Below are 115343 nucleotides of genomic sequence, written 5' to 3' on the forward strand. Positions count from 1 at the left end.
ACTTGTTAGTTTTACTTACAGCCATTGTCTAAAACCAATTTTACTCTGTTGTAAAACCCTTTCACGCCTTTTATATCAGAGATTGAGGCGGTATAAAGCTCACTTAAAACTTCTGAATTTTTATTTTGGCATTTTAAAGCAATATGACCATACGCTAAAAAAAGTCTACTTCTAATATCACTTTCACCTCGGTTTACTTTATAAGTTGTAGCTAAGAGATTTTGAATCAACTCCTCTAACAACGAATAAAGTCCTAACTCAGAATAATATTGTGCGATCGCTTTGTGATAAAGGTAAAAACTACAATCTTCGCAATAACTTTTAACAAGCTGATAATTACTTTCGCTTGGGGTGGTAGTCAATTCGACAACAGCAGCGTACATGGAGCCATTGTTCAAAAGGAGTTGATGAATCGCTTTATGATACTTATCTAGCTCACCAGATTGAAAATATGAAATCGCTAGCTTTGACAAGTATATGTTGTAGTAATTGTGGGACTTGGTGATTTGGGATATATTCTGTTCTAGGTACGTTTTAAAATCTTGATTAGAACCATAAAATTCATATAAATTGGATTTGCTTTCAAATAGTTGAGATACCATTAATGGTGTTGGTTTAGAAAGCTTAATTTGGCTTTCTAAACTTTTAATAATATCAAAAGCAGTTTTTTCTGATTCCAACCATTTTTGTTCAAACTTAGCGGCGACTTCCCAAAATTGGTTGTCGGAAGCTTGAAGTGAGAAAGAAACTAAAATAGTGAAAACTAAAAACATGGGAAATTTTTTACTCACAACTTCCTTGTAAAACTAACAATATTATTAGCTAAAAAAAATTCCTTAAAACCAACAAGGAATATTTCCTGTATTTAACATAGTTCTTTTTTATCATATGTTGTAAGTCCTTGTACAGGTTAAAAATACACTCGGAATTAAATTAAAGCTTTTAATAAAAACTGCATTTTTCCGTAAATTAGCAACTTTACAGACTGAATCCGAGTACTGTATTTAAAATACAGTTAAATAAAACCTTTCTCTTGTATTTTAGAATTAGCTTGTTTGGTTGCGTGTTTGCCAATAATTTACTTATATTAACTGGATGAATCCAGTTCGTACTAGACTTTAGTCGAATATTGACCAAATTGGATTTTCTTTTACTTGTAAATATTTTATCGTGTAAAGCCCATTGAAATAGAGTCACGTTGGTTTGAGTTTACATATGTGGCAAGAAGGATAGTCATGAAAACTCCGCTTGGATCATATGATTTTCGCATTGAGGGCAACATTTTATTTCAAACATTTATTGGCATGTTTAGTGAGAATTCTGCTCGGGCATATTTAAAAGAAGCCCAACAACTCATAAAGAAGTTTGATGGAAACCCATTTTTTATTGTCATTGATATAAGAGAAATGGATGGAGCAACACCTGAAGCTTATGACATGACAGAGCATTATAACCAATGGGTTAATACTCAACATCTTGTCGCAAAAGCCATTATTGTAAAAAATAAAGTGGTAGGTAAAATTGGATCAGAAAGGATGCCCACATTAAAAACTCAAAATTTGCAGTATTTTACTGATATCGATAGCGCCCTCGATTGGTTCGAGAAAAATAAAAACTATAAACAAGCATAATCAAACCTTCCTCCCCACTTACACTTTAGTTTTAAACAATATCATCTATCTATAATTTATATTCTTAATATTCAATTACATAGATTAAAATAAAAGCAAAATTCAAGGACTTTCCGCTCTTATACTTTAGTTCAATTTTTCACTATTAGTGTTTTATTTTGGCGCAAACTGGTTAATATGAAATCAATTGAGAAGCTAATTTACCGTTTTACACAATGTATAAAATTTATTTACGAGGATAGTGAATAATGAATACCCCGCACGGATCTTACACAATTGAAGTTGAACACAATATCGTTCATATGCGATACGTTGGCATGTTTAACGCTGCTACTGCAAGTCTTTATGCTGAAGAAGCAAAGGATAAAATCAGACAGTTACCCTACGATGAGTTTTTTATATTGGGCGACTTACGCAAGTTTTTAGGTGCTACACCTGATGCCTATGCAATCGTTAATAAGTTTAATCACTGGGTAAATACCCAAAACTTACGTGCAAAAGCATTAGTTATTTCGAATCAGGTAGTTGCTGAAATTGCTCGAGAAAGAATAAGTGCTGTTAAACAGCAAAATTTACAGTATTTCAAAGGGACCGAAGAAGCAATTAATTGGTTTTATGAAATAGAAAATAGACAGAAAGTTGGCTAAAGTTTTTTATTAGCGCCCTTAACTTCTAACCAACTAAATGCCCTAACCTACTAGTCGACCAAACCATACTCGTCTTTAAGCACCGCAATAATTTCTTGCTTAGGATTACCGCTAATGTTGAGCGTTTTACCAGTTATTTTTTCAGCAATGTTGACATAGGTCTTAGATAAATCCATAAGCGCTTCTTGCGGCAATAAATTGTGTTTAGCTAAGGAAAATCTTTCCTGCATTCTATCTTTATTAAGCAAAATATCTGGATCTGGGAAATATTCTAGTAACATCTGTCTGAATCCTTCCTTTGAATTTTCCAGTATATTGCCTTCCCTAAATGCAGGACCATCCCATATTCGCGAAGAATCAGGTGTTCCTACTTCATCCATATATATTAATTTGTCTTGCCCAGAACGATCTTTTACGTAACCAAATTCGAATTTAGTATCTACAAATAATTGATCGATTTCAGCCAAAGCGTTAGAGATAACACTAAATCCTTGTGATAAAAGTTTCTCGTATAAATCAACATCGTTTAGTTGTTTAAAATTAAAGCGTTGAAAATGTTCAACTATCGACTGTCTTGAGATGTTCGCGTCATCCGCTTCTTGAACACCAGGAATACCTTTTAAGACACCTTTCGTAGACGGTGTAATTAATAATTCGGGTAACTTACTGTCTTTACTCAGTCCTTCAGGTAATTGAATTCCACAAAAATCCCGATCGCCCTTACTATAAGCTCGCCACATTGATCCTGTTATATACTGTCTACCAATGGCTTCAATTAATACCGGCTTGGCTTTTTGCACTATCCATACAAGTGGATGCGGTACATCTAATATGTGACTATCGGCTAAGTTTTCCTGTTTGAATAAGTCAAACCAATGATTTGAAATTTCGTTTAACGCGGCCCCTTTACCTGGAACGCCATTGAGACCTCCTTCAGCTCGCCAAACACAATCAAAAGCAGAAATTCGGTCACTAATAACCATCACAGCCAAAGGTGTATCTTCAGCTACATCATAGTTATTTTGCTGAATTAACCTTCGACTATCCTGAGACGTTAACCAATAAACTGAACGTACTTTACCGCTATGAACTGGCGAGTCGGTTCGAATTGGCAGGTTATCGTTCACTGCTAAAACCGTATTGGCTAAAGTCATATTTTTAATTCCACTATCTACAAATATTTTCGTTAACTAGATATCTAGATTATCTGTACCCATTGCTTCTTTGAAAGCAGGAAATAATTCAGTCACTTTGTTAACTTCAAATGGCTCACTTTCTTCACTAAGCAGAGTAAAGGATGTTTTCGGACCTTGTTTTCTTACTTGAATTCGATAATCCGTTTTTTCTAAATCAAGTTGATCATCGTTCTTTGTAAATAGGTTGTCCCACCATGAGCTCTCGGCACCACCGTAGTTAACAAATAGTAGTCCTGTAGATTTATCTAAATCTTTTACATTGAAACCAAGTTTCCGCAGCACTAAAAGTAATCTAGGCCAAACGAGATCATATTGACCATCAACCATGTACGCAGGATCACCATTAGGATTAAAGCCCATTTCCATTGCAAAGCCACTGCGAATTTGACGGATACGTTTAACATCTTCTAATCGAACTTGCTTTTCATAATGGCTAATGACTTCGTTTAATATTTCAACTTCATTTCGGCGTGACTGTTCAAAACTGAGATCTGCAATTACATCTTCACCAACCGTTTCCAAATAATCTCGCAATTTAACCTTTAATTTTGCAGTTCGCCCATGAGGTTTAATATCAAGGTTAAATTCAAAACGTCGCCCTATGCTTCTGTCGGTTCTGGTCCAATTAAACCAACTGTTGTTTTGATCTGGTTCAATTATCATCCAATCAGTTACCAGCAAATTCGCTGACTTATCGAAATTAACCACACCAATATCTCTATCATCTAAAAAGCTGATAACAGAATTCCAAATAGCCGTATCTAAAGGTTGGGAATCGTCAATTTGGTCAAACCATACTGTTGCTTCTTTTAAACCTTCTTCCACATGAGAACCAGCAACCAGCGGTAAAACCAATGAAGGTGATGTTACAGTGATCTGATCACCTATTTGATCTTTAGGTGCATTTTCACCAACCTCAGGAATATCGTAATCACTTTGTAAAATAGGGGTATCTAAATCGCTAGGAACTTTATAACGTGGCTGTTCTTTTACGTCGACATAGTCGTAATCCCCATTTGCACGTTGTCTTTCTTCTAAGCTTGTACAGCCTGCTAGACCACCCACAACCAGACATACTGCTAAAATTGCCGATCGAGCCATGCTTGTTTCCTTTATTAAAATATTAACCATTATAAAATGCCTGTTGCACGCATGACTTCTTCGATTTCATTTTTGGTTTGGAGTTCCGGAAGAATTAATGGTAATCGTAAATTAGCACTGTTTATTAATCCCATTTTATATAATGCCCACTTTGGCAGTACTGGATTAGACTCAATGAATAACGCTTGGTGTAATGCGGCCACAGAATCATTAATCTTGTGTGCGTGATCAAATTCCTTGGCAGCAGCGGCTTCACACATTTGCGCAATTTTCGCTGGCACAAGGTTAGCGGTAACAGATATTACGCCATGTCCGCCATGACACAAAAATTCGCAACTGCTTACATCATCCCCACTAAGTAATAAAAAGTCGTCGGGCACTAATGATTGAGTTTGTTTTAATCTTTGGATGTCGCCAGTAGCATCTTTTAAACCAACAATATTTTTGTGTTTTGCCAGTTCAGCCACAGTTTCTGGAAGCATATCTGCGACGGTTCTACCAGGTACGTTATATAGTAATACCGGTAAATCTGTTGCATCTGCAATTGCTTCAAAATGCGCAATCATTCCTTTTTGTTGTGGCTTATTGTAATAAGGCACAACACTTAGAAAACCAGCGATGCCTGTATTAGCAAGTTGTTCACTTAAGAAAATGGCTTCGGCAGTTGAGTTCGCACCACTACCAGCAATGACCGGAATCGCATTTTGGGCATATTCAACGGTCTTCTTTACTACTTCGATATGTTCTTCAAAGGGTAAAGTCGCAGATTCCCCGGTTGTACCAACAGACACCAAACCGTGGCTACCATTTTGAATATGAAACTCTACGAGTTTTTTAAGTCCAACATAATCTATGTCCCCGTTTTGGTCCATCGGGGTCACAAGCGCTACAAAACTACCTTTAAACATGTTTTCTCCACAAAAATGAGCGCCTAATGGTAATGATCAAGCCCCTTAAAAACAAGCACAGAATCAATTAAATAACCAAGGATTAAATTGTTTCCCAGCTAGAATATCAAGCTTGGATTTTTTCATCTTCGATTAGTTCCTTGTAGATAAACTTAAATAGTTGTTTATTAATAGATAAAAAAATCATTTATACTAGCGGCATCGTTTTTAATTCGTGACAAACTAAATTAATGAAACAACAACTCATCGTCACTATTATGGGTGGCAACAACGTGGGTATCTTAAGCGAACTTGCTAATACTGTAAGTGCCTCAGGTTGCAATATTTTGGATAGCCGCCAAGCAATTTATGGTCAAGACTTCTCTTTAACCATGATTCTGGAGGGATCTCAAGCTGAAATTACTAAAGCTGAATTGAAATTACCACAGACTTGCCAAAACCATGATCTACTGTCGATGATGAAGCGTACTAAACGCCATTGTAAACAAAATCTGGAACATCTAATTGATGTAGAAATTAGTGGTGATGATATTCCAGGGGTTATTCATAAAGTATCGACTTTGTTAGCGAAATTTGATGCTGCCATTAGTGCGTTGCGACAAAAAACCTTTACAGATCAAGATAGTCAAAAAGAAAAAATGAAGGTCAAATTTGTCGCTAGTATGCCTCTTGAAGGTGACATGGCTGGGTTAACAATCCAATTTAAACAACTATTAGACAGTCTTCAGTTAGACGGCAAAATTAGTGAAAATCATTAATTCAAAAAAGCGATAACAGTCTTAACATCGAACACTAAACAGGATGTCAAACATGAATCGATTAACAGCAGGCGATAAAGCGCCTAAATTTACCCTTTTAGATCAAAACGACAAACCGGTGTCTTCAACTAGTTTTACTGGCAAAAATATTTTAGTTTATTTTTATCCAAAAGCGATGACGCCAGGTTGTACTGTACAAGCTCAAGGTTTACGCGATGCAAAAGAAGAATTAGACAAACTAAATGTTGTCGTGTTGGGCATTAGCCCCGATGCGCAAAAGCGTTTACCGAAATTTGCTGAAAAAGAACAACTCAACTTTACTTTATTGTCAGATGAAGACCATGCTGTGGCAGATCAGTTTGGTGTGTGGGGGCCGAAAAAATTCATGGGTAAAGAATATGATGGTATTCATCGTATTTCATTTCTAATCGATCCTGAAGGTACAATAATTCACGTTTTTGATAAGTTTAAAACAAAAGATCATCATCTAGTTGTTTTAGATTATTTAAAAAATCAATAAGTTATATTGAATATGTAAATTAAAAAGGGAGCTTATTAGCTCCCTTTTTTACACTTATATCTGCGGATACGTTTCAATTTCTTGGTTAGGTGTGGGTGACCAAGCATTAATCACTGCTTTCACCAGTGTCGCTAATGGAATAGCAAAAAATACGCCCCAAAATCCCCAAAGCCCTCCAAAAAACAGCACCGCAACAATAATATAAATGGGATGCAAACTCACCGCTTCGGAAAATAAAACCGGCACTAAAACATTACCGTCCAACGCCTGAATGACGCCATAAGCTATCATCAAATACCAAAACTCTGGTGTAATTCCCCATTGAAATAATCCCACAATTGCCACCGGAATGGTCACTACAGCAGCACCGATATACGGTATGAGAACCGAAAAACCAACCAGAACACCTAACAGCACTGCATAACGTAAATCCATAAATACGAAGGTAACCGCGGATACCGTTCCCACGATTATAATTTCAATGACTTTTCCACGAATATAGTTTGCGATTTGCAGGTTCATTTCAGAACTAACTTGTTTAATTAAGCGACGTTCATTCGGTAAAATGCGCGATAAGTTGTCAATCAGTACATGTTTATCTTTGAGCATGAAAAACAACATTATGGGTACAAGTATTAAATAAATTAAGATTGCCCCTACGTCAGCCAAAGAGCTAAAAGAAGCTGAAATCAGTGTCTCCCCTACTTCAACAATCTTCTGGTTAATCTCTTGCAGGATATTTTGGATATGATAAATCTGAATAAAGTTTGGGTATAAATCTGGCAAAGTTAATAGCCAATCTTGACCTTTGTTCCAAATTTGCGGTGTTTCCTTTATCAAATTGACACTTTGTTGCGTGATCACCGGTACTAATCCGACAAAAGTTAGAATACTAACTGCGATAAATACCAACATCATAATAGTGGTGGCATAGGCTCGGCTTAACCCTAATCTCATTAATTGCACCACAGGCCAATCCAGCAAATAAGCAATAACCGCCGCCACGATAACGGGCATTAAAATATCTCCCCAAATGGCTAATAAAAGGGAAACACAGATCAATAGCATTAATAACATAAGTGAATCCGGATCGGAAAACTTACGCTTATACCAGCGATCTAACATCTCAAACATGGAATCTCCTGCCTATTTATATTTCAATGTGTTGTAAGTTGAACCAGACTGTCTTTCTGCAGAAACATGGAATTTTTTCTCAGCATAATAATTTACACTATTTTTCGGATTTAATAATGAAAATTACGTGAATACTTTAACCCAATTCCATTCGCGATTTTTAGTTAATCGTAAGCAAAGTGAGAAATTGCTATAATCACACTGAAATACATAATCTAATGATATATTATCTCAATATTTACACAATATTGACGTTTAAAACTGAACTTATTTACGGATACCTGTTTCAAACAGTCGCAGTAACCCATACATATTGAATGGATAGAGAAATTTGAGAGAAGTCAGTTTGAAAAATATGACCCAACGCCTTTTTGCGATTGTCACTTCGGCAGTATTCGCTTTTTCTTCGACCATAGCGACTGCTCAAGTTTCTGATCAGCACCAACGCAATGCCCTTCCAGAAATCGGCGTTGTTGCCTCCGATGCGATCAGTATTGATAAAGAAATACAGATAGGCGATATCTTAATGCGACAGTTGCGTGGGCAAGCCCCCCTGCTTAGCGATCCTCTATTAGAAGAATATCTTCAAGATTTAGGCAACAGATTGGTTGTACAAGCTGATAACGTAAAGTTTCCTTTCAAATTTTTCATGATTAACAATGCAGACATCAATGCATTTGCATTTTTTGGTGGTCACATCGGTGTACATACCGGTTTAATTTTTAATTCAGATAATGAAAGCGAACTGGCTTCTGTACTAGCACACGAAGTTGCTCACGTCACTCAACGCCATATTGCGCGAAAAATACAAGCTCAGCAAAAATCCTCTCCACTGCAACTAGCCTCTATATTTGGAAGTGTTTTATTAGCTATGGCAGACCCTGAAGCTGGAATGGCAGCATTGAGCGCGACTAATGCCGCAGCACAGCAAGCTTCTATAAACTATACTCGTGCCAACGAACGTGAAGCTGATCGAATCGGCATTCAGGTACTTGCACAAAGTGGTTATGATCCAAATGCTGCCGCTACCTTTTTCGGCAAACTAGCGGAAAAATATCGTTTGCGTTCAACACCATTTGCCTATTTGCTAACTCACCCTTTACCTCAATCACGAATTGCCGATGCTCGAAGCAGAGCCAGCTCGTACAATGTTAGGCAAGTCCCTGAAAGATTAAGCTTTCACTTAGCCAAAGCGCGTATTACGGCCCGCTTTTATGGAAATCCAAAAGACAATATTGTTGTTTTTCAAGACATGCTTGATAAACAACATTATGTATTTAAACAATCCGCATTGTATGGTCTTGCTTTGTCTTATTTCGAAAATGAACAGTATGCGCAAGCCCAAAAGATAATTAACCAATTAATCGAAAACGACACAAACAATTTGTTTTATTTAGACTTAGCAGCAGATTTATCGATTGCTCAAAAAGACTATGCGCCTGCCATTGCCATGTTGAGCGAACAAGCTAAACACTCTCCGCATAACAGTGTGATAAGTTTAAACTTGGCTAACATTCTGATCAAAAAAGGAGATATTAAAGAAGCGACTCGAATTCTTAAAGATTTCTTGTTGATCAATCCTAATAATTTATTAGCCCTGCAACTTTTATCAGATGCTTATCTCGAAAGTCGGCAAATGCTGGAAATGCATCAAAGTAAAGCTGAGGTTTACGCCCTAGTTGCCGCCTACCCTAGAGCGATTGACGAGCTTCATACAGCCTATAATTTTGCTGGTGATAGACAACTTGAAAAACAGCGTATACGTGCCAGAATTGATCAAATTCGAGAGCAAATAGATAGAATTAAAACGTTATAACTGACGAAGTTGCCTAATCATATTCTGTAAACTTTCATTATTCTGCTCGCCTTGAAGGTGTTTAATTAATTTTCCATCTGGTCCAATAATAAACGTGGCTGGTAGCGATTTAGGAAACGGAAAAACAGCATTTTTAGGTAATCCAGACATCACACGAAAACCAATCTCATACTTTTGTTGTAAACTTATTAATTCTGAATCAGGTAAGTTATCGAAATTCACTGCCAATAACGATACATCTTGTTGCGTGTTCGCAAAAGTTTCAAATTGATTTAATTCTGGAATTTCCTTCAAACAAGGCGCACACCATTCAGCAAAATAATTAACCACCAAATACTGCCCTTCAAAATCTTGCCATTGGTAACTTTCGCCTTCTACTATGCTGAAGTCACTTTTTAAACTTAGTGAAAGAAAAAAACCACCTGCGGCAGCGACTAGGCCAATTCCAATAAAAACCAATTTTTTGAGCATATTTTCAACAAACCCTTTACTAGTTTACGGCTATCCCGAACTTTTCATCAAACGAACCAATATAAATTTGTTGCCTACGGACAATAAGTTTTAGAATACTGCAATTCTTTAAGCAATGAAAAGTAAACTAACAATGAAAAATCTGACTATTTATCACAATCCTCGCTGTAGCAAGAGTCGTCAAACATTAGAGCTGTTATCGCAAAAAGGATTTCAGCCCGAAGTTGTAGAATATTTAAAGACACCGCTTAACGAATCCGATATTGAGGCGTTGATGTCAAAGCTGAATATTCAAGATCCAAGAAAAATGATGCGTTTAAAAGAAAAAGACTACACTGATAACAATTTGGGCGATGATTCTATCAGTCACGATCAATTAATAACGGCAATGACCAAATACCCCAAATTGATCGAACGACCAATAGTAGTAAATGGAAATCAAGCGAAAATAGGTAGACCACCAGAAGCTGTATTGGATATTTTGTAGTGGGCCCGATACTCGTTTTATATTACAGCTTACACGGCGCCACCCGCAATTTAGCGAATAAAATTGCATTAGGAGCACAAATGCAAGGTGCCGAAGTAATCATTCGAACAGTCCCTAGTATCTCCGATGGGATGGGATTTAAGCAAAGTGATATACCTGAATCAGGCGATCCTTATGTGACTCTTGACGAACTCGCAAATTGCAGTGGTTTAGCACTAGGCAGTCCTACCAGATTTGGCAATATGAGTGCTGCCATGAAATACTTCTGGGATTCAACTTCTGCAATTTGGTTGTCTGCTAATTTAAGTGGAAAACCCGGTTGTGTGTTTAGTTCATCAAGTAGTATGCACGGTGGCCAAGAAAGCACTCTTTTAACTATGATGCTGCCACTGCTTCACCACGGTATGGTCGTTAGTGGTTTGCCTTATTCAGAACCTGAACTGCACTCTACTCAAACTGGTGGTACTCCTTATGGCGTAACCCACGTAAACCTAAATAATCAATCAAGTTTAAGTCAAGATGAGCAAGCTCTATGCATCGCACAAGGTAAACGGCTCGCAATGCTAGCGCAAAAATTAGGACAAAAATGAATATCCCAACACACTTTTATCGAAAACTAACTTTAGTATGTTATTTATTGTTGTTAGTTTGGGTACCGGTTTGGCATTTATTTCTAGCCAACCCAACGGGTCGAAGTCAACAATTTGAAATTATTTTGACCTTAGCTTGGACTATCCCTTTACTCTTACCTTTTATTGGCATTATCAAAGGCAAGCCCTACACCCATGCTTGGGCAAACTTTATCGTCATGTTTTATCTTATCCATGGCTTTACCAGTATCTACGCAGTAGCAGATGAATGGTTTTTCGCATTAATTGAAATAGTGTTAAGCACGGGGATGTTTATAGGCTGTAGTTTTTATGCTCGAAAACGTGGCAAAGAATTAGGTTTAGGGATACCGAAATTGAAAGATGAAATGGCAAAAGAGAAAGCTACATTTGAAAGCCAACTGAAAGAATAACTAAAGGCTTTTATAAGTCTAAAACCTGTTTAATAAACGGAATACTGATACGGCGTTTTTCTTCTACTCCTTTTAGCTGTAACTCATCGAGTGCGGCTACCAAACTATGCATATCACGCTTTGCGTGGCTGATTAAGAATTGCAGCGATTCATTAGAGATACTAATGCCTCGCTGCTTGGCTTTAATATGCAATGCCTTTAACGCATCTTCATCATTTAAAGTACTTAGACTAAAGCTAATCCCCCAGGCTAAACGAGATACCAAATCGGCCAGCGCAAACTGCACCTGCTTAGGACCGCGATCACAACTAATAACTAATTTACACAATTGAGTTTCGTGAATGCGATTAATCAAATCAAATAAAGCTCTTTGCCACTCTGGGCTATTTTGTATGTACTGGAGATTATCAATACACAGCAACTGTATATTTTCCATGCCTTCTAAAATGGTGTGTGGGTAACTGAGCGCTTGATCTAAGGCTAAATAAAAATGTGAGATATTCTGTTGCGCCGCCTCATGTGATAAAGCAACCAACAAATGACTTTTACCCGTCGCAGTAGCACCCGAAATATACGTTAGAAAAGGCAAATCAGAGGCGTCACCTTGAGTCAGCAACAATCGACAATGTTGATAAACTAATGAATTGCTGCCCACAACTAATGATTCAAAGGTTTGTTCGTCAGGTAAATCAACGTCTAAAGATATTTGTTTTGGAAATCGCCCACCTACCAAGTTAAGGTCTCCAAACGTAGGGTTTATCTTGTACAGGCTGCCCGTAATCGTCTAGCGATCGTTGCAATCTGTCTTCGAGTCTAAACGCCTCTTCTAAATTTTCTTCAGCACCAAATAACTCCAACTCAAAGGTTGCTAAACTACCTTGTTGCTCAACAAGCGCAACGTCTACAACCACTGATAGTTTGGTTAAAAAGTTGAGTACCTCAACATACGCCGTAAGGGATGAAATATTTCCAATAACCACTTTCGTTTTGTTGTTCTCATTGTCGCTTATCGCTTCTATTGCATATTTATCAGCCAATACATCTGTGAACATATCAACCGCATTTTTAATCGCAATTTCAGGGGTTTCTCCAGAACTTTCGCCTGAGTCAAACACGCCTTTGCGAGTGATCATCCACTCCACAACCCAAACATCGAGTTGTTGAGGTGTATTTTGAGACTCATTTTGCTGTTCATTTTGGTTACTAAAAGGCTGTTCATCGCGATAATACAAACGACCTGACATCACATATTCAGTCGCGTAGCGTTCACTCGCTAACACTAAATTTTGTGTATAACTTGACCAAACATCGTAAACACTAACTTGCTGTATATCGGTTAAATCCATAATTGGAAAAGCAATATCCACACCACGAGCGGCGGCTGCTTTTTTGGCTGCTAAAATCACTTCAGCATGAGTACTATCCGAAACTAGTTCACGTCTATTGGTGCCCTGTTCTTCCATGGCTAGCCATATAAGCGTTTGTGGGCGGTGTTTACCCCAAATCGAAAAACCAGTAGAACGCAGTAAGCTTTCTACTTTATTAGTATCGAATTCTGCTTTATACAATAATCCGTCGGGGGTAGATTCAAATGCGTATGAAAGTAAAATGTTTTCAGCGCGATTCAAATAAGTTTTAACCTCATCATCTGCTAATAATGCGCGATTACCACTGACTTTTACAAGCACTTCAGCGAGCGCTTGTTTCACCGCTTTTTTTTGTGCATTAGCGGATTGATCCGTCACTATTACAGACGCATTATATAAGCCCTCAACAACTGCGGCACTTGCCCCATTAGAATGAACCAACAATAACAAAACAATGAAAAGCAAAGATCGCATTGGGAATAAACACTCTTATTGAATTAAAGCGGTATTGTCATAGATCTAAATATAAATTTCATCAATTGTTTAGTACAGTTTGTAATCCCATGACATGATTGGATGAATTTCAATCAATTCCATGCACTGCTCTATATCACTATTTTTTATTCAACTCTGAAAATACCTAGATTTTCAGTACCCTTTCCCGCGCCATACTGATAAAATCCGCAAAAATTTTTTACTGAGGAATATTGTGAGCGATTCTAACCCATCTCTGAGTTATAAAGACGCGGGCGTCGATATTGATGCAGGAAATCAACTGGTAGAACGAATCAAGTCAGTGACCAAGAAAACACACCGTCCAGAAGTGAAAGGTGGTTTAGGCGGCTTCGGTGCGCTTTGTTCCATTCCTCAAAAGTATCGCTCTCCACTATTAGTTTCTGGCACAGATGGTGTAGGCACTAAGCTTAGGCTTGCAATGGATCTTAAACAACATTTTGGAATTGGTATCGATCTAGTTGCAATGTGTGTAAATGATTTGATTGTGCAAGGTGCTGAGCCCTTGTTCTTCTTAGATTACTACGCCACAGGCAAACTTGATGTTGATACTGCTACAGAAGTGGTCAGTGGTATTGGTGCCGGTTGTGAACTATCTGGCTGTGCACTAATAGGTGGCGAAACTGCTGAAATGCCAGGTATGTATCATGGCAATGATTATGATGTTGCAGGGTTTTGTGTCGGTGTAGTAGAAGCCGATGACGTGATTGATGGTAGTAAGGTTGCACCTGGTGATGCGATTATTGCGCTCGCTTCTTCAGGTCCGCATTCAAATGGTTATTCATTAATTCGAAAAGTGTTGGAAGTCAGTGGTACTGATCCACAAACACCATTTCAAAGCAGCACGATTGCTGAGCACCTACTAGAACCTACTCGAATTTATGTAAAATCCGTATTGTCTTTATTGGAACAACATACAGTTCACGCTATTTCGCACATAACCGGTGGTGGGTTTTGGGAAAATATCCCACGAGTCCTGCCTAAAAATGCAAAAGCAGTTGTTGATCGCAGTAGTTGGAAAAGACCGGCTATTTTTGATTGGTTGCAAGAAAAAGGAAACATCACAGATCACGAAATGTTCCGAACTTTTAACTGTGGCGTCGGTCTGATGATTGTATTACCACAAGCAGAAGCGAAAGCTGCCGTGAGTCATCTAAACTCACTAGGCGAAAATGCTTGGATTTTGGGAGAGATTGCGAGTTGTGATGAACAACAAGAACAAGTTGAGATTGTGTAGTTGAGTAGTTCATCAAAATCAATAGTTGTACTTGTATCTGGTAACGGCTCTAACTTGCAGGCAATCATTGATTATTTCAGTGATAAAACGGAATTGGCAAGAGTAACAGCGGTTATTTCAAATGAACCGGGTGTTTTTGCATTGCAACGGGCAAAAAATGCTGGCATTGACGCCCTTTGCGTTAACCATCGAGATTTTGAAAACCGCGATGATTATGACCAAGCATTAAAAGCTGAAATAGAGCGATATTCGCCCGACTTGGTAGTACTTGCAGGCTTTATGCGTATTTTAACTGAGCAATTTGTCAGTAGCTTTAGCGGTAAAATGGTGAATGTTCACCCATCATTATTACCCAAATATAAAGGCTTAAATACGCATCAAAAAGCCATTGATGCCAAAGATGAAGAACACGGCGCATCGGTGCATTTCGTGACGCCCGAATTGGATGGTGGCCCAGTTATCATTCAGTCAAAAGTACCCGTTTTTGAGCATGATACAGCAGCTGAGTTAGCCGAAAGAGTTCAGCAACAAGAAAGAAATATTTATCCACTTGTTGTAGACTGGTTTTGTAAGCAGCGATTAATGATGATCAACAATAAGGCAGTATTAGATGGACAGGAACTTCCCCAAAACGGCTATGCAACTGACTAAACAATTTTTAGCAGGCGTAATATTAGTTTGTCTCAATTTGGGCGTTACCTTACATGCTGCTGAATTGAATCAGTTTGATGCGCAATATACAGCATTTCGTTTCGGTAAGGATTTAGGCACTGCATCCTTACAACTAGAATCCCTCGGACGACAGCGCTATAGACTTTCCTATGAGTCTAAAGTATCCATGTTCTTTTTATCAGACAAACGTAGTGAAGTTAGTTTGTTTAGTGTCGAAGATGGTCAAATTATACCTTTCAAATATAGCTATGAACGTACCGGATTTGGCTCTGATAAAAGCTTGGTAGCGCAATTTGATCGTCAAAAAAACACTGTGCTTATAGATAATCAAACAACGTTACCATGGAATAATGAATTTGATAATCAGCTTTATCGGTTAGATATTCAATTACAGCTGGCACAAGGCAAAAAGGAATTACACTACAATTTAATCAATAACCGCGGTGAAGTTCGACGTTACGAACTAGAAGTTGTAGCCAAAGAACAACTCTCCCTTCCCTATGGCATGTTAGAGGGAGTAAAAGTGAAAATAATCCGCGCCAACTCCACACGTGAAACCTACGCATGGTTCGCACCGTCATTAAACTACCAGCTCGTTAGATTAAAACAATTCAAAGATGGTGAAGAACAAGGTGACATTCAGTTATCTGCTTATTCGTCTACACCAGTAAATCCGTAACCTCTATCAGAACCTCCAAATTAATTACGCTGAATTCTGCCGTTTTAAGCTTGAATTCAGCTGTAATACAGCCATGCTTATAATTAGATATAACACGAATGCATTTGATTTCAGACAAAAATCAGATTATTTTTAGTATATGGTCGGACCTCTAAAAAAGGCGTTAAAATGAATATTTTATTGTGGTTAGTCACCGTAATTGGTGTAGTTGGAGCAGTGAGTTTTCTGCGTTTAAAGTTACTCAATGCCACTATTGTTGTGGGCTTAGTATTGTTACTTGCCACTACATTCGGTTATGTTGGTTTTTTTACTTGGCTACTATTTTTAGCCATCGCAATTCCATTGAATATGGATTCAATAAGAAAACAATACCTGTCGCAACCGTTACTTGATATGTACCGTAAAATCATGCCGGAAATGTCTACCACTGAAAAAGAAGCAATTGATGCTGGAACAGTATGGTGGGACGGTGAAATATTCAGTGGTAATCCAAATTGGCAAAAGCTTCATGCTATCCCTAAAGCTGGATTAACTGCTGAAGAACAAGCTTTTTTAGACGGTCCTGTTGAAGAAGCTTGCCGCATGGCAGACGACTGGGAAATTCATCATACTCGTGCCGATCTACCTCCAGAATTATGGCAATTTTTGAAAGATAATAAGTTTTTCGCCATGATCATCAAAAAGAAATACGGTGGGTTAGAGTTTTCTGCTTATGCTCAATCCAGAGTGCTGCAAAAGTTATCGGGTAGCAACGCTGTTCTAGCCACCACGGTTGGCGTACCAAACTCTCTTGGTCCCGGTGAGTTGCTACAACATTACGGCACCACAGAACAACAAGATCATTATTTACCTCGATTAGCTACTGGCGAAGAGATTCCGTGTTTTGCACTAACCGGTCGTGAAGCGGGTTCTGATGCTGGAGCCATTCCTGACTTAGGTGTCGTTTGTAAAGGTGAGTGGGAAGGTAAAGAAGTTATCGGTATGAAACTTACCTTCGACAAGCGATATATAACGTTAGCCCCTGTGGCCACTGTGATTGGTCTGGCGTTTAAAATGACTGATCCCGAAGGGCTGTTGGGCGATGAGCCTGATCTGGGTATAACCTGCGCATTAATCCCACGTGATACCAAAGGCTTGGAAATTGGTAATCGTCATTTTCCGCTTAATGTTCCATTCCAAAATGGCCCATTAAAAGGCGAAGATATTTTTGTGCCATTAGATTACATCATCGGTGGAGCAAAAATGGCTGGTCAAGGCTGGCGCATGCTAGTTGAATGTTTGTCAGTTGGACGCTGCATTACCCTACCCTCCACAGCCGCAGGCGGCGCTAAAACAATTGCATTAGCTACCGGTGCCTACGCTCGAATTCGTCGTCAATTCAAAATACCTGTGGGTAAAATGGAAGGTATTGAAGAAATGTTAGGTCGTATCGGCTCCAACGCCTACATGATGGATGCGGTAACGGCTCTATCTACAAAAGGAGTCGATTTAGGTGAAAAGCCTTCAGTTATTTCGGCAATCTGTAAATACCATTTAACTGAAAAAATTCGTTCAGTGGTAAATGACTCTATGGATGTACATGGTGGAAAAGGCATTATGCTTGGTCCCAATAATTATTTGGGTAGAGCATATCAAGGAACGCCTATTTCAATCACTGTCGAAGGCGCTAATATCCTCACTCGCAACATGATGATTTATGGTCAAGGTGCCATCCGCTGTCATCCATTTGTGTTGAAAGAAATGTACGCTGCTGGCAACGAAGACGATAGACAAGCTTTGGAAGAGTTCGACCAAGCCGTATTTGGGCATATTGGTTTTGCCATGAGCAACTTTTTTAGAAGCTGGTGGTATTCACTGACCTGCGCATTTACTGCAGACTCTCCTTTTGACGATGAAACTAGCAAATATTACAAGGCTATGAAACGTTATAGTGCAAATATGGCCTTATTGTCTGATGTTGCAATGGGCGTATTAGGCGGTGAATTAAAACGTAAAGAAAGGTTATCAGCGCGTTTAGGAGATATTTTAAGTTATCTCTACTTAGGTTCTGCGATCCTTAAAAAATACGACGATCAAGGTCGCCAAAAAAGCGACTTAATATTGGTACACCGCGCTATGCAAGAAAACTTGTTTGCGTTGGAAACAGCCATTGATGAACTATTACGGAATTTCCCAAACCAAGCATTAGGTTACTTTTTACGAGTGATAATCATGCCGTTTGGCAAGACATTTTCACAACCTTCCGACGAATTAGATCATCGCATAGCCACGTTATTACAAACCCCTGGAGAAGCACGCGATCGCTTAGGCGAAGGCCAATATACTGGTCGCGATGAGGGTAATCCAATGGGTAAATTGGAACAAGTTTTGGATGACATTCTAGCGGCAGAACCATTGTATGAAAAAGTATGTAAAGCTGCAGAACAGCGATACCCATTTACCGATTTAGATAAAGTCGGACAAAAAGGCGTTGAGCTAGGAGTACTAAACCAAGAAGAAGCGGATTTAATGGCAAAAGCTGAACAAGGTAGATTGGATACAATCAACGTTGACGATTTCAATCCGGAAGAACTTATGGCAGACAAATCTTTAAGTAAGCCAAAACGTAAATCTCGTACAAAAGCAGCTTAAACCTAAAGTTCCCATTATTAAATCAAAAGGCCCCTAGTTTTAAGGGGCCTTTTATTATGCTGTGACAAGTTTTACGTTTTAATAAATTAACTAACTTTGTTTAAAAGCACCTGTTTTTCTTGTTCACTTAAAAATGCAGCCTTAACGCCATTCAGTTGAATTTGATTTAACTGTTTTTGTGAAATTCCTAGTACTTCACTAGCAACCTTATATTCGTGAGCAATATCAATATTCGACACCGCAGGATCATCAGTATTTAATGTAACCATTATGCCGTGTTGTAAAAACGTAGCCATAGGATGCGTTTTCAGGTCCTTTACAGTTGCGGTTTGATAGTTGGAAGTTGGGCAAGATTCAATTGCGATATTGTTATCTGCCATATACGCCATTAACGTTTCATCCTGACAAGCAGCTACACTGTGTCCAATTCGTGTAGCGCCAAGTTTATTAATTGCGTTCCAGACACTTTGCGGTCCATCAGCTTCCCCAGCGTGCACTGTAACTTGCCAATCAGCATCGCGTGCTTTGCTAAAATGTTCCACAAATAATTCAGCTGGGTAACCTAGCTCATCTCCTGCTAAATCCAATGCCACAATATCTTTTTTATGAGCCAATAACGCTTCTAATTCCAACATGCTGGTGGGTGCGCCAAAAGTGCGGCTTAAGATACCGATAAGATTTACTTTTACGCCAAAATCTTTTTCCCCAGCTTTGACGCCATCAACAACAGCAGCGATTAATTCAACCATGTTTAAATTGTGATTCATTGCCATATAGTAAGGTGAAAAACGCAGCTCAACATAGTCTAGTCGGCTATTTTTAGCATCTCGCATATTCTCATAAGCAACTGTATAACAAGCGTCGTAATCCGCTAATACAGATACGCCTACATCTAACTTTGCCAAGAAAGCCAATAAATCACTGGTTTTATCGTGAATTTGAGTGAGCTGTTCAACTTCTAATAGATTTTTTGCGGATAATTCAATTTGATGCTTTTGCGCAAGCTCCCAGATTGTATGAGGCTGGATATTTCCATCTAAATGACGGTGTAAATCTACTAAAGGGAGCGAATAGTCTATCATTAATTGACCTTGAAATTTTTTGTTGAAATAAAAGTTTAAATATTGGTTTGTAACTTTTCAACTAACAACACTGCTTGGGTGCGCGTATTCACTTTTAACTTCTTAAATATCGCACTTGTGTGCGCCTTAACAGTAGCCTCAGTAACAGACATATCGTATGCAATTTGTTTATTTAACTTGCCTTCTTGCAGATAATTTAGAACTAGGAATTGTTTAGGCGTTAACTCACTGACCATCGCAGCAATTTCCTGTTGTTCATCCGAAATGTTATCAATTTGATTTTTCAATTCTTCCGGAACCCAAGTGCCTCCGTTTAACACCGTATCAATTGCCTCCGAAATGGACGCTACTGCTGCAGATTTAGAAACGTACCCTTTCGCCCCGTAAGCTAACGCTTGCGAGATAATTTTGGGATGATCACTGGCAGAGATAACAATCACAGGAATATGAGGATAGTCGCCGCATACCCGTATTACTCCGTAAAAGTTTTCACAGCCAGGCATACTCAAATCAAGTAGAATAATGTCTAGATGGCCTGAACGCTCGATAGATTCGATCGTTGATTCCAGTCCATCTGATTCCGTAAACTCAACTGCTTCGTACAAAGGGGATAAAGCACCTTTCAAAGCTTCTCTGAATAACGGATGGTCATCCGCTATTAGAAATTTAGGCATGTAAATTCCTTTTATTTTCGAGAATATATAATGTATTAAAAATCAGAATTAGACTTTAGTCTAAATTACCTCAAGTTTAAACTAGGATTTTGAATATACAACAATATATCAGCATAAGCGCTTCATTTGCTAACCTCTATCGCCACAGGTAGAATTGCGCCAATTTTCTAGTTAATCGTGTGTGTGAGTGAATAAGAAACGATGAATCAAAAAGACGCCATATATTCGCAACCAAAAACGAAAGTTAACGACTTTTGTTTTGACGAGGCTGTAGCACAAGTTTTTCCTGATATGATTCAGCGTTCAGTTCCTGGTTACAGCACGATAATCGATAACATTGGATTAATCGCCCAGCGATATGCGCAAACAAATACCAATCTATACGATTTAGGCTGCTCTTTAGGCGCAGCAAGTTTAGCAATGCGCCGAAGCGTCAAACAACAAAACTGTCAAATAATCGCTGTAGATAACTCACAGGCAATGGTAGAAAAATGCCAGTTGCACTTAAATGCATTCAAATCAGATATTCCGGTGAACGTAATTTGTGACGATATCTTGGATACTAAAATTGAAAATGCATCCGTTGTTGTACTTAATTTCACCATGCAGTTTATTCCACCTGCCCACCGAGCATCTTTAATCAAAAAAATTTATGACGGTATGAAACCTGGTGGCGTGTTAATTTTATCGGAAAAGATTCGACATGAAAACGAACTAGCGAATGAACTGGTTATTGATTTACATCATGAATTCAAGCGTAACAATGGTTATAGCGAATTAGAAATCAGTCAGAAACGCTCTGCGATTGAAAATGTGATGTTGATTGATTCTGTGCAAGAGCATCAAACTAGGCTGGCCAAAACAGGTTTCAAAAACTTCGTGATGTGGTTTTGTTGTTTCAATTTCACATCTATGCTGGTAACAAAGTAATATGACAAGTCCTTGGTTTAAACAATTCTATAGTTTAATAGCCCAAACCCAATTAAGTTCGTGGTTGGAAGTACTGCCCGCACAAATCGCTGAATGGGAAAAAAAGCAACTCCACGGTGATTATGCTAAATGGCAAAAGCTGTTAACAAAATTGCCGTCAACTCATGTCCAGCAAGTTGAGCTTAAAAACGCAGTAAAGTTGGGCGTCTCAGAAGATATTGATGAATACACTACGCGTCAGATTACGGGCTTACTTAAACAATTTAAACCTTGGCGAAAAGGTCCGTTTTATATCCACGACATATGTATTGATACAGAATGGCGCTCTGATTGGAAGTGGGACCGTGTTTTACCCCATTTAGAACCACTCAAAGGTAGAACCGTTTTAGATATCGGGTGCGGCAGTGGTTATCATATGTGGAGAATGCTGGGTGAAGAAGCTCAATTTGTTGTAGGCGTCGACCCAACACAATTGTTCTTAATGCAATTTCAGGCTATTAAGCATTTTCATCCCAACCCAAACATTCATTTACTCCCAATTGGCGTTGAGCAATTACCAGATCTAAAAGCATTCGATACGGTATTTTCTATGGGTGTTTTATATCACAGACGCAGCCCAATTGATTTTCTTCACCAATTAAAAAATCAACTAAGGCCTGGCGGACAATTAGTATTAGAAACCTTAGTAGTTGAAGGCGATGAACATACGGTATTAATGGCCGGAGAGCGCTATGCACAAATGCGTAACGTGTGGTTTTTACCAAGTACCGACGCGTTAGTTATTTGGATGCAACGTGTCGGCTTTAAGCAGGTTAAGGTTGTTGATGTTGGTGCAACAACACTGCAAGAACAAAGAAAAACGCAGTGGATGGATAGTCAATCCTTGGCTAACTTTTTGGACCCTAACGATATTAGCAAAACGATAGAAGGCTACCCTGCCCCAGTTCGCGCAGTTCTTACGGCAACGGTTTGATACTCAATGATTCAAACCGTTCTATTTTCAGCCATGTTATGTCATTTCATTTAATGATCGAAATATCACGCTATAAAGCCTAATTAGAAGTTATACACGACTTCAACCCCATAAGTACGGGGTTCTTGGTAATTACTGGTTACCGTACCAAAAAAGTCCTTACGGTTATCTATTGGATCTCGTTCGTCAGCTAAATTACGACCCCAAAGGTAGGCCTCCCAACCATTACTATTGCTCAAAATACCCACTCTAGCATTAACTAACGTTATACTGTCAACATGGCCAAAATCAACAACCGTTCCATCGGTCAACGTTTCGCTAGTAACATTATCAACGGTAGTAAAAAAACCATCGCTGTGAGTAATATCCAAACGCCATGATACGTCAGCATTTAGACTAGTGAATTCGGTTAAATATTGGATACCAAGTGAAAAGTTACTATCTGGCGCATTGATCAAATCATTTCCTTTAGCATCTCCTCCTCCAGTTAAACCACCCGGAAAACTGTCGAATTCGGTGTCTAATAGTCCTACGCTTGCCTGAATCTCCAGATCACTAATTGGCCGATAGATCATTTCAAGTTCAACCCCTTGAGTATTAGCTTTAGCGGCGTTGCGAATTGAAATAGAGGAAGCTCCATTGCCTAAATCAATAAATTGATTGACCTGATAATTTTTAAATTCCGAACTAAAAGCCGCAAGATTTACAATTAAACTATTGCGATGAAAATTGCCTTTTAATCCTAATTCTGCGCTACCAACGGTTTCTTTATCAAATTGGATACCCGCCGCTAAGTCAGCATTGGTAATAAAATCTAAATTATATCCTCCGCTTTTAAAGCCAGTAGAATATTTGGCATAACCGTTGAGGTTGTTATTAAAAGCGTGATTAAAACTTAGCGCATAGGAAACAAAATTGTCGCTACGTGTATCAGTTAATCGACCATCTGTACTGCCTATCCCAAAAATCCCAGAAGCAGCGCCATCCAAAACCCAATCCAAATCTTTCTGTTCATCTGTGTAACGCAGTCCTAATGCCAAACTGCTGCTATCAGTAAAATCATATCCGCCATTAAAATATACCGCGTAGCTGTCGGTGGTAACATAACCACTGTTAGTAACCACAGAGCCTGGTACGTTTCCAAATAAAAACGATTGAGCACCATTGATCGCGTCTCTTAAAGTATCAGCTTCTTGGCGATATAAATAAAGTCCAGCTACGTATTCAAATGCAGAATCACTTTGTGGTGATATCAATTGAAACTCTTGCGACCATTGTTCGTATTGGTCTGAATATTCAATGACTAACAAATCCGCCACTGCATAATCTGAATCGTTCCGATAAAAAATATCGGTATCTCGATAAGCTGTTATCGATTTAACATCGTAGCCACTGTCCATTTGGTAGGATAGATCCAAAGAGCCACCAACAATATCGCGCTTTTCATATGTATCGATGGTTGTGGCAACTTGGTCTTTTTGGGGCGCAGCCGGGTCAAGTATATTGCTTAAAGTGTCAGATATGGCTTCACCTAAAAACGATAAACGTTCGGTGTTGAGGCCGTCAATACTGAAATTTAGTTCTAGCGCCTCTGAAAGCTGCGACCGAAACTGTGCCCGGTACGCCAAAGCATCTCGTTCATTTAATTCATTACCGGTAGTTAGGTTTTTGATATAGCCGTCTCGATCCAGCTTAGTCACTGAAAATTTGGCAGCACTATCATCTGAAATAGGCAGATTAATTTGTCCTTGTAGTTCACGTGCGCCCATATTTCCGATAGATGCACTTAACTTGCCTTCCAAGTCATCAGATGGCTTTTTTGAAATAAGGTTAATAGCTCCTGCAACAGTATTTTTGCCAAATAACGTTCCTTGAGGTCCGCGTAAAACTTCAACTCTTTGTAAATCCAATAACTCTTGATTCAACGCTGGCGATTGACCAAGATAAACCCCATCCAAATAAACCCCAACTCTGGTATCAAATCCAATATTACGACTGTTTGCTCCAACACCGCGAATGGTAATTGCTGAGGTAAAATCAGTGGTTCTAGAAATAGATAAATTCGGTATAAAATCTGCCAGTTCAGTCAGTTGAGTTATTCCTGTTTGTTCGATATTAGCGGCACTAAAGGAAAAAATAGCTATAGGTACTTCAGACAATTTTTGTGTTCTTTTTTGAGCGGTAACGACGACGACTTCATAATCTTCCTCAGACTGAGATGATGACGTTTGTTGTGCCATACCTGTCGAAGAAATCGAAATTAAAGCACCAGAAACAAAACATTTTTGAAGGAGGGTTAATCGACCGGGTAAATTAGCCAAGCAGCGATTCATCTAAAGTTCCTTTTCTATAATCAAATAAATAATACTTTATACGGTAAGTATTTAACTCACTATATAATGAGGAGATATTAATATAGACCGTGATTACGCAATTTGCGTATAAAAAAAGTGATTGTAGTTATTTTTGATAAAGAAGAGTCATTGAAAAAGGTAAATTGCAGATAATTGTGAATGAAAAAAATATAATTTTACTAGCTTAAACTATCGTTCTTTCCACTTTTTCGCGGCAAACTCGTCTGACAATCTCTTGTCAAGCCAGTGTGCTGAGCTGCCTCGTTGTTCCTTTTTCCAAAATGGTGCTTGGGTTTTTAAAAAGTCCATAAGAAACTGACATGCGTCAAATGCCTCGCCTCTGTGGGTTGCAGTAACTCCCACAAAAACGATTTGTTGATTGACATCTAGTTGACCTATTCGATGAATGATAGTGATTGCTCCCAATGACCACTTTTGTGCCGCTTCGGCAGCAAGTTTTTGCAAAACCTTTTCTGTCATTCCGGGATAATGTTCGAGAAATAAACCAGTAACCTGTTCGCCTAGGTTCATATCCCTTACTAATCCTGTAAATGTAACTATTGCGCCATGCTGGTCACTGTGTTCTTTGAGTTGCGTATACTCCAGTCCGTGATCAAAGTCGTTTTTCTGAATATTAATGCTAATCAGTGGTATGTTTTTAGACATTCCTAACCACCTGTAACAGGAGGAAAAAATGCAATTTCATCATCCTGGCTCAACTCGTAGTTCTGGTCACAAATCGTTTGATTTACAGCCACCAATAAATTGTCAGCCGCTAAAAATGATTCCCAGTTTTCCCCTTTAGCAGATAAAGTCTTACGTAATTCTCTAACCGAACAAGGCGCTATATCAAGGGGTAATTCAGCAACACCTAATTGCTCTCTAAGTTGACCAAAAAATAATACTTTCATCTACGTTTCTTCACCATTAATTTGACTCTGAACGGACCCAATCTCCCGTTTTCCCACCGCTTTTTCGGTCCACCTTAATCTCACCTATAACCATTTCAGGATCAACTGCTTTACACATATCAAACAATGTTAACGCTGCAACTGAAACAGCCGTGAGCGCCTCCATTTCGACACCTGTTTTCCCGGCTAGTTTACAAGTTGCAGAGATATTAACGCGCTGCAATTGTGTATCAACGGAGAAGTCTACTTGCACCTTTGAAAGCATCAGAGGGTGACATAGTGGAATTAAATCCGCGCACTTTTTTGCTGCTTGAATACCTGCAATGCGTGAAACCGCAAACACATCCCCTTTTGCATGTTGACCACGACTGATCATATGTAAAGTCGCGGGCTGCATTTGTACATAACCTGATGCGCTTGCAAATCGTTGAGTAACTGATTTTTCAGTTACATCCACCATATTGGCGCGTCCATCTTGGTCAACATGGCTTAACGTTTTTGGGTTTTTCACATTATCCTCGGCTTGCACACTGTTCAACATTAACCCCTTTCAAATGCACCACAAAGTTACAAGGTTTGTGAGTACTATTTAATTGTTCACACAGAATATCCTGCCAGCCAGTTTTGCATGCCCCTGTTGATCCGGGTAAACAAAATATCGCTGTACCGTTTGCCATTCCGGCTAATGCGCGAGACTGCACCGTTGATGTACCAATTTGTTGATATGAGATATGCCGAAATAATTCGCCAAACCCTTCAATCTGTTTATCAAACAAGACTTCTAACGCTTCGGGGGTTAAATCTCTGGCAGTAAAACCCGTACCTCCTGTGGTAATCACAACTTGAATATCGTTAGATACTATCCAGTTAGACACGATACTTCTAAGTTGATACTTATCATCTTTACAAATACGTTTTTCTATCACTTTATGACCCGCAGATGTTGCCGCATCGACCAAATAACGACCGGAAGTGTCAGTATCTTCATCTCGAGTATCAGATACGGTTAATATTGCGATATTAAGTGCTTTAAAACTGCTGTGTGCTGGCATCAGTTCTCCATTAGTTTTTAAAAACCAATTAATTTTGCAACCAACTTTGAATTTGTTGCATTTGTTCTGGTGTATTTACGTTGAAAAAAGAATTCTGTCTTTGCTGATCATTTACATATTTCAACTCTTTCGCGCTTAACTTTTCTAGTAAGGCTCTTACTGACAAAATACCTGCGTCAATTTGTTTAGTCAGGATTTGTGCAAAACACGCATCCAACCAGATAAAAAATGGCATTGGATGATTTTGATAATAACAACTGGTTTGTTTTTCATTGCCATATTCACAAAGCTGCTTTATCCCGTCTGCCGGAAATAGTGGCATATCAATCGGCACCACCACGATACTATCAACACCAACCAATCGATCGGCACGGTGCATGAGCGCATCGAGAGCCCCTAGGGGGCCGATTTGAGGTAGTCTATCGGTCAGCGCGCCGTCAATTCTGTTTGAGCTAATGACATAATTGCTTATACCTAGTTCAGAAAATCGTTTAATCGCCTGCTCTAAGAATGACGCTCCTGACAATTGCAGTGTCGATTTATCAACGCCCATTCTGCTAGAGCGACCGCCAGCCAGTATCACTCCAAGAGTAGAGACAAGTGGCAATGTTTCAACAGTCACTGTTTAGCCCCCTAACATCGCCAAATGTTTGGTTGCACCGGTAAAACCTTGGTCAAGCCAATGACTGGCTTCTTTGTCACCCAATAAATGTTTTAATTGTTGTTGCAGTAAATGCGTATCGGTATCTTGTAACAATGGACGTATATCAAGTCCTTTATCGGCAAACAAGCACAGGTGTAATTTACCGGTAGCACTTATTCTTAGTCGATTACAGCTCGCACAAAAGTCTTTGCTGTACGGCATAATTAAGCCAATTTTTCCGCGATAATCAGGATGCCAAAATTCTTGCGCGGGACCGGCTGTTTTATCTTGAATAACAGGAGTCCAACCATGTGCAATTAATTTTTGTTTAATAGGTTCACCGGATAAATGATTGCGCTTAAAAAATTCAACGTTATCCCCTGTTTCCATCAGTTCAATCATGCGAAATGTAATAGGAGTATCTTTAAGCCAAGCTAGGAATCGCTCTAATTCATTATCATTGTATTGGCGCATCAACACACCATTCACTTTGACTTTTAAACCTAATTCTAGTGCACGGCTTATCCCGGTTAAAATCGTATCTAATTTATTATGGCCGGTGATACTTGCAAACATTCTAGGATCGAGACTATCGATGCTCACATTTAATGAATTGAGACCTGCGTTAAACCATGACTCAACTTGTTGCGCTAATCGATAGCCATTAGTCGTGATTGCAACTTGTTTTATTCCAGGTGTTGTAGAAGCTATTTGAATAATTTCAGGCAGGTCTTTACGCAAAGAAGGTTCGCCACCTGTTATACGAATTTTTTGCGTTCCTAATTTTGCAAAACCAGAACAAATTTGGCGAATTTCGGATAAACGCAGGAAGTCCCGATCAGAATCACATTGATATCCGTCGGGTAAACAATAATCGCAACTAAAGTTGCATACATCAGTAACAGACAGCCGCAAGTAATGGAAGCGCCGCCCAAATTTATCTTCTAACACGTTAAACACCTTTCCAAAGTCACATACAACGAAATTGCCGCATGTGTAGCGGGAGGCAAATCAGTTTCCTGATCAACCCTGGCAACCGTAAACAGTTGCGGCCTAATTTACCTATATTGAAATTCAATACTTAGCAAAAAAAGGCTCGGAGTTTCTTTTTGAGTATCACTCAATATGCAAGTATAGCACCTGTGATTAAAGCATTAAAACTCACAATCTAGGTGCAATGCAAATTCTTTATGTTTTAAGATAGATCTGAACTGCTAAGCTTATTTAGACTCGATAACATTAATATTCCCTACTTTACAAAAAGCACTAAATTGGCACGTTTGTTGTAAGTTCAATGGGATGAAGGAAAAAAATCCAATTCAATATCTAATTAAAATAGGCAAATTTTGAAGGTAACCCCAGAATCTAAAAGGCTACTTGATGCCTTTATTGAAAAACACCAACTCGGAGCGAACTTCAGTGAAGTTGCGCTAAACTGGTTCATTCCGCTAGCCGAAAAACTTTACTTGCACCACAGTAGTGCAAAAGGCCCAATTTTTGTTGGCATTAATGGCTGTCAAGGATCTGGCAAGTCTACGTTAACTGAACTATTGCTTACCTATCTAGTTGAAGTAAAACAGCTAAATGTCATCAACTTATCATTAGATGATTTCTACTACTCAAAACAATATCGTCAATCGTTAGCGAAAAACACGCACCCTCTGCTCGCCACTCGTGGCGTACCAGGTACTCACGACACGGCTTTATTAAAACAGGTTTTACTCAATTTACAGCAACAAAAAACTGGATTTCCAATTCCAAGGTTTAATAAGGCAACAGATGATCCATTTGAAAAATCACAATGGCCTATTATTCAAAGTCCTGTAGATATTACGTTAATGGAAGGATGGTGTTGGGGAGTCAAAGCTCAAAAGGCTGACCAATTGTCTTTACCAGTAAACAATTTGGAGTCTTCTGAAGACCCTGATGGTGAGTGGAGACGATATGTTAACCAGCAACTGCAACATGAATATGCTCCACTATATGACATGATGGATGTTTGGATCATGCTAAAAGCCCCTTCATTTGAATGTGTGTTCGATTGGCGCTTGCAGCAGGAACAAAAACTGATTAATAAATTGGCTTCCGACAACTCGGCAGGCAAACACAGTGGAATTATGTCTCCTACTGAGATTCAACGATTTATCCAACACTATCAAAGGTTAACTGAGCAGAGTTTAACTACACTAAGTGATACCTGTGATGTCGTATTTGAATTAGATAAAAACCGAAAAATAATCAACACTAAGGGGGTAAAATGAGAGACCAGTTTGTCATTTTCACCGATATGGATGGCACATTACTGGATCATCATTCTTATAGTCACCAAGCCGCAGAAAAAATGCTTAAATTTTTGAAAGAGCAAAATATTCCTGTCATTCCAAACACCAGTAAAACCTATGACGAAATGCAAGAATTAACAGCGCAATTGAAAATTCAAGGACCTTTTATTGTCGAAAACGGAGCGGCTATTCACATTCCCCACGGATTTTTCAAGAAAAAACCAGCCAATACACAGTGGATGGGTAAAAACTGGGTACGCAATTTCACATCCAAAAAAAGTTATTGGCTAAGTTTACTTAAAAAAATAGAAAGTGATTTTGAAGGCCAATTTACTCATTTTGCAAAAATGACGTTATCCGACATTTGTGACGCTACTGGTTTGGAGCCGGAACAAGCCAAACGTGCAGCCAATCGATTATACGGTGAACCTGTGCTGTGGCTAGGTAGCGAAGAACAAAAGAAAAAATTTATTACTTGTGTCACCCAACTAGGCGCGAAAACGCTAATTGGTGGACGTTTCATCCATATTTCTGGGGAAACAGATAAAGGAGCTGCATTAAATTGGTTTGTCGGAGAGTTACGACGCCAATACCCAGACACCAATTGGATTTCTATTGCATTAGGTGACGGACAAAATGACGCAGCGATGCTTGATGCTGCAGATATTGCTGTCCGCATCAAATCTCCAGTTAATGATTACCCTCAACTTCAACGCACAGAAAATGTGATTGATAGCCAACTAGAGGGACCTGAAGGATGGACAGAGAGCCTTCAACATATATTAAATTTAACTTTAAAGGAGCCAGAAAATGGCTGATTTTTACCAAAACGGAATAACAACAACATTACATCAACTATCTAACCGCCCCATTGAAGAAATGGAGTCTGAATTATTAGCATTTTCCAAAAAACGTCCATTGGGTCTACTTCTGCCTAGTTTGTTTTCTGAACTGGAAGGCGAAGCTATGCCAGAAATTATTAATCACATTAGCAAGGTGCCTTATTTAAATGAGATTGTGATTGGTTTAGATAGAGCGTCAAAAGAACAATACCAACATGCAATTAAATTTTTTGACAAGTTACCGCAGCACCATCGCATTCTATGGAATGATGGTCCGCGACTTCAGGCTATCGATAGTGAATTAGCTGAGTTGGGGTTAGCCCCAAAAGAATTAGGTAAAGGCCGCAATGTTTGGTATTGCATGGGGTATATTTTGGCGACGGGACGCACTGAATCCATCGCGCTACATGATTGTGACATTTTAACCTACGATCGAAGTTTACTCGCCAAATTGATTTACCCTGTTGCCCACCCACAATTCAACTATGAATTTTGTAAAGGGTATTATGCTCGTGTAGCGGATGGCAAAATCAACGGACGTGTTTCAAGGTTATTGGTTACCCCATTATTAAGAGCGTTAAAACGCACAGTAGGTAACAACGAATATTTAGAGTTTATGGATAGCTTTAGATATCCACTTGCCGGTGAATTTTCGTTTCGACGCGACGTACTAAATGATATCCGTATACCCAGTGATTGGGGATTAGAAATCGGCGTATTGTCAGAAATGCATAGAAACTATTCACATAACCGTTTGTGTCAGGTGGATATTGCGGAAACCTACGATCATAAACATCAAGACTTGTCTTTGCATAATGACCAAGGTGGTTTGTCGAAAATGTCGATCGACATTACCAAAGCATTGTTTCGCAAACTTGCAACGCAAGGCTTCACGTTTACAAATGAATCTTTCCGCACATTAAAGGCAACCTATTTCCGAATTGCTTTAGATTTTGTTGAAACATATCACAATGATGCCTTGATGAATGGACTGGAATTAGACATTCATAGAGAAGAAAAGGCGGTTGAAATGTTTGCCCAAAACATTATGAAAGCTGGGCAAAGTTTCTTAGAAAATCCAATGGAGACACCATTTATTCCGAGTTGGAACAGAGTTATCAGTGCTGTTCCAGACATACTTGATCGCATAAAAGATGCAGTCGAACAGGATTACGAAGAGTATCGATATTAAATGTAAGGGGTAATGCGAATGTCCGACGCTTATACGTGGCTGTGTGAAAAAGTACAACATCACTTAGACGTGATATATCAAGGAGTAGAGATCCCTCAAAGCAGTGAGGAGATTGCTAAATCTTTAATTAACACAATGCGATTGAATGAGGTAAGCACAAAACAAATGCCAATACCTCATCAAAATCATTGGAGCGAAGAAGACATTGTTCTGATTACCTATGGCGATAGTATTGAATCTGAAACGCAAAGCCCGTTAGTTACTTTGCATCAGTTCTTGAATAAATACGTGAAAGATACGATTAATGGAGTACATATCCTCCCCTTCTTTCCGTATAGTTCCGATGACGGATTCGCTGTAATTGACTACTCTAGCGTCAATGAATCTTTGGGGAATTGGTTAGATATTAAATCGATTTCGTCCAATTATAAGCTAATGTCAGACTTAGTCATAAATCACTGTTCTTCCAGAAGTGCCTGGTTTGATAATTTTATTAAATGTGAAGGTACCGGCAGTGATTTCTTTTTCACCGTAGATGATGACTATGATATTTCCCAAGTTGTTAGGCCTCGAACATCAGATTTGTTGCGAGAAACCAAAACGGCAGAAGGGATTAAAAAAGTTTGGTGTACCTTTAGTCATGACCAAGTTGACTTTGATTTTCAAAACCCCAAAGTGTTGGCAGCATTTGTATTAATTATTCGTCAATATTTAGATCATGGTGTTAGGATTTTCAGATTGGATGCTGTTGCATTCTTATGGAAAAAGTCAGGCACAACTTGCATCAATTTAGAAAAAACTCACGAAGTCATCCGCTTACTCCGCACTCTAATCGAATATGCCCAAAACGATTGCATTATTATCACGGAAACAAATATACCTAACCGTGAAAACCTGACTTACTTTGGCAACGCCAATGAAGCACACGCAGTATACAATTTTTCATTGCCTCCGCTGTTAGTCAATACATTGGTTACGGGCGATTGTACCTATTTGAAGAACTGGCTAATGAGTATGCCGCCTGCACAAAATGGAACTACCTATTTTAATTTCATCGCTTCCCACGATGGCATTGGTCTTCGGCCGGCTGAGGGACTTCTTAATGAAGATGAAATTAATACTTTGGTAAATACCATGCAAAGTTTCGGCGGTATGGTGTCTTGGCGTACCCTTCCAGGTGGTAAACAAAAGCCATATGAAATTAATATTGCTTTGTTTGATGCACTAAAAGGTACGACTAAAGGGGCTGATACTTTAGGCATGGAGAGATTTATTTGTGCCCATGAAATTATGTTTGCTTTAGAAGGCATTCCAGGATTGTATGTGCATAGTTTATTAGCCACCGGAAACGATTATGAAAGGGTGACTAACACCAGTCAAAATCGCTCGATAAACCGCCGTCGTTGGAATATGGCTGAACTAGAATCCCAACTTGCTGATAACACAACTCAGCACAGTGTTGCCTTGTCTCGCATAAATCACCTACTCGCTATTCGTATTAATCAAAAAGCATTCCATCCAAATGCTACCCAGTTTACATTGCAACTGGGTAAAAACTTATTTGGTTTTTGGCGTCAAAGTATCGATAGACGTCAAAGTATTTTTTGTATTAGTAACATTACCGATGTCGAACAAACGGTTGTCATGTCAGACATTAACCTGATAGGTACAGATTGTTGGTGGGATTTGATCACAGGCGATGAAATCATTTTGGATCACTCAGATTTCATTTTAGCTCCCTACCAAACTGTATGGATAAGTAATACCTGTACCGTGTGAATTAGCCACTTAAATGAACTGCAGATAGGGTGCTGTTACTTTTTCGCACCACCCTATCCTTCTGATTTTCAAGGTAATTAAAATACTCGTTAATATTGTGTAACCTAACATCCACACTTTTAAGGTTTTTTCACCTTGAATCTTTGTAACTTCCTCTTACTCACTCTCAATCGTTAATCTATCTCATTGTTAAATAACACATTTCATAAAGTGGCACAGTACGTGTAATAGCCTAACCATACAACAGACAACCTGTTGTTTAGTTTAGAAGTTGTTTTATGAGTACCAGTAATTGATACCAATTACTAAAAAACTAAATTTAATGGAGATATGAAAATGAAAAAGACTATCCTTATCAGCGCTTTCGTTTTAGCTACCGGTACTGTTTATGCTCAAGAAGACAAAATTGCCATTTTAGATACTGATGCCGATGGCCGCATTAGTGTTGAAGAAGCGGCAAGCGATCCTTCCTTGTCTGCTGTTTTTGCTGAACTAGATATGAATAAAGATGGGTACTTAACCCCTAGCGAATTAGCAGAGTACTAAGTATCACTATAACTTAGTTATTCTAACCAACAACACCTGCTTTAGCGCAGGTGTTGTTTTCTTTGTTGAGTTAAAACCTCCGCCTTATCTTCCCTTTTCAAACACTGATTTATGTTGTTTAAAACCTAAAAAGCTGTTTCTAAAAATGTTGTAACACAATTAATCTTCACAATTAATTTGTATCAGATAACAATATTCGAATAAGTCTTTGATCGTCATTAGTGTATATTGAAGGCGATAATCAAAAAGCTAATCTTTTTAAGGAAAATATTTATGTACAGAGCGTTACTCTTTTCACTTTTGTTGAGCTTTCCCACATCCACTCTTTTTGCAGCGTCCGTATGGAAAGTCAGTAAAGGTGATGATCACGTTTTGATTGGAGGAACAATTCATCTGTTAAGTGCGAATGATTATCCGTTACCTGAAAAATTTGATACCGCATATCAGGCCACTGACACATTAGTATTTGAGTCAGATATGGCGAAAATGAATAGCCCGGAATTTCAACAAGAATCACTCAAATACATTTTGTTGCAAGATGGGAAAACCATCAAAGACTTTTTATCCGACGAAACTTATCAAGCACTTGACGCCCACCTGAAACAAAGAAATCTTTCAGTCGCGCAATTCTCAACGCTAAAACCCAGTTTTTTTATCTGTGACTTTATCCTTGATTGAAATGCAAATGATGGGTGTAAACAGTGCTGGAGTAGACGTTTACTATTCTACGAAAGGAATCGGCGATAAAAAACACATTAAATGGTTTGAAGAACCAGAAGAACAAATGGCGATATTAGCAGCCATGGGTAAAGGCAAAGAAGACGAAATGATTGCCTATAGCATTGAAGATGTGAAGAAAATTCCAGACGTTATGCCAAAAATGTTAGCAGCATGGCGTGAAGGTGACATGCAAAAGCTGTCTGAAGTGAGTCTAGAAGAAATGCAACAAGATTACCCTGAAATATATGACCAAATTCTGGTTCAACGAAATAAAAACTGGGTCCCCAAAATCGAACGTTTATTTGGCGATAAACACAATGAATTTATTTTGGTTGGCGCACTGCATTTGGCTGGCGATGAAAGTGTCTTAAGCCTTTTAAAAGAAAAAGGTTATTCAGTCGAAAAATACTAAGGTTTTAACTCTCTCAGTCGCCAATTTATAGCGAAAATGGCGGCTGGCTTTTCAACTCATATTCACTCAACTAAATTTCCTTATTTGATTTGGTAACCAATAAAAATCACGTTATATTACAGCCTCTTTCACCTCCAATAGTTGTAAAACGCCTGAATGAATAAAAGTGACAAAAATCTACCCAATTTAATGCCTATTGAAACAGCGTTGACAAATATGTTGCAGCAATGTTCTGTCATTGACGAATATGAAGACGTCCCGATTATAAATGCCTTGGGTAGAATTAATGCGATTCCTGTCAAAGCCAAAGTTCAAGTTCCGCCCAAAGACAATTCAGCGATGGATGGCTATGCTTTTTACGTTGATAATGAATTGCCTAGCGGAACAACGTTTTCTATTCAAGGTCAAGCTTTAGCTGGGAAACCATTTACTCAAAAAGTTAAACAAGGACATTGTGTCAGGATCACTACAGGCGCAATATTACCCGCAGGTACGAACGCGGTCATGATGCAAGAGAACGTCAAGGCTGACGAGCAAAGTATCACATTAACACAAGACATTTCGGCCGGCGTCAGCGTACGATGTGCCGGAGAAGACATTCAATATAATCAAGAAATCATAGCGTCAGGTGAAAAACTAACCAGTGCGCATTTGGCGCTCTTAGCATCAGTTGGCGAAGTCAGTGTGACAGTGTTCCGTCGTATAAAAGTGGCCATTGTTATGACTGGTGATGAACTAGTACAACCCGGAAATCCGCTACAAGATGGGCAAATATACGAAAGTAATCGCTTTGCATTGCACGGCTTGTTGCAGCAATTAAATGTACAAATAATCGATTTTGGGATAATAGAAGATAGCCCTGAAAAAATTGCTGAAGTATTCACCGAAGCAAGTGAACAAGCCGATATCATTTTAAGCTGCGGGGGTGTTTCGGTTGGAGATGCTGATTTTGTTAAACACGTTTTAAATCAAATAGGCCAAATTGATTTTTGGAAAGTCGCTATTAAACCTGGCAAACCCTTCGCATTTGGCAAAATTAAGCAAACTTTATTTTGCGGGTTGCCCGGAAACCCAGTTTCCTCATACGTCACCTTTGAAAAATTGGTAACCCCGTTAATAAACAAAATGACTGGACGTACTAGCGTTCCAACATGGGTTCTCAATGCGACTTGTTCATCTCCTATTTTCAAACGCGCAGGACGAGCAGACTTCCAAAGAGGTATAGCAACTCAAGACGAACATGGAGAGTTTTGGGTTACACCAAATGGAAGTCAAGGTTCAGGAATAATGACCTCAATAGCGAATGCTAATTGTTATATCCTGCTTGATGAAGACCAAACAAACCTGCCTAAAGGTAGTAAAGTTAAGATCCAATTATTTTGACAAATTTTAAAACTGAATTAAAACAGCTTATTCATCTCGGCTGGCCACTACTTATCGCTCAAATTACCCAAACATTAATGGGAGTCTCTGACACTATTATGGCCGGCAGGTTTTCTGCTACCGATATGGCGGCAGTAGCGATTGGATTTAGCATTACCATTCCCATATTGTGCTTCGTGCAAGGCTTAGCCATGGCTATCCCTCCTATTGTTGCCAAATTACACGGTGCCGGACAAACAAACAAAGCAGCACATACTGTGCATCAGGCCGCATACCTAATTATTCCAGTATCAATAGTCATTGCACTGAGCGTGTTTTTTGTTGAATATTGGTTTTCTTTAATTGATATGGAAGCTAAATTACGCACAATAACGACCGATTATGTAAAGTACATTGTGATTTCTGCTCCTGCCTTTGCTGGGTATCAAATTTTAAGAAACTATTGCGAAGGGTTATCTTTTACCAAACCCACAATGTTGATAATGGCACTGGGTCTCATTGTTAACATACCCGCAAATTATATTTTGATTTATGGTAAATTGGGGCTTCCTGCGATGGGCGGAGTGGGCAGTGGTTTAGCAACCAGTTTAGTGTTTTGCGCCATGTTTATAAGCACGGCATTGTACATTCACTTTTCTAAACGTATTCAAAGTAATTTATTTCACAGTTGGTCATTACCCAATTTAAACGAAATACTCACCACCTTAAAATTGGGATTGCCCATAGCATTAACATTGCTCTTTGAGGTGACACTATTTGGCGTGGTTGCTTTATTGCTGTCTCCGTTAGGTCCTTTGACCGTCGCATCACACCAAATAGCGTTAAATTTTTCTGCTCTCATGTTCATGTTTCCTTTAAGTTTAGGGATGGCAACCACTATCCGTGTGGGTCACTTTTGGGGAAAACAAGATCAAGCCGGTGCTAGCCTAGCTGCAAAAACAGCCATTATACTCGGTCTTTCTATTGCTTGTGTCACAGCCTGTATAACCATATTAGCTAAACAACAGATCTCAATGTTATACACGGAAAATCAGCAAGTAATTGAGTTAGCGATGAGTTTAATGACCCTCGCCGCTATGTTTCAGTTGTCAGATTCAGTACAGGCTATTTCAGCTGGCGCATTGCGCGGATATAAAGACACGACCGCAATGTTTATTATCACGTTTTTTGCTTATTGGGGCATTGGACTTCCGGTAGGAATTTTATTGGCGTTAACCAATGTAATTGTTCCTGCGTTGGGGGCGTCAGGATTTTGGATTGGCTTTATCTGTGGCTTAACCAGTGCTGCAATAATGTTGGGTATAAGACTAAACATTATTCAAACGCGATTAAAATTGCATCCAGATTTGTTCGATAGGCATTAACACTGTGTCATTCAAACATAAAAAAAGCTTGTAGTTAATACAAGCTTTTTAATAGTGGCAATTTTGTTTACTTCTATTTTGCTAGTGTTTTAGCACCTTCAACTGCCGCTTTAGCCAATTCTGTAATACGGTCCCAATCACCAGCTTCTACTGCGTCATCTGGCACTAACCATGAACCACCCGCACACTTCACATTAGAAAGCGCCAAATAATCTAGATAGTTATTAGGACCGATACCGCCAGTGGGGCAAAAAGTGATATCAGGAAATGGTCCACCAATGGATTTAAGCGCTTTGATTCCACCAGAAGCTTCTGCAGGGAAAAATTTAAAATGCGTATAACCTATATCTAAACCGGTCATCAATTCTGAAATAGAAGCCACGCCAGGAATTAGTGAGATAGAACAACGTTTACCCGCTTCTAATAGACTTGTTGTAAGCCCAGGACTAATTGCAAAAATAGCCCCCGCTTCTTCTACTTGCTTTAACTGAGCTTCATTAGTAACGGTACCAGCACCTATAATAGCTTCAGGCACTTCTGCTGCTATCTTTTTAATCACATCCAAAGCGATTTCAGTACGTAACGTCACTTCTAAAACTTTTATCCCACCTTTAATTAAAGCTTTTGCTACAGGTACTGCATGCTCAATATCTTTAATCACTAAAACAGGTACAACGGGTCCCTGACTAAAAACGTCCTCAGAACTCATTTTCCAATTAAATGACATAATGTTTTACCCCTTAAAATTCTGTTGTAAATAGGCTGCGGCGCCCAATAAACCATGATCAGGTTCAGTAATAATAAAAGTAGGAATGTTAGAAACATAATGTCTAAAACGCCCCTTATCTTCAAAACGAGCACGAAATTTACTATTACTAATAAACTCCACAAATCGAGAAGCAATACCCCCGCCAATATATACGCCACCATAAGCGGCGAGATTCAGCGCCAAGTTACCGGCAAAGCTACCCATGATTTTGCAAAACTGTTGTAATGTTTCGACGCACAGTTCACATTCTTGCGATAAGGCTTTTTCAGTGATCTGAGCGGGATCGGCATAAATTGCGGCTTGTTGATTTTTTTCAGCTAGAGCTTCGTATATATGAACAATGCCTCGTCCTGATAAGACTTCTTCAGCTGAAACATGTCCTAGCTTTTTCTTCAGATAATGCCAAATCGCAAATTCGTTTTCGTCATTAGGGGCAAAATCAACATGTCCGCCTTCACCATCTAATGCTTTCCAGCCTTTTTCGGTAAAGGTTAAATGCTCTACCCCAAGCCCAGTACCAGGACCAAAAACAGCTATATTCGCATTTTGTTTAGGCGTTCCTGGGCCAATCTGTACTTTCTGCTCGTCGCTCAATACAGGAAGAGAATGTGCCACTGAGGTAAAATCATTAATGACACCTAACCACTTTAATCCAAGGCCGGCAGTTAACTGCTCGATAGAAAATTCCCAAGTATGATTGGTCATTTTGACCCAATCTCCAATCACCGGACAAGCAATGGCGATACAACCATAACTAAATTCTACATCTGGCATTTCACTAAAGTAGTGTTTGATCGCATCTTCTATTGTCGGGAAATTAACGCACAGGTACTTTTTAATATTAACTAGTTTATGACCTTCGACTTGGCAAATACGAATATTTGTACCGCCCACGTCTGCGACAAATTTAGCTGTCATGTTGATTCCCCGAACCAGCAAATAACGAACAAGCTCCCTGCTCCGCACCAGTTAACGCATTACGCATAGACGCGAACATCTCTCGTCCCATGCCAACTTGGTGTTTATCGGTATGAGCAACCATCGCTTTACGTTTTGCCAGCTCTTCACTACTAACCAATAGACTCATTTCACCCGTTTCGGTGTTAAGTTCAATCAAGTCACCTGTCTCTACTTTAGCAAGCAAACCGCCATGATAGGCTTCAGGTGTGACGTGGATCGCAGCAGGCACTTTTCCAGATGCGCCAGACATGCGACCATCAGTTACTAGTGCGACTTTGAAGCCTTTGTCCTGTAGTACACCAAGAGGCGGCGTTAAACTATGCAATTCTGGCATACCAATCGCTGCAGGCCCTTGGAAACGAACAACAACGATACAGTCTTTGTCAAGATCACCAGCTTTAAACGCATCTGCCAGTTCAAATTGATCTTCAAACACCACCGCCGGCGCTTTCATTTTGCAATGAGCTTCACGCAATGCAGACGTTTTCATTACAGCTCGGCCCAAATTACCATGCAGTACTGATAAACCACCGTCTGGTTTGAATGGTTTTGCTACTGTCGCCAATACTTCTTTATCATACGATTCAGCTGGACCATCTTGCCAAGTAAGTTCGCCATCTTTTAGTGTCGGTTCTTTGGTATATTGCTCCAAGCCATCTCCACAAATGGTTTTCACATCATTGTGAAGTAATCCAGCGCCCAATAGCTCTTTAAACAATAAGGCCATACCGCCTGCAGCAGTAAAGTGGTTTATATCAGCTGAACCATTAGGATAAATCCGAGTTAATAAAGGTACCGCATTAGAAATATCAGAAAAATCATCCCAATTAATTTCATAACCAGCCGCACGCGCTACTGCCACTAAGTGCATGGTGTGGTTTGTTGAACCACCTGTTGCTAACAATGCAACCAGACCATTTACAATAGCTTTAGCATCAACAATATGACCAATAGGCGTATAGTTATCACCTAAATCGGTTAATCGCGTTACTTGACGGGCAGCTGCTTTGGTTAACTCATCACGTAAATCGGTTCCCGGATTGACAAAAGATGAACCAGGTAAATGTAAGCCCATCACCTCTACTACAAGCTGGTTACTGTTTGCTGTACCGTAAAAAGTACAAGTACCAGCAGAGTGATAACTTTTAGACTCAGACTCGAGTAGTTCTTTACGCCCAACTTTGCCTTGTGCAAACATTTGGCGGACTCTGGCCTTTTCCTTATTTGGAATGCCTGAAGGCATTGGGCCTGCAGGCACAAAGACAGTCGGAAGGTGACCGAAGCTTAATGAGCCGATTAATAATCCAGGGACAATTTTATCGCAGATACCTAACATCAGCGCGCCATCAAACATATTGTGCGAGAGTCCAACAGCAGTGGATAACGCAATAACGTCTCGACTCATCAAGCTCAAATCCATTCCCGGATTTCCTTGAGTCACACCATCACACATCGCAGGTACACCGCCAGCGAATTGTGCAACACTGCCGATATCACGAATGGCATCTTTTAATATTTGCGGATATGCTTCATAAGGTTGGTGCGCAGATAGCATGTCATTATATGACGAAACAATAGCGATATTCGCTTTAGTTAGGCTAGTTAGATCCGCTTTATCTTGCGTGCTGCAAGCTGCAAAGCCATGCGCTAAGTTACCACATGACAACACCCCACGATGCGGCCCCTGTAGACGTGCGTTTTCGATCTTATCAAGATAATTTTGTCTGGATTGACGACTTCTTTCGATAATCCGTTCAGTTACCTCTTGAATTACAGAATTCATATTTTCTCCTAAGCGGCCCAGATCAATTTTACATCAGCATTATTAAAAACAGCTCGAATTGGCATTTCCAATGCATTGTCACTTTGTAATGCAATATCTAAAACGTGTTTTTTAGGCTCACCGGTTAAATGTAAAAATATATTTTTGCTGTTAAGAATACTTTTTAATGTCAACGACATTCTTTGATTAGGCGCTGTGGTTGGCGTAACAGCAATATAATCACTATTCAAATCAGTATTTAAACCTTGTTCCAACTGCTTTGAGCAAGGAAACAAAGAGGCTGTATGCCCATCCTCACCCATACCCAAGATTAATACATCAAAGGGGGTTTGAATGTTGACTAGCTGGGCATTCAATTCAGCCACTGCATTCACGGCGTCGCTCTCTGCCGTTTTTAATCCATAAAATTGTGCCGCAGCAGCTTTATTTATTAATAGTTCACGTTTAGCCATGGCTGCGTTACTCGCAGGATCATCTTCATCGACCCAGCGTTCGTCAACTAGAGTCACATCAACTTTAGACCAATCTAAAGATTGATTTGATAATTGGTTAAACATTGCAGCCGGCGTTCTGCCGCCAGAAACAGCCAAGCTCGCTCGGCCATTGGCTTCTATCCCAGCTTTAAGAATATTTGCAATTTCAGCGGAAAACGCTTCATTCAGTTGAGGTATTGATGAATAACAATTTTCAATAAGCGCCATGTTACTTTTTCCCAATTCGAGATTCATACCATGCACGATTATCTCGCGCTAAAAGAGCAATTGACGCCACAGGACCCCAAGTGCCGGCTTGATAAGGTTCGGGTAAGTCATTATTGGCTTCCCAAGCTCTAAATATGCCGTCAACCCATGTCCACGCTTGTTCAACTTCATCACGACGAACAAATAATGCCTGATTTCCAATCATCACTTCTAATAACAGCTTTTCATATGCATCGGCGATACGGTCGTCTTTAAATGCTTCTGAAAAGCTCAAGTTTAGACGTGATTTTTGTAGATCCATCGAACCACTGCTAGTTAAACCTGGTACTTTATTCATTACCGTAATTTCTACACCTTCATCAGGCTGTAGACGGATGGTTAATTTATTTGGAGGTAACTGAGCAAAACTCTCACCGAATAAATTATGCGGCTGACGCTTAAAATAAATTACCACTTCACTGGTTTTACTTGGTAAACGTTTACCAGTGCGCAGATAAAACGGTACTCCAGCCCAGCGCCAGTTGTCTAAGTGCACTTTGAGCGAAACAAAGGTTTCTGTTTCAGATTTTGTATTAGCACCCTCTTCGTCAAGGTAGCCGGGTACTTCTTTGCCTTTCACAAAGCCACCAACGTATTGTCCACGAACGGTATCACTTTGTACATTTGCCGCAGTAATGGGGCGTAACGCTTTTAATACTTTGAGCTTTTCATCTCGGATACTATCAGCATCTAAAACCGCTGGTGGTTCCATTGCGATGAGGGTAAGAATTTGCAATAGATGGTTTTGTACCATATCGCGCATTTGCCCAGCTTCATCAAAATAACCCCAACGGCCTTCAATACCTACCGATTCGGCAACCGAGATCTGAACATGATCAATACAGTTATGATCCCAGTTGGTTGCAAAAATTGAGTTTGCGAAGCGTAAAGAAACCAAATTCAAAACCGTTTCTTTACCAAGGTAATGGTCGATACGATAAATTTGTGTTTCGTCAAAGAATTCTGCCACTTGATCATTGATCACTTTCGATGATTTCAAATCATGACCAAGTGGTTTTTCAAGTACAACGCGTACTGAAGAGTCGATAACACCCGCATGGTTCAAGCCACGGCAGATATCACCGAATATAGATGGTGGCGTTGCCAAATAACAGACCATGGTTCGCGAACCATCAACATGATCTTTAAACGCCGTATAGCTGTCTAAATTTTTCATATCGACACAAACATAATCGAGCTTTTTAGCAAAACGCTCCCAAGTATCTTCGCATAGCGCTTCGCCGCCAAACTCAACGATACTGGCTTTTACCTCTTCTATATTAACTTCAGGGCTAATATCTTGGCGCGCAACACCAATTATACGTGAATCGGCATGCACTAAATTTGCTTTTTCTAACTGAAATAACGAAGGTAGCAATTTGCGACGGGCTAAATCCCCTTTACTTCCAAATAGGACGAAATCGCAAGGTTCAATAGAATTTTCCAACACCATGTTAATAACCTATGTAGTGAAGAATGAACATGAATAAAATGTAATTACAACAAACGAATTACGTTTTATTATGACAATTAAGCTAAAATTTAACATTATATGTTGTAAATTTACAACATTATAAGTCGATTGTATATTTATAAAAATTACGGATACTTTACCAAAGCACAGAAAAAATGCTGGCTAATTTATTCAAAACTTACAACAATTGCACTAACAAAACGGCAGAATACGTGTTTGACGCCGTTTAAACTGAAACGAAACAAACCAATAAGAAATATGCACTGATGAATATTCTTGAAAAAATAACACAAAATAAATCTGTTTTTAGTAAATCTGAACGTAAAGTAGCGGAAATTATTCTAAACAACCCTCAAACAGCTATTCACTCAAGTATAGCAACCTTGGCAAAAATGTCAGACGTTAGCGAACCAACAGTCAATCGTTTTTGTAGACGTTTAGATACCAAAGGTTTTCCGGATTTCAAATTACATTTAGCGCAAAGTCTTGCTAATGGAACACCCTATGTAAATAGACATGTAGAGGAAAATGACGGGCCTGAGGAATACACAAAAAAGATATTTGAATCGACCATGGCATCACTAGAAGTTGCTAGGCAATCGGTTGATATAAACACGGTTAACCGGGCTGTCGATTTACTTACCCAAGCGCAGAAAATCTCCTTTTTCGGTTTAGGTGCAAGCGCGTCTGTAGCCCACGATGCTCTCAACAAATTTTTTCGTTTCAATGTACCTGTGGTCTATTTTGAAGACATTCTCATGCAGCGCATGAGTTGTATGAACAGCACGGAAGACGATGTTGTTGTTCTAATTTCACACACTGGCAGAACCAAAAGTTTGGTAGAAATTGCACATATTGCTAGAGCAAATGATGCAACTGTGTTGGGAATTACCTCTAAGAACAGTCCGCTAGCTAAAGAATGTAACTTAGTGTTATCTCTTGAAGTACCAGAAGATACTGATATGTATATGCCCATGGCTTCACGTATCGCGCAATTAATTTTGATTGATATCCTCGCCACAGGTTTTACTTTGCGACGTGGTGGTAAGTTTAGAGAAAATTTAAAACGCGTAAAAGACACCCTCAGAGGGTCACGATTTGAGAAACGCGAAGAATAATTAAATTGAATGTCATGTAATATTCATCAAGTTTTTTATTAAATTAATTCACATTTCGGCCACTTTGCACTACTATTTTGTAATAAAATTACAAAAACCTGTATTTAACGAGATAATCTCAAGCCTTTATTACAAATATTGGTATTTTATTCGCCACTTCAGGTTATTTTTTAACAAACTAAGTCGGACACCCACTCTATGTTAAGACGTACTAAAATTCTCGCTACTCTTGGTCCTGCGACCGATACTCCTGAAATGATTGAAGGCATTATTCAAGCTGGTGCAAATGTTGTTCGCATGAATTTTTCCCATGGTACCGCAGAGGACCACATTAACAGAGCTAAGATAGTTAGAGACGTTGCGAAAAAGCTGGGTAAATATGTTGCTATTTTGGGTGATCTTCAAGGACCTAAAATCCGAGTTTCCAAATTCAAAGAAGGCCCAATCAAATTAAAAATTGGTGATGAATTCATTCTCGACGCAGAAATGGGTAAAGAAGACGGTAACCAACAAGCTGTTGGAATCGATTACAAAGCTCTACCAGACGATGTGCACCCTGACGACTTGTTATTACTAGACGATGGCAGAATTCAATTACTGGTTGAAAAAGTTGTTGGCAGAAAGGTGTATACCAAGGTAACAGTGGGTGGCAAACTATCTAATAATAAAGGCATCAACCGACTTGGTGGTGGTTTATCTGCTGACGCGTTAACTGAAAAAGATAAACAAGATATTCTTACCGCAGCCAAAATGGATGTTGACTATTTAGCGGTATCCTTCCCTCGTAGTGGTGAAGACTTAAATTATGCTCGAAAACTTGCAGAAGAAGCCGGTTGTCGTGCATTAATCTGTGCAAAAGTTGAAAGAGCTGAAACTGTAGCTAACGACGAAGCGATTGACGACATTATTCAAGCGTCAGATGCAGTTATGGTAGCGCGCGGAGATCTAGGTGTTGAAATTGGTGACGCCGAGCTAGTTGGTGTGCAGAAGAAATTGATTTCACGCTCTAGACAAATGAATAAAGTGGTCATTACAGCAACTCAAATGATGGAGTCTATGATCAGCAGTCCTATGCCTACCCGGGCTGAAGTAATGGATGTCGCTAATGCTGTTTTAGACGGAACCGACGCAGTGATGCTATCAGCCGAAACTGCAGCAGGTGAATATCCAATCGAAACTGTAGCTGCTATGGCACGCGTATGTGAAGGCGCTGAAACTCACCCCAGTGTTAAGATTTCTAAGCACCGCGTAGATGAAAAGTTCACTTCTATAAGTGAAACTGTGGCTTTATCTGCAGTTTACGCAGCGAACCATTTGTCGAGTATAAAAGCATTAATTGCTTTAACTGAAAGTGGTAATACTTCAAAGATTATGTCGCGCATCACAACATCACTACCTATTTACGCCTTGTCTCGACATGAATCTACATTGAACACAATGGCGTTATTTAGAGGTGTTAAACAGGTTTATTTCGATTCAAGAGGTAGTGAGCCTGGCAAACTTAAACAAGACGTAATTGATGTATTGAAATCAAAAGGCATTTTAGAAAGCGGTGATTGTTTTGTAATGACCTATGGAGACGAAATGGAAACAATCGGCTCTACTAACGCATTTAAAGTTGTTACTGTTCCTTAAATTTCTAAACTTCATCCCTGCTGTTATCTTCAACAGCAGGGAAAGTTATCTCTGTTCTATTACCCGAGTTATCTCATTCACTCTCTCCTCTCCCAAACCTAAAAAATTGCAAAATTGCTAATCACGTTTTTTAATTCTTTTTAAATACTATTTAGCAAATCAATAGTCATAAATAAGTCATATCTACTCTTATTCCTTGTGTATTTTGACTACTATTGGTGAACGCATAATTTAAAACATGAATGAACAGGCCAAATTTAATATGAAGTCAGAACCAACGTTTGATGTAATTGTATATGGCGCGACCGGATTTACAGGTCAATTAGTTGCTGAGTATTTAGCCAAAACCTATCCTCAGCCCAAAGATCTAAAATGGGCTATTGCCGGCAGAAATAAAGCGAAATTAGAAGCGCTTAAAACCAGCCTAAAACTGCACAATGACGTCGCGTGTTTACAAGCAGACTCCAGTGACGTAGAAAGCCTTAAATCTCTTGTTGAAGGCGCCAAGGTCATCCTTACAACTGTCGGGCCATATCAATTATATGGCAGTAAACTGGTTGAGTTATGCGCAATCAACGGCACCGATTATGTCGACTTATGTGGAGAACCGACATGGATGCATGAAATGATAAATGCGCATCAACAAACAGCGGAAAAATCAGGCGCTAGAATCGTGTTTTCCTGTGGCTTTGATTCTATCCCTTTCGATTTAGGTGTGTATTACCTTCAGAAAAAAGCCCAATCCACATTTTCACAGCCGTTTAAGCGAATTAAAGGCAGAGTTAGAGGAATGAAAGGCACATTTTCTGGTGGTACAAAAGCAAGCTTACAAGCAACAATGGCCGCAGCTAAAAAAGACAAAAACATCATGGCCGTTTTATTAAATCCATTTGCGTTAACACCCGGATTTACTGGTGCTGAACAACCACTAGGCAATAAGCCATTATTTGAAGATGAATTTAATAGCTGGTCTGCCCCCTTTATTATGGCCGCAATCAATACCCGCAATATTCATCGTTCCAATTATCTTTTTAATCATGCCTATGGCCAAGAATTTGTTTATGACGAAATGATGTTTACCGGCCCTGGGGAAAAAGGTCAAGCGATTGCTGAACATGTGGCAGCAGACAAAAGTATGGCTAGTGATGCAGGTCCCAAACCCGGTGAAGGTCCAAGTAAAGAAGAAAGAGAGGCGGGATTCTTTGATGTGATTTTTTCGGGCAACGAACAAGGGAACCGTTTAACTGTCGCTGTAAAAGGCAACATGGACCCGGGCTATGGAACAACATCAAAAATGATTTCGGAATCTGCCGTGTGCCTTGCCAAAGATGATATAGCGGTAAAAGGTGGCATTTGGACGACGGCTCCAGCCATGGGAGACAAACTGATAGAGCGACTCGTTGCCAAAGCAGGTATGACTTTCAGCGTTGAGTAAACATTTTACAGGATGCAATAAGCCCCGGTACGGGCGCTTATTGCAAATCAAATCAGCTTAATTCCAAAACTCAAAGTAATCACTACTTTCTCTTGTTGGAGCAGGCATTGGGTCTGTGGTCGGTGTACCTAAGTACAAGAAGCCAACTATTTCATCTTTTTCTTCTAAAAAGAATGCACATTTAACATCTTCACTATGTGCAAAAGGTCCCGTGCGCCACACTCCGCCGAATCCTTGCGCTACGGCTGCCATTTGCATCGCGTGAACGGCGCAAGATGCTGATGCCACTTGTTCAATCCAAGGCACCTTTTCATGCTCGCTATATTTGGCGATGGCCACAATCACCATAGGCGCTCTTAGCGGCATCTGCGATGCTCGCTGTATCTGCTTTTCATCTAGATCTTCATTGATCGCGGCTTCTTCGTATATCTCGCCCAACTTTACTAAGCCCCTCCCCTGACAAACCACAAACTTCCATGGTGTTAACGAAGCATGATCAGGGGCACGAAGCGCAGCCTGCATAATACTCTCTAATTGCTCACCTTGAGGAGCAGGCTCTTTTAATCTTGGTTGAGAACGTCGATTTAACAATAATTCAATAGCTTGCATATTAACTCTCTCACTAAGCGAAATGTCTAGTTTAGTATGCAAACTTCACTGATGTACTGCAACAGTAAACTTATTCACTTGCGTCATTTTTAAATAATATTCATGCGAACGCTAAAGCCTGCCTAACTAGTGAGATAAAGCATTACTTTATAACCATGATTACTTTGATTAAAAATCATACACCATTGCGACACAGCTGGTTCAAATAAGTAATATTTTCGTGAAAAAGGCTTTTCATTCATAAAAAATTACATTTGTGAGGTCGATTAATTGTGTAAATTGGTTAGGATAGACGAATTATAATTTCAGGTGAATATGCATATGGCAAATGGTAGTAGTTGGACAAAATCATTTTTTGTGGGTATCTGGACAGTTTTAAATTTCTGTCGAAAGGTATTTTTTAATATTATTTTTATTGTGTTAGCAATTGCTTTGATTTCCATCATGATGAAAGATGATGGTAAAATTTTAGTCCCTCAAAGTACTGCCTTAGTACTTAATATTGAAGGCGATATAGTAATAGAAAAGCGCTATATCGATCCGATGAACAAGTTTTTTGAAGAAGCCTTGGGGCAAGAGCCTGAAAACCCAGAAGTGTTGCTTCAAGATATTTTATTTGCGTTAGAAAATGCAAAGCACGACAACCGAGTGAAGACACTCATTCTCCACCTACAGGGAATGGGCAATGCGGGTATGGATAAACTACAACAAGTCGCTACCGCAATAGACGATTTTAAAGAAAGCGGTAAACCCGTGTACGCGGTTGCCGACTACTATACGCAAAGCCAATACTACCTTGCCAGTAAGGCTGATAATGTTTACCTAAACCCAATGGGCGCCATGATGTTTGAGGGTTACGGACGTTACCCAATGTATTACAAGGCAGCTTTAGAAAAGCTTAAGGTCACAACCCATGTATTTAAAGTAGGCACCTATAAGTCAGCGGTTGAACCCTATATTCGCGATGACATGTCGGAACCTGCTAAAGAAGCCAATAAAGCCTGGTTAACGGTACTTTGGAATCAATATAAAACCGATGTGGCAGCAGCCCGTAACTTATCACCAACTGATTTTGATGAAGATTTGGATAACTTCTTAGTTAAATTTGAGCAAGCAAATGGTGATTTCGCCACCTATGCCTTAGAAAACGGTTGGGTTGACGCACTTCCGACTCGCGAGCAAATCCGTCAAGAAATTATCGATATCGTCGGTATAGATAAAAACAAAAAAAGCTTCTCACAAATTGATTTAAACAGTTATTTAAAGGTCATTAAACCAATTTACAACCTGCCTTCCCCGAATACCAATCACGTTGCTATAGTTGTAGCCAAAGGCACAATTTTGAATGGCACCCAAAAAGCTGGCGATATTGGAGGCGACAGCACTGCAGAACTGCTGCGTAAAGCCAGATTAGATGAATCCGTTAAAGCGGTAGTTTTATATGTGGATTCACCTGGAGGAAGCGCATTTGCTTCAGAAATTATTCGTCAAGAAGTAGAGAACCTAAAGGCAGCTAACAAACCAGTTGTGGCACTAATGAGTACCTATGCGGCGTCTGGAGGCTATTGGATCTCAGCTGCAGCAGATCAAATATGGGCTGCACCTAGTACAATTACAGGCTCGATTGGCATTTATGGCATGTTCCTGACGTTTGAAAATGCTCTTGATTATCTCGGTATTCATTCAGATGGTGTAGGTACCACAGACTTTGCGGGCTTGAGTGTGACCAGAGCACTCGATCCACGTGTTGGCCAAGTCATTCAAATGAGTATTAATCATGGTTATCAAGAATTCCTCAATCTAGTAGCGACTGAGCGCCAAATGAATGTAAATGCAGTTGACGACATAGCACAAGGACGCGTTTGGATAGGTGAAACGGCAAAAGAGTTAGGCTTAGTAGATAATTTAGGCTATCTTGATGATGCGGTGAAAGCAGCTGCTGATTTGGCAAAACTGGAAGAATATGAGACGAAATATGTTGAACCGGATTTGAGCCCAAGTGAAAAGTTCTGGAAGGAATTTTTTGGTCAAGCATCTGAAACCATCGGTAAAACAACTTTTGTTAAACAGGACTCCAAACTTGCCGCTTTTGTAAAGCAGTTAGTTGAAGATGTCGACGCGATCACTAAATTAAATGATCCCAATGGCATTTATGCCCATTGTTTAGCATGTGAAATAAACTAAACCTATTCTACGCAAGGGTAATGAGTTGCATAACTCATTACCCTGTCCTTTCTTATAATTTGAATACTGCTTAACATGATCACTTTTGAACAACACAATCAAATTCAACATTGCGTGATTCGTTGTATCGCTTTAGCACAAGACTATTTTAAGCGACAGTTAACCACACCTACATTACAGTTCAATCAGCGTGGTAATGTTGCTGGCACAGCCCATTTGCAAAAAAATCTGATCAAACTAAACAGTACCTTATTAGCAGACAACTTTGATGAGTTTTTGTTAACTGTCATTCCCCATGAAGTTGCACACATAGTGGCATATCAAATTTATGACAGAGTTAAACCTCACGGACTAGAATGGCAAGCTATTATGCAGAACATTTTTAAGCTACCAGCGACTGTCAGACACAAAATGGATACAACTAAAACCCAAGGTAAGATGTTTAATTATAAGTGCCACTGTTCTCAGGTTAAGTTAACGTTAAGAAGACATAACAAAGTAGTACGGAAAGAACAGCGTTACAGCTGTCGAAAATGTCAGCAGATTTTAGTTGAGGTCGCTTGATTTTTAAGTTTAAATTGTAGCAAGTTAAAACAGAACAAAGTTTAGGTTCAAAACCACTGTTTCGTGAATACTTTATCTAATTCACTGAAAGCTGTTTTAAGCAATTTTGCTAGCTCTTTATAACGCGGTTTAGACGTTTGCTGAGAGACCTTTACACCCTGCAATTGCATTTTGTGATGGATCTCTTGATACCAAGCCCTTAAAGCCGGTGGTAGTGTCTGGTTAGATCGGTGACCAAGCCACATTAACCCTTGCATTGGTAAGCTTAGAAAAAACGCACCAATAGCTATTCCTTGGGGAATAAAACTGTCACCATAAAAGTTTATAATTGCGAAAGCACTCAACACCGCCAATGGTGGCATAACTCTAATAGAGAATTTAGTTGCATTGATCACGCGATACTCAGGGAAAATCGCATTTAGTTGCTTTTGCATTGGCCAAGTTGTCATATACTCTTGACCATCTTTAAATAGTCCGGTCATACTCTGAGACATGTAAATCCTTGAAGACAAATTATAAACAAGTATGTTAAGGATAATCGCAAATGATCAATAATGCCAAAACCGTTTAGCTATATAATGTAAGTAATTATATAAAGAGTCGTTCTAACAAACCTGAAATTATTTTGTTACTGGATGCATTGAATAAACAGATTTTGCTTTCTTGCTGCAAACAATCTTCTGATTTAGATCTAAATCTTACAATTAACCGTTGAAACTAAATTAATAAGCCTTATGTTTATAACCACTTTCTCTTAGCACTATTTTTTTAAATGCTGTACAACTGCATTTATATAATGTTTATTACTTTATGGAGCAAACTATGTCTGAGGCAAGACACGTTCGTCTTTTGATATTGGGTTCTGGACCCGCTGGTTATTCGGCAGCCGTTTATGCTGCTCGTGCAAATTTAAATCCGGTACTAATTACTGGTATTCAACAAGGCGGACAACTCACCACTACCACTGAAGTAGAAAACTGGCCGGGTGATCCTGAAGGTCTGACAGGTCCGGATTTGATGGTGAGAATGCAAAAACATGCTGAAAAATTCGATACAGAAATTATTTTTGATCATATTAACAAGACAGATTTGTCTAAACGTCCATATACGCTTGTCGGCGATAGTGGCACATACACATGTGATGCTCTTATCATCGCTACAGGTGCCTCAGCTAAATATTTAGGTATGGAATCAGAAACAGCCTTTATGGGTAAAGGCGTATCTGCCTGTGCAACCTGTGATGGTTTCTTTTATCGTAATCAAAAAGTAGCGGTAATTGGCGGTGGTAATACTGCGGTTGAAGAAGCGCTCTATTTATCAAACATTGCTTCTGAAGTACATGTTATCCATAGACGCGACACTTTTAGAAGTGAAAAAATCTTATCTGACCGTTTATTTGAAAAAGCCAAAAATGGCAACGTGGTGATGCACCTAAATAAAACGCTAGACGAAGTACTGGGCGACGAAATGGGTGTGACAGGTATTCGCATTAAAGATGTTAATAGTGATGCTACTGAACAAGTTGACATTATGGGACTGTTTGTCGCCATCGGGCATAAACCGAATACCGATATTTTCCAAGGCGAGTTGGAAATGAAAGACGGCTACATCAAAATCAATAGTGGCTTAGAAGGCAACGCGACGCAAACCAGTGTAGAAGGTGTATTTGCTGCAGGTGATGTGTGTGATCACGTGTATCGCCAAGCAATAACCTCAGCTGGAACTGGGTGTATGGCTGCACTGGATGCTGAAAAATTCTTGGATGCATTAGAAGCTTAAAAGTGACAATTTGAAGTGTTTCATTTACTGATTCAACTAGCGGTTAAATCATTACGTAGTTCAAAGGTAGTGAAGCACTCTTTATGATTTCACTGTATAAACTTGACACTTCAATACATTTTCCATCGCCGCAAGAAGCCTTACTTGACCCTAATGGGTTATTGGCTTTTGGCGGCGATTTAAGTGTTGACCGCTTAGTTGAAGCGTACAAAAAGGGAATTTTTCCCTGGTTTTCTGATGGTGAACCAATTCTTTGGTGGAGTCCCGACCCCAGAGGAGTGTTATTTACTAAAGATTATCAAAGCAGTAAAAGCTTAGTTAAACATATTCGTAAGTCACGTCCTAAAGTAACTGTTAACACCCAATTTGACGCCGTCATTGACGCTTGTTCTACTATTCCAAGAAAAGACAATGGAACTTGGATTACGCCTGATATGGTCGAATCTTATAAAGCTCTGCATAAAGCTGGTTTCGCTCACTCAATTGAGGTTTGGTCTCAAGAAAAGCTTATTGGCGGGTTATACGGTGTATTTGTGAATAATGTATTTTGCGGCGAATCCATGTTTAGTCTGCAAACAAACGCATCAAAAGTCGCATTTCATTGTTTGGTAAAAATGCTTCGAGCAAACGATGTTGCAGTGATTGATTGTCAAATGCAGAATCCGCATCTAGCCAGTTTAGGCTGTATCGAATTAGCGAGAGTTGATTTTCTGCAGCTATTAACAGACCAACAGCAAACCCTAAAGTCGGATCTATGGTTTCCTAGGGTGCTTCTAGAATGAATTTAAAATTTGGGTTAACTCAACAATTTCAATGTAGTTATTTGGCAGAAAAGCAAGAGCAGTTGTTAGTCCTAGTACCAGATTCAGATAAATCTTTGGCCTCTGATTATAGTTATTTAGCCGGGGCTGGATTTCGCCGCAGCGGCGATCAAATTTACCGTCCACATTGTGCTCATTGCCGAGCTTGCCAATCGATTCGGATCCTTGTTGAGGATTTTGTCGCGTCGAAAAGTCAACGACGTATTATGAATAAAAATAGTGATCTTAGTGTATTTACCAGTTCTAAGAACAAACCTGAATATTTTCCCATTTACGAAGAGTATATTAACCAACGACATAATGATGGCAGCATGTTTCCTGCAAGCGTTGCACAATACAATGGATTTATTCAGTGTGATTGGTTAGATACGCTTTATATTGAGTTTTATTTGGATCAGGAACTCATAGGTGTCGCAGTAACTGACATGTTAGAGAATGCGTTTTCAGCTCTTTACACTTTTTTTAAACCAGAATTCGCCAATCGGTCACTTGGCACTTACGCAATTATCCAGCAAATTGAACAAAGTAGGATATACGGAAAACAATTTTTGTACTTGGGTTATCAAATCGATGAGTGCCAAAAAATGAGTTATAAGCGCAATTTTTACCCACATCAGCGCTTTATTGACAATAAATGGCAATTAATCACAAAAAATATCACTTAGGTCCTTTACTCTTGGTCGCTTATTGGGCAAAATCTGCGCGGCATTTTTGACACTATTAATTGAGGTAAACAACTTACATGGCGAAAGAAGACTGTATTGAAATGGAAGGTACCGTATTGGACACACTTCCTAATACTATGTTCCGGGTTGAATTAGAAAACGGACACGTCGTCACTGCGCACATCTCAGGAAAGATGCGCAAAAACTATATACGTATATTAACTGGCGACAAAGTTACAGTTGAGATGACTCCTTATGACCTTACTAAGGGTCGGATCATCTATCGCGCCAGATAAGACTTGTTCCTTTTTGCTAAATTAGCATAAAAAAACCCAGCCTAAGCTGGGTTTTTGTTTATTTTGGTTATCTTAAATATATTAAGAGTAAGCGTTATACTTTACTCGCTTGCTTAGAGTTTTGATTGGAAAAATCGAACTTCAGCTTATCGTCTTTAGTCGTTATTTTAACACTGCCACCATTAACAAGTTCACCGAATAATAACTCATTGGCTAAGTTCTTTTTCACATGTTCTTGCATGGTTCGTGACATAGGACGGGCCCCCATCGCTCTGTCATACCCTTTTTCTGCTAACCAAGCGCGTGCAGCGTCATCTATTTCCATAGACACACCTTTATTGTCTAACTGTACTTGCAGTTCAACTATAAATTTATCTACAACCTGAAGAATGACATCTGACTCAAGATGATTAAACCAGATGATACCGTCAAGGCGGTTTCTAAATTCAGGCGTAAATATTTTATTAATTTCGCTTAACGCATCAAAACTGTGATCTTGTTGCTTAAATCCAATTGACGTCCTAATGGTTTCTTGCACACCAGCATTCGTAGTCATAACCAAAACTACGTTTCGGAAGTCCACTTTACGTCCGTTGTTATCGGTTAACGTACCGTGATCCATAACCTGCAATAATATGTTGTATATATCACTGTGGGCTTTTTCGATTTCATCGAGTAACACCACACAATAGGGATTTTTGATTACCGCATCTGTTAGTAATCCACCTTGATCAAATCCAACATATCCAGGCGGTGCACCAATTAAGCGACTCACCGCATGACGTTCCATATACTCAGACATATCGAAACGTACCAGTTCAACACCCATTATTTTTGCTAGCTGTTGGGTGACTTCAGTTTTACCTACACCAGTAGGTCCAGCAAACATGAAGTTACCAATAGGTTTGGTTTCAATACCTAAACCAGAGCGTGACAAACGTATCGCGTCGGACAAAGTTTCAATTGCTTGATCTTGACCAAACACGACTAGCTTAAGGTCACGAGTAAGGTTTTTAAGGGTCTCTTTGTCAGAAGCCGATACAGATTTCTCTGGGATTCGGGCCATTTTCGCAATTATATGTTCTATGTCCCCTACTCCAATCGTCTTGCGGCGTTTCGATACCGGTAATAAGCGCTGAGAAGCTCCAGCTTCGTCGATGACATCAATTGCTTTGTCAGGTAAGTGGCGCTCATTGATATACTTAGCAGAGAGCTCTGAGGCTGCTTTAATCGCTTGATTAGTGAATCGAACACTATGATGTTTCTCATATCGGCTTTTCAACCCCATGAGGATCTTGGTTGTATCTGCAACGCTAGGTTCATTTACATCGATTTTTTGGAATCGTCTTGCTAATGCGCGATCTTTTTCAAAAATACCTTGGTACTCTTGATAAGTGGTGGAACCAATACAGCGTAGTTCTCCGCTACTAAGTTTAGGTTTTAATAGATTAGAAGCATCCATTACACCACCTGAAGCCGCACCTGCGCCGATAATAGTATGAATTTCATCTATAAATAGAATGGCATCTTCATCTTTGCTTAATTCTTTTAAAATACCCTTTAGGCGTTTTTCAAAATCACCACGGTATTTAGTACCGGCCAACAATCCGCCTAAATCCAATGAATATACAGTTGAAGTAGCAATGACCTCTGGTACTTCATTGTTGACTATGCGGTAGGCTAACCCTTCAGCAATAGCGGTTTTACCTACACCAGCTTCACCCACTAACAAAGGATTGTTTTTACGTCGACGGCACAAAATCTGAATCGTTCTTTCTAACTCGGCATCTCTACCAATTAACGGATCGATTTTTCCTGCTTTTGCTAAAACATTTAAATTGGCAGAATATTTTTCAAGCACAGAAGTATTTTCATCACCTTCCGCGGTTTCTTCCTGATTTTCTATATTCGACTCTTCATCATTTTTGCTCACACCGTGAGAAATATAATTAACCACATCTAGTCGCGTAACATCGGTTTTTTTCAAAATATAAACCGCTTGCGACTCTTGCTCGCTGAAAATCGCGACTAATACGTTTGCGCCAGTGACTTCGTCTTTACCAGATGATTGCACATGGAAAACTGCGCGTTGAAGAACTCGCTGAAAACCAAGAGTTGGTTGCGTTTCCCGATCTGTTGCGTCATCTTCTAAAATCAGTGGGGTGGTATCTTTCACAAAATCGATAAGCTCTGCTTTGATCGATTCAAGATTAGCTCCACAAGCCTTGAGAGCCTCTTTTGCGGCTTTATTGTCTAGCAGCGCAAGTAACAGGTGTTCGACCGTCATAAATTCATGACGATGCTCTCTGGCGAATATAAACGCTTCGTTAAGGGTCTGCTCTAAATCTTTATTCAACATACTTATACCCTCCTAAAATCGGGTTGGTTAGTTAACCCTGAAGTAAACTGATGGTTCTATTCGTCGGGAAAATATCGATTAAACCTTACTAATCAGTTTATTAGCCACAAAAAGCTGGATGAAGATCTAACAACTCTGTGGTTTAAACCTCCATTTTAATAACTTTCTTCATAATCAGATTCTCTGATTCGAAGCCTAAAATCAAATATTTTATTTGATCATTTCTGTAAAAACGTTCGCTAACGCTTTATTGACAGCGTAAATTAACTCACGCTTGCTCCATTGTGCACATTAGCGGGTGTTGATGCTTTCTCGCATATTGATTTACCTGCATTACCTTGGTTTCAGCAATTTGCGCGGTATAAACGCCACAAACTGCTCGACCACGATAATGCACGGTCAGCATCAGCTGACTAGCCTTTTCTGCATCCATGTTAAAAAAGCGCATCAACACCTCGACGACAAAATCCATCGGCGTGTAATCGTCATTATTGATTAGTACTTTATACATTGGAGGCGGTTCAACTTTCTTTTTAACCGCTTCTAAGTACTTATCGTGATCTATGCTTATCGTATTATCTTTGCTCATATTCAAATAATAGTGCCGTTTTGACATAAATTGTGCTGTTTTTATCAATTTTTGTCGATTAAATTAATTTGACCTTGACATTAGTAGGTTAAAATATCTACATTTTAAATAGGGCAAAACGTTGTGCAGTCGATTTGTTCTATCTTCACAACCTTATTGTGGGGATTATGCAGTATCAGTTCAAGGGATTAAGAGGAAGCAGATGTATGGCGGTTGGAAAAGTCAAATGGTTTAACAATGCAAAGGGGTTCGGTTTTATTATCCCTGACGATGGTGGAGAAGATATTTTCGCACACTACTCCACGATTAAAATGGATGGTTATCGTTCGTTGAAAGCTGGTCAGGAAGTCACTTATGAAGTTCAGCAGGGCCCGAAAGGTTTACATGCTGAAAATATCGGCATAAGCGATGAACCTGAGAGATAGTTAAGCTAGACTTAATAAAATCTTTTCAAATAAAAAAGCAGGCTTTTAAAGCCTGCTTTTTTGTTGGTTACATGAATAAACTCCAACTAAGTGCTGAAGTTTATATCGTAAAATCCACTATTAAGACAAAATAGAATTCAATGTATTACTTGGACACATTGCTTTAGTTGCTAATTCATCATTAGGATAATAGTAACCACCAATTTCCGCAGCTTTTGCTTGAGTCGCGTCAATTTCACTGATGATCTTTTCTTCGTTGTCACTAAGTGATTTAGCAATTGGTGCGAAGTAATCCGCTAATTCAGCATCATCAGTTTGGCTAGCTAGACCTTGTGCCCAATACATTGCCAAATAGAAATGACTACCACGGTTGTCCAATTGACCTGCTTTTCTGAGTGGAGATTTACCATTATTAAGTAAGCTTTCCGTCGCTTTATCCAACTCTCTAGCTAATATCTTAGCTTTGTTGTTGTCTTGCTTAATAGCTAAATCTTCAAGTGAAACAGCTAATGCTAGAAACTCACCTAGTGAATCCCAGCGTAAGTGACCTTCTTCAACAAATTGTTGAACGTGCTTAGGCGCTGAACCGCCCGCTCCGGTTTCGAACAATCCGCCACCGGCCATCAAAGGAACAATCGACAGCATTTTAGCACTGGTACCCAGTTCTAAAATTGGGAACAAATCGGTTAAATAATCACGTAACACGTTTCCAGTTACCGAAATTGTATCCAACCCACGTATTGCACGCTCCATGGTATATCGAATCGCACGAACAGGCGCCATTATTTCAATATGTAAGCCTTCAGTATCGTGATCCTTCAAATATTCGGTCACTTTATTGATGAGTTGCACATCGTGAGCGCGCTCATCATCAAGCCAGAAAATGGCAGGCATACCTGAATGTCTCGCACGTGTAACGGCTAGTTTAACCCAATCACGAATCGGATCGTCTTTGGCTTGACACATACGCCAAATATCACCTTCTTCAACTTCGTGTTCGATCAATACAATTTCGTCTTGGTCGATAATCTGAACTTTTCCATCACCCACCATTTCAAAGGTTTTATCGTGTGAACCATACTCTTCTGCTTTTTGCGCCATCAAACCAACGTTTGGAACGGTGCCCATGGTTGTAGGATCAAATGCGCCATGCGTCTTACAAAAGTTAATGACTTCTTGATATATGGTAGCGTAAGTACTTTCTGGAATAACCGCTTTGGTATCTTGTGGCTTTCCATCAGGTCCCCACATTTGACCTGAACTGCGGATCATTGCTGGCATAGAAGCATCGACAATAACGTCACTAGGTACGTGCAAGTTTGAGATACCTTTATCGGAGTTAACCATCGCCAATGGAGGACGATCTTGGTAACAACGGTTAATGTCATGCTCTATTTCAGAACGTTGTGAAGCAGGCAAGCTAGCAATTTTATCGTACACACTGCCTAAACCATTGTTTGGATTTACTCCAAGCTCGTCAAACAAATCTTGGTACTTGTCGAAAAGCTCTTTATAGAAAACCTTAACACAGTGGCCAAATACAATTGGATGCGACACTTTCATCATGGTCGCTTTTACATGCAGTGAAAATAATACGCCGCTATCTTTTGCATCTTGAATTTGTTCTTCGAAGAAAGCGCATAATGCTTTCTTGCTCATGCACATGCCATCGATAACTTCACCCGCTAATAAGTCGACACGCGGCTTCAATACGGTTTTATTTCCGGCTTTGTCAGTAAATTCAATGCGAACGTGGCCTTCTTTTTCAACCGTTACTGACTTTTCACCAGAGTAGAAGTCACCGCCGCGCATGTGTGCTACATGAGTGCGTGAAGCTTGGCTCCATGGACCCATTGAATGAGGGTGTTTTTTCGCATAATTTTTTACAGCTGTCGGTGCGCGACGATCTGAATTACCTTCACGAAGTACTGGGTTAACTGCACTTCCTAATACTTTTCCATATCGAGCTTTAATTTCTTTCTGTTCGTCTGTTTGTGGGTTCTCTGGAAAATCAGGTAAAGCAAACCCATTTTCTTGCAACTCTTTAATTGCCGCTTTTAATTGCGGGATAGAGGCACTGATATTCGGAAGCTTAATGATGTTCGTATCGGGAGACTGAGTCAAATCACCTAAAATAGAAAGGGCATCTGGTACTTTTTGATCTTCACTAAGTGATTCTGGAAAGTTAGCCAAAATTCTACTAGCTAACGAGATATCGCTCACTTCTACTTCTATTCCTGCAGTAGACGCAAATTTACGTACTATAGGTAAAAGTGAATATGTAGCCAACGCAGGGGCTTCATCAGTTTTTGTGTAAATAATCTTAGACTTTGATGTAGTCATTATGTACCTCAGTGGTGGCGGCAACCCGCCTGGTTAATCCAAATTACTCAGACGAAAACGCTGATAATTAAACATTGTTTTTAATTAAAACAGATAAAAAATTGAGCACAAATTCTAGACAATATAGCTACTTTAACCAGTAATTAGTTAAATTTTTTATGTATAAATTATATTGAGTCTTTGTGTAGAACTTGAGTAAATAGTTCATCACAATAGGTTATTGATGCTAATAATCAATAATATATGGGCTAAACTCGGTTTACTAGATCCAAGCGCACTAAAACCACAAATAAGTGAATAATTATTCAATATGAAACAAAAAAGACACCATAAACAGCAATTAAGTGGACAAAAAAAGACAGTATTATTGTTTAATAAACCCTTCGATGTGTTAACCCAATTTACCGATGATCAAAATCGAAAAACGCTCAAGGACTACATAGATATCCCTAATGTTTATGCAGCGGGTAGATTAGATAGAGACAGTGAAGGACTTTTAATTTTAACCAACGACGGAAAACTGCAACATCAAATCGCTAACCCCAGCCAAAAGACTGCAAAAACCTATTGGGTACAGGTCGATGGCGATATCTCCCAAACGGCGATTGATAAACTTATTCAGGGCGTAGAATTAAAAGACGGCTTAACGTTACCAGCGAAAGCCCAAAAAATACCTCCACCAAACGTGTGGGAACGCACACCACCCGTCAGGTTTAGAGCTAACATTCCTACTAGTTGGATTTCGTTAACGATTAAAGAAGGACGCAACCGCCAAGTTAGAAGGATGACCGCTGCAGTCGGGTTCCCCACCCTTAGATTAATTCGTTATCAAATTGGTGCTTGGACAATTGACGGTTTAGATAACGGAAAATATCGCATTTTGTAGACCTAATCAGCGTAGGAATTAAGGTTATAATTTAGAACTTTTTTCTAATCCGGCGTATTTATCTGAAAGCTTTATTTTGCTAGACTTGCCGGCTAATTTCGCAGCTAAGAATTCATTTGCAATATGTCCGATAATATCACTACCCTAAATTCACAAAATGCTAACAAAAAAGTCATTGTTGGGATGTCTGGTGGGGTAGATTCTTCCGTGGCCGCTTATCTTCTGCTCCAGCAGGGATATCAAGTTGAAGGCCTATTCATGAAAAACTGGGAAGAAGACGATAGCGATGAATACTGTCTAGCAGCAGAAGACCTAGCTGACGCACAAGCGGTAGCAGATAAACTTGGAATTGAATTACACACCATCAATTTTGCTGCTGAATACTGGGACAACGTGTTTGAATATTTCCTTGACGAATATCGAGCTGGCCGTACTCCAAACCCAGATATAATGTGTAATAAAGAAATCAAATTTAAAGCGTTCCTTGAGTTTGCAGCAGAAGACTTAGGTGCAGACTTTATCGCTACCGGTCATTATGTTCAGCGCGAATATCGTGATGGGCATTGGAAAATGTTACGCGGTTTAGACGGCAACAAAGATCAAAGTTATTTCCTATACACCCTAGGTGAAGAACATATCGCAAAAACCTTATTTCCGGTGGGGAATATCGAGAAGCCCGAAGTACGCAGGATTGCTGAACAGCAGAATCTGATTACTCACGATAAGAAAGACAGCACCGGTATATGTTTTATTGGCGAGAGAAAGTTTAAAGATTTTCTGGGGCAATATTTACCCGCTCAACCCGGCATTATTGAAACGACCGACGGCGTAGAGATTGGTCATCATGATGGTCTAATGTTCCATACTTTGGGTCAACGCAAGGGATTACATATTGGTGGAAAACGTGAATACGGTGACGATCCTTGGTATGTGGTCGACAAAGATGTTAAACGTAATGTGTTGATTGTCGGACAAGGTGCTAATCACCCTGCGCTTTATTCAGATGGTCTTATCGCAAATCAATTACATTGGGTTGACCGTACGGGTCCTCAACAAACGTACCGTTGCGCAGTCAAAACTCGTTATCGTCAGGAAGACATCGCCTGTACAGTAACACCGCAACAAGATGGACAAATAAAAGTGCTTTTTGATTCACCTCAAAAAGCGGTCACGCCGGGTCAATCCGCGGTTTTTTACTATCAAGATGAATGTCTAGGTGGTGGGATTATAGAGAGTTATTTGCGTTGAACATGGATTCAGAACAACAAAAGATAGTCGCCTTAGCAGGCGTTTGTCAGGCGGCAGCATTAGTGCAGTCAGTGGCGCGTAAAGGCGAAGCAGACAATACCGCATTCAAAGCTAATATTAACAGTCTTATACTGACTGACACTCAAAGCACCATAGAAGTGTATGGCAGTATTGAAAATTTGGAAATTGGCTTGGTCACCTTGATTAGTCAACTCAGTAATGCACCGCTGCAAAAAGATGCGGAAGTTACGCGATATATTGCTAGTATTTTGGGCTTAGAACGCAAACTTAAAAAATCTCCTAGCAAACTTAGCGAATTATCAAAACGCATTGAACAAATTCAGCGCCAAACTGCACACTTAGATTTGTTCGACGACCAAATGATCAGTAATTTAGCCAGTATTTATTCTGATGTAATCAGCCCATTGGGCACAAAAATTCAAATTGCAGGCGTACCCGCACAACTAAAACAAAACACCAATCAACATAAGGTTAGAGCTTTGTTGTTAAGTGGATTACGTTCAGCCGTATTATGGCGACAATTAGGTGGCAAGCGTCGGCAAATATTATTTAATCGAAAAAGCATTGTAACCAACGCATTGACGTTGCAACGCTCTATTAATCATTTTCAATAGGAGTACTTCATGGAATTGTCTGCACTCACTGCAGTTTCCCCCGTTGATGGCCGTTACGGCTCTAAGAGTTCAGCTTTACGCCACTATTTTAGTGAATATGGCTTACTAAAATATCGCGTTCAGGTTGAAGTTCGTTGGTTACAGAAGCTGGCCAGCACAGCGGAAATAACTGAAGTGCCAGAATTTTCTGATGCATCTAATGATTTACTTAATAGTATCGTTGATAACTTCAGTGAAGATGATGCTCTGCGTATTAAAACAATTGAAAAAACGACTAATCACGATGTTAAAGCGGTTGAGTACTTTCTAAAAGAAAAAGTAGAAAATAACAGTGAACTCAACAGCGTAAGTGAATTTATTCACTTTGCATGTACTTCCGAAGATATTAATAATTTATCTCATGGATTAATGCTTAGCGAAGCCAGAGAACACGTCATTCTGCCTTACTGTGACAAATTAATTGCAGAAACTAAGCGTTTGGCACTTGAGTATAAAACTATTCCAATGATGGCCAGAACACATGGTCAGCCCGCTTCTCCCACGACCATGGGGAAAGAAATGGCCAACGTAATGCACAGATTATTACGTCAAAGACAACAAATTCAGGATGTTACAATTTTAGGTAAAATAAATGGTGCTGTGGGTAACTATAACGCACACTTAAGCGCCTACCCTGATGTAAATTGGAATGCGTTTTCACAATCATTTGTTGAAAGTTTAGGGTTAAATTGGAATCAATTTACTACGCAAATTGAACCCCATGATTATATCGCAGAATTGTTTGATGCGATGGCTAGATTCAACACCATTTTGATCGATTTCGACCGTGATGTGTGGGGATATATAGCGTTAGGTCACTTCAAACAAAAAACCATCGCTGGCGAGATTGGATCATCAACCATGCCGCATAAAGTTAACCCCATAGATTTCGAAAACTCAGAAGGTAATCTTGGACTAGCAAATGCGATGTTTAATCATTTAGCCACTAAACTTCCTATTTCAAGATGGCAACGAGATTTAACTGACTCAACCGTACTTCGCAATTTAGGTGTGGGCATGGGCTACTCGGTAATTGCGTACGAATCTACGTTAAAAGGGATCAGCAAGTTACAAGTTAACGAACAAAGTTTGTTAAATGAGCTTGAAAATAACTGGGAACTATTAGCCGAGCCTATTCAAACCGTCATGCGCCGCTACGGAATTGAAAAACCATATGAAAAATTAAAAGAATTAACCCGCGGCAAGAAAGTCAATCAGGCAGCGATTGCAGAGTTTATTGATTCACTTGACATGCCAGAGCACGCTAAAAATGAGTTAAAACAGCTATCGCCAGCAAATTACATCGGTGATGCTATCGCTCTTGTTGAAACAATCACTCAATAATGGCTTATTTTTCCGAGTTGGACTCACTCCAACTTGGAAAAACCTCATCAAAACCTCTTCACTTTTTTGCATGTTCAGCCAGACTACTGGTTAATTTTTGCGTATAACAGGATACAGCATCAGGGTGATGCCCCCTTGACGATGGATTCATAAATCCATGCTCAAACTCTGTTTTAAAACAATTTACATTGTCATGGGCTGACAGTTGTTGAAGTACGATATCGATATCAAAATTGGGTTCTTTGACAGGAAAATAGAGTTGCGTAGCAATATAAGGACGTAATTTTGTGAAGAATCGAATTTGCCCCGGGTAGAAGCCGTAAAACTTATCTATTGAGTTGGTATAATCCTTTTCACTAAGCAGTTTATATAGTACCGCCGCGCCAGCACTAAACCCAACAAGCGTTGATTGATTATTATTATTGGCAGCAAGCGCTGTTGCAATCTTATTTCCATACTGTTCAATCCCACCTGAACGTTGAAATGCTGAATAGGCTAATGCTTCATCGGTAAAGTTTACCGAAGACAAATACGGGCTTACAATGTGTAATCGCCATCGAGCAGGAAGTATTTGATTTGCCCAATCCTCTAACAGTTTGGTATGCCCAAAAATATCTGAACACACCAGCAAAATACGCGACATAACAGCACTTTTTGTGATAATCGTTATGCCATCATACCACCATCAACTACCACAGTTGTACCCGTTGTATAACTTGAAGCATCAGACACTAAATATAGCACTGTTCCAGCCATTTCATCCGGATCAGCAACCCGTCCGAGGGGGATCACTTTCAATGCTTGTTTCAAAATCTTTTCATTAGTGGTTAATGCAGAGGCAAATTTAGTATCAGTCAAACCGGGCAAAAGTGCGTTTACACGAATATTTAAACCGCCACATTCTTTAGCAAAGGCTTTGGTCATACTCACAACCGCGGCTTTCGATATGGAATAGATGCCTTGCATATCTCCCGGAGAAAGTGCGTTCACTGATGCAGTATTTAAAATCACCCCACCGCCCTGCTCTTTCATCATTTTTCCAGCTGCTACTGACATAAAGAAGTAACCTCGGATATTGACGTCAACGGTTTTTTCATATGCTGCAAGATCAGTATCAAGAATATGTCCGAAAAACGGATTAGCCGCGGCGTTATTAACTAAAATATCCAATTCTCCAAACTGTTCTTCAATTTGTTTGAAGGTTGCTTCTATTTGCGTAAGATCGCCTACATGACAAGCCATCGCATGTGCTTTGCCACCACTTTCACGAATGCTACTTGCCACCGCTTCACAGCCGTCAATTTTGCGACTCGAAACAATCACTTCAGCACCATAAGCCGCAAGTAAGCGTGCAATCGATTCACCAATACCACGACTAGCACCCGTTACTAGCGCTACCTTGCCGTGTAAATTAAACAGATCTTTTTTCATTTTATTGTCCTGTTAAAACATTTCTAGGCGGTCATGCCACCATCTAAAACCATTGAGTGACCAGTCATAAAGCTAGACTCATCACTGCATAGCCAAGCTATGGCATAAGCAATTTCTTCTACTTCGCCAAGTCGTTTCATTGGGTTGGCGCTAATCAAAGTGTTTTGTTGCTTTTGATCAAAATTAGCCAACACATTTTCTACCATAGGGGTTTTTACAAAACTCGGACACACCGCATTAACCCGTATATTTGATCTAGCATATTCAATTGCCACTGATTTAGTTAATCCAATCACACCATGTTTTGACGCACAGTAAGCAGAAATAGTCGGCGCTCCTGAAACCCCCGCTACTGACGCTAGATTGATGATGTGTCCTCCACCAACTTCAACCATATGTTTAACTGATTGCTTCATACAGTACCAAACACCGGTTAAGTTAATCGCAATATTACGGTGGAAATCTTCGTCAGGTACATCAAGCATGCGCGCGGGAGTATGATCGACGCCAGCGTTGTTCAATGCCACATGAATTTGTCCAAATTTGGAGATAGCTGCTTGGTAAAAAGCCGATACTGAATCGCTCTGAGTCACATCAAGAGGATAAAACTCAACCGTATAGCCAGACGCTGTTAGCTTTTCTTGCAGTGCATTCCCAGCTTCCGTATTACGATCGCCAAAAAACACTTTAGCTCCTCGAGCGGCTAACACTTCTGTGGTTTTTGCACCGATTCCAGATGCGCCTCCGGTAACCACAATATGTTTACCCTCTACTTTTGCAGCACTCATGAAGCATGATCCACTTTAATTACTAATTTACCGAAGTTTTCGCCATTAAAAAGCATCATTAATGTTTCAGGAAAAGTAGCTAAACCGTCTACAACGTGTTCTTTTGCAATCAGTTTACCTTGGGCAATCCAACCGGCCATTTCAGCTGCGGCTTTTCCGTAATTTTCAATATTATCGAATACGACAATGCCTTCCATTCGCGCACGATTAACCAATAATGAGAGATAATTGGAAGGACCTTTCACCGGCGTCGTATTGTTGTATTGACTTATCGCCCCACAAATGACAATTCTGGCTTTCATATTGATGCGGGTTAAGACATCATCGAGGATGTCGCCTCCGACATTATCAAAAAAGACATCTACGCCCTTTGGACATTGTTCTTTTAATCCTTTTTTCACATCCGAATTTTTATAGTCAATGGCACCATCGAATCCTAATTCGTCGACCAAATAACGGCATTTGTCCTCACCACCGGCAATGCCTACCACTCGACAGCCTTTTAATTTTGCGATTTGTCCAACAACGGTACCTACCGCGCCTGCTGCACCCGATACCACAACGGTTTCCCCTGCTTTGGGTAGGCCAGTATTCAAGATACCGAAATAGGCTGTCATTCCCGGCATGCCAAGTACACCAAGATAGCGCTCCAATGGAGCCAGTGACGGATCTATTTTGTGCACGCCTTGGGTTGCAATAACAGCAAAATCACACACACCAAACCCACCGTATACAAAGTCGCCAGGGCTAAAATTAGGATCGGTAGAGTCAAGTACTTCCCCTACTCCCCCCGCACGCATAACTTCACCAATACCCACAGGTGGAATGTAAGACTTGCCTTCATTCATCCAACCACGCATAGCCGGATCTAAAGAAATATAAAGCACTTTAACTTTGATTTGGTTTTGTTCTAATTCTGGCAACTCGGCTTCCACAAAGTCCCAGTTTTCAGCGGTAGGAGTGCCTACCGGACGTGAGGCTAATAAAAATTGTCTACTTTTCATCATTATTCTTTCCATCGTTTAAATTAAAACCATTCAGGTTGCATATCACTACAACTATCATCAGAACTTTCAAGAAGAGAAATATCGCGATTCACTAGCGGTAGCTCCCAGTTTACATAATACTTAGCTGCCTGAATTTTCCCCAAATAGTAGGGTTTATCGGCAGGCTCACACTGTGCCAATGCCTTTTCAGCCACATTTGCCTGACGGATCCATATCCAACTCATGACGATGCTTGAAAACACGTTCATAAAGCACTGTGCATTAGCTAACAAATTGGGTAGTTTTTCACTTCTAAGTGCCACGCCTAAAGAAGGTAAAAGTGCCTGCATTTTTACCATGTAGCCTTGGGTTTTATTGACGAGCGCTAAGCATTCTGGACCTGATGCCTGACTAAAATCTGCTAATATGCGCTTTTGCAGTATCTCTAATCCAGCACCATTTGCTTGCCATAGTTTTCTGGTCAGCAAATCCAAAGCTTGAATGCCATTCGTCCCCTCATGAATTGGGTTAAGACGATTGTCTCGCCAGCACTGTTCAACCGGGTACTCTCGCGTATAGCCAGCTCCCCCTAAAACTTGTATCGCTAAGTCGTTAGCTTTGACACCAAATTCAGATGGCCACGCCTTCACTACCGGTGTTAATAAATCTAACAGCTCCTCACTCATCCTTCTCTCTTCAGCAGACTCACGGGTTTTAGTGTCATCTACGAGTCTTGACGCATACAGACATAACGACATAGCTCCTTCTACATAAGCTTTTTGCGCTAGCAGCATACGTTTTACGTCACCATGATTGATTATCTCGGTAGCCGGATCTGCTGGAGAATTATTTGGAGGAATACGACCTTGGGTTCTATCTTTGGCGTAAGCTAACGAATATTGGTACCCGCGATAACCAATCATAGCTGCGCCAAAACCTACGCCTATACGCGCTTCGTTCATCATCAAGAACATATATTTGAGACCCTGATGAGGTTCACCAATTAAATAGCCATGGCAATCTCCATTCTCACCAAAGCTTAACGCTGTGGATGTGGTTCCCCGATAGCCCATTTTATGGATCAAACCAGCTAAAGCGACATCGTTGCGTTGACCAACTTCACCAGTTTCATCTAATCGGTATTTAGGTACGACGAACAATGAAATACCTTTTACGCCTGCAGGTGCGCCTTGAATTTTCGCTAACACCAAATGAACGATGTTATTTGATAACTGATGTTCACCTGCTGAGATATACAGTTTGCTACCTTTTAATCTGTAGTTACCATCTTCATTTTTTATCGCCGTGGTGCGAATGTCTGCCAATGACGAACCAGCATGCGGCTCAGTTAATGCCATAGTGCCGGTAAACTCGCCACTTAGCATGCGCGGCATAAACTGCTGTTTCAGTTCCTCTGAAGCGAAATTACCGATAACATTTGCGGCCGCTACGGTTAAAAATGGGTAACCCGCAGTGGATGGGTTCGCAGCCATAAAATAACCCGAGGTAGCCATCATGATAGTTTCCGGCAGTTGCATGCCCCCCTCGTCAAAATCATAACGTCCAGCCATAAAACCGGCTTCATTATATGCATCAAAGGCTTCTTTGACTTGCGGGATCATATGCACATTTTTACCATCAAACTTGGGTTCATCGGCATCTGCGATTGCGTTGTGCGTTGCAAACTTTTGGGTCGCAATTTTATTCGCCGTCTCTAAAATGGCATCGAAGGTTTCTCTATTATGCTCACTAAACCGCTCTCGCTGAATTAGTGATTCTGTATCCAATACTTCGTAAAGTTGAAACGGCAATTCTTTTGGGTGAATTAATTCATCATTCATTAGCGATGTCCTGAGTTAGCATTATCACATAGCTTCCCATATTTATAGTTACAGGCTAACTGTCATTATTGACACTTTTATGGCTAATATCGCCATCAATTCATAAGCGTGATAAGCTACTAAAATCACCGCTTATTTTAGGTTTATTAAAATGCACAATGTGACAATTTTAGGATATGAGCATGCATATGCCAGTGCTATTACTGGCGCATTAGACCTGTTCGCATTAGCCGGTGTTACTTGGAAACGTATGCAAGGAAAAACTCCTGAGCGTATTTTTAATGTGCAATTAGCTTCAGTAGGAAAGCGTGATGTGGAGTGTATTAATCATCTAACCATTAAAAGCCAGATCGCTATCGAAGATGTCCAGCAAACGGATATTCTCATTATTCCGACAATCGGCGGTAAACTCGACGATGTACTTGCAAAAAATAGAAACCTGTTACCTTTTATACAATATTTTTATGCTCAAGATTCTGATATTGCTAGTAATTGCAGCGGTGCTTTTTTTTTAGCCGAAGCGGGTATTTTAAAAGATAAAAAAGCCACTACCCACTGGGGATATGCAGAGACGTTCAATAGTCGCTATCCGGATGTCAATCTAATGCCCAACCAACTAATCACTCAAGATGGCAATATTTATTGTTCAGGTGGAGGAATGGCTTGGTTTGATCTGACTTTACTGCTGATAGAGCGATACTGTGGTCATGATGTGGCGACTAATACCGCTAAAGCTCATGTGTTAGATATCTCACGTGGAAATCAAGCCGCATATGCACAACTGCGTAGTAAAAAATACCACCAAGATGCAGAAATTTTGCGGATTCAAGAATGGTTAGAAAGCAATTACCAACAATCAATTTCACTTGATCAGTTGGCGCGCCAAGTTAACCTAACAAATAGAACGTTTTTACGGCGCTTTAAACTGGCTACCGAACAAACACCTTTTTCATATTTACAAATGCTTCGAGTAGAAGCTGCTAAAAAACTGTTAGAAACCGAAAACTTATCGTTAGAATCTATCGTCGCTCAAGTGGGCTATGAAGATCCCCGCTCGTTTACCCGGCTTTTTAGCGGTTTAACAGGTTTATCCCCAAGTCAATATCGTAAAAAATTCTTTCGTACTTTGAGTTAAATAAATAGTTACAAAGTAAACGCCAAAAATCGCGCAAAATAAACACAAAACATCGAAAAAAACGACTATCTTTAATGAAGTTTACTATTTTAGGGTAGTAAAAATGGATTAATTGGGAATATAAAATTACACTGCCCTTCGAAATATTTTTATCATTTAAACATGATTTAATAAATAACAATAAGTCCGTTTTTGGCCGCATTTAGTCAAAAACTCAAGGATAAAAAAACAACATAACTTTACACACTCAACTCGGTAATATAATGAAAACACTTAATAAAACAGCAATTGCATTATGCATACAATCAGCGCTACTAAGTCAATTTTCGATAGCACAAGAACAGGATGTAGCAGCCAAAGAGCGTAGCTTAGAAAAAATTACTGTCACAGCGCAAAAGCGTACTCAAAGTATTCAAGAAGTCCCTATCTCAATAGCGACTTTAAGCGGTGAACGATTTGAAAGCATGTTTGCTGGCGGAGAAGATATCCTTGCCCTAGCCGTACGCGTTCCCGGTCTATATGCAGAAACGTCTAACGGACGTGTTGCACCTAGATTTTACATTCGAGGTTTAGGTAACACAGATTTCGACTTAGCTGCATCTCAACCCGTCTCAATCGTGATGGATGACGTTGTAAAAGAAAACGTTATTTTAAAAAGCTTTCCGCTTTTTGATGTCTCTCAAGTAGAAGTCATTCGTGGACCACAAGGCACGTTATTTGGACGCAACACAACAGCCGGTATCGTTAAATTTGACTCAGTTAAGCCAACTGATGACTTTGATGCCTACGTCAAATTAGGTGTTGGTAATTTGGGAACGCTAAATTTCGAAGGCGCGGTTGGAGGTGGGTTAGCAGAAAATCTAGCTGGTCGTTTTTCAGTATTATCTCAGAATCGCGATGACTGGATCGATAACGCTTACACTGGTGAAAAAGATGCCATGGGTGGATTTGACGAGAAAGCATGGCGTGGACAACTTTTATATAAACCCTCTGACGACTTTTCCGCTTTGTTAAATGTACATGGCAGAGAGTTAGATGGAACCGCATCGATCTTCCGCGCCAACGTTTTCACTAAAGGAAGTAACGATTTAAATGAAAACTTTGATCGTGACGTTCTATATTATGATGGAGATATTGACGGGAATGGGGCTGACAATAACCCTCAAGAATATGAAAATTACGGGGCGTCGTTAAAGCTTGAGTTTGGATTAGACGATATGTCTTTGACCAGTATTACCGCATATGAGCAAGCTGAAGGATACAGCTTAGGTGATATAGATGGTGGTGTAGTATTAAACGAACCTGGTGATATCAATGGTGACGGTGTTGAAGAAACTACGTTCCCGGGCAACATCGCATTTTCAGCGGTAACCCAAGATAACCTTAATGATCTTGAACAGTTTACCCAAGAGATTCGCTTAGCAAGTGAGACAGATGACGCATTAGGTTGGCAAGTCGGTGCTTTTTATTACGATTCATCATTTAACGTTACTAGCGTTGACGGATTCTTTGGTGCAACAACAGTGTTCCATGAAAACACCACTTGGGCCGTATTTGGTCAAACATCGTATCAAGTTAATGAAAAACTCAATGTTACAGCTGGGCTAAGATACACCTATGACGAAAAGTCACTTGTTGTGGGCGAGCAAAATGTTGATGGATTCGCTCTAGTGATAGGTGCGGCCGCTATCCAAGATTACGACGACATCAATGTAGACGATGACCAGCTAAGTTGGGAATTAAGCGCAAATTATAAAGTTGATAGTGATACTTCGTTATTTGCCCGTTTAGCTAATGGTTTTAGAGCACAGACAATTCAAGGTCGTGATGTTGCGTTTGAGGCCGATCCTTCTGTTGCTGAAGCAGAAACCATTAACTCGGCAGAGTTAGGAATTAAAAAAGACTTACTAGAAGACACACTTCGGGTCAACGCGGCTGTATTTTATTATGAAATCGATGATATGCAACTTACCGCTATCGGTGGTGGCGCAAATACAACAGCCCTAATTAATGCTGATAAAGGCGTTGGATATGGTTTCGAAATTGACGTTGAATATTTGGTAAGTGATTATCTAACCTTGACCGCAGGTTACAGCTACAACCACACCGAAATTCAAGATAACGGCTTAACAATATTGCCTTGCGGTGCAAATCCTGATTTTGGCGCTACAGGTAACTGTACTGTTTTTGATCCTCGTCCAGATGGATTCGCCGCTAGTATAGACGGAAACGCATTCCCGCAAGCGCCTGAAACTATTTTCAACTTTACCGCTAGATACGCCACACCTATTGGCGATGATGGCGAATTGTTTATTTTTACCGATTGGGCTTTCCAAGGAGAAACCAGTCTTTTCTTATATGATTCGGTAGAATTTACAACTGACGATAATTTTGAAGGTGGATTGAGAATCGGTTACGAGAACTACCAAAACAACTATAGCATCGCGCTTTTCGGTCGAAATATCACCGACGAAGAGAATGTTAAAGGTGGTATTGATTTCAACAACTTAACCGGAATCGTAAATCAACCTCGTATATTTGGTATCGAAGCAAAAATCAGCTTCTATTAAACAATTCGTACTAACTTAAAATCAAAAGCGATCCTTCTTGGATCGCTTTTTTATTTGCTGATATAAAGCTAAGAATCGGCTACTACACTTTTATGATGAAGCTTATGCTTTGAATCATTCTTGACCTCTTTATCTCTAAATAACGATTTAAAGTCGTCAAGCATAATATAAAGCGACGGTACCAACAGTAGGGTAATGACGGTGGCAAATAAAATCCCAAAAGCAAGTGAGATGGCCATAGGTATAACAAGCTGAGCTTGCAGACTCTTTTCAAAAACGATAGGCATAAGTCCCATAAAGGTTGTCAACGAAGTTAACACAATTGGTCTAAAACGTTGTTTGCCCGACTGCACTACCGACTCAATTAACGAGTGTCCCTCTGCTCTGGCTCGATTGACAAAATCGACTAAAATTAAGCTATCATTCACCACGACGCCGGTTAGCGCAATGATCCCACAGATGGATAACACACTTACCGCATGCCCTAACACAAGGTGACCAATGATGGCACCAACTAATCCAAACGGAATAACCGACATTATAATAAAAGGCTGCGAATAGGATTTTAATGGTACTGCCATTAGTGCGTAAATCGCGAAAAGTGCAAATGCAAAGCCTTGCATCAAACTCACAATCGCCTCCCCCTGCTCTTTAGATGCACCTTCTAGTCTAAAGTCGACACTAGGGTATCGTTGCATTAAATCAGGGATGAAATTTTTCTGAATCGACATAGCGACTTCTTGCGGGTTTATTCTCCCCTTGTCAGCTTTAGCAGAAACGGTAATTGAGCGATTGCCATCGACCCGAATAATAGAGCCATATCCTTGGGCAAATTCTACGTCAGCTACCTCCGAAAACGGAATTTCATCCCCTTGGCTATTACGAATGCGCATATTCTCCAGATGACCAATTGAGCTGCGCTGTTCTTTTGGATAGCGGATCATAACTTTAACTTCTTCATCACCACGTTGAATTCGTTGCGCTTCCGCGCCATAAAATCCGTTTCTAACTTGTGTCGCTAAGGTTTGTAAACTCAGTCCTAGCGCTTCAGCCTGAGGTTTTATAAACAATCGAATTTCGTCACTGCCCCCAGCAAAGGTATCATTGACATCTGCTATTCCATCGAAACTAGCTAGATGCTGTTTTAATTCTAGCGTTGCTGCTTTTAGGGCATCCAAATTCTTACCGCTGAATTCAAACGTGATATCAGCACCACCACCAGGCCCGCCCATTGGCGAACCAATATCGATTTTTTTTAACACCAGGCATTTCAGGGATTGCTTCACGCCATTGTTGGTGAATATAAAATGAGTCAAACGTTCGGGTTTCAGCTTTACTTAATTCAACAAAAATTTGTCCGGTTAAACTTCCTTGATCAAAGGCAATCGCATGATTAACTACCCCAAAGCCAGTTTCACGCTGAATATTGTCATTCATTTCATACAGCGCATCTAACATTTGCGTGATGCTTTCATCACGTTGGCGTATTGATGACCCAGGTTCTAATTCAATTGTCCCCATAACAAAATCACTAGGTATATTAGGGAAAAAAACAAAACGCACTTGACCACCTGCGAACAATCCAACTGTGAGTATAAAAATCGCCACGAAACTCGCCAGTGTTGTATACCGGTTACGTATCACTTTTTCTAAAAAAGGGATATAAGAATTAGCTACAAAACGTTTAATACCTTCACTGAAGAAATCACGAAAACGCTGTAAAAAATTCGCTTTAGAAGGGTTGTATGGTTTGTCTTTCATGTGAACCAAATGCGCAGGTAAAATTAGTTTTGATTCAATCAATGAAAAAATTAAACAAATAATGACTACCCAACCAATGGTTTTCCAAATCACACCAAATGTACCCGGCACCATTAGCATAGGCGTAAACGCAGCGATAGTAGTTAATACGCCAAAAGTGGCGGGCATGGCGACTTTCTTCACCCCACGTATTACATTTTCAGTATTGTGACCATGTTTATCTATTTCAGAGTATGCTGATTCCCCCATAATAATGGCGTCATCTACCACTATTCCTAACACCAAAATGAAGCCAAACAAGCTGATCATGTTTATGGAAATATTAAATACTTCCCCTTGCATAATTAATAGAGCGCCCAAAAAACATACGGGAAGCCCCACCATAACCCATGCTGCTAGTCTCAATTTTAAAAATAGTGATAAAACAATGAAGACTAATATTGCACCTATTAGCATATTGCTTAGCATCATATTTAGCCTGTCAGCCAAATAAAATGAGCTATCTCCCCAAGTATCTGCATTAATATGCCCAGGCAAAGATGGGCGTAATTTGTCCAGAAACGCGTTAACTGTTTTAGAAATATTTAAGGCGTTTTGATCGCCTACCGCTTGAATCCGAATATTCATCGCCGGTTTGCCATCAAAAAGCGCATAAGAATTATTTTCGACAAACCCGTCTCGAATTGTGGCAATTTCGCCCAATAACAATCTTGTGCCATCGCTGCGTGTTAATAACACTAAATTTTCAAAATCAAAGGCGTTGTACGCTTGTCCTTTGGCACGCAATAAAATATCGCCATTTTCTGATTTAATCGCACCGCCTGGTACATCAATTGATGAACGCCGTACGGCTTCAACAAGTTCATTGAAGGTTAAATTGTATTCCTGCAGTTTAGCTTCAGAGATTTCTACAGAAACTTCATAATCCCGAGAACCCACAACCTGAACGGCTGATAATCCAGGTAAGTTTGCAATTTGATCGCGAATGTCTTTTGCAAATTCTTTTAGCTCACGCTCGTTTGCGTCCCCATAAATTGAAACCCACATCACATCTTGGGTTGCTTTTTGACGATAAACGATGGGTTTTTCAGTATTCGCCGGAAAACTAGGTATGGCATCGACCTGTACTTTTATCTCATCCAACGCAAGTTGCGGATCGTATTCGTCTTCAATTTCAATTAAAACCCGAGCAGTCCCTTCAGTGGCAGTGGAAGTGATTTTTTTAATACCCTCAATGTCCTTTACTGCTTCTTCAATCTTAATCACAACACCTTCTTCAACTTCTTGAGGAGCAGCACCTAAATAAGGGACAGTAACGACGATGTTATTAAATATAAAATTAGGAAAAACTTGTTTGTGAATAGTGAAAGCAGCAATAATTCCACCAAAAATCAATATCCACATTAATAAATTGGCCGCAACGCTATTGCGAGCAAACCATGCGATCAAGCCTTTTTCTGTATCAATATGCGTCATTTTGCATCTCCAGCATTGGATACGGATTTACTGGTAGATACTTGTTTATCTAATTGTTGGATATTGTTGTTATCTTCTTCATCGTCTGGTAAACGCACCTTCATACCATTAAATGGATTCGGCACGGCACTAGTAATTACTAAATCCCCTTCATTGATTCCTTGACTAATATAAACGTATTTTTCATCAGCTCGTTTCACAACAACCTGTTTGATTTGTAATTCATTATTACTGTCAACTATCAATAAAGTGCCATCTAAACGAAGAACATTTCGCGGCAGAACCAAGATGTTTTCGCTATTTTGGCCAACAATCTCGGCCTGTACAAAACGACCAAATTTCAACGGTACTCGATTGCTATCCTTAGAATCAGACTCACGAAGATAAGGATCGATAATTTCTGCCACCGCATAAATGACCCGACGCTGCTCATCCAAAACGCCCTCATCTCTAACCAATTTACCGACCCACTGACTTTTAGCGCCAGCGACAACCGCACTTAATGTAACTTTAGGCGCATCAATTTTTCCATTTGATATGCGCATAAATGCCATGTCATTGTCGCTCAGTGGCATTCTAACTTCGGCCACTTTAGTGGAATAAATCACACCTAACTCACTGCCTAACGATACAAACTGACCTAAGTCAACGTTCTTAGATTTAACTAATCCATCAAATGGCGCGGTAATGGACGTCCTCTGCAAATTACGTAAAGCTTTTTCTAATTGCGCTTTTGCAGCGCTTAAGTTAGCTTTTTCAGTCGCCAATTGCGGTTTTCTTAAGCCTAATTCTGGAGCAACGTTTCCTTTTACCGACCGCCATTCCTGTTCAGCAACTTTCCCCCGTGCGATCTCTTCTTCTAAAGACGCTTCAGCTCTCGCTAATTCAGCCTCAGCAAGTTTAACTTCAGTTTGATAATCATATTTTTCCAATTGTATAAGCACGTCTCCTTGCTTAAACATACCGCCTTCGATGAAGCTGTCGGCTACCCACTCGACTTTTCCGGTAACCTGCACGCTCAGGCGCGTTTCAACACGTGGAGCAACCGTGCCTTGTGAATGCACCTTAAAATTAATTGTTTCCAACCTGGCAGGTTCAACATTAACCAAAAAAGGACGCTCTTCAACTTCAACTATTTCTGGTGGCTTTTTACTTAACAAAAGGCCGATAAAGCCGACAACAGCCAACGCCAAAATAACTAACGGCACTAAAATTTTTGTAGTACTACTCGCCATTGAAAACCCTTAATTTTTTATTAAATTAGTTGTTGAAGTCATTTTTGAAATCTTTAACCAGCTTTTCAAACAATAAATATCTGAAAATAGGATGCTTATTAGAGATTCATTTCGAGCTCAGAGAAATATGCTTGATATATGATAAATTATTTATGACGTCACGCATGAAAGAGAGTGTTAACAAATGTAAATGACCGAAAATAGTTAAGCTATACTCTTCCACTCATCGGAGTAGTTTTTGAACGATTTGACAACAGATTAGACAATATTGGCATAAAACCTGAGACAAGATTTCTGTTAACGATGTTAAACGGGAATTATGCATTTAAACGGGCGAATTTTAAGCCAAAAAGGTGCATTAAATTTACAAGTAAGAATACATTGCACAGTTAAAGTGCGTATTTTCAAAAAATTCACCATTTATTTTGTGATTTTGTGTAATTTTATTTCACGAATATAAAATAAAAATGTAATATTGGCGTATTATTAAACTATTACTGTAATTTAATTACTTACTAGGAGGAGCATATGAGCTTCAAAAAACAATATCTTAAATCTAAACCTGTGTGTAAGGTAACTTTCAAACTTTCTAAAGAAGAAGCTAAAAACGCAGATTCAGTGCGTTTGGTAGGTGACTTCAATGATTGGGACATCGAAACATCACCCATGAAAAAGTTGAAAAATGGATCATTCTCTTCGACTCTAAACCTTCCTGCAGATGCAGAATATCAGTTCAGATATTTACTCAACGATGAAGAGTGGGAAAATGATTGGAGCGCTGACGCTTATGTCACATCCCCTATTTCGTTCGACGAAAACTCTGTTGTATCGGTTTAATTTCAACTGAGTCAGACACGAAAAACATCGTTCAAAACAGCAGTTTAAATAAAAAGGCAGTCATGCTTACAGCAGACTGCCTTTTGTATTATTTATGCTAGTACTTCGAATAATCGCTGTTATAGAGCGGCTTCTAATTCAGGAAGTACATCAAATAAGTCCCCAACTAAGCCGTAATCCGCGACTTGAAAAATCGGGGCTTCTTCATCTTTGTTGATAGCAACAATAATTTTCGAATCTTTCATACCCGCTAAATGCTGTATTGCACCTGAAATACCAACAGCAATGTACAATTGTGGAGCAACTATTTTACCGGTTTGCCCTACTTGCATATCATTCGGCACAAAACCCGCATCAACTGCGGCACGCGATGCACCAATTGCTGCACCAAGCTTATCGGCGATCCCTTCAAGCAATTTAAAGTTTTCACCATTTTGCATACCACGACCACCGGAGATAATGACTTCCGCTGCAGTAAGTTCTGGGCGTTCTGATTTAGTCAGCTCAGCACTTACAAAAGCAGATTTATCAGATACTTTTACCGTATCTAAAGCTTCAACCGACGCTGAACCACCTTCCTCGGCAGCATCAAATGCCGAAGCTCTTACCGTGATAACCTTTTTAGTATCACTGCTTTGTACCGTTGCGATTGCATTTCCGGCGTAAATGGGTCGAACAAATGTGTCTTCACTTTCCACTGCAATAATGTCAGATATCTGAGCAACGTCTAACAATGCAGCAACTCGCGGCATGAAATTTTTACCCGTCGTGGTCGCCGCAGCGATAATATGAGTATAATTCTCTGCCAATTCAGTTACTAGATCACCGATGTTCTCTGCTAACTGATTAGCATAAACTGGGTTATCCGCTAGTAGTACTTTACTCACACCTGAAATTTTTGCGGCTTCATCTGCTACTGCTGCGCAACCTTCCCCTGCTACTAAAATAGTCACGTCATCAGCCAATTTGCTCGCGGCGTTAACTAATTTATGAGTCTCTGACTTCAATTGTTTATTATCATGTTCTGCAAATACTAAAACAGCCATTAGATCACCTTCGCTTCTGTTTTTAATTTTTCAACAAGTTCAGCTACATCCGCTACTTTAATTCCGCCTTTACGTTGCGCTGGTGCTTCGACTTTCAAGGTTTTCACGTTTGAAGTTAACGTTACCCCAAAATCATTCGCAGACTTTACATCAATAGGTTTCCGTTTCGCTTTCATAATGTTGGGTAACGTGGCATAGCGCGGTTCATTTAATCGTAAATCAGTAGTCACTACTGCCGGCAAATTCAATTCGACCGTTTGTAGTCCACCATCAATTTCTCTTGTTACTTTCACTTTATCACCATCGATATCGACTACAGATGCAAAAGTACCTTGCGGCATGCCCGTTAAGGCCGCCATCATTTGACCTGTTTGGTTGTTGTCTGAATCTATTGACTGTTTACCTAAAATAACCAGTTGTGGCTGCTCTTCTTCCACCACTTTTGTCAAAAGTTTAGCAATTTGTAATGAATCTAGAACGTCACTGGTGTCGATTTGTAGCCCACGATCAGCACCAAGTGCCAACGCGGTTCTGATTTGTTCTTGGCACGCTTTGTCACCAACTGACACTACAACAATCTCGCTAGCAATGCCTTTTTCTTTCAGTCTTACTGCTTCTTCAACAGCGATTTCACAAAAAGGGTTTATAGACATCTTGGTGTTAGTCAAATCAACAGCTGAGTTATCGGCTTTGACGCGAACTTTTACGTTGTAATCAATGGCACGTTTAACCGGCACTAAAATTTTCATGTTTACCTCTATAGGATACAAAGTGTAGAGAATTCATAACGCAATACATGCGTTTTTGAAAAGTTGCGTAAATTTACTGGCTGTAGAGCTAAGCGTCAACCAAGCGAGAACAAACTAGCATTTATTGTTTTGGCTATTTTGCTTCTAAATTGTAGGTCATAATTTACATTTGAGCTTGAGTTTTAGTGTGGTAGTGTTGCTTGAAAAGGCCATATAACAAGGTATTAACATACCTTCAGATACGGACAATAATTACAGTTATCCAATTGATAAATAAAGATATATTTTAAATTAATTGGTGACTAGGTTGGGCAATATAAAATCCAAACATACTATACAGTTAGTGAATAGTTTGGGACATTATTGGTTACTATTAGTGATAGTAAGCAAATTATTTATTTCTTTAATTAATAGATATCTATAAGGGGGCAAACCCGTGGAACGTGAATCAATGGAGTTTGATGTTGTAGTTGTTGGAGCTGGACCAGCAGGACTCTCAACTGCGTGTAAAATTATGCAATTGGCCAAACAAAAAGACCAAGAATTAATGGTATGCGTTGTTGAAAAAGGCTCTGAAGTTGGAGCACATATCCTATCTGGAGCAGTTTTTGAAACGCGTGCGCTGGACGAACTTTTTCCAGATTGGCAGGAACTAGGTGCGCCTTTAACCACAAAGGTTACTGAGGATCATATCTATTACCTTAGAAACCAGGAGTCAGGATCTAAATTACCTAATTTGCTCACCCCAAAAACCATGCATAATCAGGGAAATTATATTGTCAGTATGGGAAATGTCTGCCGTTGGTTAGCAGATCAAGCAGAACAACTTGGTGTAGAGGTTTTTCCAGGATTTGCAGCATCCGATGTAATCTACAATGAAGATGGTAGTGTCGGTGGCATCATTACCGGTGACATGGGCATTAGTGAAACTGGAGAGCATAAAGACGGTTATATGCCAGGCATGGAATTGCGGGCTAAATACACGGTTTTTGCTGAAGGTTGCCGTGGGCACTTAGGTAAACAACTCATAGCTAAATTCAATCTTGATGAAGGTAAAGCCCCGCAACACTATGGCATTGGATTCAAAGAGATTTGGGATATAGACCCAAGTAAACACCAAGAGGGATTAGTAGTACACACAGCAGGTTGGCCGCTAAATAAAGAAACGGGTGGCAGCTATCTTTATCATGCTGAAAACAATCAAGTGTTGGTAGGGATTATTATCGATCTCAACTACGAAAACCCTCATTTGAGTCCTTTTGACGAATTTCAAAGAGTTAAACAGCATCCGGTATTAAAACAGTACTTAGAAGGTGGCAAGCGCGTTTCATATGGTGCTAGAGCAATCGCTAAAGGTGGTTATAACTCATTGCCTAAAATGACCTTCCCTGGTGGTCTTTTAGTTGGTTGTGATGCAGGCACCTTAAACTTTGCCAAAATTAAAGGAAATCATACTGCAATGAAGTCCGGTATACTGGCCGCTGAAACGATTGTCGATGCAATCAGTCAAGACAAAGTTGGTCAAGACCTTACTGAATATACCGAAAAATTTGAGCAATCTTGGTTATACAAAGAACTTTATAGTGCTAAAAACTTTGGTGCAGCATTACATAAGTTCGGTACTTTTTGGGGCGGAGCTTATAATACGTTTGAACAAAACATTCTGGCAGGTAAAGCACTATTTAATCTAGAAGATAACAGCAAAGACTACGAATCCACAGGCTTAGCTAGCGACTTTACTAAGATTGATTACCCCAAACCTGACGGCGTCATTAGTTTTGATAAATTGTCTTCAGTATTTTTATCAAATACTAATCATGAAGAAGATCAACCCTGTCATTTGCGTTTAAAAGATCCCTCCATCCCAATTGCCATTAATTTACCTAAATATGATGAGCCAGCTCAGCGTTATTGTCCTGCTGGCGTTTATGAAGTCGTGACATCTGATGTGGGAGAGAAGAAGTTTCAAATTAATGCACAAAACTGCGTCCATTGTAAAACCTGTGATATAAAAGATCCCTCACAGAACATTGTATGGGTAACACCTGAGGGGGCTGGCGGACCCAATTACCCTAATATGTAATATCTATACAAGTCATAGCTGGACTTTGATAAAGTCCAGCTATATTTATTTCTACCAATGACTTGTTTAAATTAACATCTATCCCTATTTACATGACTATGCATTCAATTAATTATCATCTAAGCAGCAATCTTGCTGAAAAACCCTATATTGTGCTACTACACGGTTTATTTGGCAGTTTAGATAACCTGTCAATGGTTAGAAAGGCGTTAGAGTCGACATACAATGTGTTAAGCATAGATTTACCTGATCACGGTAAGTCGGCATTTACAGAGAAATTTTCTTTTCATTCATATGCGCAGAAAATCGTCGAACTGTTGACTGATTTAGACATTCAGAAAGTGGCTATATTAGGGCACTCGTTAGGTGGCAAAATCGCCATGACAATCGCGCTTAATTTTCCTAATTTAGTAGAAAAATTGATAGTCGCTGATATAGCACCTGTCAGTTACACTCCTCGACACCAAAACGTATTCAAAGCACTTAATGCGGTAAATTTACCGCATTTAACCTCAAGAACTGAAGCTGACAAAACCATGTCTGCATATTTGCATGAAGCCGGAGTGAGCCAATTTTTATTAAAAAGCCTAAAACAAACAGATGGTCAGTGGCGTTGGGACTTTAATCTGGCATTATTGGAACGAGATTATGCTGAACTGTCTAAATCCATTGCATGTGATACCAGTTCTAAAATACCCGTGTTGTTTATTAAGGGCGGGTTATCTGATTATATTCTACCGGAGCATAAGCAGGTAATAAGTAAACTATTCCCTAATAGCAGTGCAAAAGTAATCGGCTCCGCTGGTCATTGGTTACACGCCCAGAAACCACAAATATTTAATCGATTGGTCGTTGAATTTTTACAAAAAGACGCATGAGGGTAATTCGCTTGCGTCGCATTGTGTGATATATTCTGCGCGTTTTTTTATTCTAAAGGTTTTGCGATGCTAAATGAATATTATGAGCAAATTGAAGCAATCGTGTTAAACCTCACGCTGGTCGCATTATTTGCACTCATGGGGTATGCGATTCACGATGTTTTAAAAAAGAATGATGTACCCTTTATAGGTAGAGCAGTTGTATATCTTGTTTTATTTTTAGGTGCAGCCGGTTTTATTGCAAAAGGTTTGATTCAGGTCTTTTGGCAAAACAATGGCGTTTAATATTATTAAACCCAAATCAGTTAAGTAAAGGAAAGTTTGAATGGCAAGTGTAGGTTTATTTTTTGGAAGTGATACTGGCAATACAGAACACGTTGCGAAAATGATCCAAAAAGAACTGGGTAAAAACCTGATTGACGTCTTTGATATTGCAAAAAGCAGCAAAGAAAGCATTGCCGAATTTGATCTATTATTGTTCGGTATCCCTACTTGGTACTACGGAGAAGCCCAATGTGATTGGGACGATTTTTTCCCTGAATTAGAGGAAATTGATTTCACCGATAAACTAGTAGCGATTTTTGGTTGTGGAGACCAAGAAGATTATGCTGAATATTTCCTCGATGCTATGGGTATGATCAGAGATATAGTCGAAGCTAGAGGTGCTATTTTAGTCGGTCAATGGCCTTGTGAAGGTTATGATTTTGAAGCATCTAAAGGCATGGCAGACGATGAACACTTTGTAGGACTGGGTATTGACGAAGACCGTCAACCTGAGTTGACCGAACAAAGAGTAAAAGATTGGTGTAAACAGATACACGAAGAGCTATGTCTCGCTGAATTGGCCTAATTAATTATTGCCATACGGATTTAAATTAAAAGCGCTTGTTTGGATATCTACTTGCTAGGAATTTCAATTCAAGCGCTTGATTTAAAGTTTGATTATTCTTAATTTCAGCTATCGTCTTACAATTTAAAACGCGTCACTGCTTTACGCATTTCGATCATCAAATTGTTCAACTCTTGATTTGCCTCTGTAGAAGCATAAGTCGTTTGTGCACTTTGTTCTGCAAGTTCTGCTGTATTACTAAGTTTGTTGGCAATTTTTTCAAATAAAGAATCTTGTTCCAACGTAACACTCACTATGTCTTGATTCATTTTTCGTAAACTATCAATAGTTTCATTTATTTCTGATACTTGCTGAGTTACATCAAAGATTTGACCTTCACTTTGTTTGGCATACTCACTTCCAATACTAATTGCTTTCACAGCTTGCTCAGCGTCTGCCTGAAGGCTTGCAATCATAGATTCAATTTCTTCGGTTGAGTTTTGCGTACGATTAGCTAACGTACGTACTTCGTCGGCAACCACAGCAAATCCCCTTCCCTGTTCACCAGCCCGTGCAGCTTCGATTGCAGCATTCAGAGCCAGTAAATTTGTTTGTTCTGCAATGGTTTTAATAACATCCAAAATGCTACCAATTTTCTTACTGTTTTCGTCTAATCGATGAATAACAGCCGAAGATTGCTCAGCTTGTTGAGTTTGTTCGGATATTTGAGCATGGGTGTCAGTGACGAGTTTGCTCACATTAGCACTTTGCATACTAACTTCTTGCAGTTTCTGCATACCAAATTGAATTTGTTCAGTGTTATTCTTGCTAGCTTGACGAATAGTATTGGTATCAGTCGCTGTAGAGTTTAATTGTTGTTTTTGCTGCTCTACCTGAACCAGTGTTTGCTCACCTAAATTTGCGCTGGTTTTGGTGGCTTTTTCTAAAGCCGCTTCCTGCACTAAAATTTGACTCACTACAGAATGCAAACTTTCAGTGAGTTCATTTACATTAGAAGCTAACACTGCAAATTCATCTTCATTAGTAGAATAGGCTTTATGGGTTAAATCGCCGCTACTTATTATTGATAAACTGCGGTTTATACGAGCCAATGGGGCGGCAATGCTACGAGCTGCAATAATACCTAAAATGATGGCTGCCGCTACAGCAAAAACGAGTAAAACAAGACCTTTAATTATATTAGAATTAACCGTATCGATAATTGCGTTTTGCCCCACCAGCGTATCTTCATTAACTTGCGAAAAGACCGCGGTGAAATTGAGTTTCGCAGTATCTAACTTTTCATTTGCAAGTTGGTAATATTGTTTAGATTGTGATTTCAGTTCTATCTTCTGAGTCTGCTTTGAAAATAAACCTGGATCTTGAGTAAATGCGTTTTGTAGTTTTTGAAATTGCGCATTCAGCGATTCAACATACCCTTGCGTATCGATGGTTTCTGAAAGTCGATTTATATAATCAATATCAACCTGTACATTACTAAGTGTAAATTCAATATCGCCTCTGATGGTTTCACTCAGTTCACTGTTATTTGCTGTGGTATATTCTTTAATAGAGTTAAATAGAGGTGTAATTTTATTGTCCGCATTAATCGCAGTACCAATTAACACCTCAAGATTAGGATCATCACCTTCTAAAAATGTAAGGTCGCCCAACAAAGCACTGGTTTCATCGGTCATTGCTAACAAATCAGCAGCAATTTGACTGATTTCCGCAGTTAGCGCCAGTTGCTTTAAACGCGCCTGATACATTTGATTTGATTGGTCTATATAAGCAAGTGAATCGTCAGCACCTTGTTGGTAAGCGCTATTTGATTTTCCAATTATGCTACTGAGACTATTTAAGGTCTGTATAAATTCTGAAGACAATGCATCAAAAGTCTGCTGGTTATCATCTAAAGCCGACAAGGATTCTTCAAAATAGCCATTGGTAGAAACGGTTCCTAAAGAAAGTATACCTGTCTGAATTTGCAACATTTTTGCCTGAACAGGCATTTTTTGTTGAACGACGGTATTAGCGGAATCTCGAATGTCTGCTAGACCAAAATAAGACACGACATTAGTGGCAACTATCACACAACCAAACAACGCAAAGCCTGCAATAATTTTACCGACCACATTTAAATTCATAACAAATCCTGAAGTTAACAACTTGTTATATCGTCAGATATAACAAAATATTGAGGAAATTCAAAGAATTCCAGCACTTTCACGCTTCAGTATAGAACAAATTTGTAACTTTAAACGATATCACGTTAATTTTAGGTTAAATGTACACAAAGTATACTTAACAAATGCATTTTTAATTCAAATCAGTATTTTTTGTCTGGATTAATGTTTAGATTGCCCACTATCCCTTTCATATTTCAATTACTTCCCTATAATGAACGCACCAATTAGTTCTTAGAAATACAGATGGATCAAAATAAAGAGTTAAAAAAAGCTGGGCTTAAAATAACTTTACCACGACTTAAAATTCTGGAAGTTTTGCAAGAGCCTGCAAATCAGCATATTAGTGCAGAAGACGTTTATAAGTTACTCATTGAACAAGGCGAAGAAATAGGCTTGGCTACTGTTTATCGAGTTTTAAACCAGTTTGATGATGCTGGAATTTTAAATAGACACCACTTTGAGGGTGGAAAGTCAGTATTTGAAATTAGTCATAAAAAACACCACGATCACTTAGTTTGTTTGAAGTGTGGAAAGGTAATTGAGTTTGAAGATCCTGTTATTGAAAGGCGTCAAGATGAAGTCGCAACCCAAAATAACATGAAATTAACACACCACAGTTTGTACCTTTACGGTGAATGTACAGATGGCAACTGTGATGAAGATTTGGACGCTTAAATTTATATTTAAGCATCCAAATTACAAACTAATAATCCTGCGACGTGTTCTTTTAGGCATCCGAGTGACGAGTTCATAGCCTATCGTATTTGCCCACGTTGCTACTTCATTAGCTAATAAATTTTTCCCCCAAAGCTCTACTTCAGAGTCAATTTTAATATCTATTAAGCCTGTGACATCAATTGTGATCATATCCATTGATACTCGGCCACAAAGTTTCGCTCGTTGGCCATTTACTAATACAGGTGTACCCAATTTTGCGTTTCGAGGATAGCCATCTCCATATCCAACGGCGACTGTTGCAACGACCGAATCCTCCTTGGCTTGCCAAGTATTTCCATATCCCACACTTTCTCCCTTTAGCACGTTGCGTAACGCAATTACTTTTGATGTAAAGGTCATGACTGGCTGTAATTGAGATTGCATTGTGTCGTCATGCATAAATGGCGAAACACCATAGAGCATAATGCCAGGTCGGTTCCATTGACTGCGTGCAGAAGGCCAAGCACTTATTCCTGCAGAATTTGCTATGCTACAGGGCATAGCCACATCAAATTGCGTTTCAATATTTTTACGACACTGCGCAAAATGGTTTAATTGTGATTCAGTAAATGGATTATGTTGTTCATCAGCAACTGATAAATGAGTCATAAGTATTACATTATCGACTTGCGCCGCAGCCTTTAGTTGTGAGAATACATCAACCACTTTTTCTATTGGGAAGCCAAGCCTATGCATACCCGTATCAACTTTTATCCAAACATCAATACGCTGTTCGATGCCTAAAACATGTAACATTTGCACCTGCTCATGGTTATGCATAACCACGCTAAAGCGTTGATTTGATGCAATAATGAGTTCATCAGCTGAAAAACATCCCTCCAGCAATAATACCGGCAGCATTATGCCCTGTTCACGTAGCTCCATTGCTTCTTCAAGGCTTGAGACAGCAAACATGGTTACTTGTTGTTGAAGTGCTTTTGCTATTTCTATGGCACCATGCCCATAAGCATCGGCTTTTATTACAGCGACAGTTTGACTGTCTGGAGATAAAGATTGAGCATATTGGGTATTTGCGACAAGCGCATTTAAATCAATGGTGATTTCTGTAGGGCGACTCATTGAGTATATTGATCCTCGGAAATAGAAAACTGGCTAACTAACCTAAAGGTGAATTGCAAAAAATTTAAAAATCAAATTTGTGTTTATTAAATAGCAAGTTAATTTGTTTATACACTTCACCTACTTTGCCATCCCCTATTTTTGCATTATCTAAGATTACAGCTGGCGCAATATTACGTGTTGAACTGGTTAGCCATAATTCGTCCGCATTTCTTGCCTCATCCAGACTAATACTTTTTTCGGTTAATCCAAAAGTGGTTTTTGCCGTTATTAGATCCATGATAATCGCTCGCGTGATACCCGGTAACAACTGCGAATCTAATGGCGGAGTATATATATGATTATTTTTCACAATAAAAACATTACATGCTGAAGCTTCTGTTACTTGTTTTTGCTCGTTATACAGCAAGCATTCATCAACTTGTTGATTTTGGCTATTTTGATAATGAAGAACATTCCCCAACAAAGAAGTAGTTTTAATATGGCAATTACGCCATCTACGGTCTTGTTGACTGATTAAAGTTAAACCTTTACTGGCGCTACTTAAGTAGTTTGTTGGTGGTTTTATTGGGTAACAGGTTATAAAGATAGTTGGCTGAATATTGTCGGGAAAACCATGCTGGCGTTTTTGACTGACACCACGACTGATTTGAATATAAATAGCGAGATTGTCGCCTTTATTTAACCCCAATAACTTAGAAAGAACCGATTGCCATTTTTCTTCTGACCAATCGAAAGCGATTCCAATCGCCTCTAATCCTGTTTGCAATCGAATTATATGCTGTTTAAAACCGATCATTCTTCGAAGATGGACCGGAATGACTTCATATATTCCATCACCAAACAAAAAACCTCGGTCCATAGGCGATATCATAGCCTCATCCTGAGGTAAAAAAGTACCATTTAAATATACTGTGGTGTCAGACATATATCAGCCAAATAAAGTTAATTGTTTTGTTGTATTTTACATCGAAGGTTTGCGTGCTTGATGTTATCTAACATCACTAAATTGTGTGCAGTTTGGATATCAATTGGTAAAAAGCTGACCTGACATTCAGGCGCAGCTTGAGCCAATCGGTCACAATCAATGGATAACACACTGCCTAGTTTAAAATAGCCACCTAAGGTTTGTCGATCATTGAGCATAATGATCGGTAATCCTTGCGGTGGTATTTGCACTGCCCCGCGGGTGATCCCCTCTGACAGCATAGCCTTTCGAGGAGCTTGAATTGCTTTACCTTTTAATTTGGCCGCCATTCTACTCGTATCTGAGCTAACAACATATTCATTAAGATAGAATTGTTTTATCGCCGTAGGCTGAAATTCCGCTATTTGATAACCTTCGACTAAACGCAAGACTAATTGATTAGTGCTTGTAACGCCAGCACTTGTTGGTGCTCGAGTTGGCGACTGCCTGTGGATAAATTTAGGCTGTTCATTATTATCTGCAAACAGCGCTAGTCGATCAGTTTTTTTAAGGGGTTGACCATCTTTATGTAGCCCCCCTAACCCATCACGCGTGACCGTAGTACAACTATCAAAGACTTTGGGTACATCGAAACCTCTATTGATAGCAATGTAGCTTCTCAAACCATTGTTAGCTTTGCTAATGGTGATAACATCCCCCGCTTGCAATTCATAATTCTGCCAAGCGTCAAAATGTTTACCATTTAATTTTACTTCCGAAGCTGCTCCCGTAATCGCCACTTCACAGCGCTCGTTCACCTGCATACTAAAACCTGTACCAATAGTCTCGATACTAGCTTCAATCTGCGCATTATTGCACAACCAATTAGCCCAAAGACAGCTGCGTTTATCTGCTGGTCCACCTGTGGTAATTCCCAATTGTTGGTAACCTAACCTACCAGAATCAACAACAATACTTTGCAGGCCGATTGCCATTATTTCAGCAAACTGACTCATATCTTCGACTCCACTAATCGCATGTATTCCGCTTCACTTATTGATTTAAACTTAACGGTATCGCCTATTTTAAATGGAATCGGTGGGCTTTTGTCAGGATCAAATAATGTCAAAGGGCATAGCCCTATAAGATTCCAACCGCCCGGTGATGAGTTTGGATAAATAGCAGTTTGCCGATCAGCAATCGCCACTGCCCCCTTTGGAACTTTTTTACGCGGTGTATCTAAACGCGGTGTCGAAATTTTTTCATCTGTTTCACCCAAAAAAGCAAAACCAGGCGCAAACCCTAGACAAAATACCCGGTAACTAGCGTGTTGATGCAGATGAATTACTTGTTGTACCGAAAGTTGATTGTGCTTTGCTACTCGTTGCAAATCGTTGTCGTCACCCAAACCATAACAAACAGGTATTTCAATAATCGAATCTGTCAGCGTTTGATCGTCAGGCGTAACGTCTTTACAAAATAGTGCTTTTACTACTTCAGTCACCCTTTGTTTAACGGCAAAGTAATCAGTTTGCTCAAGATCAATTGTAATCAAAACCGAATGATAAGCAGGTATTATCGAATCTAACCAGTCAAGTTTAAGGTTTACGAGTATTTCTGTTAGCTGACTGACAAACTGGTTTTTTTGATTCAAATTTTCGCCATCAAAATACACGATCAATGCATTTTCGGAAGCAACAGTAATTTTGTAAGGAGCTTGGCCAAGCATTACGATAATAACCCTCGAATATGTTTAACAACTTGTGCTGCTCCGCTGCTATCTCCATGCACACAAATCGTATCTATTTTTAAACTTAAAATCTGACCAGATTCGGTAACAACCTCTTGTTTTTTTACCATCCTTTCAACTTGTTGGTACATATCATTTAATTGCAGTACAGCTCCAGGTTTAGCTCTAGATACTAACAAACCTGTGTCGGCATATCGTCGATCTGCAAACGCTTCAAATTGTAGTTTCACCTGATACTTATCAGCAATCGCCTGCAAATTTTGCCAATTTGAAACAGCTTGTATTACTAAGGATAAGTTACCTGAATAACTGCTAACGGCTTTTAGCACCGTCTCGAATAATACAGTATTGGCCATCATGTCATTGTAAAGCGCTCCATGAGGCTTAACATAATCAACGGTTTTTGACTGTATCTTAGCCATACCTTGCAATGCCGCAATCTGGTAATGAATTAGAGGAATCAGCTCGTCTTCTGTCATCGCCATGCTGCGCCTACCAAAGCCCTGTAAGTCAGGATATGAAGGATGTGCACCTATCTGTGCATTATGCTTTGCAGCGGATTGAATGGCAGCCTGTATTGCTTGAGGATCACCACTATGGAATCCGCAAGCAATATTTGCCATGTCGACATATGGCATGATCAAATCATCGTGCGGCATACGCCATGCACCATAACTTTCACCTAAGTCACAATTTAGTTTAATCAAGCGCTTATTGCTCCTCTCAAATTCAGATACAATGGTTACCTATGGCGAATTCATAAATATTGATATTTTTCACGTTCTCTACCAAGATTCGCTAGTTTACTTCATTCTTAAAAAAAGTCAGGTGTATGCTACAAATTGGAAAAATGAACCGCTTAGAAGTGGTTGACAAATTACCCTTTGGATTTTATCTGGACGGTTCACAAGTAGAACGAATCTTATTGCCCAACGGGTCTGCGCCAGCGGATTGCGAAGTCGGAAATATGGTGGATGTATTTATTTACCATGACAGTGAAGATCGCATTATCGCAACTTCAAAAATCCCCTTAGCTTTTGTCAATGAAGTGGCTGTGCTAAAGGCTAAAAGCTTGACCAGTGTGGGGGCATTTTTAGATTGGGGCTTGGAAAAAGATTTACTGGTACCATTCAGCGAACAAGAACGACCTATGTCAGAAGGGTTAGAATATGTAGTTTACGTTTTCGAAGATCCAGAAACCGGTCGATTAGCCGCATCCACAAAACTACGTGACTTTTTATCTGAAGACGGACATGACCTCGAAACCGGAAAAAAAGCCGATTTAATTATATGTGGACGCACCGACATGGGCTACAAAGCGGTGATTAATGGCACCCATTTAGGATTAATTTTCAAAGACGAAGTATTTAAACCCCTGCGTATTGGTCAAAAAACTCAAGGCTATGTAAAACGAGTGCGCGAAGATGGCAAAATTGATTTATGTTTTCAATTCCACAGCGAACGCGCCAGAAAAGAATTAACCGACTTAATTATTGACGATCTCATAGCCCATGATGGCCTATCAACTCTAACCGATAAAAGTCCGCCAGATGAAATAACCCAACGATTTGGCGCCAGTAAAAACGCCTATAAAAAAGCCTTAGGGTCTTTGTTCAAACAAAAACGTATTTTAATCGAAAAAAATAAAATCACTCTGGTGAAATAATCCACCCAAGAGCGTAAAAAGGAACACACTATGCAAGCCACAGTAACTTGGCAACAAGATATGCTTTTCAATTGTGAAACCGACACAGGTAAAACACTACAATTAGACGGTGACGGAAACCAGTTGACGCCAATGGAAACGGTTTTATTTTCAGTAGGTGCCTGTTCGTCAGTTGATGTGGTTGAAATCATGAAAAAGTCTCGTCAGCCACTGACGCATTGTCGCTGTGAACTAATCGCCAAACGCGCAGAAACTGCCCCAAAAGTGTTTACTGAAATCCATGCAGAATATGTGGTTAGTGGTGAAAAAATTAACGATAAACATCTAGCGCGCGCAGTGCAGTTATCCTGCGAAAAGTATTGTTCTGTTATGCTTATGTTGGCTGCGAATGTAAACATCACAACCTTATATAGAGTGGAATGAAAAAGCCCGTTTATGATTAACGGGCTTTAATCGCTTAAACTTTGATTATTTATAATCAGCCAACGGGTGTTTCTTGAATAAGATTACTCGTGTTGAGTGAAGAATACGCCTGTTTGTCTCTCACATTTTTTTGCACGGTTACAGCAGCAAATAAACTCAAAGTATAGGCCATTCCATAAAAGCCCTTTTCACTTAGCAACAGATCCGCATTGATTAAGCCAATAACCAATAGCGCTATGGCTAAGCCAGTGGATAACCAAGATAAACTCACATAAATAGTAGATGTGTTCACCCCTTCCGCTTTATCACGCACAGTTTTCTGTAAAGACACAATAGAAAACAAACCATATAACAGGGTAATTAAGTAGTACCCTTTTTCGTTTAACATCATCTGGGCATTCACAAGACCTATTGCAAAAGCACCTATACCGATGGCCAATGCGACAATCGCTGCGTATGTATATGCTTTAGTTGGTCCTTGTTGCATAGTAATTTGTGTTGTCATAACTTTTCTCCAATACATTGACTAACGATTTAAAGACTTTCAATATCACCTGAATCGGTATAGGCAATAAATTCCTCTGACAATTGATTCTGGCGCAAATACTCACCTATGGTTGTGAATGTAGATGTGTAGACTTTGCCTTTATGATCTTTGGTACTGACATCATCCATAAACATCGAGCCAAACATGAGTTTAAGTGGACTGGTTTTTACCCGCTGAGCCTTAAAATGTGCTTTCGCATTCACTTTTAATTGCGCCACGTCTTGAGTGTCGTAAATAGCTGCATTGAGCAGGTCAAGGGTATATTCCGTACAATTCTGAAATCTGTTATTAAACGGATTGGCGATGACGGAGTAGTTTTCATTGTGCAAACTCTTGTCCTTTCCTGAAGCGATCAACTGAATTAACTTTTCTTGAACTTCCACGCTGGGTATCAGTATTCCAGCTTTAAGTTCGTGTGCTCCCCAAAAGAAATCAACCGGATAATCAATCACCAACTCACTTTTGTCCGATTGACCTGTTTTTTGATAAAGGTTATGAATTGCATAGCCCTGAACCGTTTCGCCATTGTCCAGAGTAATATTTGAATACAAGGCAACAGCCGTGTGGGTAAACCTGATCCCCGCAGGTAACTCCTTTTCCGGCCTACCCATTCTGGCAATAATAAAGGCTCTAGCACCTTTGGATGCGGCGTATTTTTCAACGTCTTTAGCAAATTTTACAATTTTTTCAGGTGCGTGCTGAATTGCAGCATCACTTTGACTTCCCGCCCAGCTGCTAGGTGACGTAAACCCAATTACGCTAACAATAATTATCATTAATAATGTTTTAGAATTCATTTCCCTACTCTCCAATAACTATTTACGAAAAAAATTAAGCTGCAGTCTAATCCTTAACGATTAATGACCTGATTAGGCGCAGGATCAGCAGTAATAGTCAGTTCCGTAACGATTAAAGTGTGATGCTGATGATGGGAATTTGCATGCGAGGCTTTTGCACTATCTAACAAGGCATCCCCAGCCTCAGAGATAACGCTTCCAGCGACCAAACTTACCCCAGCAGCAGCAACAACCGGTGCAACCATAACGGCACTAGCTACTTTTGCTGTAGAGGCCATACCTTGTGATGTTGCGATCGCTGAATGCTTACTGGCTTGTCCACTATGATAAGTAGATTCGGTAGCAAAAGCGTTAATTGAATACACCGACATTAAAATAATTAGGCTTGACGATAATGATTTCATATTGTTCTTCCTCGTTTGTTGTGAACGAGAGAAACAATATCTTTGAGTATAATCTATGTAAACTATAACGTTATATGTATACTAATAATCAACCAATAGTTTATTTATACAATACCGAGAGCGAAAAATGAGTCAAATTGCTCAAGTTAGCAAAACCTTAAAACAACTGTTAAAACAACAGCAAATTACTTACCGTGCTTTAGCGCAAAAGTTAAAAATGAGTGAAGCCAATATCAAACGCATATTCGCTTCTAATAGCTTCACCTTAGAACGTTTAGAAGAAATATGTGATGTATTACAAATGTCTTTGTCTGACCTTTTCTTGATGACGCAACAACAAACAGAAAAGCTCAGTCAACTCACTGTAGAACAAGAAAACCAGCTTCTAAGCGATCCCAAACTACTATTGGTTGCCGTTTGTGTGCGTGACTCATGGACGTTTAAGGAATTAATTGAACATTATGATATTGACCAATTTGAATGCACGCGCTTATTGGCCAAATTAGACAAATTGAAAATTATTAGTTTATTACCTAATAACCATTACAAAACGTTAATCGCTCAAGATTTTCGATGGATACCCGGAGGACCATTAGAGAAATTTATGGAGCAAGAAGTGATGGTTAAGTTTATGGCGCCCAAAAAAGATGAAAAATGGAATTTTAGACTGTACATACGTGGAAGATATTCACAGTCTTCCATAGAAATTATTCAACGCAAGCTAAATCAACTGACTAAAGAAGCATCAGATTTAAACCAAGAAGATGCATCTCTACCGTTAAATAAGCGTCAACATATGGGCATTCTGATGGCTATGCGACCCTGGGAACCTTCATTGTTTGAAAAAATGCGCCGCAAAAAAGTATAAGCGCATACTCTACCTTAGTTGTTAGGTATGACAGGTTTCTTGCTCGCGAAAACGCCTTTCATTTTTAAGAACCTAACAATTAACAATGTTATCAGGGCCCAACCAATCCCCATTAACCAACCAGCTAAAACATCGGTTGGCCAATGTACACCCAAGTAGACTCTGCTGACTCCAATGGCAAGCGTAAAAATCGCTGCGACAATAAAAAAATAGGTTTTTACGCGTTTACGCACAGGTAAATAAGACAACATACCGGCCAACGAAAAATAAACGAGTGCTGACAACATAGCATGGCCACTGGGAAAGCTAGCGGTATAGACGTAACTTCCATGAGGCACAAGATCAGGTCGAGGGCGAGTAATTCCATATTTTAAAGAAAAACTTACTAACATTCCTGACGCAATCGTTAACACTAAGGCCATGGCTAATTTGGGTTTATTTTCGATTAACAGAAATACGGTAACGAAAAAAGTAAAGCTAGCGAGAATGGCTACACCACCCAAAGCAGTAATATCGCGCATCATCTCTTCAACCCACTTTGGACCTATGGGATCTGATAAGTCATTAGCATGCCGAAATGCCAAAATTATATACTGGTCAATTTCAGGGGTACCACCTGATACAGCGAAACCAGCTAATTTGTAAAATGCCAACAAAATCAGTGTTATTACAAAAATTAATATTAGCTGATTAATAAACGGCTTCTCCAACAATACTTTGATCATTGTCTATCACTCCTGCTGAGTTTTCGTGTCTTCAAGCCACATCGATACATAATACTTTGAAATAAGTAACGTCATGATTGATATTATTCCGCCAACTCCTAAAACTAACCAATTGGCTGTATCAGGCGTGTTTTCGGTATTCAGCATCGAATGCCCTCCAATCCATCCAAGATAAACATACAAAGTTGTTAACGGAAGTTGTCCTAATAAGGTAGCCCAAACATAAGTAAACAATCGAATATTAGTCACGCCTAAACCATAGTTTTTGACCACAGCGGGAATAAACGGATTAAGCCTCAGCATAATGATAAATTTAGCCGTATGCTTGTTAATCAACGATAGTAATTGACTTCCGTTTTTGGTTTTTTCAATTTTGTCAGAAATAAAATCATGGATAAAATGTCGAGAAATAAGAAAAGTCGACACAGCGGCAGCTAATCCGCATGCCAAAGCAACCGGCAGCGCTATGGCGAATCCAAATAAAATACCCGCTGCAATATTAAAAATAGAACTTGGGAATGATAGGCATACCAAAGTTACATAGACTAAACAAAAGACAACCACACTCCAAACACCAAAAGACTGCACATATTCCACACCTTCTGTGATTTGCTGTGTGGAGACCCCAAACTTCCAACCCACAATTACGGCAAGACTGATGGCGACAAACGCGATTCCTGATTTAATAAGAATCATTTTACTTGAACCCTGCATACCTTACCTTCTTGTAATTATTTGGGTGTGTTGCATTTTAGATACAGGAAACGTGCCAATAAATAATCCATATATTTCAGCACGTTAAAGATAGAGAGGTGTTTATGTTGGAAATTATTACAAAAAATCTACATTTATATTACACACAGCTACTGAATTTCGCTACGTTAGTTTAAATTATTGATTCAATTTGGTTTTCTGCTTTTCAGTCAATACCTGTAAATATTTTTGATCAATTTGAATAGCAGGATCGGCGATTTGTAATAGCAATAAATAATCATAAATATCGGTTTGCAATTTATGCGCGATTGGATTGTCAGCTGTACCAGTCGTTACTGACTTTGTTTGTTCTTTTAGTTTGATTAACAAATTGTCTAAATATTCTGTATTTACCTGCATTTTTGAAGTTGAATAAAGTTCATTGGGTTCTCTAGCCATCAATTTAGCACTAGACAAAGACATCGCTTTTTTGCGTTCATTTTCTTCTGCTTTTTGTCTAGCTAGCAAGACTGCATTTTTTTGTTGTTCTTCAGCGGCAAGTTGCTGTGCTTCTTCGTTACTCAGTGCTATGTATGCTGGCATCTGCTGATCTACATTCACATCCGACGACGTTTCTAAATCCAAAGACAATGTCTCAATTTCAACACTTTCCATTGCCTTTGACGCTAAACTTAGCGCTTCTTTTTCTGCGTAACGAGCGCGCTCAGGCTCGACGACTTTTTGCTCATGAAATGAATCATGATCCGGCAATGGCGCTGAAGCCATTCGCTGTGAAACATTAGGAGAATTTAAATCGCGTGTTTCCAACTTCGCTTTTTGAGCTTGTTGGGTTTCATCCACAGTGGCTTGATCTGCGATGTCAAACGTATCGATAGGTGCCGATGGCATTTGTTCAAATCTGGGATCAAATTGTTCATATTGAGTATAGACAACTAACGTAATAAACATGACTGACGCCGCGATGGATGTTGGCCATTGCCACTTTCGCCATGTTGATGGCGTACTACCCACTTTGATTTTCAATTTTTGGTTAGCTAACGATAAAATCTGCTTATCTACTGCTTCCGATGGTACTTGCTTGTCTTGAGCTTGATAGATCCCACTAATCTGCTCATCGACGATACGTTCACTATCATGTGGTTTTTGATCACCCATTATTAGCACCACTTATTGCCCAATCGGGCATCTTTTTAGTTAAACATGTTTTTAAATGTGCATAGGAGTAACGCAACCGACTTTTAGTCGCTTCGTATGATAAATCAATAACTTCTGCAATCTGTTTTACGCTCATAGTCGATTCTTCTTTAAGCAGAAAAGCTTCTAACAGCTTTACCGGTAAACTTTGCATACATTCTTTTAGCAACATTTTTTGTTTTTCTGTTTGTAGCAGATTCTCTGGCGTGTTCTGCAGACCTTGATTGGGCGTATTCTCAAAGTCAGAATCATGTTCCGCATCACTAATGACGTTACTCACGACCTGCAAATGTCTAACTTGATCAATTATTCTGTTACGCGCCATCTTATATAGCCAAGTTGAAAATTTAGCATTGGGTTCAAATGAATCAGCATTAGCAATCACTTTTCCCCATGTGTCCTGAAACAAATCTTCAGCCAACTGCTGATCATGTAACTGACGTAAAAAATATCGATATAGGCCGCCTTTGTGGCGCGAATAAAGTAGCTTAAACGCATTTGCATCTCCTTCTGCAAAGCGCTTAAGCAACTCTTCATCTACTACTTGGTTCAAACGAATCCATCTTCCTATTATTTATTAATGTTAGTTAAACGCCGCGTCCGTGGATTAAATTCTGACATAGACACATCGTTATCCAAGTCAGTTTTGGATGTTTCAGTCTGCAACGTTTTGGCCATTCTAACTAATGACACAAACTCTGCGCGATAACCATAATCATCCTTACCTTTATTGTTGTTGGCAAGAGTGATCACCTGATCAAAGTCTAAGTTTTGAGTAAACTTACTGTTTTTCAATAACTGCGCAAAACTAATCACCGAGGTAGCAAACTTAAAGTCGGTTGATTGCGCTTCAAACTCAACGATACTGCTTTTCAATACAACTTGATCAATTAACACACTTTTGTCTTGGTCAATCGGTTTGTAGCGTAACTTTATATGCGCCAGTTCGTTGCTTATATCTTCGGGTGCGCTTTTTTGCGCTTGTTGATAGCGTAATTCGTCATTATATTTTTCCCCACCCTGCAGCACAACTTCATAAAATGCTGTTACCGTATGGCCTACGCCTATTTCACCTGCGTCCACTTTGTCATTATTAAAATCTTCATTATTTAAAGCGCGGTTTTCGTAACCGATCAAACGATACTCGGCTACCGTATCGGGGTTAAACTCCACTTGAATTTTAACATCCCTAGCTACTGACTGAAGGGTTGCCTCTAACTCATCTACTAACACTTTACGCGCTTCTTGCAAGGTATCAATGTAGGCATAATTTCCGTTGCCTTTGTTCGCAAGCTGTTCAATTAAATGGTCATTATAATTTCCCTGTCCAAAGCCCAAGGTGGTTAACTCAATCCCTTGCTCTTTTTGTTTCTCAATTAACTCAATTAGCTGTTGATGATTCACCATTCCCACATTAAAGTCGCCATCTGTGGCTAAAATAACGCGATTAACACCACCTTTTTTGAACGCTTGTTTGGCTAATTTGTAAGCCAGCTCTATGCCTTCTCCACCGTTAGTGGAACCACCTGCAGATAATTTTTCCAATGCTTGTTCTATTTTGAGCCCTTGATTACCTTCGGTAGGCTCTAACACAACACCAGAAGCCCCAGCATAAACCACGATAGCAACACTATCATTTGCTGTTAACTGTTTAGTTAACATGGTTAATGCTCGTTTTACCAACGGCAATTTGTTAGGCGAATTCATCGAGCCAGACACATCGAGTAAAAAAACTAAATTTTTATGTATTGCTTCGTTAGTTTTATCTGCTTTTTCTTTAGCGTTCTGGGGAGCTTGGGCTTTCAACCCAATTCTCATCAACATTCTGCCAGAATTCCAAGGCGAGGTTGATACTTTGCTATCAATTAAAAATGGATGAGGATGGTGCAAGGCTTGTGGATATTCATAATCGAAATAATTCACAAATTCTTCAACGCGAATAGCATCAGCAGGTGGCAACCAACCTTGATTTAACATCCTTCTAGCGTTGCTATAACTACCTGTATCGACATCAATGGAAAAGGTTGATACTGGATTGGTACGAGTACTAAATACTTGGTTTTCTTCAAGATGCTGATAATTTTCCGTGTAACTAGGGTTATCCGCAACGGGGGGCGGATATAAGCCAGGTGAAGTGGCGTGTGATACATCAGCTAGTGCAAATGCCTGTAACCTTTGACTTTGTTGTTGTTTTGCTTGTGACTCCGCCCTATGAGCTGAAACTGCAATTGCTTCGATTCTTTCACGCTCTGCGGCTCGCTGTTCTCTTTTTACCTGATTTTCACTCTCAGTACTTGAGCAGGCTGATATTGCTAACGCCAGCACTGTAGAGGTCATTAGATACCCTACCCTTTGACCACTAAAAATCCGGTTTGAAATTACATTTTCAGATAATTTACTTTTTCTAAACTGGTTCATTTTTGTTCCTTTTTAACGTTGTTATCAGTACCAACGGATGAAAATAAAAAAGGGGTTATTTATTTTTATAATGCTAAATGTGTCGTTAGCGGCAAATTCACACAACTAGTAACAATTCAACTAACTATTAGCAAATTTAACCAATTACAATTAAGCAAATTCACAACATTTGTTATCACTTAAATTGTATCACTTTGAAATATAAGCAATTTTACCTATGGCACAGTGAATGCTATGTAATCTGCATAACATATAGTCAATGCGACAATACATTTAAACTATTAGCTCAACTTTGGAAAACACAATGGACGCTACAATTTTTCACAATCACATTTCAGTTTCTCGTTTATCTTTTAAACACCTTTCATTGGCAGCACTTCTATGCTCGAGTTTAGTCTTAACTGGATGTGGGCAAGCTGAAGCAAATAAGAATGACGCGAAACAATCGGAGCAAGCGAAAGTTATTCCAATTCCTGTTGAAGTGAAAAATCTTGAACTTGGCAGTATTTCCTCAAATTATTCGACAACTGCCGTGTTAGAGGCAAAAGAAGAAGCCTTTGTTGTTGCCCGCGCGTCTGGAATAATTGATCAGATTTTAGTTGAAGAAGGTGATTATGTAGAAAAAGGGCAAGTTTTGGCGAAGCTAGATCCTGAGCGTTATGAGCTAAATTTATTGCGTGCTGCTGCAGATTTGCAAGGTGTAGAGAAAGAATTAGCCAAAATAAATAAGGTTTATAGCAAAAAGCTAGTCAGTGACGATACTTACGACAAACTAAATGCGCAATATGAATCAGCGAAGGCGACATTAGCGTTAGCCAAATTGGATTTAAAAGAGGCGACTATCGTTGCTCCAATAAGCGGTTTTATCGCTGAACGAAATGCCAAAGTAGGCAACTTAACTGAGTCATTCCAACGCGAGCGCATGTTCCATATTGTGCAACAAAAACAATTGTACGGTATTGTCCACTTGCCTGAAAAAGAATTGGCTAAGGTTCATAAAGATCAAAAAGCCACCTTATCTCTTGCGGCTATCGGTAACCAAAAAGTGAACGCTTTTGTTGAGCGAATCAGCCCAGTCATTGACGCTAAAACGGGTACATTTAAAGTGACACTGCGCGTACCTAACGAAGATAATTTATTAAAAGCGGGTATGTTTTCTCAAGTAAGTTTGAATTATGACACCCGTTTAAATGCCACACTCTTACCTCGTAAAGCGTTATTAGCAATCGATGATAAAACCAATGTGTTTGTTGTTAATGACGAAGGCATTGCTAGCAAAATTGCGATCACAGTGGGTTATCAAGAAGGCAATTTCGTAGAAGTTATCAATGGTCTAAGTGGTAACGAACAAGTGGTGGTTACTGGTCATCAGAACCTCAAAGACAAAGCTGTTGTTGAAATCGTCAATAGCTAATTGAGGGACACATCATGAATTTAATTGAAATTGCGGTAAGACGTCCGGTTACAGTGTGGATGTTTACTCTAGCTGTATTGTTGTTTGGGTTTGTTTCATTATCACGTTTGTCTTTGAATTTGTTACCTGAACTTTCTTATCCAACATTAACTATTCGCACCGATTACGTAGGTGCAGCACCCGGCGAAATTGAGCAACTGGTATCAAAACCTATTGAAGAAGCCGTAGGAATTGTAAAAGGTGTTCGTAAAGTCACCTCAGCCTCAAAAGCGGGACAATCTGATGTCGTCCTAGAGTTTGAATGGGGTACCGAGATGGATATGGCAAGTCTCGAAGTACGTGAGAAACTGGATGTTTTATTGTTACCCTTAGATGTAAAACGCCCCCTATTATTGCGCTTCAATCCTAGTTTAGATCCCGTTATGCGATTTGGTCTTGGTATCAACGAAGGAGCTTCTGACGCTAGCAGCACTGTAGTCATGGATGAAACAGCCATGAAAAAAGTGCGCACTTATGCTGAAGAAGACATAAAACGTAAACTTGAATCCGTTGAAGGGGTCGCTTCAGTTCGTATTGGAGGCGGTCTTGAAAATGAAATTCATGTGTTAATTAATCAACAGCGCACCAGCCAATTAAACATTCCCTTAGCTGACATCATCAAACGATTAAAAGATGAAAATGTCAATGCGTCTGGTGGTCGCGTGGAAGATGGTTCGCAAGAATATTTAGTACGCACCTTAAATCAATTTCAAAGCTTAGATGATATGCGTAATTTGTATATCGCGACACGGCAAGGAACGCACATCAAACTGGGTGACGTAGCCGAAGTTGTCGACACCTATAAAGAGCGCTCGTCTGTTACACGATTTGATGGTTTTGAAGGTGTTGAGATTGCGATCTATAAAGAAGGCGACGCGAATACTGTTAATGTCGCTAAGGCCGTGCAAACTAGACTGGATACGCTCAAACAATCTTTACCCGAAAACTATCAGTTGCAAATGGTTTACGATCAGTCGTTATTTATTGCCAGCGCTCTAGATGAAGTAAAATCGGCAGCCATCATTGGTGGTATTTTAGCCATGTTTATTTTGTACTTTTTCCTTAAAAACATCTGGCCCACTTTAATCATTTCGATTTCCATACCGGTATCAATTATTGCTACCTTTAATTTAATGTATAGCTACGATATTAGTCTGAATATTATGAGCCTTGGCGGTATAGCATTAGCCATAGGTTTATTAGTTGATAATAGTATCGTCGTTTTGGAAAACATCGACAGACATAAAAAACAAAACGCTAATACTCTGGATGCCGCATCCGAAGGCACAAAAGAAGTCTCAATGGCAATCGTGGCTTCTACACTCACCACCATGGCTGTATTTTTTCCATTGGTTTTCGTAGAGGGTATTGCAGGACAGTTATTTAGTGACCAAGCATTAACCGTTACCTTTGCACTTGCCGCTTCATTAGTAGTAGCTTTAACGCTCATACCCATGTTAGCAGCGCGAGAAAAATCGAATCAAGCACGCCAAGAATTAGATTTAGGCAGCAGTCAAGCAAAAACAAAACCCACCGGCTTTTTCAAGCTAACCGGATATTATTTGCTGCTACCAATAAAGCTATTATTCAAACTGGTCTTTTACGTTATACCACTGCTTATATCGACTATTATCTTAGTGTTATTTCGCGGCATATCGAAGCTACTCTCGTTATTGTTTACACCTGTTTTATGGTTATTCGACAAATTTTATAATCTTGTTTCGGCTGCCTATTCTCGTAGTTTAAATGTGGCGATGAAAGCCAGATTTGCTGTGGTTGCGATTGTGTTAGGTTTTTCAGCTTTATCTTTGCTCCTATTGCCAAAAATCGGATTAGAACTGATTCCCCCCCTTGCACAAGGCGAGTTCGACGTTGAAATCACCTTGCCAACAGGTTCTCGATTGGAAAACACCGATGCAGTTTTAGCCAGCTTAGCTACCTTTACCAATGCACAACCTCATGTTGCACGCACATACTCGTTAGCTGGCACAGGCAGTTTGATGAACGCCTCCCCAGCCCAAGGTGGTGATCATTGGGGCAAACTAAACGTGGTAATGGAACAAAATGCAAGCCCAGAAGATGAACAGAAAGTCGTGTCAGCGATGCGCGATTATCTTGCCAATCAAGCAGGACTAGAGAGCAAATTTGGGACCCCTGAATTATTTAGCTTTTCTACTCCCTTAGTAATAGAAATTTCTGGTTACGATCTTTCTATGCTCAAGCGATATGGCGACAAATTAGCAGGTGAGTTATCTAAAAATACACGGTTTGCGGATATAAAAAGTTCACTGCAAAACGGTAGCCCTGAGTTAAAAGTACAATTTGACCATGCTAAGTTAGCGCAACTGGGATTAAATGCTCCGGATGTTTCCAAACTCATCGCAGCAAAAGTAGGCGGCGAAGTGGCGAGTAAATTTAGTATCGATGATCGCAAAGTCGACATTCTAGTAAGAAACCAAATTACGCAACGGGATTCCATCGCGGATATCTCACGGATTGTGGTTAATCCCAACAGTTCTACAGCAATTCCATTGGCAGCCGTGGCTACAATTGAGATGTCGGTTGGCCCCAGTGAAATTACGCGCGTAGGCCAACAACGGGTTGTGTTGGTAAGTGCAAATTTAACCTATGGAGATCTTGGTGCGGCCGTCATTGATGCGCGCAAAGCCATAGAAGATATTAAACTACCTTTTAGTTTACAGGCAAAGATCACCGGCCAAAGCGAAGAAATGGAAGCTAGCTTTAATTCGCTTTACATGGCATTAGCTTTAGCTGTTTTTATGGTCTATCTGGTCATGGCCTCACAATTTGAATCATTGCTTCATCCATTCTTAATCTTGTTCACTGTTCCCATGGCCTGTGCAGGCTCAATTTATGGCTTATTCGTAACAGGAACTAACATCAGTGTCGTGGTGTTTATCGGACTAATCATGTTAGCCGGGATCGTGGTGAATAATGCCATTGTATTAATTGACAGAATTAATCAACTACGCGCGAAAGGTGAGGAAAAATCAACTGCGATTAAAGATGCAGCGAACAGTCGACTACGCCCTATCTTGATGACCACATTAACCACCATTTTAGGACTTTTACCAATGGCTATTGGCTTAGGTGAAGGGTCAGAAATACGTACGCCAATGGCCATTACCGTGATATTTGGATTGTTATTTGCGACTTTCCTAACCCTGTTCATGATCCCGGTTTTATACAGCCTTTTTGACCGCAAAGTCTTTATTGTAACGCCTGCAAAAGACGCCGAAAACGTAACCAAAAATGAGGTGGTTTATGGATAAGTTTGCCCATGCTGGCGCCGCTTTGGCAAGTTTCGCCATTCGTCGTCCGGTCACCATTTCCATGTTGTTCTTTTCGTTACTGATAATGGGCTTGGCGGCGAGTAAAATGTTACCGCTAGAAAAATTTCCAGGGATAGATTTTCCCGAAATTTTCATTCAAGTTCCGTATAAAGATGCCACCCCAACAGAAATTGACAAAATGATCACGCGTCCTGTTGAAGAAGCATTGGCGACTATGTCGGGCATTAAAAAACTACGTTCTCGGTCAACCGAAAATTATGCAGAAATTCAAGTTCGCTTTGATTGGGACGCAAATATTAAAGCCAAAAGTATTGAAGCTCGCGAAAAGATTGATGCGATCCGTCACCTACTTCCTGAAGATGTAGAACGTGTCTTAGTGTTTAAGTTTAACCTCAAAGATATGCCGGTTTTTCAATTGCGTTTATCCAGTGATCGTGACATTTCAAACGCCTATGATTTACTTGAACGCAATCTCAAGATGCCAATTGAACGGATTAAGGGCGTCTCTAAAGTTGAACTGTATGGCGTACAAAAAAAGCAAATTTCGATACGCTTAGATCCACAACGTATTGCTGCTTTGCATATTGATACAGGCAAACTAACCAAAACGTTACGTGATGCTAACTTTTCGATGACGGCAGGACAATTCTTTGATTTAGATAGTAAAATCACAGTTAATCCAATTGGTGAATATCGAAGTAAAGAAGAAATTGAAGACTTAATCATTGAGCGCAGCATACGTCTTAGTGATATCGCTCAGGTTAGATACGAAACACCTAGAGCTGAAGAAGGTCGTCATTTGGATCGAACCCACGCCATTGGCTTAAATATATTCCGCGAATCAGGTGCTAATTTAGTAGAAGTATCAGATGCCGTAATGGCAGAAATAGAAAAAGCACGAAACAGCACGGCATTTAACGGTATAAACTTGTTTATTATGCAAGATGAAGCCGACTCTGTTACCACATCTCTGCAAGATTTGCTTAATTCTGGCTTAATCGGTGCAGCACTTTCGATCATCGTGTTGTATTTATTTTTGCGTAATCTAGCTACAACCCTTGTAGTCGTGTTGTCGGTACCTTTTGCCATTTGTATAACCTTGGCTTGTATGTACTTCCTTGGGTATACCTTGAATATCCTATCTTTAATGGGATTAATGTTAGCGGTTGGTATGCTGGTAGATAATGCCGTAGTCGTGACAGAGAGTATATTCCAAGAACGGGAAACCGAACCAGATCCAGTAGAAGCCACTAAAAAAGGGGTTGGTTTAGTAAGCTTAGCTGTGATTGCAGGGACGGCAACGACCGCCATTGTATTTTTACCCAATATAGTAGGAGCAAAAGAAGAAATTACCGTCTTTTTGGAACACGTAGCTGTGTCGATTTGTATCTCGTTATTCGCGTCATTGATTTTAGCTCAAACGTTGATCCCACTACTTGCCACAAAGCTGAAAATCAAACCAAAAAGTAAACAAGTCAAACCGTCTAAATTTAAAGGCATGTATGCATCTGTACTGCGCTGGACTTTGGCAAACCAAGGTAAAACAGCGTTAATTGCGGTGCTTATTTTAGTCAGCACTATGATCCCCATGAGCCTATTAAAAAGCGATGAACAAAATAATGGGAGTAGCGGTCGAATTTGGCTGAACTACGATATTCAGGGCAATTACAGTCTTAAAGAAGTAGAAAAGTCTGTGCTTAAAATGGAAGATTATTTGTATGCCAATAAAGAACGCTTTTACATAAAGCAGGTTTATAGTTATTTCACTGCTGGGGAAGCGGTATCAGGCATAACACTTGAAGATGATATCCCGATCAAAATATCCGATCTTAAAAAACAAATAAAAGATGAATTCCCTGCATTTGCTAGAGCAAAACCGTCCTTTCAGTGGGATCAAGGAAACGGCGGCGGGGTTAGAATTTCATTATTTGGACAGTCATCTGAAACGCTAATGCAGATTGCCAGTGAAATTGTACCGATAATTAGTAGCGTAGACGGTTTGACGGATGTTAAAGCGGATATTGATGCACAAAATTATGAATTGCAAATTAAAATAGACCGTGAAAAAGCCTTTCGCTTTGGTTTAAACACAAACGATGTAGCCAACATAATCAGTACCGCTTTACGCGGAACTAACTTACGCACATTTAGAAATGATAGCGAAGGTGAAATAGATATTCGTTTACTATACGACGAGTCTCTGCAAACCTCGATTGATGCTCTGCGCAATTTAACTGTGTTTAGAAATATGGACCAAAATGTAACCTTGGACATGCTCGCTGAATTTGCAATAAAACCCAGAATGTCGCAAATTCAAAGAGACGGAAGACAGACTGCACTCGCAATAGGAGCAAATCTTGAAAATGAACTTACCATTGAAGAAGCCAAAGAACGTATTGAAGCCATAATGGCCAATGTGCAATTACCTGGTGGTTATACCTGGGCTCTTGATGGCAGTTTTCAAAGACAAGATGAAGACGAAGGCGTAATGATCACCAACATGATCCTTGCCATATGCATGATATATATTGTGATGGCGGCGTTATTCGAATCGCTACTTTTACCCACTTCAGTTCTTACCTCATTAATATTCTCATTTACCGGTGTTTTCTGGGCGTTTTTGATAACCGGAAACCCAATGACGGTAATGGGCATGATAGGCATGCTGATTTTGATGGGGATTGTGGTCAATAACGGAATTGTGTTGGTTGATCGCATTAACCAATTAGTGAATCAAGGTCAAACTGTCCATGACGCAATTATTGAGGGGTGTCTAACTCGTGTCAGACCGATTCTTATGACAGTATCGACAACTGTATTAGGACTGGTTCCACTAGCCATTGGCGATGTCAGCATTGGCGGTGACGGACCTCCCTACTCGCCGATGGCAATTGCCATAATTGGTGGCTTATTATTTAGTACGTTAACCAGTTTATTTTTAGTACCATTGACTTACTTGTTACTGCTTAAATTACGTCGTAACACTGTGTCTATGGTAAATGACAGTAAACGTTTGGTTAGCAAATTAATTCGCATATAAAAAAAATGCTAGGAGATGATTCTCCTAGCATTTTTATCTTTCTTATAAATGGGTTATTAACGTTTATCGATTAATTTAACCAATAAAAAGTCTAGTGCGGCTTTTTCAGAATCATCCAAATTGCCATCTGCATGAGAAATATCTTCTGCTAACTGCATCGCTTGCTCTTTCATCCATGGATCAGTTAACAGTGCAGCGCGGTGCGCTAGATAATCCTCAACCTCCTTCATGGCGATCGCATCCATTACTTTCTTTTCTACAGCGAAATAGTAATCTAGTTTGTCGGTTTCGTTCGACCATTCCAGATTGCTTAACCAACCTTGCATGTAGGTACGTTCTTGCTCTTCAATTATCCCATCTATCATCACAAACATCAGAGCGATATCGAATAGCGCCTGACGTTGTATTTGATCTTTACATTGACCTAAATCTAAAGCTTGAATAAAAACAGTAAATCTCATCAAATCACTCCAAGGTGTTTTCTGATCTAATCTATCGTATCCTAGTCTAAACTCTTAATTCGCGCTAATCCAAAATGCAAAATTCTTCACAAAAACATCAATCTAATCATTATATTGTCGGCTTAATAAACCCCAAAAGCCCGAGCAATGTCGGCGCGGTATTGAGAGCTGCAGGGTGTTATTCAGCACAATCGATCGTTTATACTGGGAAACGCTATGAGCGTGCTAAAAGTTTTGCGACAGACACCAAAAACGTTAATGCACATATACCACTTACAAATATAGATAATATTTTTGAAGACTTACCATCAGGTTTCCGAAAAATCGCATTTGAACTCGTTGAAGGGGCCACTCCTCTACCGCACTTTCAACATCCTGAAAACGCTATCTACGTGTTCGGCCCAGAAGACGGTTCTATTCCGCAACACGTATTGAACCAATGCGATGACGTTGTCTATGTACCTACTGTTGGCTGTATGAACCTCGCTGCATCGGTCAATGTGGTTTTATACGACCGACTTGCAAAACAACAATCCACTGTATATTCGGACGACATCATTCGTTCAAGCCGAGACACCAATAACAAACTCACCTTCAAAACTAAAAATCTACCACCCAACTAGCTTTACAATTTATTTACAAAAAAGCCAACAAATAGATTGTGATCCACTCTCAGGCGTGTATTAATTAATAATCTAAAATAAATAACTAACCTGAATGTAATAAAAAGGATATCCCCTATGACTGACGATACTCGTATCCCACGTAGTTCGGAGAATGACCATACTGTTGAAATGGCAAAAACTCGACGCGAGTTTCTAAAACAAAAGACTGGGACAGATTTAAAATACACTGGTGAATACAGCATAGATCCGGCGATTTTACCGGGTAATATTGAAAACTTTATTGGTATTGTGCAAATGCCTGTGGGTATCGCCGGGCCAGTTCAGATTAATGGTGAACATGCTAAAGGACAGTTTTACATACCGCTTGCAACCACCGAAGGTACATTAGTCGCCAGTTACAGCAGAGGGATGCGTGTTATAAATGAATGTGGTGGAGTTAAAACCACTGTGGTGGAAGGTTGGATGCAACGCGCACCGGCATTTATATTCGAAGATGCAAGACAAGCCCGTGATTTTGGCGAATGGGTTGAGCAAAACTTTGAACAAATTAAAGCAATTTCTGAAACCACGACCAGTGTTGGTAAACTAGAACATATTCAACAATGGTCGGTCGCTAAAACCCGATATTTGCGATTTAATTACACAACTGGCGATGCAGCCGGACAAAATATGGTGGGCAAAGCCACGCTGGTGGCCTGTGAATGGATTAAAGCCAACTCCCCTATCCCATGTATGTATCTATTATCGGGCAATATGGATACCGACAAAAAGCACTCTCATCTAAACATGCTGCATTCACGAGGCAAGCGAGTCATCGCCGAAATTGTGTTGAAAAAAGAAGTATTGGCTCGGGTGATGAAAGTAGACACAAAAATGTTAGCAGGAGCAACTACATTAGCCAACACAGGGGCATTGATGGCGGGTGCTGCATACAATGGTCCCCACTCCGCCAATGGTATAGCGTCACTTTATATTGCAACCGGACAAGATGAGGCTAATGTGGTCGAATCTCATGCGGGAATGTTATCCCATCAACTATTAGATAACGGGGACTTTTATTTGGCGGTGACTTTACCTTCGCTAATTGTAGCGACATTTGGCGGTGGCACTGGTCTGCCAACGCAAAACGAATGTTTACAGTTATTAGGGTGTGTTGGTAAAGATAAAGCCAATAAGTTTGCTGAAATAGTCGCCGCCACAGTTCTGGCGGGTGATATTTCGCTCGCTTGTGCAGTAATCGCCGGTCATTGGGTTAGCAGTCACGATAAAATGGGCCGCAATCGTTAATATTTAACGAAGCTGATATAAACGGCGTTCACAGTTTTGAGCGCCGTTTACGTATTTGCAGTACAAGCAAATCCACATTTTAAAAATTTATTTTATTTTTATTTAAACCTTTTCAACTTTCACTTCGACTTACTCTCTGATTGTTCTAATAATTTCAGAGAAAACGCCATGAAAATTCAAGACACCAGCGCACAAGATGTTGTTCTGGCCAAAAACAATAATAAAAAACCACTCATCATAGTTGTTCTTATATGTATTACTCTCATTATCTGCTATTTCACTCTCGCACCTGCTTTTAGTAACTGGTCCAGTTCAGATCTTTCCATATCAGCGCAAAGACTTCGCTTAGGCACGGTACAAAAAGGCGATTTAGTCCGAGATTTATCTGTACAGGGTCGAGTAGTAGCATCAGTAAGCCCCAGATTATACAGCCCTGCACAAGGGACTATCACCTTTAAGGTGGATGCAGGTGATTCAGTAACGATTGGTCAGGTTTTAGCAGAGATAGATAGTCCAGCTTTGACCAATGAACTTAAACAAGAGGAATCCAGTTTACAACGTTCACAAATGGAACTGGATCGAGAAAAAATTCAAGCTAAAAAACAGGCATTAGAAAACCAAAAAGCAGTGGATCTTGCGTTAGTCTCATTAACCGCAGCGGATCGAGAAAAACGCCGCGCGGATAAAGCTTTTGCGACACATTCCATTAGCCAGATCGATTTTGAAAAAGCACAAGATGATTTACAAAATGCCAAACTCGTGCACCAACATGCCGTACGCGATGCAGAGCTTAATCAGGAAAGCCTAGCCTTCGAAATTCAAACAAAAGAGTTTCAAGTAGAAAGACAGGCATTATTGGTAGCCGAATTAACCCGCAAAGTTGATGAGTTAACGATGCGATCTCCGGTAAATGGCATTGTGGGTAATTTAGCAGTGCAACAAAAAAACCAAGTCACCCAGAACCAGCCCATATTAAGTGTGGTGGATCTTTCTGAATTTGAATTAGAAGTCGATATCCCAGAAAGTTATGCCGACGATTTAGCCATTGGCATGCATGCCGAAATAAGCCTCAATGGCGAAACGCACTTAGCCACTCTCGTCACTATCTCACCTGAAATTGAGAACAATCAAGTGAACGGAAGAGTGCGTTTTGCCACCCATAACTTAGCGGGCGAAAGCATAGAGCAGCCACAGGGGCTGCGCCAGAATCAGCGCTTAACCACCCGCATTCTAATGGAAAGTAAAGAAAACGTATTAATGGTGCAACGTGGCCAGTTTTTAGATAGCGGCAGCGGACGAATCGCCTATTTAGTCAAAGACTCCATCGCCGAAAAGACCACCATTTCCACCGGTATTAGAAGTCTTTCAAGTGTTGAAATAATGGATGGCCTAAAAGCTGGAGACACCATCATCATTTCAGGTACCGACCAATTTAATGGAGCGGATCGCATTTTAATCACCAATTAATTTGCCTTCCCACTCACACTAAAAAATAAAAGGAAACACACATGTTAACGATGACAGAAGTGAAAAAAATATTTCGTACCGATTTAGTTGAAACCCACGCATTACGAGATTTTAACTTGCAAGTTGATGAAGGTGAATTTGTTGCCGTTACCGGACCGTCAGGATCAGGTAAAACAACCTTTCTAAATATTGCTGGCTTGCTGGAAACCTTCGAAGGCGGGAAATACGAGCTGGATGGACAAGATGTCAGTCGCTTAAACGATAAAAAACGTAGCCAGTTACGCAACGAAAAAATTGGCTTTATTTTTCAAAGCTTCAATCTTATTCCAGATCTAAATCTTTTTGATAATGTCGATGTACCGTTACGCTATCGCGGATTCAAAGGAGCAGAGCGTAAAAAACGTATAGAAGAAAGTTTAGAATTAGTCGGTTTAGCTAACCGTATGAAGCACCTACCTTCGCAATTATCTGGTGGTCAGCAACAACGCGTTGCGATTGCCAGAGCATTAGCTGGTAACCCTCGGTTTTTATTAGCTGATGAGCCAACCGGAAACCTTGACTCAAAGATGGCGTTAAGTGTGTTGGAGTTACTTAAACAAATAAATGATCAGGGAACCACCATAGTCATGGTTACCCACGATCAGCATTTAGCCACGCAAGCAAAACGTAATATTTATGTACGTGATGGTCGGGTCAGTGAACTTAGCGAGCTGACAGATATAAATGAAATAAATTTGCATCAAGCGGCAAATGGATAAGGGGTAGATAATGTTTACTTATTATCTTCGATTAGCTTTTAAAAGTATCAAACGAAATCCTATTTTAAGTGCATTAATGATCACTGCTATCGGTCTTGGCATTGGCGCAAGTATGACGACGGTGACAGTGAATTACTTAATGTCAGCCAACCCTATTCCGCATAAAAGCGAGCAGCTTTTTTATGTGCAGTTAGATAGTTGGTCTCAATTTGAACCTGCCAGAGAACCTAATGAACCACCGGATCAAATTACCTGGACCGAAGCCACTAATTTAATGCAAGCCAAGCAGGCTTTTCGTCAAACGGCAATGGCGTCAACAGGTGGAGTGATTGAGCCAACGGGGCAAGATGACAAACCATTTATGGCCAGTATTCGATTAGCATTTTCAGACTTTTTCCCAATGTTTGATGCCCCCTTTTTATTCGGTAACGGCTGGTCTGAAAATAATGATACCAATCGAGATTACGTGGTAGTTATCAGTAAAGCGACCAATGAGCGCGTTTTTGGCGGTGAAAACTCAGTTGGTCGCACCATTCGTATCGTAGGTGAAAATTTCCGTGTCGTTGGTGTGTTAGATGATTGGGTTCTAGTGCCACGCTTCTATGATGTAACAACCGGAGCTTTTGATGAGACCGAAGAAGTCTTTATGCCTTTTTACATGAAACAAGAATTGGAATTAAGTAACGGTGGAAATACCAATTGTTGGAAAAGCCCAGAAGGCGAAGGTTTTATCGCATTTTTACAATCAGAATGCGTTAATTATCAAATGTGGGTAGAGCTGAGGGATCAGAACGAAAAAGACCAGTACATGGATTTTCTTAACAACTATGTTAATGAACAAAAAGCGTTAGGCCGCTTTGCACGTCCTCTTAATAATCGCCTTTCAAATGTGATGGAATGGATGGAAATTGAGGAAGTCGTTGCCGATGACGCGCAGATTATGATGTGGGTGTCTTTTATGTTTTTATTGGTTTGTCTGCTCAATACCATTGGTTTATTGCTTGCTAAATTTACCGGTAAAGCATCAGAAATTGGCCTACGTCGAGCTGTTGGCGCTTCAAAGACTGACTTATTTATTCAACATCTTGTTGAAACAGCTTGTATTGGAGTGGCAGGCGGAATACTTGGCTTAGGTTTAGCATTTCTCGGACTTGAAGGCATTAAATCTCTGTATGGAGAATTCGTGCAAAATTTAGTCGGGTTAGATTTCACTATGATGGCGAGCGCGATATTACTTGCCTTAGTATCGAGTATTTTAGCCGGTATGTATCCGACTTGGCGAGCTTGCAATATCGCTCCCGCTAGCCAGTTAAAAAGTCAATAAGGAGAATTGTATGAGTTCAAATCAATGGGAAATTGGTCCGATATTTCGCGCTTTGATGCGTAATAAAGTCGGCGCTATTTTAATCGCTATACAAATCGCCGTTACAATGACGATTGTGGTTAATTCAATTTTTATCATCTTGGAGCGTGCAACAAAAATAGAAAGAGAAAGTGGCATTGACGAGATCAATAGTTTTTATCTAACCACCACGGGCTTTGGTTCAAATTTTGATCCTAAGAGCACCGCCACAAACGATTTAGAGTTAATTCGAAGTACAGCGGGCGTATTAGATGCAATTCAAATCAATGCTATCCCCGTCAGTGGAGGTGGTTGGTCAATGAGCTTTCAAACCGAACCGGGTGAAGAAAAAGAAACTGAAGGCGCAGCCATTTATATGGTTGATGAACATGGTATAAACGCGTTGGATCTTGAGGTCATTGCAGGCGAAAATTTTGCTGCTGGCGATGTACGTTGGCGTCCAGCCGGGGTTAGAGATTGGCCAGACAATGTCATCATAACCAAAGTATTGGCAGAGTCATTATTTCCTGATATTGGCTACCAAGATGTGGTTGGTAAAACCATCTATATTCAACAAAACGAACCCATGATAGTTAAAGGTATTGTAGACAAAATTCAAGCACCTTGGGTAGGTTGGGATGATTTAGAACATACAGTGCTGACACCAGAAATCACCGAGTTCGAATCTAATCGCTATTATATACGTGCTCAACCCGGTCAAAGAGATGCGATTATGCCGATTATTGAGGAAGCCCTAGCTTCTTCAAACAAGCAACGCATTATCCGCGGGATGCGTACCGTACAAGAAACCCGAGAACGCAGTTACCGTGCAGATACGGCAATGATTAAAATACTCTCAACCACTATGATTATCTTAACCATAGTTACCGGTCTAGGTATTGTTGGCTTAGCCAGTTTCAGTG

At 39.7% G+C, this 115343-nt stretch carries 107 protein-coding genes, 1 pseudogene and 1 riboswitch (1 of these 109 running past the window's edge); of the genes and pseudogenes, 57 read left to right on the forward strand and 51 right to left on the reverse strand.

Going from position 1 to position 115343, the window contains the following annotated elements; all coding sequences use genetic code 11:
* Positions 1-11 precede the first annotated feature (11 nt).
* On the reverse strand, positions 12-791 hold the full coding sequence (locus tag GLIP_RS09215) for a hypothetical protein (protein WP_008844342.1): 780 nt from the start codon (positions 789-791) through the stop codon (positions 12-14).
* Positions 792-1235: 444 nt separating this feature from the next.
* Here GLIP_RS09215 and GLIP_RS09220 point away from each other — a divergent pair, with 444 nt between their 5' ends.
* Both GLIP_RS09220 and GLIP_RS09225 read left to right on the forward strand, forming a co-directional pair.
* Entirely contained in the window at positions 1236-1631 is a 396-nt protein-coding gene (locus GLIP_RS09220; RefSeq protein ID WP_008844343.1) for a hypothetical protein, read from the forward strand.
* 248 nt (positions 1632-1879) lie between these two features.
* Positions 1880-2278: a hypothetical protein gene (locus tag GLIP_RS09225; protein WP_008844344.1), complete on the forward strand. Its 399-nt coding sequence runs from the start codon at positions 1880-1882 to the stop codon at positions 2276-2278.
* A 50-nt stretch (positions 2279-2328) separates the two neighbouring features.
* On the opposite strand, the gene GLIP_RS09230 is transcribed toward GLIP_RS09225, so the two are convergent.
* From GLIP_RS09230 to dapA, 3 genes are read right to left on the reverse strand one after another with little or no spacing between them, the layout of a single operon-like run.
* The gene (locus GLIP_RS09230; protein ID WP_008844345.1) at positions 2329-3432 is read right to left on the reverse strand and encodes a phosphoribosylaminoimidazolesuccinocarboxamide synthase; all 1104 of its coding nucleotides are present in this window, start codon (positions 3430-3432) and stop codon (positions 2329-2331) included.
* Positions 3433-3468: 36 nt separating this feature from the next.
* Positions 3469-4575 carry an outer membrane protein assembly factor BamC gene (gene bamC, locus GLIP_RS09235; RefSeq protein ID WP_008844346.1) on the reverse strand — a complete coding sequence of 369 codons (1107 nt, stop codon included), beginning with the start codon at positions 4573-4575 and terminating at the stop codon, positions 3469-3471.
* A gap of 29 nt (positions 4576-4604) precedes the next feature.
* Entirely contained in the window at positions 4605-5483 is an 879-nt protein-coding gene (gene dapA, locus GLIP_RS09240) for a 4-hydroxy-tetrahydrodipicolinate synthase (protein WP_008844347.1), read from the reverse strand.
* A gap of 230 nt (positions 5484-5713) precedes the next feature.
* Here dapA and GLIP_RS09245 point away from each other — a divergent pair, with 230 nt between their 5' ends.
* Both GLIP_RS09245 and bcp read left to right on the forward strand, forming a co-directional pair.
* Positions 5714-6241, forward strand: a complete 528-nt coding sequence (locus GLIP_RS09245) for a glycine cleavage system protein R (protein WP_008844348.1) — start codon at positions 5714-5716, stop codon at positions 6239-6241.
* 52 nt (positions 6242-6293) lie between these two features.
* Positions 6294-6761 carry a thioredoxin-dependent thiol peroxidase gene (bcp, locus tag GLIP_RS09250; protein ID WP_008844349.1) on the forward strand — a complete coding sequence of 156 codons (468 nt, stop codon included), beginning with the start codon at positions 6294-6296 and terminating at the stop codon, positions 6759-6761.
* A 54-nt stretch (positions 6762-6815) separates the two neighbouring features.
* Here bcp and GLIP_RS09255 read toward each other — a convergent pair whose 3' ends face one another.
* Complete coding sequence (locus GLIP_RS09255; protein ID WP_008844350.1) at positions 6816-7895, reverse strand: AI-2E family transporter; 1080 nt, start codon at positions 7893-7895, stop codon at positions 6816-6818.
* A gap of 355 nt (positions 7896-8250) precedes the next feature.
* Between GLIP_RS09255 and bepA the strand changes: the two genes are divergently transcribed.
* Complete coding sequence (bepA, locus tag GLIP_RS09260) at positions 8251-9711, forward strand: beta-barrel assembly-enhancing protease (protein ID WP_040522571.1); 1461 nt, start codon at positions 8251-8253, stop codon at positions 9709-9711.
* On the opposite strand, the gene GLIP_RS09265 is transcribed toward bepA, so the two are convergent.
* Positions 9706-10182, reverse strand: a complete 477-nt coding sequence (locus GLIP_RS09265; RefSeq protein ID WP_008844352.1) for a TlpA family protein disulfide reductase — start codon at positions 10180-10182, stop codon at positions 9706-9708. The two genes, bepA and GLIP_RS09265, sit on opposite strands and share 6 nt — an antisense overlap.
* A 133-nt stretch (positions 10183-10315) precedes the next feature.
* Between GLIP_RS09265 and arsC the strand changes: the two genes are divergently transcribed.
* The 3 genes from arsC to GLIP_RS09280 are packed head-to-tail and all read left to right on the forward strand — an operon-like array spanning position 10316 to position 11690.
* Positions 10316-10669, forward strand: coding sequence for an arsenate reductase (glutaredoxin) (arsC, locus tag GLIP_RS09270; protein ID WP_008844353.1), 354 nt, complete (start codon positions 10316-10318; stop codon positions 10667-10669).
* Positions 10669-11259: an NAD(P)H:quinone oxidoreductase gene (wrbA, locus tag GLIP_RS09275; RefSeq protein ID WP_008844354.1), complete on the forward strand. Its 591-nt coding sequence runs from the start codon at positions 10669-10671 to the stop codon at positions 11257-11259. Before arsC ends, wrbA begins: the two co-directional genes overlap by 1 nt.
* Positions 11256-11690, forward strand: coding sequence for a DUF2069 domain-containing protein (locus GLIP_RS09280; protein WP_008844355.1), 435 nt, complete (start codon positions 11256-11258; stop codon positions 11688-11690). The genes wrbA and GLIP_RS09280 overlap by 4 nt, the downstream gene beginning before the upstream one ends.
* A gap of 10 nt (positions 11691-11700) precedes the next feature.
* Here the strand turns inward: GLIP_RS09280 and hda are convergent, their stop codons facing one another.
* A complete protein-coding gene (gene hda, locus GLIP_RS09285) occupies positions 11701-12423 on the reverse strand; it encodes a DnaA regulatory inactivator Hda (RefSeq protein WP_008844356.1) in 723 nt (240 codons plus the stop codon).
* Position 12424: 1 nt separating this feature from the next.
* On the reverse strand, positions 12425-13531 hold the full coding sequence (locus GLIP_RS09290) for a DUF2066 domain-containing protein (RefSeq protein WP_008844357.1): 1107 nt from the start codon (positions 13529-13531) through the stop codon (positions 12425-12427).
* Positions 13532-13766: 235 nt separating this feature from the next.
* Between GLIP_RS09290 and purM the strand changes: the two genes are divergently transcribed.
* From purM to fadE, 4 genes are all read left to right on the forward strand, one after another.
* A complete protein-coding gene (gene purM / locus GLIP_RS09295; RefSeq protein WP_008844358.1) occupies positions 13767-14807 on the forward strand; it encodes a phosphoribosylformylglycinamidine cyclo-ligase in 1041 nt (346 codons plus the stop codon).
* Positions 14808-15458, forward strand: coding sequence for a phosphoribosylglycinamide formyltransferase (purN, locus tag GLIP_RS09300; protein ID WP_040522537.1), 651 nt, complete (start codon positions 14808-14810; stop codon positions 15456-15458).
* A complete protein-coding gene (locus GLIP_RS09305; RefSeq protein ID WP_226992205.1) occupies positions 15418-16158 on the forward strand; it encodes a DUF3108 domain-containing protein in 741 nt (246 codons plus the stop codon). Before purN ends, GLIP_RS09305 begins: the two co-directional genes overlap by 41 nt.
* A 168-nt stretch (positions 16159-16326) precedes the next feature.
* Positions 16327-18789 (forward strand): acyl-CoA dehydrogenase FadE, encoded by a 2463-nt coding sequence (fadE, locus tag GLIP_RS09310; RefSeq protein WP_008844361.1) that lies wholly within the window; start codon positions 16327-16329, stop codon positions 18787-18789.
* Positions 18790-18875: 86 nt separating this feature from the next.
* Here fadE and add read toward each other — a convergent pair whose 3' ends face one another.
* Together add and GLIP_RS09320 are read right to left on the reverse strand one after the other, a co-directional pair.
* The gene (gene add / locus GLIP_RS09315) at positions 18876-19871 is read right to left on the reverse strand and encodes an adenosine deaminase (RefSeq protein WP_008844362.1); all 996 of its coding nucleotides are present in this window, start codon (positions 19869-19871) and stop codon (positions 18876-18878) included.
* Positions 19872-19906: 35 nt separating this feature from the next.
* Entirely contained in the window at positions 19907-20545 is a 639-nt protein-coding gene (locus GLIP_RS09320; RefSeq protein ID WP_008844363.1) for a response regulator transcription factor, read from the reverse strand.
* 201 nt (positions 20546-20746) lie between these two features.
* Here GLIP_RS09320 and cmoA point away from each other — a divergent pair, with 201 nt between their 5' ends.
* Positions 20747-21475 (forward strand): carboxy-S-adenosyl-L-methionine synthase CmoA, encoded by a 729-nt coding sequence (gene cmoA, locus GLIP_RS09325; protein ID WP_008844364.1) that lies wholly within the window; start codon positions 20747-20749, stop codon positions 21473-21475.
* Between the two features lies 1 nt (position 21476).
* Complete coding sequence (cmoB, locus tag GLIP_RS09330; protein ID WP_008844365.1) at positions 21477-22448, forward strand: tRNA 5-methoxyuridine(34)/uridine 5-oxyacetic acid(34) synthase CmoB; 972 nt, start codon at positions 21477-21479, stop codon at positions 22446-22448.
* Positions 22449-22531: 83 nt separating this feature from the next.
* On the opposite strand, the gene GLIP_RS09335 is transcribed toward cmoB, so the two are convergent.
* The 7 genes from GLIP_RS09335 to moaA form a co-directional block, all read right to left on the reverse strand.
* The gene (locus tag GLIP_RS09335) at positions 22532-24781 is read right to left on the reverse strand and encodes a TonB-dependent receptor (RefSeq protein ID WP_008844366.1); all 2250 of its coding nucleotides are present in this window, start codon (positions 24779-24781) and stop codon (positions 22532-22534) included.
* Positions 24782-24991: 210 nt separating this feature from the next.
* Positions 24992-25468 carry a molybdopterin synthase catalytic subunit MoaE gene (moaE, locus tag GLIP_RS09340; protein WP_008844367.1) on the reverse strand — a complete coding sequence of 159 codons (477 nt, stop codon included), beginning with the start codon at positions 25466-25468 and terminating at the stop codon, positions 24992-24994.
* A gap of 2 nt (positions 25469-25470) precedes the next feature.
* Positions 25471-25713, reverse strand: coding sequence for a molybdopterin converting factor subunit 1 (moaD, locus tag GLIP_RS09345; RefSeq protein ID WP_008844368.1), 243 nt, complete (start codon positions 25711-25713; stop codon positions 25471-25473).
* Positions 25714-25729: 16 nt separating this feature from the next.
* Positions 25730-26224, reverse strand: a complete 495-nt coding sequence (gene moaC, locus GLIP_RS09350; protein WP_008844369.1) for a cyclic pyranopterin monophosphate synthase MoaC — start codon at positions 26222-26224, stop codon at positions 25730-25732.
* A gap of 1 nt (position 26225) precedes the next feature.
* A complete protein-coding gene (gene moaB, locus GLIP_RS09355) occupies positions 26226-26765 on the reverse strand; it encodes a molybdenum cofactor biosynthesis protein B (protein ID WP_008844370.1) in 540 nt (179 codons plus the stop codon).
* A 28-nt stretch (positions 26766-26793) separates the two neighbouring features.
* Positions 26794-27387 carry a molybdenum cofactor guanylyltransferase gene (gene mobA / locus GLIP_RS21410; RefSeq protein ID WP_008844371.1) on the reverse strand — a complete coding sequence of 198 codons (594 nt, stop codon included), beginning with the start codon at positions 27385-27387 and terminating at the stop codon, positions 26794-26796.
* Positions 27388-27390: 3 nt separating this feature from the next.
* Positions 27391-28359 (reverse strand): GTP 3',8-cyclase MoaA, encoded by a 969-nt coding sequence (moaA, locus tag GLIP_RS09365; protein WP_008844372.1) that lies wholly within the window; start codon positions 28357-28359, stop codon positions 27391-27393.
* Positions 28351-28522, reverse strand: a riboswitch (molybdenum cofactor riboswitch). Its footprint overlaps the gene before it by 9 nt.
* A 232-nt stretch (positions 28523-28754) precedes the next feature.
* On the opposite strand from moaA, the gene GLIP_RS09370 reads away from it, so the two are divergent.
* From GLIP_RS09370 to GLIP_RS09405, 9 genes are all read left to right on the forward strand, one after another.
* Positions 28755-29669, forward strand: coding sequence for a kinase-like protein (locus GLIP_RS09370; protein ID WP_008844373.1), 915 nt, complete (start codon positions 28755-28757; stop codon positions 29667-29669).
* Complete coding sequence (locus GLIP_RS09375) at positions 29666-30508, forward strand: HAD-IIB family hydrolase (protein ID WP_008844374.1); 843 nt, start codon at positions 29666-29668, stop codon at positions 30506-30508. Before GLIP_RS09370 ends, GLIP_RS09375 begins: the two co-directional genes overlap by 4 nt.
* Positions 30501-31724 (forward strand): glycosyltransferase family protein, encoded by a 1224-nt coding sequence (locus GLIP_RS09380; RefSeq protein WP_008844375.1) that lies wholly within the window; start codon positions 30501-30503, stop codon positions 31722-31724. The genes GLIP_RS09375 and GLIP_RS09380 overlap by 8 nt, the downstream gene beginning before the upstream one ends.
* Before the next feature lie 18 nt (positions 31725-31742).
* Entirely contained in the window at positions 31743-33503 is a 1761-nt protein-coding gene (locus GLIP_RS09385; RefSeq protein WP_008844376.1) for a sugar phosphorylase, read from the forward strand.
* 336 nt (positions 33504-33839) lie between these two features.
* On the forward strand, positions 33840-34049 hold the full coding sequence (locus GLIP_RS09390; RefSeq protein WP_008844377.1) for an EF-hand domain-containing protein: 210 nt from the start codon (positions 33840-33842) through the stop codon (positions 34047-34049).
* 273 nt (positions 34050-34322) lie between these two features.
* On the forward strand, positions 34323-34727 hold the full coding sequence (locus GLIP_RS22490) for a TraB/GumN family protein (RefSeq protein WP_052154965.1): 405 nt from the start codon (positions 34323-34325) through the stop codon (positions 34725-34727).
* 7 nt (positions 34728-34734) lie between these two features.
* The gene (locus tag GLIP_RS22495; protein ID WP_407638158.1) at positions 34735-35181 is read left to right on the forward strand and encodes a TraB/GumN family protein; all 447 of its coding nucleotides are present in this window, start codon (positions 34735-34737) and stop codon (positions 35179-35181) included.
* Between the two features lie 156 nt (positions 35182-35337).
* Positions 35338-36564: a molybdopterin molybdotransferase MoeA gene (gene moeA / locus GLIP_RS09400; RefSeq protein WP_008844378.1), complete on the forward strand. Its 1227-nt coding sequence runs from the start codon at positions 35338-35340 to the stop codon at positions 36562-36564.
* The gene (locus GLIP_RS09405; RefSeq protein ID WP_008844379.1) at positions 36561-37928 is read left to right on the forward strand and encodes an MATE family efflux transporter; all 1368 of its coding nucleotides are present in this window, start codon (positions 36561-36563) and stop codon (positions 37926-37928) included. Before moeA ends, GLIP_RS09405 begins: the two co-directional genes overlap by 4 nt.
* A 73-nt stretch (positions 37929-38001) precedes the next feature.
* Here the strand turns inward: GLIP_RS09405 and GLIP_RS09410 are convergent, their stop codons facing one another.
* The 5 genes from GLIP_RS09410 to zwf are packed head-to-tail and all read right to left on the reverse strand — an operon-like array spanning position 38002 to position 43633.
* Positions 38002-38655, reverse strand: a complete 654-nt coding sequence (locus tag GLIP_RS09410) for a bifunctional 4-hydroxy-2-oxoglutarate aldolase/2-dehydro-3-deoxy-phosphogluconate aldolase (protein WP_008844380.1) — start codon at positions 38653-38655, stop codon at positions 38002-38004.
* Between the two features lie 6 nt (positions 38656-38661).
* A complete protein-coding gene (locus GLIP_RS09415; protein WP_008844381.1) occupies positions 38662-39615 on the reverse strand; it encodes a glucokinase in 954 nt (317 codons plus the stop codon).
* A complete protein-coding gene (gene edd, locus GLIP_RS09420) occupies positions 39605-41440 on the reverse strand; it encodes a phosphogluconate dehydratase (protein WP_008844382.1) in 1836 nt (611 codons plus the stop codon). The genes GLIP_RS09415 and edd overlap by 11 nt, the downstream gene beginning before the upstream one ends.
* An 8-nt stretch (positions 41441-41448) precedes the next feature.
* On the reverse strand, positions 41449-42141 hold the full coding sequence (gene pgl, locus GLIP_RS09425) for a 6-phosphogluconolactonase (protein WP_008844383.1): 693 nt from the start codon (positions 42139-42141) through the stop codon (positions 41449-41451).
* A gap of 1 nt (position 42142) precedes the next feature.
* Entirely contained in the window at positions 42143-43633 is a 1491-nt protein-coding gene (gene zwf / locus GLIP_RS09430; RefSeq protein ID WP_008844384.1) for a glucose-6-phosphate dehydrogenase, read from the reverse strand.
* Between the two features lie 287 nt (positions 43634-43920).
* On the opposite strand from zwf, the gene GLIP_RS09435 reads away from it, so the two are divergent.
* From GLIP_RS09435 to GLIP_RS09445, 3 genes are all read left to right on the forward strand, one after another.
* A complete protein-coding gene (locus tag GLIP_RS09435; protein ID WP_008844385.1) occupies positions 43921-44772 on the forward strand; it encodes a MurR/RpiR family transcriptional regulator in 852 nt (283 codons plus the stop codon).
* 198 nt (positions 44773-44970) lie between these two features.
* Positions 44971-46407, forward strand: a complete 1437-nt coding sequence (gene pyk / locus GLIP_RS09440) for a pyruvate kinase (protein WP_008844386.1) — start codon at positions 44971-44973, stop codon at positions 46405-46407.
* Between the two features lie 262 nt (positions 46408-46669).
* A complete protein-coding gene (locus GLIP_RS09445) occupies positions 46670-47842 on the forward strand; it encodes a saccharopine dehydrogenase family protein (protein ID WP_040522575.1) in 1173 nt (390 codons plus the stop codon).
* A gap of 57 nt (positions 47843-47899) precedes the next feature.
* Here GLIP_RS09445 and GLIP_RS09450 read toward each other — a convergent pair whose 3' ends face one another.
* Positions 47900-48451 carry an NAD(P)H nitroreductase gene (locus tag GLIP_RS09450; protein ID WP_008844388.1) on the reverse strand — a complete coding sequence of 184 codons (552 nt, stop codon included), beginning with the start codon at positions 48449-48451 and terminating at the stop codon, positions 47900-47902.
* A 321-nt stretch (positions 48452-48772) separates the two neighbouring features.
* Here GLIP_RS09450 and sppA point away from each other — a divergent pair, with 321 nt between their 5' ends.
* Positions 48773-50635, forward strand: a complete 1863-nt coding sequence (gene sppA / locus GLIP_RS09455; RefSeq protein WP_008844389.1) for a signal peptide peptidase SppA — start codon at positions 48773-48775, stop codon at positions 50633-50635.
* Positions 50636-50710: 75 nt separating this feature from the next.
* Entirely contained in the window at positions 50711-51199 is a 489-nt protein-coding gene (locus tag GLIP_RS09460; RefSeq protein WP_008844390.1) for a SprT family zinc-dependent metalloprotease, read from the forward strand.
* 47 nt (positions 51200-51246) lie between these two features.
* Here the strand turns inward: GLIP_RS09460 and yfbV are convergent, their stop codons facing one another.
* Positions 51247-51693 carry a terminus macrodomain insulation protein YfbV gene (gene yfbV, locus GLIP_RS09465; protein ID WP_008844391.1) on the reverse strand — a complete coding sequence of 149 codons (447 nt, stop codon included), beginning with the start codon at positions 51691-51693 and terminating at the stop codon, positions 51247-51249.
* A 328-nt stretch (positions 51694-52021) separates the two neighbouring features.
* On the opposite strand from yfbV, the gene trxB reads away from it, so the two are divergent.
* The 4 genes from trxB to infA all read left to right on the forward strand — a co-directional run bounded on the left by trxB (position 52022) and on the right by infA (position 54760).
* Entirely contained in the window at positions 52022-52978 is a 957-nt protein-coding gene (gene trxB, locus GLIP_RS09470) for a thioredoxin-disulfide reductase (protein WP_008844392.1), read from the forward strand.
* A gap of 83 nt (positions 52979-53061) precedes the next feature.
* Positions 53062-53760 (forward strand): leucyl/phenylalanyl-tRNA--protein transferase, encoded by a 699-nt coding sequence (aat, locus tag GLIP_RS09475; RefSeq protein ID WP_008844393.1) that lies wholly within the window; start codon positions 53062-53064, stop codon positions 53758-53760.
* Positions 53757-54464 (forward strand): arginyltransferase, encoded by a 708-nt coding sequence (locus GLIP_RS09480; RefSeq protein ID WP_008844394.1) that lies wholly within the window; start codon positions 53757-53759, stop codon positions 54462-54464. The genes aat and GLIP_RS09480 overlap by 4 nt, the downstream gene beginning before the upstream one ends.
* A gap of 77 nt (positions 54465-54541) precedes the next feature.
* Complete coding sequence (infA, locus tag GLIP_RS09485; RefSeq protein WP_008844395.1) at positions 54542-54760, forward strand: translation initiation factor IF-1; 219 nt, start codon at positions 54542-54544, stop codon at positions 54758-54760.
* A 94-nt stretch (positions 54761-54854) separates the two neighbouring features.
* Here the strand turns inward: infA and clpA are convergent, their stop codons facing one another.
* Together clpA and clpS are read right to left on the reverse strand one after the other, a co-directional pair.
* Positions 54855-57119 carry an ATP-dependent Clp protease ATP-binding subunit ClpA gene (clpA, locus tag GLIP_RS09490; protein WP_008844396.1) on the reverse strand — a complete coding sequence of 755 codons (2265 nt, stop codon included), beginning with the start codon at positions 57117-57119 and terminating at the stop codon, positions 54855-54857.
* Positions 57120-57387: 268 nt separating this feature from the next.
* The gene (gene clpS / locus GLIP_RS09495) at positions 57388-57708 is read right to left on the reverse strand and encodes an ATP-dependent Clp protease adapter ClpS (RefSeq protein ID WP_008844397.1); all 321 of its coding nucleotides are present in this window, start codon (positions 57706-57708) and stop codon (positions 57388-57390) included.
* A 206-nt stretch (positions 57709-57914) separates the two neighbouring features.
* Here clpS and cspD point away from each other — a divergent pair, with 206 nt between their 5' ends.
* Positions 57915-58133: a cold shock domain-containing protein CspD gene (gene cspD, locus GLIP_RS09500; protein ID WP_008844398.1), complete on the forward strand. Its 219-nt coding sequence runs from the start codon at positions 57915-57917 to the stop codon at positions 58131-58133.
* Positions 58134-58253: 120 nt separating this feature from the next.
* Here cspD and GLIP_RS09505 read toward each other — a convergent pair whose 3' ends face one another.
* Entirely contained in the window at positions 58254-60476 is a 2223-nt protein-coding gene (locus tag GLIP_RS09505; RefSeq protein WP_008844399.1) for an NADP-dependent isocitrate dehydrogenase, read from the reverse strand.
* Positions 60477-60786: 310 nt separating this feature from the next.
* Here GLIP_RS09505 and GLIP_RS09510 point away from each other — a divergent pair, with 310 nt between their 5' ends.
* The 4 genes from GLIP_RS09510 to purB all read left to right on the forward strand — a co-directional run bounded on the left by GLIP_RS09510 (position 60787) and on the right by purB (position 64628).
* Positions 60787-61362, forward strand: coding sequence for an rRNA large subunit pseudouridine synthase E (locus GLIP_RS09510; protein ID WP_008844400.1), 576 nt, complete (start codon positions 60787-60789; stop codon positions 61360-61362).
* Between the two features lie 123 nt (positions 61363-61485).
* A complete protein-coding gene (gene mnmA, locus GLIP_RS09515; protein ID WP_008844401.1) occupies positions 61486-62610 on the forward strand; it encodes a tRNA 2-thiouridine(34) synthase MnmA in 1125 nt (374 codons plus the stop codon).
* Between the two features lie 2 nt (positions 62611-62612).
* Positions 62613-63245, forward strand: coding sequence for a high frequency lysogenization protein HflD (gene hflD / locus GLIP_RS09520; protein WP_008844402.1), 633 nt, complete (start codon positions 62613-62615; stop codon positions 63243-63245).
* 9 nt (positions 63246-63254) lie between these two features.
* Positions 63255-64628, forward strand: coding sequence for an adenylosuccinate lyase (purB, locus tag GLIP_RS09525; protein ID WP_008844403.1), 1374 nt, complete (start codon positions 63255-63257; stop codon positions 64626-64628).
* Positions 64629-64686: 58 nt separating this feature from the next.
* Here the strand turns inward: purB and GLIP_RS21425 are convergent, their stop codons facing one another.
* From GLIP_RS21425 to GLIP_RS09550, 5 genes are read right to left on the reverse strand one after another with little or no spacing between them, the layout of a single operon-like run.
* Positions 64687-65271, reverse strand: coding sequence for a hypothetical protein (locus GLIP_RS21425; protein ID WP_008844404.1), 585 nt, complete (start codon positions 65269-65271; stop codon positions 64687-64689).
* A 23-nt stretch (positions 65272-65294) separates the two neighbouring features.
* Positions 65295-66059 (reverse strand): SDR family oxidoreductase, encoded by a 765-nt coding sequence (locus GLIP_RS09535; RefSeq protein ID WP_008844405.1) that lies wholly within the window; start codon positions 66057-66059, stop codon positions 65295-65297.
* Positions 66060-66082: 23 nt separating this feature from the next.
* Positions 66083-66847: an SDR family NAD(P)-dependent oxidoreductase gene (locus GLIP_RS09540; protein WP_008844406.1), complete on the reverse strand. Its 765-nt coding sequence runs from the start codon at positions 66845-66847 to the stop codon at positions 66083-66085.
* Positions 66844-67851 (reverse strand): NADP-dependent oxidoreductase, encoded by a 1008-nt coding sequence (locus tag GLIP_RS09545; protein ID WP_040522578.1) that lies wholly within the window; start codon positions 67849-67851, stop codon positions 66844-66846. The genes GLIP_RS09540 and GLIP_RS09545 overlap by 4 nt, the downstream gene beginning before the upstream one ends.
* A gap of 23 nt (positions 67852-67874) precedes the next feature.
* Complete coding sequence (locus GLIP_RS09550) at positions 67875-69674, reverse strand: acyl-CoA dehydrogenase (RefSeq protein ID WP_008844408.1); 1800 nt, start codon at positions 69672-69674, stop codon at positions 67875-67877.
* Between the two features lie 151 nt (positions 69675-69825).
* On the opposite strand from GLIP_RS09550, the gene GLIP_RS09555 reads away from it, so the two are divergent.
* Both GLIP_RS09555 and GLIP_RS09560 read left to right on the forward strand, forming a co-directional pair.
* On the forward strand, positions 69826-70809 hold the full coding sequence (locus GLIP_RS09555; protein WP_008844409.1) for a GlxA family transcriptional regulator: 984 nt from the start codon (positions 69826-69828) through the stop codon (positions 70807-70809).
* Positions 70810-71072: 263 nt separating this feature from the next.
* Positions 71073-73379: a TonB-dependent receptor gene (locus GLIP_RS09560; RefSeq protein ID WP_008844410.1), complete on the forward strand. Its 2307-nt coding sequence runs from the start codon at positions 71073-71075 to the stop codon at positions 73377-73379.
* Positions 73380-73447: 68 nt separating this feature from the next.
* On the opposite strand, the pseudogene GLIP_RS09565 reads toward GLIP_RS09560, so the two are convergent.
* A pseudogene (locus GLIP_RS09565) lies at positions 73448-76616 on the reverse strand (efflux RND transporter permease subunit).
* Complete coding sequence (locus GLIP_RS09570) at positions 76613-77851, reverse strand: efflux RND transporter periplasmic adaptor subunit (RefSeq protein WP_008844411.1); 1239 nt, start codon at positions 77849-77851, stop codon at positions 76613-76615. The pseudogene GLIP_RS09565 and the gene GLIP_RS09570 overlap by 4 nt, the downstream one beginning before the upstream one ends.
* 528 nt (positions 77852-78379) lie before the next feature.
* Here GLIP_RS09570 and GLIP_RS09575 point away from each other — a divergent pair.
* Complete coding sequence (locus GLIP_RS09575; protein ID WP_008844413.1) at positions 78380-78688, forward strand: isoamylase early set domain-containing protein; 309 nt, start codon at positions 78380-78382, stop codon at positions 78686-78688.
* 119 nt (positions 78689-78807) lie between these two features.
* Here GLIP_RS09575 and GLIP_RS09580 read toward each other — a convergent pair whose 3' ends face one another.
* Both GLIP_RS09580 and GLIP_RS09585 read right to left on the reverse strand, forming a co-directional pair.
* Complete coding sequence (locus tag GLIP_RS09580) at positions 78808-79734, reverse strand: electron transfer flavoprotein subunit alpha/FixB family protein (protein WP_008844414.1); 927 nt, start codon at positions 79732-79734, stop codon at positions 78808-78810.
* The gene (locus GLIP_RS09585) at positions 79734-80483 is read right to left on the reverse strand and encodes an electron transfer flavoprotein subunit beta/FixA family protein (RefSeq protein ID WP_008844415.1); all 750 of its coding nucleotides are present in this window, start codon (positions 80481-80483) and stop codon (positions 79734-79736) included. Before GLIP_RS09585 ends, GLIP_RS09580 begins: the two co-directional genes overlap by 1 nt.
* A gap of 436 nt (positions 80484-80919) precedes the next feature.
* Between GLIP_RS09585 and GLIP_RS09590 the strand changes: the two genes are divergently transcribed.
* The 4 genes from GLIP_RS09590 (at position 80920) to fldA (ending at position 84294) form a co-directional block, all read left to right on the forward strand.
* A complete protein-coding gene (locus GLIP_RS09590) occupies positions 80920-82566 on the forward strand; it encodes an electron transfer flavoprotein-ubiquinone oxidoreductase (RefSeq protein ID WP_040522549.1) in 1647 nt (548 codons plus the stop codon).
* Positions 82567-82664: 98 nt separating this feature from the next.
* Positions 82665-83444 carry an alpha/beta fold hydrolase gene (locus tag GLIP_RS09595; RefSeq protein WP_008844417.1) on the forward strand — a complete coding sequence of 260 codons (780 nt, stop codon included), beginning with the start codon at positions 82665-82667 and terminating at the stop codon, positions 83442-83444.
* Between the two features lie 66 nt (positions 83445-83510).
* On the forward strand, positions 83511-83729 hold the full coding sequence (locus tag GLIP_RS09600) for a DUF2788 domain-containing protein (RefSeq protein WP_008844418.1): 219 nt from the start codon (positions 83511-83513) through the stop codon (positions 83727-83729).
* A 40-nt stretch (positions 83730-83769) separates the two neighbouring features.
* Positions 83770-84294, forward strand: coding sequence for a flavodoxin FldA (gene fldA / locus GLIP_RS09605; protein ID WP_008844419.1), 525 nt, complete (start codon positions 83770-83772; stop codon positions 84292-84294).
* A gap of 116 nt (positions 84295-84410) precedes the next feature.
* On the opposite strand, the gene GLIP_RS09610 is transcribed toward fldA, so the two are convergent.
* Entirely contained in the window at positions 84411-86420 is a 2010-nt protein-coding gene (locus GLIP_RS09610; RefSeq protein ID WP_008844420.1) for a methyl-accepting chemotaxis protein, read from the reverse strand.
* Positions 86421-86705: 285 nt separating this feature from the next.
* On the opposite strand from GLIP_RS09610, the gene fur reads away from it, so the two are divergent.
* Positions 86706-87137 carry a ferric iron uptake transcriptional regulator gene (gene fur / locus GLIP_RS09615; protein WP_008844421.1) on the forward strand — a complete coding sequence of 144 codons (432 nt, stop codon included), beginning with the start codon at positions 86706-86708 and terminating at the stop codon, positions 87135-87137.
* A 21-nt stretch (positions 87138-87158) separates the two neighbouring features.
* Here the strand turns inward: fur and alr are convergent, their stop codons facing one another.
* The 5 genes from alr to GLIP_RS09640 form a co-directional block, all read right to left on the reverse strand.
* Complete coding sequence (alr, locus tag GLIP_RS09620; protein WP_008844422.1) at positions 87159-88259, reverse strand: alanine racemase; 1101 nt, start codon at positions 88257-88259, stop codon at positions 87159-87161.
* 64 nt (positions 88260-88323) lie between these two features.
* Positions 88324-89187, reverse strand: coding sequence for an aminotransferase class IV (locus GLIP_RS09625; RefSeq protein ID WP_008844423.1), 864 nt, complete (start codon positions 89185-89187; stop codon positions 88324-88326).
* Positions 89188-89204: 17 nt separating this feature from the next.
* A complete protein-coding gene (locus GLIP_RS09630) occupies positions 89205-90182 on the reverse strand; it encodes a 5-oxoprolinase subunit C family protein (protein WP_008844424.1) in 978 nt (325 codons plus the stop codon).
* A complete protein-coding gene (pxpB, locus tag GLIP_RS09635; RefSeq protein WP_008844425.1) occupies positions 90179-90895 on the reverse strand; it encodes a 5-oxoprolinase subunit PxpB in 717 nt (238 codons plus the stop codon). The genes GLIP_RS09630 and pxpB overlap by 4 nt, the downstream gene beginning before the upstream one ends.
* The gene (locus GLIP_RS09640) at positions 90895-91620 is read right to left on the reverse strand and encodes a 5-oxoprolinase subunit PxpA (protein WP_040522580.1); all 726 of its coding nucleotides are present in this window, start codon (positions 91618-91620) and stop codon (positions 90895-90897) included. The genes pxpB and GLIP_RS09640 overlap by 1 nt, the downstream gene beginning before the upstream one ends.
* A 128-nt stretch (positions 91621-91748) precedes the next feature.
* Here GLIP_RS09640 and GLIP_RS09645 point away from each other — a divergent pair, with 128 nt between their 5' ends.
* Complete coding sequence (locus GLIP_RS09645; RefSeq protein ID WP_040522552.1) at positions 91749-92582, forward strand: CvfB family protein; 834 nt, start codon at positions 91749-91751, stop codon at positions 92580-92582.
* 30 nt (positions 92583-92612) lie between these two features.
* Positions 92613-93005, forward strand: a complete 393-nt coding sequence (locus GLIP_RS09650) for an OsmC family protein (RefSeq protein WP_008844428.1) — start codon at positions 92613-92615, stop codon at positions 93003-93005.
* A gap of 55 nt (positions 93006-93060) precedes the next feature.
* On the opposite strand, the gene yiaA is transcribed toward GLIP_RS09650, so the two are convergent.
* Genes yiaA through GLIP_RS09665 form a run of 3 tightly spaced genes read right to left on the reverse strand, consistent with a single transcriptional unit; the run spans position 93061 to position 94753 of the window.
* Positions 93061-93510: an inner membrane protein YiaA gene (gene yiaA / locus GLIP_RS09655; protein WP_008844429.1), complete on the reverse strand. Its 450-nt coding sequence runs from the start codon at positions 93508-93510 to the stop codon at positions 93061-93063.
* Positions 93511-93539: 29 nt separating this feature from the next.
* Positions 93540-94349: a DUF2145 domain-containing protein gene (locus GLIP_RS09660; protein WP_008844430.1), complete on the reverse strand. Its 810-nt coding sequence runs from the start codon at positions 94347-94349 to the stop codon at positions 93540-93542.
* A 53-nt stretch (positions 94350-94402) separates the two neighbouring features.
* The gene (locus tag GLIP_RS09665; protein ID WP_008844431.1) at positions 94403-94753 is read right to left on the reverse strand and encodes a hypothetical protein; all 351 of its coding nucleotides are present in this window, start codon (positions 94751-94753) and stop codon (positions 94403-94405) included.
* A gap of 127 nt (positions 94754-94880) precedes the next feature.
* Here GLIP_RS09665 and GLIP_RS09670 point away from each other — a divergent pair, with 127 nt between their 5' ends.
* Positions 94881-95621, forward strand: coding sequence for a helix-turn-helix domain-containing protein (locus GLIP_RS09670; protein WP_008844432.1), 741 nt, complete (start codon positions 94881-94883; stop codon positions 95619-95621).
* A 14-nt stretch (positions 95622-95635) separates the two neighbouring features.
* Here the strand turns inward: GLIP_RS09670 and GLIP_RS09675 are convergent, their stop codons facing one another.
* From GLIP_RS09675 to GLIP_RS09695, 5 genes are all read right to left on the reverse strand, one after another.
* Positions 95636-96346 carry a phosphatase PAP2 family protein gene (locus tag GLIP_RS09675; protein WP_008844433.1) on the reverse strand — a complete coding sequence of 237 codons (711 nt, stop codon included), beginning with the start codon at positions 96344-96346 and terminating at the stop codon, positions 95636-95638.
* Positions 96347-96352: 6 nt separating this feature from the next.
* Positions 96353-97042, reverse strand: a complete 690-nt coding sequence (locus GLIP_RS09680) for a TVP38/TMEM64 family protein (RefSeq protein ID WP_161602047.1) — start codon at positions 97040-97042, stop codon at positions 96353-96355.
* Between the two features lie 195 nt (positions 97043-97237).
* Positions 97238-98215, reverse strand: coding sequence for a hypothetical protein (locus GLIP_RS09685; RefSeq protein ID WP_008844435.1), 978 nt, complete (start codon positions 98213-98215; stop codon positions 97238-97240).
* Positions 98208-98807: a sigma-70 family RNA polymerase sigma factor gene (locus tag GLIP_RS09690; RefSeq protein WP_008844436.1), complete on the reverse strand. Its 600-nt coding sequence runs from the start codon at positions 98805-98807 to the stop codon at positions 98208-98210. The genes GLIP_RS09685 and GLIP_RS09690 overlap by 8 nt, the downstream gene beginning before the upstream one ends.
* Before the next feature lie 17 nt (positions 98808-98824).
* Positions 98825-100672: a vWA domain-containing protein gene (locus GLIP_RS09695; protein ID WP_008844437.1), complete on the reverse strand. Its 1848-nt coding sequence runs from the start codon at positions 100670-100672 to the stop codon at positions 98825-98827.
* 304 nt (positions 100673-100976) lie between these two features.
* Between GLIP_RS09695 and GLIP_RS09700 the strand changes: the two genes are divergently transcribed.
* The 3 genes from GLIP_RS09700 to GLIP_RS09710 are packed head-to-tail and all read left to right on the forward strand — an operon-like array spanning position 100977 to position 108479.
* Positions 100977-102086, forward strand: a complete 1110-nt coding sequence (locus GLIP_RS09700; RefSeq protein ID WP_008844439.1) for an efflux RND transporter periplasmic adaptor subunit — start codon at positions 100977-100979, stop codon at positions 102084-102086.
* Positions 102087-102100: 14 nt separating this feature from the next.
* The gene (locus tag GLIP_RS09705) at positions 102101-105418 is read left to right on the forward strand and encodes an efflux RND transporter permease subunit (RefSeq protein WP_008844440.1); all 3318 of its coding nucleotides are present in this window, start codon (positions 102101-102103) and stop codon (positions 105416-105418) included.
* A complete protein-coding gene (locus GLIP_RS09710; protein WP_008844441.1) occupies positions 105411-108479 on the forward strand; it encodes an efflux RND transporter permease subunit in 3069 nt (1022 codons plus the stop codon). Before GLIP_RS09705 ends, GLIP_RS09710 begins: the two co-directional genes overlap by 8 nt.
* Positions 108480-108535: 56 nt before the next feature.
* Here GLIP_RS09710 and GLIP_RS09715 read toward each other — a convergent pair whose 3' ends face one another.
* Positions 108536-108940, reverse strand: coding sequence for a tellurite resistance TerB family protein (locus GLIP_RS09715; protein ID WP_008844442.1), 405 nt, complete (start codon positions 108938-108940; stop codon positions 108536-108538).
* 74 nt (positions 108941-109014) lie between these two features.
* Between GLIP_RS09715 and GLIP_RS09720 the strand changes: the two genes are divergently transcribed.
* From GLIP_RS09720 to GLIP_RS09745, 6 genes are all read left to right on the forward strand, one after another.
* Positions 109015-109563: an RNA methyltransferase gene (locus GLIP_RS09720; RefSeq protein ID WP_008844443.1), complete on the forward strand. Its 549-nt coding sequence runs from the start codon at positions 109015-109017 to the stop codon at positions 109561-109563.
* A 117-nt stretch (positions 109564-109680) separates the two neighbouring features.
* Positions 109681-110853 (forward strand): hydroxymethylglutaryl-CoA reductase, encoded by a 1173-nt coding sequence (locus GLIP_RS09725; RefSeq protein ID WP_008844444.1) that lies wholly within the window; start codon positions 109681-109683, stop codon positions 110851-110853.
* Positions 110854-111021: 168 nt separating this feature from the next.
* Complete coding sequence (locus GLIP_RS09730) at positions 111022-112320, forward strand: efflux RND transporter periplasmic adaptor subunit (RefSeq protein WP_040522585.1); 1299 nt, start codon at positions 111022-111024, stop codon at positions 112318-112320.
* Positions 112321-112361: 41 nt separating this feature from the next.
* Positions 112362-113078, forward strand: coding sequence for an ABC transporter ATP-binding protein (locus GLIP_RS09735; RefSeq protein WP_008844446.1), 717 nt, complete (start codon positions 112362-112364; stop codon positions 113076-113078).
* Between the two features lie 10 nt (positions 113079-113088).
* On the forward strand, positions 113089-114402 hold the full coding sequence (locus GLIP_RS09740) for an ABC transporter permease (RefSeq protein WP_008844447.1): 1314 nt from the start codon (positions 113089-113091) through the stop codon (positions 114400-114402).
* 10 nt (positions 114403-114412) lie between these two features.
* Positions 114413-115343 carry the 5' portion of an ABC transporter permease gene (locus GLIP_RS09745; protein WP_008844448.1) on the forward strand. It continues 299 nt past the right edge of the window, so only the first 931 of its 1230 coding nucleotides appear in the window; its start codon is at positions 114413-114415; its stop codon lies off the right edge, out of view.

Source organism: Aliiglaciecola lipolytica E3 (assembly GCF_000314975.1).
In the GTDB taxonomy this organism is placed as follows: Bacteria; Pseudomonadota; Gammaproteobacteria; order Enterobacterales; family Alteromonadaceae; genus Aliiglaciecola; species Aliiglaciecola lipolytica.

What these genes read in the sequence shown, in the direction of transcription:
- GLIP_RS09535 (WP_008844405.1), bottom strand. Translation starts at nt 66,059, where the DNA reads ATGAAAAAAGATCTGTTTAATTTACACGGCAAGGTAGCGCTAGTAACG.
- GLIP_RS09675 (WP_008844433.1), bottom strand. Translation starts at nt 96,346, where the DNA reads ATGATCAAAGTATTGTTGGAGAAGCCGTTTATTAATCAGCTAATATTA.
- GLIP_RS09645 (WP_040522552.1), top strand. Translation starts at nt 91,749, where the DNA reads ATGCTACAAATTGGAAAAATGAACCGCTTAGAAGTGGTTGACAAATTA.
- GLIP_RS09380 (WP_008844375.1), top strand. Translation starts at nt 30,501, where the DNA reads ATGGCTGATTTTTACCAAAACGGAATAACAACAACATTACATCAACTA.
- GLIP_RS09540 (WP_008844406.1), bottom strand. Translation starts at nt 66,847, where the DNA reads ATGAGTGCTGCAAAAGTAGAGGGTAAACATATTGTGGTTACCGGAGGC.
- GLIP_RS09725 (WP_008844444.1), top strand. Translation starts at nt 109,681, where the DNA reads ATGACTGACGATACTCGTATCCCACGTAGTTCGGAGAATGACCATACT.
- GLIP_RS09320 (WP_008844363.1), bottom strand. Translation starts at nt 20,545, where the DNA reads ATGCCTAAATTTCTAATAGCGGATGACCATCCGTTATTCAGAGAAGCT.
- clpS (WP_008844397.1), bottom strand. Translation starts at nt 57,708, where the DNA reads ATGAGCAAAGATAATACGATAAGCATAGATCACGATAAGTACTTAGAA.
- yfbV (WP_008844391.1), bottom strand. Translation starts at nt 51,693, where the DNA reads ATGTCTCAGAGTATGACCGGACTATTTAAAGATGGTCAAGAGTATATG.
- fldA (WP_008844419.1), top strand. Translation starts at nt 83,770, where the DNA reads ATGGCAAGTGTAGGTTTATTTTTTGGAAGTGATACTGGCAATACAGAA.
- bepA (WP_040522571.1), top strand. Translation starts at nt 8,251, where the DNA reads ATGACCCAACGCCTTTTTGCGATTGTCACTTCGGCAGTATTCGCTTTT.
- GLIP_RS22490 (WP_052154965.1), top strand. Translation starts at nt 34,323, where the DNA reads ATGTACAGAGCGTTACTCTTTTCACTTTTGTTGAGCTTTCCCACATCC.
- moaE (WP_008844367.1), bottom strand. Translation starts at nt 25,468, where the DNA reads ATGTCTAAAAACATACCACTGATTAGCATTAATATTCAGAAAAACGAC.
- GLIP_RS09650 (WP_008844428.1), top strand. Translation starts at nt 92,613, where the DNA reads ATGCAAGCCACAGTAACTTGGCAACAAGATATGCTTTTCAATTGTGAA.
- GLIP_RS09510 (WP_008844400.1), top strand. Translation starts at nt 60,787, where the DNA reads ATGAAACAAAAAAGACACCATAAACAGCAATTAAGTGGACAAAAAAAG.
- GLIP_RS09705 (WP_008844440.1), top strand. Translation starts at nt 102,101, where the DNA reads ATGAATTTAATTGAAATTGCGGTAAGACGTCCGGTTACAGTGTGGATG.
- arsC (WP_008844353.1), top strand. Translation starts at nt 10,316, where the DNA reads ATGAAAAATCTGACTATTTATCACAATCCTCGCTGTAGCAAGAGTCGT.
- GLIP_RS21425 (WP_008844404.1), bottom strand. Translation starts at nt 65,271, where the DNA reads ATGTCGCGTATTTTGCTGGTGTGTTCAGATATTTTTGGGCATACCAAA.
- GLIP_RS09280 (WP_008844355.1), top strand. Translation starts at nt 11,256, where the DNA reads ATGAATATCCCAACACACTTTTATCGAAAACTAACTTTAGTATGTTAT.
- GLIP_RS22495 (WP_407638158.1), top strand. Translation starts at nt 34,735, where the DNA reads ATGATGGGTGTAAACAGTGCTGGAGTAGACGTTTACTATTCTACGAAA.
- GLIP_RS09715 (WP_008844442.1), bottom strand. Translation starts at nt 108,940, where the DNA reads ATGAGATTTACTGTTTTTATTCAAGCTTTAGATTTAGGTCAATGTAAA.
- GLIP_RS09580 (WP_008844414.1), bottom strand. Translation starts at nt 79,734, where the DNA reads ATGGCTGTTTTAGTATTTGCAGAACATGATAATAAACAATTGAAGTCA.
- pyk (WP_008844386.1), top strand. Translation starts at nt 44,971, where the DNA reads ATGTTAAGACGTACTAAAATTCTCGCTACTCTTGGTCCTGCGACCGAT.
- GLIP_RS09375 (WP_008844374.1), top strand. Translation starts at nt 29,666, where the DNA reads ATGAGAGACCAGTTTGTCATTTTCACCGATATGGATGGCACATTACTG.
- GLIP_RS09575 (WP_008844413.1), top strand. Translation starts at nt 78,380, where the DNA reads ATGAGCTTCAAAAAACAATATCTTAAATCTAAACCTGTGTGTAAGGTA.
- GLIP_RS09265 (WP_008844352.1), bottom strand. Translation starts at nt 10,182, where the DNA reads ATGCTCAAAAAATTGGTTTTTATTGGAATTGGCCTAGTCGCTGCCGCA.
- GLIP_RS09445 (WP_040522575.1), top strand. Translation starts at nt 46,670, where the DNA reads ATGAAGTCAGAACCAACGTTTGATGTAATTGTATATGGCGCGACCGGA.
- GLIP_RS09680 (WP_161602047.1), bottom strand. Translation starts at nt 97,042, where the DNA reads ATGATTCTTATTAAATCAGGAATCGCGTTTGTCGCCATCAGTCTTGCC.
- GLIP_RS09730 (WP_040522585.1), top strand. Translation starts at nt 111,022, where the DNA reads ATGAAAATTCAAGACACCAGCGCACAAGATGTTGTTCTGGCCAAAAAC.
- GLIP_RS09660 (WP_008844430.1), bottom strand. Translation starts at nt 94,349, where the DNA reads ATGAATTCTAAAACATTATTAATGATAATTATTGTTAGCGTAATTGGG.
- pgl (WP_008844383.1), bottom strand. Translation starts at nt 42,141, where the DNA reads ATGGCGCTTATTGAAAATTGTTATTCATCAATACCTCAACTGAATGAA.
- GLIP_RS09700 (WP_008844439.1), top strand. Translation starts at nt 100,977, where the DNA reads ATGGACGCTACAATTTTTCACAATCACATTTCAGTTTCTCGTTTATCT.
- GLIP_RS09720 (WP_008844443.1), top strand. Translation starts at nt 109,015, where the DNA reads ATGCAAAATTCTTCACAAAAACATCAATCTAATCATTATATTGTCGGC.
- GLIP_RS09630 (WP_008844424.1), bottom strand. Translation starts at nt 90,182, where the DNA reads ATGAGTCAGTTTGCTGAAATAATGGCAATCGGCCTGCAAAGTATTGTT.
- cmoA (WP_008844364.1), top strand. Translation starts at nt 20,747, where the DNA reads ATGAATCAAAAAGACGCCATATATTCGCAACCAAAAACGAAAGTTAAC.
- GLIP_RS09415 (WP_008844381.1), bottom strand. Translation starts at nt 39,615, where the DNA reads ATGACAGCTAAATTTGTCGCAGACGTGGGCGGTACAAATATTCGTATT.
- GLIP_RS09670 (WP_008844432.1), top strand. Translation starts at nt 94,881, where the DNA reads ATGAGTCAAATTGCTCAAGTTAGCAAAACCTTAAAACAACTGTTAAAA.
- yiaA (WP_008844429.1), bottom strand. Translation starts at nt 93,510, where the DNA reads ATGACAACACAAATTACTATGCAACAAGGACCAACTAAAGCATATACA.
- GLIP_RS09555 (WP_008844409.1), top strand. Translation starts at nt 69,826, where the DNA reads ATGCACAATGTGACAATTTTAGGATATGAGCATGCATATGCCAGTGCT.
- GLIP_RS09585 (WP_008844415.1), bottom strand. Translation starts at nt 80,483, where the DNA reads ATGAAAATTTTAGTGCCGGTTAAACGTGCCATTGATTACAACGTAAAA.
- purB (WP_008844403.1), top strand. Translation starts at nt 63,255, where the DNA reads ATGGAATTGTCTGCACTCACTGCAGTTTCCCCCGTTGATGGCCGTTAC.
- GLIP_RS09685 (WP_008844435.1), bottom strand. Translation starts at nt 98,215, where the DNA reads ATGGGTGATCAAAAACCACATGATAGTGAACGTATCGTCGATGAGCAG.
- GLIP_RS09710 (WP_008844441.1), top strand. Translation starts at nt 105,411, where the DNA reads ATGGATAAGTTTGCCCATGCTGGCGCCGCTTTGGCAAGTTTCGCCATT.
- GLIP_RS09560 (WP_008844410.1), top strand. Translation starts at nt 71,073, where the DNA reads ATGAAAACACTTAATAAAACAGCAATTGCATTATGCATACAATCAGCG.
- GLIP_RS09625 (WP_008844423.1), bottom strand. Translation starts at nt 89,187, where the DNA reads ATGTCTGACACCACAGTATATTTAAATGGTACTTTTTTACCTCAGGAT.
- mnmA (WP_008844401.1), top strand. Translation starts at nt 61,486, where the DNA reads ATGTCCGATAATATCACTACCCTAAATTCACAAAATGCTAACAAAAAA.
- GLIP_RS09290 (WP_008844357.1), bottom strand. Translation starts at nt 13,531, where the DNA reads ATGCGATCTTTGCTTTTCATTGTTTTGTTATTGTTGGTTCATTCTAAT.
- GLIP_RS09385 (WP_008844376.1), top strand. Translation starts at nt 31,743, where the DNA reads ATGTCCGACGCTTATACGTGGCTGTGTGAAAAAGTACAACATCACTTA.
- infA (WP_008844395.1), top strand. Translation starts at nt 54,542, where the DNA reads ATGGCGAAAGAAGACTGTATTGAAATGGAAGGTACCGTATTGGACACA.
- GLIP_RS09595 (WP_008844417.1), top strand. Translation starts at nt 82,665, where the DNA reads ATGCATTCAATTAATTATCATCTAAGCAGCAATCTTGCTGAAAAACCC.
- GLIP_RS09335 (WP_008844366.1), bottom strand. Translation starts at nt 24,781, where the DNA reads ATGAATCGCTGCTTGGCTAATTTACCCGGTCGATTAACCCTCCTTCAA.
- cmoB (WP_008844365.1), top strand. Translation starts at nt 21,477, where the DNA reads ATGACAAGTCCTTGGTTTAAACAATTCTATAGTTTAATAGCCCAAACC.
- GLIP_RS09505 (WP_008844399.1), bottom strand. Translation starts at nt 60,476, where the DNA reads ATGACTACATCAAAGTCTAAGATTATTTACACAAAAACTGATGAAGCC.
- bcp (WP_008844349.1), top strand. Translation starts at nt 6,294, where the DNA reads ATGAATCGATTAACAGCAGGCGATAAAGCGCCTAAATTTACCCTTTTA.
- moaB (WP_008844370.1), bottom strand. Translation starts at nt 26,765, where the DNA reads ATGCCAGCACACAGCAGTTTTAAAGCACTTAATATCGCAATATTAACC.
- GLIP_RS09390 (WP_008844377.1), top strand. Translation starts at nt 33,840, where the DNA reads ATGAAAAAGACTATCCTTATCAGCGCTTTCGTTTTAGCTACCGGTACT.
- GLIP_RS09245 (WP_008844348.1), top strand. Translation starts at nt 5,714, where the DNA reads ATGAAACAACAACTCATCGTCACTATTATGGGTGGCAACAACGTGGGT.
- GLIP_RS09740 (WP_008844447.1), top strand. Translation starts at nt 113,089, where the DNA reads ATGTTTACTTATTATCTTCGATTAGCTTTTAAAAGTATCAAACGAAAT.
- sppA (WP_008844389.1), top strand. Translation starts at nt 48,773, where the DNA reads ATGGCAAATGGTAGTAGTTGGACAAAATCATTTTTTGTGGGTATCTGG.
- GLIP_RS09450 (WP_008844388.1), bottom strand. Translation starts at nt 48,451, where the DNA reads ATGCAAGCTATTGAATTATTGTTAAATCGACGTTCTCAACCAAGATTA.
- GLIP_RS09480 (WP_008844394.1), top strand. Translation starts at nt 53,757, where the DNA reads ATGAATTTAAAATTTGGGTTAACTCAACAATTTCAATGTAGTTATTTG.
- moeA (WP_008844378.1), top strand. Translation starts at nt 35,338, where the DNA reads ATGAATAAAAGTGACAAAAATCTACCCAATTTAATGCCTATTGAAACA.
- bamC (WP_008844346.1), bottom strand. Translation starts at nt 4,575, where the DNA reads ATGGCTCGATCGGCAATTTTAGCAGTATGTCTGGTTGTGGGTGGTCTA.
- GLIP_RS09570 (WP_008844411.1), bottom strand. Translation starts at nt 77,851, where the DNA reads ATGGCGAGTAGTACTACAAAAATTTTAGTGCCGTTAGTTATTTTGGCG.
- GLIP_RS09545 (WP_040522578.1), bottom strand. Translation starts at nt 67,851, where the DNA reads ATGAAAAGTAGACAATTTTTATTAGCCTCACGTCCGGTAGGCACTCCT.
- GLIP_RS09600 (WP_008844418.1), top strand. Translation starts at nt 83,511, where the DNA reads ATGCTAAATGAATATTATGAGCAAATTGAAGCAATCGTGTTAAACCTC.
- dapA (WP_008844347.1), bottom strand. Translation starts at nt 5,483, where the DNA reads ATGTTTAAAGGTAGTTTTGTAGCGCTTGTGACCCCGATGGACCAAAAC.
- GLIP_RS09225 (WP_008844344.1), top strand. Translation starts at nt 1,880, where the DNA reads ATGAATACCCCGCACGGATCTTACACAATTGAAGTTGAACACAATATC.
- GLIP_RS09460 (WP_008844390.1), top strand. Translation starts at nt 50,711, where the DNA reads ATGATCACTTTTGAACAACACAATCAAATTCAACATTGCGTGATTCGT.
- pxpB (WP_008844425.1), bottom strand. Translation starts at nt 90,895, where the DNA reads ATGCTTGGCCAAGCTCCTTACAAAATTACTGTTGCTTCCGAAAATGCA.
- GLIP_RS09305 (WP_226992205.1), top strand. Translation starts at nt 15,418, where the DNA reads ATGGACAGGAACTTCCCCAAAACGGCTATGCAACTGACTAAACAATTT.
- GLIP_RS09665 (WP_008844431.1), bottom strand. Translation starts at nt 94,753, where the DNA reads ATGAAATCATTATCGTCAAGCCTAATTATTTTAATGTCGGTGTATTCA.
- alr (WP_008844422.1), bottom strand. Translation starts at nt 88,259, where the DNA reads ATGAGTCGCCCTACAGAAATCACCATTGATTTAAATGCGCTTGTCGCA.
- add (WP_008844362.1), bottom strand. Translation starts at nt 19,871, where the DNA reads ATGATAGACTATTCGCTCCCTTTAGTAGATTTACACCGTCATTTAGAT.
- fur (WP_008844421.1), top strand. Translation starts at nt 86,706, where the DNA reads ATGGATCAAAATAAAGAGTTAAAAAAAGCTGGGCTTAAAATAACTTTA.
- GLIP_RS09550 (WP_008844408.1), bottom strand. Translation starts at nt 69,674, where the DNA reads ATGAATGATGAATTAATTCACCCAAAAGAATTGCCGTTTCAACTTTAC.
- zwf (WP_008844384.1), bottom strand. Translation starts at nt 43,633, where the DNA reads ATGGTGTTGGAAAATTCTATTGAACCTTGCGATTTCGTCCTATTTGGA.
- GLIP_RS09610 (WP_008844420.1), bottom strand. Translation starts at nt 86,420, where the DNA reads ATGAATTTAAATGTGGTCGGTAAAATTATTGCAGGCTTTGCGTTGTTT.
- clpA (WP_008844396.1), bottom strand. Translation starts at nt 57,119, where the DNA reads ATGTTGAATAAAGATTTAGAGCAGACCCTTAACGAAGCGTTTATATTC.
- GLIP_RS09220 (WP_008844343.1), top strand. Translation starts at nt 1,236, where the DNA reads ATGAAAACTCCGCTTGGATCATATGATTTTCGCATTGAGGGCAACATT.
- trxB (WP_008844392.1), top strand. Translation starts at nt 52,022, where the DNA reads ATGTCTGAGGCAAGACACGTTCGTCTTTTGATATTGGGTTCTGGACCC.
- aat (WP_008844393.1), top strand. Translation starts at nt 53,062, where the DNA reads ATGATTTCACTGTATAAACTTGACACTTCAATACATTTTCCATCGCCG.
- moaD (WP_008844368.1), bottom strand. Translation starts at nt 25,713, where the DNA reads ATGAAAGTATTATTTTTTGGTCAACTTAGAGAGCAATTAGGTGTTGCT.
- GLIP_RS09435 (WP_008844385.1), top strand. Translation starts at nt 43,921, where the DNA reads ATGAATATTCTTGAAAAAATAACACAAAATAAATCTGTTTTTAGTAAA.
- GLIP_RS09695 (WP_008844437.1), bottom strand. Translation starts at nt 100,672, where the DNA reads ATGAACCAGTTTAGAAAAAGTAAATTATCTGAAAATGTAATTTCAAAC.
- cspD (WP_008844398.1), top strand. Translation starts at nt 57,915, where the DNA reads ATGGCGGTTGGAAAAGTCAAATGGTTTAACAATGCAAAGGGGTTCGGT.
- GLIP_RS09410 (WP_008844380.1), bottom strand. Translation starts at nt 38,655, where the DNA reads ATGTCATTTAATTGGAAAATGAGTTCTGAGGACGTTTTTAGTCAGGGA.
- edd (WP_008844382.1), bottom strand. Translation starts at nt 41,440, where the DNA reads ATGAATTCTGTAATTCAAGAGGTAACTGAACGGATTATCGAAAGAAGT.
- hflD (WP_008844402.1), top strand. Translation starts at nt 62,613, where the DNA reads ATGGATTCAGAACAACAAAAGATAGTCGCCTTAGCAGGCGTTTGTCAG.
- GLIP_RS09230 (WP_008844345.1), bottom strand. Translation starts at nt 3,432, where the DNA reads ATGACTTTAGCCAATACGGTTTTAGCAGTGAACGATAACCTGCCAATT.
- GLIP_RS09255 (WP_008844350.1), bottom strand. Translation starts at nt 7,895, where the DNA reads ATGTTTGAGATGTTAGATCGCTGGTATAAGCGTAAGTTTTCCGATCCG.
- fadE (WP_008844361.1), top strand. Translation starts at nt 16,327, where the DNA reads ATGAATATTTTATTGTGGTTAGTCACCGTAATTGGTGTAGTTGGAGCA.
- GLIP_RS09735 (WP_008844446.1), top strand. Translation starts at nt 112,362, where the DNA reads ATGTTAACGATGACAGAAGTGAAAAAAATATTTCGTACCGATTTAGTT.